This is a genomic window from Haladaptatus sp. AB643, assembly GCF_024136975.1.
Taxonomy (GTDB): Archaea; Halobacteriota; Halobacteria; order Halobacteriales; family Haladaptataceae; genus Haladaptatus.
On the sequence record NZ_JAMYJW010000003.1, the window covers coordinates 277,604 to 389,259 of the forward strand.

The 111,656-nt window shown below is 60.5% G+C and carries 120 protein-coding genes, 1 tRNA gene and 1 riboswitch (2 of these 122 running past the window's edge); of the genes, 60 read left to right on the forward strand and 61 right to left on the reverse strand.

The window, feature by feature from the left end; genetic code table 11:
• The 4 genes from NKF25_RS08495 to NKF25_RS08510 all read left to right on the forward strand — a co-directional run.
• Positions 1–58 carry the 3' end of a TraB/GumN family protein gene (locus tag NKF25_RS08495; RefSeq protein ID WP_253226249.1) on the forward strand. The gene continues 1,661 nt to the left of window position 1, outside the view, so only the last 58 of its 1,719 coding nucleotides appear in the window; the start codon falls outside the window, past its left edge; it ends in the stop codon at positions 56–58.
• Positions 55–699 (forward strand): metalloprotease, encoded by a 645-nt coding sequence (locus NKF25_RS08500; RefSeq protein ID WP_253226250.1) that lies wholly within the window; start codon positions 55–57, stop codon positions 697–699. Before NKF25_RS08495 ends, NKF25_RS08500 begins: the two co-directional genes overlap by 4 nt.
• A 447-nt stretch (positions 700–1,146) precedes the next feature.
• The gene (purM, locus tag NKF25_RS08505; RefSeq protein WP_253226251.1) at positions 1,147–2,121 is read left to right on the forward strand and encodes a phosphoribosylformylglycinamidine cyclo-ligase; all 975 of its coding nucleotides are present in this window, start codon (positions 1,147–1,149) and stop codon (positions 2,119–2,121) included.
• Positions 2,122–2,289: 168 nt separating this feature from the next.
• Positions 2,290–2,706 carry a hypothetical protein gene (locus tag NKF25_RS08510; protein WP_253226252.1) on the forward strand — a complete coding sequence of 139 codons (417 nt, stop codon included), beginning with the start codon at positions 2,290–2,292 and terminating at the stop codon, positions 2,704–2,706.
• Positions 2,707–2,726: 20 nt separating this feature from the next.
• On the opposite strand, the gene NKF25_RS08515 is transcribed toward NKF25_RS08510, so the two are convergent.
• From NKF25_RS08515 to NKF25_RS08555, 9 genes are all read right to left on the reverse strand, one after another.
• Positions 2,727–3,248, reverse strand: coding sequence for an N-acetyltransferase (locus NKF25_RS08515; RefSeq protein WP_253226253.1), 522 nt, complete (start codon positions 3,246–3,248; stop codon positions 2,727–2,729).
• Between the two features lie 71 nt (positions 3,249–3,319).
• On the reverse strand, positions 3,320–4,480 hold the full coding sequence (locus NKF25_RS08520; protein WP_253226254.1) for a low temperature requirement protein A: 1,161 nt from the start codon (positions 4,478–4,480) through the stop codon (positions 3,320–3,322).
• Positions 4,481–4,547: 67 nt separating this feature from the next.
• Complete coding sequence (locus tag NKF25_RS08525) at positions 4,548–5,123, reverse strand: metal-dependent hydrolase (protein WP_253226255.1); 576 nt, start codon at positions 5,121–5,123, stop codon at positions 4,548–4,550.
• A 102-nt stretch (positions 5,124–5,225) separates the two neighbouring features.
• On the reverse strand, positions 5,226–5,765 hold the full coding sequence (locus NKF25_RS08530; protein WP_253226256.1) for a CBS domain-containing protein: 540 nt from the start codon (positions 5,763–5,765) through the stop codon (positions 5,226–5,228).
• A 44-nt stretch (positions 5,766–5,809) separates the two neighbouring features.
• A complete protein-coding gene (locus tag NKF25_RS08535) occupies positions 5,810–6,184 on the reverse strand; it encodes a DUF555 domain-containing protein (RefSeq protein WP_253226257.1) in 375 nt (124 codons plus the stop codon).
• 76 nt (positions 6,185–6,260) lie between these two features.
• Entirely contained in the window at positions 6,261–6,737 is a 477-nt protein-coding gene (locus tag NKF25_RS08540) for a GNAT family N-acetyltransferase (RefSeq protein WP_253226258.1), read from the reverse strand.
• Positions 6,738–6,849: 112 nt separating this feature from the next.
• Positions 6,850–7,122, reverse strand: a complete 273-nt coding sequence (locus tag NKF25_RS08545) for a C2H2-type zinc finger protein (RefSeq protein WP_253226402.1) — start codon at positions 7,120–7,122, stop codon at positions 6,850–6,852.
• Between the two features lie 2 nt (positions 7,123–7,124).
• A complete protein-coding gene (locus NKF25_RS08550; protein WP_253226259.1) occupies positions 7,125–8,495 on the reverse strand; it encodes a hypothetical protein in 1,371 nt (456 codons plus the stop codon).
• A 123-nt stretch (positions 8,496–8,618) separates the two neighbouring features.
• Positions 8,619–9,152 carry an Rrf2 family transcriptional regulator gene (locus NKF25_RS08555; RefSeq protein ID WP_066146514.1) on the reverse strand — a complete coding sequence of 178 codons (534 nt, stop codon included), beginning with the start codon at positions 9,150–9,152 and terminating at the stop codon, positions 8,619–8,621.
• A 148-nt stretch (positions 9,153–9,300) separates the two neighbouring features.
• On the opposite strand from NKF25_RS08555, the gene rocF reads away from it, so the two are divergent.
• Both rocF and NKF25_RS08565 read left to right on the forward strand, forming a co-directional pair.
• The gene (rocF, locus tag NKF25_RS08560; RefSeq protein WP_253226260.1) at positions 9,301–10,221 is read left to right on the forward strand and encodes an arginase; all 921 of its coding nucleotides are present in this window, start codon (positions 9,301–9,303) and stop codon (positions 10,219–10,221) included.
• Between the two features lie 551 nt (positions 10,222–10,772).
• Entirely contained in the window at positions 10,773–11,156 is a 384-nt protein-coding gene (locus NKF25_RS08565) for a hypothetical protein (protein WP_253226261.1), read from the forward strand.
• Between the two features lie 45 nt (positions 11,157–11,201).
• Here the strand turns inward: NKF25_RS08565 and gyrA are convergent, their stop codons facing one another.
• The 3 genes from gyrA to NKF25_RS08580 form a co-directional block, all read right to left on the reverse strand.
• Positions 11,202–13,691, reverse strand: coding sequence for a DNA gyrase subunit A (gene gyrA, locus NKF25_RS08570; RefSeq protein ID WP_253226262.1), 2,490 nt, complete (start codon positions 13,689–13,691; stop codon positions 11,202–11,204).
• The gene (gene gyrB, locus NKF25_RS08575; protein WP_253226263.1) at positions 13,688–15,604 is read right to left on the reverse strand and encodes a DNA topoisomerase (ATP-hydrolyzing) subunit B; all 1,917 of its coding nucleotides are present in this window, start codon (positions 15,602–15,604) and stop codon (positions 13,688–13,690) included. The genes gyrA and gyrB overlap by 4 nt, the downstream gene beginning before the upstream one ends.
• A gap of 101 nt (positions 15,605–15,705) precedes the next feature.
• Positions 15,706–16,392: a hypothetical protein gene (locus NKF25_RS08580; RefSeq protein WP_253226264.1), complete on the reverse strand. Its 687-nt coding sequence runs from the start codon at positions 16,390–16,392 to the stop codon at positions 15,706–15,708.
• A gap of 244 nt (positions 16,393–16,636) precedes the next feature.
• Between NKF25_RS08580 and NKF25_RS08585 the strand changes: the two genes are divergently transcribed.
• The 3 genes from NKF25_RS08585 (at position 16,637) to NKF25_RS08595 (ending at position 20,431) form a co-directional block, all read left to right on the forward strand.
• Positions 16,637–19,054: a DNA topoisomerase VI subunit B gene (locus NKF25_RS08585; RefSeq protein WP_253226265.1), complete on the forward strand. Its 2,418-nt coding sequence runs from the start codon at positions 16,637–16,639 to the stop codon at positions 19,052–19,054.
• Positions 19,051–20,142: a DNA topoisomerase IV subunit A gene (locus NKF25_RS08590; protein ID WP_253226266.1), complete on the forward strand. Its 1,092-nt coding sequence runs from the start codon at positions 19,051–19,053 to the stop codon at positions 20,140–20,142. Before NKF25_RS08585 ends, NKF25_RS08590 begins: the two co-directional genes overlap by 4 nt.
• Positions 20,143–20,245: 103 nt before the next feature.
• Positions 20,246–20,431, forward strand: a complete 186-nt coding sequence (locus NKF25_RS08595) for a hypothetical protein (protein ID WP_253226267.1) — start codon at positions 20,246–20,248, stop codon at positions 20,429–20,431.
• 11 nt (positions 20,432–20,442) lie between these two features.
• Here NKF25_RS08595 and NKF25_RS08600 read toward each other — a convergent pair whose 3' ends face one another.
• The 4 genes from NKF25_RS08600 to ligA form a co-directional block, all read right to left on the reverse strand.
• A complete protein-coding gene (locus tag NKF25_RS08600) occupies positions 20,443–21,312 on the reverse strand; it encodes a zinc-ribbon domain-containing protein (protein WP_253226268.1) in 870 nt (289 codons plus the stop codon).
• Positions 21,313–21,404: 92 nt separating this feature from the next.
• Entirely contained in the window at positions 21,405–22,154 is a 750-nt protein-coding gene (locus NKF25_RS08605) for an MBL fold metallo-hydrolase (protein ID WP_253226269.1), read from the reverse strand.
• A gap of 83 nt (positions 22,155–22,237) precedes the next feature.
• The gene (locus NKF25_RS08610) at positions 22,238–22,606 is read right to left on the reverse strand and encodes a YkvA family protein (protein ID WP_253226270.1); all 369 of its coding nucleotides are present in this window, start codon (positions 22,604–22,606) and stop codon (positions 22,238–22,240) included.
• Between the two features lie 97 nt (positions 22,607–22,703).
• Positions 22,704–24,350, reverse strand: coding sequence for an ATP-dependent DNA ligase LigA (ligA, locus tag NKF25_RS08615; RefSeq protein WP_253226271.1), 1,647 nt, complete (start codon positions 24,348–24,350; stop codon positions 22,704–22,706).
• A 278-nt stretch (positions 24,351–24,628) separates the two neighbouring features.
• Here ligA and NKF25_RS08620 point away from each other — a divergent pair, with 278 nt between their 5' ends.
• Positions 24,629–26,131, forward strand: a complete 1,503-nt coding sequence (locus NKF25_RS08620; RefSeq protein ID WP_253226272.1) for a hypothetical protein — start codon at positions 24,629–24,631, stop codon at positions 26,129–26,131.
• On the opposite strand, the gene psmB is transcribed toward NKF25_RS08620, so the two are convergent.
• Complete coding sequence (psmB, locus tag NKF25_RS08625; RefSeq protein ID WP_223301965.1) at positions 26,128–26,850, reverse strand: archaeal proteasome endopeptidase complex subunit beta; 723 nt, start codon at positions 26,848–26,850, stop codon at positions 26,128–26,130. The two genes, NKF25_RS08620 and psmB, sit on opposite strands and share 4 nt — an antisense overlap.
• Positions 26,851–26,945: 95 nt before the next feature.
• Complete coding sequence (locus NKF25_RS08630) at positions 26,946–27,119, reverse strand: hypothetical protein (RefSeq protein WP_253226273.1); 174 nt, start codon at positions 27,117–27,119, stop codon at positions 26,946–26,948.
• A 370-nt stretch (positions 27,120–27,489) separates the two neighbouring features.
• On the opposite strand from NKF25_RS08630, the gene NKF25_RS24450 reads away from it, so the two are divergent.
• The 3 genes from NKF25_RS24450 (at position 27,490) to NKF25_RS08645 (ending at position 28,779) form a co-directional block, all read left to right on the forward strand.
• Positions 27,490–28,158 carry a helix-turn-helix domain-containing protein gene (locus tag NKF25_RS24450; RefSeq protein WP_253226274.1) on the forward strand — a complete coding sequence of 223 codons (669 nt, stop codon included), beginning with the start codon at positions 27,490–27,492 and terminating at the stop codon, positions 28,156–28,158.
• Positions 28,159–28,263: 105 nt separating this feature from the next.
• Entirely contained in the window at positions 28,264–28,542 is a 279-nt protein-coding gene (locus NKF25_RS08640) for a HalOD1 output domain-containing protein (protein WP_253226275.1), read from the forward strand.
• 42 nt (positions 28,543–28,584) lie between these two features.
• Positions 28,585–28,779 (forward strand): hypothetical protein, encoded by a 195-nt coding sequence (locus tag NKF25_RS08645; protein ID WP_253226276.1) that lies wholly within the window; start codon positions 28,585–28,587, stop codon positions 28,777–28,779.
• A 28-nt stretch (positions 28,780–28,807) separates the two neighbouring features.
• On the opposite strand, the gene NKF25_RS08650 is transcribed toward NKF25_RS08645, so the two are convergent.
• Positions 28,808–30,526 carry an adenine deaminase C-terminal domain-containing protein gene (locus NKF25_RS08650; protein ID WP_253226277.1) on the reverse strand — a complete coding sequence of 573 codons (1,719 nt, stop codon included), beginning with the start codon at positions 30,524–30,526 and terminating at the stop codon, positions 28,808–28,810.
• Positions 30,523–31,476: an MBL fold metallo-hydrolase gene (locus NKF25_RS08655; protein ID WP_253226278.1), complete on the reverse strand. Its 954-nt coding sequence runs from the start codon at positions 31,474–31,476 to the stop codon at positions 30,523–30,525. Before NKF25_RS08655 ends, NKF25_RS08650 begins: the two co-directional genes overlap by 4 nt.
• Before the next feature lie 112 nt (positions 31,477–31,588).
• Here NKF25_RS08655 and NKF25_RS08660 point away from each other — a divergent pair, with 112 nt between their 5' ends.
• On the forward strand, positions 31,589–31,828 hold the full coding sequence (locus NKF25_RS08660; RefSeq protein WP_253226279.1) for a hypothetical protein: 240 nt from the start codon (positions 31,589–31,591) through the stop codon (positions 31,826–31,828).
• Here the strand turns inward: NKF25_RS08660 and NKF25_RS08665 are convergent.
• A complete protein-coding gene (locus NKF25_RS08665; RefSeq protein ID WP_253226280.1) occupies positions 31,825–33,129 on the reverse strand; it encodes a hypothetical protein in 1,305 nt (434 codons plus the stop codon). The genes NKF25_RS08660 and NKF25_RS08665 overlap by 4 nt on opposite strands.
• A 90-nt stretch (positions 33,130–33,219) precedes the next feature.
• Here NKF25_RS08665 and NKF25_RS08670 point away from each other — a divergent pair.
• The 5 genes from NKF25_RS08670 to NKF25_RS08690 all read left to right on the forward strand — a co-directional run bounded on the left by NKF25_RS08670 (position 33,220) and on the right by NKF25_RS08690 (position 37,902).
• Positions 33,220–33,294: transfer RNA gene (locus NKF25_RS08670), tRNA-Val, on the forward strand.
• Between the two features lie 837 nt (positions 33,295–34,131).
• Entirely contained in the window at positions 34,132–34,449 is a 318-nt protein-coding gene (locus NKF25_RS08675; RefSeq protein WP_253226281.1) for a HalOD1 output domain-containing protein, read from the forward strand.
• Between the two features lie 336 nt (positions 34,450–34,785).
• Positions 34,786–35,871 (forward strand): hypothetical protein, encoded by a 1,086-nt coding sequence (locus NKF25_RS08680; protein ID WP_253226282.1) that lies wholly within the window; start codon positions 34,786–34,788, stop codon positions 35,869–35,871.
• Positions 35,872–36,358: 487 nt separating this feature from the next.
• Positions 36,359–36,940, forward strand: a complete 582-nt coding sequence (locus tag NKF25_RS08685; RefSeq protein ID WP_253226283.1) for a hypothetical protein — start codon at positions 36,359–36,361, stop codon at positions 36,938–36,940.
• Positions 36,941–37,224: 284 nt separating this feature from the next.
• Complete coding sequence (locus NKF25_RS08690) at positions 37,225–37,902, forward strand: helix-turn-helix domain-containing protein (RefSeq protein WP_253226284.1); 678 nt, start codon at positions 37,225–37,227, stop codon at positions 37,900–37,902.
• Here the strand turns inward: NKF25_RS08690 and NKF25_RS08695 are convergent, their stop codons facing one another.
• Complete coding sequence (locus NKF25_RS08695; protein ID WP_256490500.1) at positions 37,903–38,871, reverse strand: oxidoreductase; 969 nt, start codon at positions 38,869–38,871, stop codon at positions 37,903–37,905.
• Between the two features lie 361 nt (positions 38,872–39,232).
• On the opposite strand from NKF25_RS08695, the gene NKF25_RS08700 reads away from it, so the two are divergent.
• The 3 genes from NKF25_RS08700 to NKF25_RS08710 all read left to right on the forward strand — a co-directional run bounded on the left by NKF25_RS08700 (position 39,233) and on the right by NKF25_RS08710 (position 40,988).
• Entirely contained in the window at positions 39,233–39,784 is a 552-nt protein-coding gene (locus tag NKF25_RS08700) for a quercetin 2,3-dioxygenase (protein ID WP_253226286.1), read from the forward strand.
• An 85-nt stretch (positions 39,785–39,869) separates the two neighbouring features.
• Positions 39,870–40,541 carry a helix-turn-helix domain-containing protein gene (locus tag NKF25_RS08705; protein WP_253226287.1) on the forward strand — a complete coding sequence of 224 codons (672 nt, stop codon included), beginning with the start codon at positions 39,870–39,872 and terminating at the stop codon, positions 40,539–40,541.
• Between the two features lie 96 nt (positions 40,542–40,637).
• Complete coding sequence (locus tag NKF25_RS08710) at positions 40,638–40,988, forward strand: hypothetical protein (protein WP_253226288.1); 351 nt, start codon at positions 40,638–40,640, stop codon at positions 40,986–40,988.
• A 137-nt stretch (positions 40,989–41,125) separates the two neighbouring features.
• On the opposite strand, the gene NKF25_RS08715 is transcribed toward NKF25_RS08710, so the two are convergent.
• Positions 41,126–41,782: a hypothetical protein gene (locus NKF25_RS08715; RefSeq protein WP_253226289.1), complete on the reverse strand. Its 657-nt coding sequence runs from the start codon at positions 41,780–41,782 to the stop codon at positions 41,126–41,128.
• Between the two features lie 187 nt (positions 41,783–41,969).
• Between NKF25_RS08715 and NKF25_RS08720 the strand changes: the two genes are divergently transcribed.
• The 3 genes from NKF25_RS08720 to NKF25_RS08730 all read left to right on the forward strand — a co-directional run bounded on the left by NKF25_RS08720 (position 41,970) and on the right by NKF25_RS08730 (position 44,482).
• Complete coding sequence (locus NKF25_RS08720) at positions 41,970–43,163, forward strand: serine hydrolase domain-containing protein (RefSeq protein ID WP_253226290.1); 1,194 nt, start codon at positions 41,970–41,972, stop codon at positions 43,161–43,163.
• A 254-nt stretch (positions 43,164–43,417) separates the two neighbouring features.
• Positions 43,418–44,080 carry a helix-turn-helix domain-containing protein gene (locus NKF25_RS08725; protein WP_253226291.1) on the forward strand — a complete coding sequence of 221 codons (663 nt, stop codon included), beginning with the start codon at positions 43,418–43,420 and terminating at the stop codon, positions 44,078–44,080.
• Between the two features lie 57 nt (positions 44,081–44,137).
• The gene (locus tag NKF25_RS08730) at positions 44,138–44,482 is read left to right on the forward strand and encodes a hypothetical protein (protein WP_253226292.1); all 345 of its coding nucleotides are present in this window, start codon (positions 44,138–44,140) and stop codon (positions 44,480–44,482) included.
• Between the two features lie 53 nt (positions 44,483–44,535).
• Here the strand turns inward: NKF25_RS08730 and NKF25_RS08735 are convergent, their stop codons facing one another.
• The 3 genes from NKF25_RS08735 to NKF25_RS08745 form a co-directional block, all read right to left on the reverse strand.
• On the reverse strand, positions 44,536–44,799 hold the full coding sequence (locus NKF25_RS08735) for a hypothetical protein (RefSeq protein ID WP_253226293.1): 264 nt from the start codon (positions 44,797–44,799) through the stop codon (positions 44,536–44,538).
• A 79-nt stretch (positions 44,800–44,878) separates the two neighbouring features.
• Complete coding sequence (locus NKF25_RS08740) at positions 44,879–45,424, reverse strand: tRNA (cytidine(56)-2'-O)-methyltransferase (protein ID WP_253226294.1); 546 nt, start codon at positions 45,422–45,424, stop codon at positions 44,879–44,881.
• 41 nt (positions 45,425–45,465) lie between these two features.
• Positions 45,466–47,034 (reverse strand): Na+/H+ antiporter NhaC family protein, encoded by a 1,569-nt coding sequence (locus NKF25_RS08745; RefSeq protein ID WP_253226295.1) that lies wholly within the window; start codon positions 47,032–47,034, stop codon positions 45,466–45,468.
• 156 nt (positions 47,035–47,190) lie between these two features.
• On the opposite strand from NKF25_RS08745, the gene NKF25_RS08750 reads away from it, so the two are divergent.
• Positions 47,191–48,126 (forward strand): NAD-dependent epimerase/dehydratase family protein, encoded by a 936-nt coding sequence (locus NKF25_RS08750; RefSeq protein WP_253226296.1) that lies wholly within the window; start codon positions 47,191–47,193, stop codon positions 48,124–48,126.
• Between the two features lie 12 nt (positions 48,127–48,138).
• Here the strand turns inward: NKF25_RS08750 and NKF25_RS08755 are convergent, their stop codons facing one another.
• The 6 genes from NKF25_RS08755 to NKF25_RS08780 form a co-directional block, all read right to left on the reverse strand.
• Positions 48,139–48,471, reverse strand: a complete 333-nt coding sequence (locus tag NKF25_RS08755) for a BsuPI-related putative proteinase inhibitor (protein ID WP_253226297.1) — start codon at positions 48,469–48,471, stop codon at positions 48,139–48,141.
• 242 nt (positions 48,472–48,713) lie between these two features.
• A complete protein-coding gene (locus tag NKF25_RS08760; RefSeq protein ID WP_253226298.1) occupies positions 48,714–49,826 on the reverse strand; it encodes a S8 family peptidase in 1,113 nt (370 codons plus the stop codon).
• Between the two features lie 106 nt (positions 49,827–49,932).
• Entirely contained in the window at positions 49,933–51,063 is a 1,131-nt protein-coding gene (locus tag NKF25_RS08765) for a S8 family peptidase (protein WP_253226299.1), read from the reverse strand.
• Positions 51,064–51,225: 162 nt separating this feature from the next.
• Positions 51,226–52,416: a S8 family peptidase gene (locus NKF25_RS08770; RefSeq protein ID WP_253226300.1), complete on the reverse strand. Its 1,191-nt coding sequence runs from the start codon at positions 52,414–52,416 to the stop codon at positions 51,226–51,228.
• Between the two features lie 140 nt (positions 52,417–52,556).
• A complete protein-coding gene (locus tag NKF25_RS08775) occupies positions 52,557–53,714 on the reverse strand; it encodes a S8 family peptidase (protein ID WP_253226301.1) in 1,158 nt (385 codons plus the stop codon).
• 108 nt (positions 53,715–53,822) lie between these two features.
• Entirely contained in the window at positions 53,823–54,050 is a 228-nt protein-coding gene (locus NKF25_RS08780) for a hypothetical protein (protein WP_253226302.1), read from the reverse strand.
• 148 nt (positions 54,051–54,198) lie between these two features.
• Here NKF25_RS08780 and NKF25_RS08785 point away from each other — a divergent pair, with 148 nt between their 5' ends.
• The 3 genes from NKF25_RS08785 to NKF25_RS08795 all read left to right on the forward strand — a co-directional run bounded on the left by NKF25_RS08785 (position 54,199) and on the right by NKF25_RS08795 (position 56,998).
• Complete coding sequence (locus NKF25_RS08785; protein ID WP_253226303.1) at positions 54,199–54,957, forward strand: DUF2797 domain-containing protein; 759 nt, start codon at positions 54,199–54,201, stop codon at positions 54,955–54,957.
• A 23-nt stretch (positions 54,958–54,980) separates the two neighbouring features.
• On the forward strand, positions 54,981–56,318 hold the full coding sequence (locus NKF25_RS08790) for a DEAD/DEAH box helicase family protein (protein WP_253226304.1): 1,338 nt from the start codon (positions 54,981–54,983) through the stop codon (positions 56,316–56,318).
• Between the two features lie 182 nt (positions 56,319–56,500).
• Positions 56,501–56,998, forward strand: a complete 498-nt coding sequence (locus NKF25_RS08795; RefSeq protein WP_253226305.1) for a hypothetical protein — start codon at positions 56,501–56,503, stop codon at positions 56,996–56,998.
• Here the strand turns inward: NKF25_RS08795 and NKF25_RS08800 are convergent, their stop codons facing one another.
• A complete protein-coding gene (locus NKF25_RS08800) occupies positions 56,999–57,385 on the reverse strand; it encodes a hypothetical protein (protein WP_253226306.1) in 387 nt (128 codons plus the stop codon).
• A gap of 78 nt (positions 57,386–57,463) precedes the next feature.
• On the opposite strand from NKF25_RS08800, the gene NKF25_RS08805 reads away from it, so the two are divergent.
• Complete coding sequence (locus tag NKF25_RS08805; RefSeq protein WP_253226307.1) at positions 57,464–58,969, forward strand: DUF790 family protein; 1,506 nt, start codon at positions 57,464–57,466, stop codon at positions 58,967–58,969.
• 19 nt (positions 58,970–58,988) lie between these two features.
• On the opposite strand, the gene NKF25_RS08810 is transcribed toward NKF25_RS08805, so the two are convergent.
• Positions 58,989–59,513: a hypothetical protein gene (locus tag NKF25_RS08810; protein WP_253226308.1), complete on the reverse strand. Its 525-nt coding sequence runs from the start codon at positions 59,511–59,513 to the stop codon at positions 58,989–58,991.
• A complete protein-coding gene (locus NKF25_RS08815) occupies positions 59,510–60,415 on the reverse strand; it encodes an RsmB/NOP family class I SAM-dependent RNA methyltransferase (protein ID WP_253226309.1) in 906 nt (301 codons plus the stop codon). The genes NKF25_RS08810 and NKF25_RS08815 overlap by 4 nt, the downstream gene beginning before the upstream one ends.
• A gap of 119 nt (positions 60,416–60,534) precedes the next feature.
• On the opposite strand from NKF25_RS08815, the gene NKF25_RS08820 reads away from it, so the two are divergent.
• Positions 60,535–61,281, forward strand: coding sequence for a proteasome assembly chaperone family protein (locus NKF25_RS08820; protein ID WP_253226310.1), 747 nt, complete (start codon positions 60,535–60,537; stop codon positions 61,279–61,281).
• A 300-nt stretch (positions 61,282–61,581) separates the two neighbouring features.
• Here the strand turns inward: NKF25_RS08820 and NKF25_RS08825 are convergent, their stop codons facing one another.
• Both NKF25_RS08825 and NKF25_RS08830 read right to left on the reverse strand, forming a co-directional pair.
• Positions 61,582–62,190, reverse strand: coding sequence for an HD family hydrolase (locus NKF25_RS08825; protein ID WP_253226311.1), 609 nt, complete (start codon positions 62,188–62,190; stop codon positions 61,582–61,584).
• 51 nt (positions 62,191–62,241) lie between these two features.
• Positions 62,242–62,424: a hypothetical protein gene (locus NKF25_RS08830; protein ID WP_253226312.1), complete on the reverse strand. Its 183-nt coding sequence runs from the start codon at positions 62,422–62,424 to the stop codon at positions 62,242–62,244.
• A gap of 110 nt (positions 62,425–62,534) precedes the next feature.
• Here NKF25_RS08830 and NKF25_RS08835 point away from each other — a divergent pair, with 110 nt between their 5' ends.
• The 5 genes from NKF25_RS08835 to NKF25_RS08855 all read left to right on the forward strand — a co-directional run bounded on the left by NKF25_RS08835 (position 62,535) and on the right by NKF25_RS08855 (position 65,879).
• Entirely contained in the window at positions 62,535–62,684 is a 150-nt protein-coding gene (locus NKF25_RS08835; protein WP_253226313.1) for a hypothetical protein, read from the forward strand.
• A gap of 44 nt (positions 62,685–62,728) precedes the next feature.
• Complete coding sequence (locus NKF25_RS08840) at positions 62,729–63,850, forward strand: pyridoxal phosphate-dependent aminotransferase (protein WP_253226314.1); 1,122 nt, start codon at positions 62,729–62,731, stop codon at positions 63,848–63,850.
• A gap of 58 nt (positions 63,851–63,908) precedes the next feature.
• The gene (locus NKF25_RS08845) at positions 63,909–64,760 is read left to right on the forward strand and encodes a UbiA family prenyltransferase (RefSeq protein ID WP_253226315.1); all 852 of its coding nucleotides are present in this window, start codon (positions 63,909–63,911) and stop codon (positions 64,758–64,760) included.
• Positions 64,761–64,879: 119 nt separating this feature from the next.
• Positions 64,880–65,266, forward strand: coding sequence for a nuclear transport factor 2 family protein (locus tag NKF25_RS08850; protein WP_253226316.1), 387 nt, complete (start codon positions 64,880–64,882; stop codon positions 65,264–65,266).
• A 181-nt stretch (positions 65,267–65,447) separates the two neighbouring features.
• Positions 65,448–65,879, forward strand: a complete 432-nt coding sequence (locus NKF25_RS08855; RefSeq protein ID WP_253226317.1) for an NUDIX domain-containing protein — start codon at positions 65,448–65,450, stop codon at positions 65,877–65,879.
• A gap of 17 nt (positions 65,880–65,896) precedes the next feature.
• Here the strand turns inward: NKF25_RS08855 and NKF25_RS08860 are convergent, their stop codons facing one another.
• Entirely contained in the window at positions 65,897–66,280 is a 384-nt protein-coding gene (locus tag NKF25_RS08860) for a hypothetical protein (protein WP_253226318.1), read from the reverse strand.
• A gap of 39 nt (positions 66,281–66,319) precedes the next feature.
• Between NKF25_RS08860 and NKF25_RS08865 the strand changes: the two genes are divergently transcribed.
• Positions 66,320–67,201, forward strand: a complete 882-nt coding sequence (locus NKF25_RS08865; RefSeq protein WP_253226319.1) for an alpha/beta hydrolase — start codon at positions 66,320–66,322, stop codon at positions 67,199–67,201.
• 61 nt (positions 67,202–67,262) lie between these two features.
• Here NKF25_RS08865 and NKF25_RS08870 read toward each other — a convergent pair whose 3' ends face one another.
• Positions 67,263–67,685 carry a hypothetical protein gene (locus tag NKF25_RS08870; RefSeq protein WP_253226320.1) on the reverse strand — a complete coding sequence of 141 codons (423 nt, stop codon included), beginning with the start codon at positions 67,683–67,685 and terminating at the stop codon, positions 67,263–67,265.
• Positions 67,686–67,791: 106 nt separating this feature from the next.
• Here NKF25_RS08870 and paaK point away from each other — a divergent pair, with 106 nt between their 5' ends.
• Positions 67,792–69,078 carry a phenylacetate--CoA ligase PaaK gene (gene paaK / locus NKF25_RS08875; RefSeq protein WP_253226321.1) on the forward strand — a complete coding sequence of 429 codons (1,287 nt, stop codon included), beginning with the start codon at positions 67,792–67,794 and terminating at the stop codon, positions 69,076–69,078.
• 148 nt (positions 69,079–69,226) lie between these two features.
• Here paaK and NKF25_RS08880 read toward each other — a convergent pair whose 3' ends face one another.
• Entirely contained in the window at positions 69,227–70,141 is a 915-nt protein-coding gene (locus NKF25_RS08880; protein WP_253226322.1) for a universal stress protein, read from the reverse strand.
• A 247-nt stretch (positions 70,142–70,388) separates the two neighbouring features.
• A complete protein-coding gene (locus NKF25_RS08885) occupies positions 70,389–70,850 on the reverse strand; it encodes a hotdog fold thioesterase (RefSeq protein WP_253226323.1) in 462 nt (153 codons plus the stop codon).
• A gap of 51 nt (positions 70,851–70,901) precedes the next feature.
• Here NKF25_RS08885 and NKF25_RS08890 point away from each other — a divergent pair, with 51 nt between their 5' ends.
• Together NKF25_RS08890 and NKF25_RS08895 are read left to right on the forward strand one after the other, a co-directional pair.
• Positions 70,902–71,363, forward strand: coding sequence for a MaoC/PaaZ C-terminal domain-containing protein (locus NKF25_RS08890; RefSeq protein ID WP_253226324.1), 462 nt, complete (start codon positions 70,902–70,904; stop codon positions 71,361–71,363).
• Positions 71,364–71,474: 111 nt separating this feature from the next.
• On the forward strand, positions 71,475–72,671 hold the full coding sequence (locus tag NKF25_RS08895) for an SLC13 family permease (RefSeq protein ID WP_253226325.1): 1,197 nt from the start codon (positions 71,475–71,477) through the stop codon (positions 72,669–72,671).
• Positions 72,672–72,692: 21 nt separating this feature from the next.
• Here the strand turns inward: NKF25_RS08895 and NKF25_RS08900 are convergent, their stop codons facing one another.
• Positions 72,693–73,343 (reverse strand): M99 family carboxypeptidase catalytic domain-containing protein, encoded by a 651-nt coding sequence (locus NKF25_RS08900; RefSeq protein ID WP_253226326.1) that lies wholly within the window; start codon positions 73,341–73,343, stop codon positions 72,693–72,695.
• A gap of 350 nt (positions 73,344–73,693) precedes the next feature.
• Positions 73,694–75,709, reverse strand: coding sequence for a right-handed parallel beta-helix repeat-containing protein (locus NKF25_RS08905; protein WP_253226327.1), 2,016 nt, complete (start codon positions 75,707–75,709; stop codon positions 73,694–73,696).
• A gap of 167 nt (positions 75,710–75,876) precedes the next feature.
• Between NKF25_RS08905 and NKF25_RS08910 the strand changes: the two genes are divergently transcribed.
• The 10 genes from NKF25_RS08910 to NKF25_RS24200 all read left to right on the forward strand — a co-directional run bounded on the left by NKF25_RS08910 (position 75,877) and on the right by NKF25_RS24200 (position 83,327).
• A complete protein-coding gene (locus NKF25_RS08910) occupies positions 75,877–76,752 on the forward strand; it encodes an amidohydrolase family protein (protein WP_253226328.1) in 876 nt (291 codons plus the stop codon).
• Between the two features lie 79 nt (positions 76,753–76,831).
• The gene (locus NKF25_RS08915) at positions 76,832–77,104 is read left to right on the forward strand and encodes a helix-turn-helix domain-containing protein (protein ID WP_253226329.1); all 273 of its coding nucleotides are present in this window, start codon (positions 76,832–76,834) and stop codon (positions 77,102–77,104) included.
• Positions 77,105–77,183: 79 nt separating this feature from the next.
• Entirely contained in the window at positions 77,184–78,296 is a 1,113-nt protein-coding gene (locus NKF25_RS08920; RefSeq protein ID WP_253226330.1) for a GNAT family N-acetyltransferase, read from the forward strand.
• Positions 78,297–78,361: 65 nt separating this feature from the next.
• Entirely contained in the window at positions 78,362–79,285 is a 924-nt protein-coding gene (locus NKF25_RS08925) for a TylF/MycF/NovP-related O-methyltransferase (protein ID WP_253226331.1), read from the forward strand.
• Between the two features lie 34 nt (positions 79,286–79,319).
• Positions 79,320–79,535 (forward strand): DUF4177 domain-containing protein, encoded by a 216-nt coding sequence (locus NKF25_RS08930; RefSeq protein ID WP_253226332.1) that lies wholly within the window; start codon positions 79,320–79,322, stop codon positions 79,533–79,535.
• A complete protein-coding gene (locus NKF25_RS08935) occupies positions 79,528–80,556 on the forward strand; it encodes a hypothetical protein (protein ID WP_253226333.1) in 1,029 nt (342 codons plus the stop codon). Before NKF25_RS08930 ends, NKF25_RS08935 begins: the two co-directional genes overlap by 8 nt.
• Positions 80,553–80,975: a twin-arginine translocation signal domain-containing protein gene (locus NKF25_RS08940; protein WP_253226334.1), complete on the forward strand. Its 423-nt coding sequence runs from the start codon at positions 80,553–80,555 to the stop codon at positions 80,973–80,975. The genes NKF25_RS08935 and NKF25_RS08940 overlap by 4 nt, the downstream gene beginning before the upstream one ends.
• A 60-nt stretch (positions 80,976–81,035) precedes the next feature.
• A complete protein-coding gene (locus NKF25_RS08945; RefSeq protein WP_253226335.1) occupies positions 81,036–82,403 on the forward strand; it encodes a dihydrolipoyl dehydrogenase in 1,368 nt (455 codons plus the stop codon).
• A gap of 74 nt (positions 82,404–82,477) precedes the next feature.
• Positions 82,478–82,633, forward strand: a complete 156-nt coding sequence (locus NKF25_RS08950) for a hypothetical protein (RefSeq protein ID WP_253226336.1) — start codon at positions 82,478–82,480, stop codon at positions 82,631–82,633.
• Between the two features lie 58 nt (positions 82,634–82,691).
• Positions 82,692–83,327 (forward strand): helix-turn-helix domain-containing protein, encoded by a 636-nt coding sequence (locus NKF25_RS24200; RefSeq protein ID WP_303647126.1) that lies wholly within the window; start codon positions 82,692–82,694, stop codon positions 83,325–83,327.
• A gap of 6 nt (positions 83,328–83,333) precedes the next feature.
• Here NKF25_RS24200 and NKF25_RS08960 read toward each other — a convergent pair whose 3' ends face one another.
• A complete protein-coding gene (locus NKF25_RS08960) occupies positions 83,334–83,576 on the reverse strand; it encodes a hypothetical protein (RefSeq protein WP_223301512.1) in 243 nt (80 codons plus the stop codon).
• Positions 83,577–83,734: 158 nt separating this feature from the next.
• Positions 83,735–84,406, reverse strand: a complete 672-nt coding sequence (locus NKF25_RS08965; RefSeq protein ID WP_253226337.1) for a hypothetical protein — start codon at positions 84,404–84,406, stop codon at positions 83,735–83,737.
• 150 nt (positions 84,407–84,556) lie between these two features.
• On the opposite strand from NKF25_RS08965, the gene NKF25_RS08970 reads away from it, so the two are divergent.
• The gene (locus NKF25_RS08970; protein WP_253226338.1) at positions 84,557–84,763 is read left to right on the forward strand and encodes a hypothetical protein; all 207 of its coding nucleotides are present in this window, start codon (positions 84,557–84,559) and stop codon (positions 84,761–84,763) included.
• Positions 84,764–84,829: 66 nt separating this feature from the next.
• Here NKF25_RS08970 and NKF25_RS08975 read toward each other — a convergent pair whose 3' ends face one another.
• From NKF25_RS08975 to NKF25_RS08985, 3 genes are all read right to left on the reverse strand, one after another.
• The gene (locus NKF25_RS08975; protein WP_253226339.1) at positions 84,830–85,753 is read right to left on the reverse strand and encodes a manganese-dependent inorganic pyrophosphatase; all 924 of its coding nucleotides are present in this window, start codon (positions 85,751–85,753) and stop codon (positions 84,830–84,832) included.
• Positions 85,754–85,872: 119 nt separating this feature from the next.
• Positions 85,873–87,303 (reverse strand): DUF6062 family protein, encoded by a 1,431-nt coding sequence (locus NKF25_RS08980; RefSeq protein WP_253226340.1) that lies wholly within the window; start codon positions 87,301–87,303, stop codon positions 85,873–85,875.
• A 136-nt stretch (positions 87,304–87,439) separates the two neighbouring features.
• Positions 87,440–87,504: riboswitch (Fluoride riboswitch) on the reverse strand.
• A gap of 107 nt (positions 87,505–87,611) precedes the next feature.
• Positions 87,612–88,598: an alpha/beta hydrolase gene (locus NKF25_RS08985; protein ID WP_253226341.1), complete on the reverse strand. Its 987-nt coding sequence runs from the start codon at positions 88,596–88,598 to the stop codon at positions 87,612–87,614.
• Positions 88,599–88,782: 184 nt separating this feature from the next.
• On the opposite strand from NKF25_RS08985, the gene sod reads away from it, so the two are divergent.
• Positions 88,783–89,385 (forward strand): superoxide dismutase, encoded by a 603-nt coding sequence (gene sod / locus NKF25_RS08990; RefSeq protein ID WP_253226342.1) that lies wholly within the window; start codon positions 88,783–88,785, stop codon positions 89,383–89,385.
• Positions 89,386–89,522: 137 nt separating this feature from the next.
• Here the strand turns inward: sod and NKF25_RS08995 are convergent, their stop codons facing one another.
• Positions 89,523–90,191: a helix-turn-helix domain-containing protein gene (locus NKF25_RS08995; RefSeq protein WP_253226343.1), complete on the reverse strand. Its 669-nt coding sequence runs from the start codon at positions 90,189–90,191 to the stop codon at positions 89,523–89,525.
• A 160-nt stretch (positions 90,192–90,351) separates the two neighbouring features.
• On the opposite strand from NKF25_RS08995, the gene NKF25_RS09000 reads away from it, so the two are divergent.
• Complete coding sequence (locus NKF25_RS09000) at positions 90,352–93,036, forward strand: PEP/pyruvate-binding domain-containing protein (RefSeq protein WP_253226344.1); 2,685 nt, start codon at positions 90,352–90,354, stop codon at positions 93,034–93,036.
• A 51-nt stretch (positions 93,037–93,087) separates the two neighbouring features.
• On the opposite strand, the gene NKF25_RS09005 is transcribed toward NKF25_RS09000, so the two are convergent.
• A complete protein-coding gene (locus NKF25_RS09005; protein WP_253226345.1) occupies positions 93,088–94,638 on the reverse strand; it encodes an MDR family MFS transporter in 1,551 nt (516 codons plus the stop codon).
• Between the two features lie 184 nt (positions 94,639–94,822).
• Between NKF25_RS09005 and NKF25_RS09010 the strand changes: the two genes are divergently transcribed.
• Complete coding sequence (locus NKF25_RS09010) at positions 94,823–95,467, forward strand: TetR/AcrR family transcriptional regulator (RefSeq protein WP_256487761.1); 645 nt, start codon at positions 94,823–94,825, stop codon at positions 95,465–95,467.
• Positions 95,468–95,510: 43 nt separating this feature from the next.
• Here NKF25_RS09010 and NKF25_RS09015 read toward each other — a convergent pair whose 3' ends face one another.
• The 4 genes from NKF25_RS09015 to NKF25_RS09030 form a co-directional block, all read right to left on the reverse strand.
• Complete coding sequence (locus tag NKF25_RS09015; RefSeq protein WP_253226347.1) at positions 95,511–96,755, reverse strand: cytochrome P450; 1,245 nt, start codon at positions 96,753–96,755, stop codon at positions 95,511–95,513.
• Between the two features lie 359 nt (positions 96,756–97,114).
• On the reverse strand, positions 97,115–98,638 hold the full coding sequence (locus tag NKF25_RS09020; RefSeq protein WP_253226348.1) for an aldehyde dehydrogenase family protein: 1,524 nt from the start codon (positions 98,636–98,638) through the stop codon (positions 97,115–97,117).
• 227 nt (positions 98,639–98,865) lie between these two features.
• Positions 98,866–99,495, reverse strand: a complete 630-nt coding sequence (locus tag NKF25_RS09025) for a helix-turn-helix domain-containing protein (protein WP_253226349.1) — start codon at positions 99,493–99,495, stop codon at positions 98,866–98,868.
• 199 nt (positions 99,496–99,694) lie between these two features.
• Positions 99,695–101,218, reverse strand: coding sequence for an aldehyde dehydrogenase family protein (locus NKF25_RS09030; RefSeq protein WP_253226350.1), 1,524 nt, complete (start codon positions 101,216–101,218; stop codon positions 99,695–99,697).
• 149 nt (positions 101,219–101,367) lie between these two features.
• Here NKF25_RS09030 and NKF25_RS09035 point away from each other — a divergent pair, with 149 nt between their 5' ends.
• Positions 101,368–102,432, forward strand: coding sequence for a zinc-dependent alcohol dehydrogenase family protein (locus NKF25_RS09035; RefSeq protein WP_253226351.1), 1,065 nt, complete (start codon positions 101,368–101,370; stop codon positions 102,430–102,432).
• Positions 102,433–102,556: 124 nt separating this feature from the next.
• Here NKF25_RS09035 and NKF25_RS09040 read toward each other — a convergent pair whose 3' ends face one another.
• From NKF25_RS09040 to NKF25_RS09060, 5 genes are all read right to left on the reverse strand, one after another.
• A complete protein-coding gene (locus tag NKF25_RS09040) occupies positions 102,557–103,156 on the reverse strand; it encodes a VIT1/CCC1 transporter family protein (protein ID WP_253226352.1) in 600 nt (199 codons plus the stop codon).
• Positions 103,149–103,448: a DUF211 domain-containing protein gene (locus NKF25_RS09045; protein ID WP_253226353.1), complete on the reverse strand. Its 300-nt coding sequence runs from the start codon at positions 103,446–103,448 to the stop codon at positions 103,149–103,151. The genes NKF25_RS09040 and NKF25_RS09045 overlap by 8 nt, the downstream gene beginning before the upstream one ends.
• A 124-nt stretch (positions 103,449–103,572) precedes the next feature.
• Entirely contained in the window at positions 103,573–104,745 is a 1,173-nt protein-coding gene (locus NKF25_RS09050; RefSeq protein ID WP_253226354.1) for a TrkA C-terminal domain-containing protein, read from the reverse strand.
• A gap of 210 nt (positions 104,746–104,955) precedes the next feature.
• Positions 104,956–105,405: a universal stress protein gene (locus NKF25_RS09055; protein ID WP_253226355.1), complete on the reverse strand. Its 450-nt coding sequence runs from the start codon at positions 105,403–105,405 to the stop codon at positions 104,956–104,958.
• Positions 105,406–105,844: 439 nt separating this feature from the next.
• Entirely contained in the window at positions 105,845–106,609 is a 765-nt protein-coding gene (locus tag NKF25_RS09060; RefSeq protein WP_253226356.1) for an enoyl-CoA hydratase/isomerase family protein, read from the reverse strand.
• Between the two features lie 54 nt (positions 106,610–106,663).
• Between NKF25_RS09060 and NKF25_RS09065 the strand changes: the two genes are divergently transcribed.
• The 3 genes from NKF25_RS09065 to NKF25_RS09075 all read left to right on the forward strand — a co-directional run bounded on the left by NKF25_RS09065 (position 106,664) and on the right by NKF25_RS09075 (position 109,455).
• Entirely contained in the window at positions 106,664–107,047 is a 384-nt protein-coding gene (locus tag NKF25_RS09065) for a PaaI family thioesterase (RefSeq protein WP_253226357.1), read from the forward strand.
• 213 nt (positions 107,048–107,260) lie between these two features.
• A complete protein-coding gene (locus tag NKF25_RS09070) occupies positions 107,261–108,814 on the forward strand; it encodes an NADH-ubiquinone oxidoreductase-F iron-sulfur binding region domain-containing protein (RefSeq protein ID WP_253226358.1) in 1,554 nt (517 codons plus the stop codon).
• Positions 108,815–108,831: 17 nt separating this feature from the next.
• Complete coding sequence (locus tag NKF25_RS09075) at positions 108,832–109,455, forward strand: molybdenum cofactor guanylyltransferase (protein ID WP_253226403.1); 624 nt, start codon at positions 108,832–108,834, stop codon at positions 109,453–109,455.
• A gap of 168 nt (positions 109,456–109,623) precedes the next feature.
• Here NKF25_RS09075 and NKF25_RS09080 read toward each other — a convergent pair whose 3' ends face one another.
• Together NKF25_RS09080 and NKF25_RS09085 are read right to left on the reverse strand one after the other, a co-directional pair.
• Positions 109,624–109,821, reverse strand: coding sequence for a hypothetical protein (locus tag NKF25_RS09080; RefSeq protein ID WP_253226359.1), 198 nt, complete (start codon positions 109,819–109,821; stop codon positions 109,624–109,626).
• A 60-nt stretch (positions 109,822–109,881) separates the two neighbouring features.
• The gene (locus NKF25_RS09085; protein WP_253226360.1) at positions 109,882–110,523 is read right to left on the reverse strand and encodes a helix-turn-helix domain-containing protein; all 642 of its coding nucleotides are present in this window, start codon (positions 110,521–110,523) and stop codon (positions 109,882–109,884) included.
• Between the two features lie 84 nt (positions 110,524–110,607).
• Between NKF25_RS09085 and paaA the strand changes: the two genes are divergently transcribed.
• Together paaA and paaB are read left to right on the forward strand one after the other, a co-directional pair.
• Positions 110,608–111,549: a 1,2-phenylacetyl-CoA epoxidase subunit PaaA gene (gene paaA, locus NKF25_RS09090; RefSeq protein ID WP_253226361.1), complete on the forward strand. Its 942-nt coding sequence runs from the start codon at positions 110,608–110,610 to the stop codon at positions 111,547–111,549.
• Between the two features lies 1 nt (position 111,550).
• Positions 111,551–111,656: the start of a 1,2-phenylacetyl-CoA epoxidase subunit PaaB gene (gene paaB / locus NKF25_RS09095; protein ID WP_066137905.1), read on the forward strand. The gene runs 215 nt beyond the window's last position; the window shows 106 of its 321 coding nt (coding positions 1–106); the start codon lies at positions 111,551–111,553; its stop codon lies beyond the right edge, outside the window.

Sequence of the window (111,656 nt, forward strand, 5' to 3'; positions counted from 1 at the left end):
ACTGATGGTCCAGGGCGCGCACAACAGCGCCGACATCATCTGGGGTGTGCTGTCGTGAGCGGCGGTGTGAACAGTACCGGCGGGGGCGTCCGGTTCAGCCCGATAGAAATCCGCGACCTGCTGGTCGCGTGGGTTGCGCTCGGCGTCGCGTTCACGCTGTTTCTCGACCCCGAATTCGGGCAGTCGCTGTTGCGTCCCGGCGTGTCCTTTTCGACGTCGGTGTTCGTGAAGGCGTTCGGCGTCTCGCTGCTCACCGCGGGGGTCGGGTTCCTGCTCCACGAGTTGGCACACAAGGTGGTGGCGATTCGATTCGGTCAGTTGGCCGAGTTCCGCGCCGACTACCGAATGTTGGCGTTCGCCATCGTCGGCGCGCTCGCAGGCTTCCTGTTCGCCGCACCCGGCGCGGTGTACCACACCGGCGGGGTCACGGAGCGCGAAAACGGCCTCATCGCGCTGGCCGGACCGATGACGAACATCGTCCTCGGCGTGTGTTTCTTCCCGCTCATCTTCGTCGGGCCGGACATCGTCACGCGCATCGGCTACCGCGGCGCACAGATCAACTTCATCCTCGCGGGCTTCAACATGCTCCCGTGGGGACCGTTGGACGGAAATCAGGTGAAGCGGTGGAGTACGGTCGTCTTCATCGCGGCGCTGATTCCGAGCGTGTTGCTGGCGCTGTTCGGCTTGTTCGTGATGTGACGCGGTTCGTTATGACGGGATGGGCTTGGCGGGTTTGCAATTAGCGAGAATACGACCTTGAACCCCCCCACACACTCACAACGACGTGACTATTCTGGTTTTGCGACCGCAGCGACTACGAAGAAGGCCCAGAAAGCCCCCGCCCGCTCGCAGGGGCTTTCCGGGCGGTCTGTTTTCCAGTAGTTGCCGTAGAAGTAGTTGCAATGTTTTCTCGTAGCGAACGAGCAGGAACGTTCGAAGCGGTGTACCTCTCAGCAACTGCACTCACAAATTATCTGAACACCGCTGTTCGTAGCGACTGGACAGGGGCTTTCGGGATCTGCTTCTCAGTAACTGTACTCACAAAATCATCAAATCCATCTCAAAATGACTAGCTTCATCGAAACCGTCCGTGTGAGCGAACCCGCGAACAGCAAACCTTTACTCACCCGGGACACGCGTTCCACCATGAGCGAGGACGAGGAACTCACCTATTCTGACGCGGGGGTAGACATCGACGCGAGCGAGGCGGCGACGGCGGCCCTCGTCGGCGCGGTTTCGGACATCGACAACACGACCGACTACGCTGGACTGCTCGACATCGGCGACCAGTATCTCGCGCTGGCGACCGACGGCGTCGGGACGAAACTGCTCGTCGCGGAGGCGCTGGGCGACTACTCCACGGTCGGCATCGACTGCATCGCCATGAACGCGAACGACCTCGTGGCCAGCGGCGTCGAACCCGTCGCGTTCGTGGACTACCTCGCCGTGGACGAACCCACGGAGGAGTTCTCCGAACAGGTCGGCAAAGGACTCGCGGCGGGTGCCGAAGAGGCGGGCGTCGCCCTCGTCGGCGGCGAAACCGCCGTCATGCCCGAGGTCATCTCCGGCCTCGATTTGGCGGGTGCCTGTGCCGGACTCGCGCCGAAGGACGCCATCTTCCCCGGCGAGGCCGAGGTCGGCGACGTCGTCGTCGGCTTCGAATCCGACGGCATCCACTCGAACGGCCTGACCTTGGCCCGCAAAGCCGCGACGAAGAATCACGACTACGACGACGAATTCCCGGACGGCGAGGGTACCGTCGGCGAACAGCTTCTCACCCCGACGCGGCTATACACCTACCTGCTTCCCGCACTCCGCGAACGTGACGTGCACGCCGCCGCTCACGTCACCGGCGGCGGATGGACGAACCTCCTGCGGATGGGCGAGCACGAGTACGAAATCACCGATCCGTTCCCGGTCCAGCCGGTTTTCGACTTCGTACAGGAGGAGGGCAACGTCTCCGACGAGGAGATGCACCGCACCTTCAACATGGGAACCGGCTTCGTCGTCGCGCTTCCCGAGGACGACGCCGAATCGCTGGTCGAGGAGACGGACGGCCGGATCATCGGCACCGTCGAAGAGGGCGAGAGCGTCGAGATTCGTGGCCTGAGCCTGAACTGACGTCCGGACGGGTTTCGTTCTGAGGGGATTCGGTCGGGGCAAACTTGCAGGTGGGAGAACCGAAACCAGCTGAATCGCTGCCAAGTCGTATCCTCACGGCGTGAAACTGCTACGTCTCCGAAGCGGTATTACCAGAATATTTATTTAATTTGGGTGTGGGTTTTTGTCATGCCCAACCTGACCCGTCGCGCTCTGCTCGGTTCCGCCGGTATGTTCGCTATTTCGGGGTGTGTGATGGGGTCAGGGGTACAATCGTTCGATTCGGATCACACTATTTGGCTCGAAAACAGGTACGACGAGGAGCGGACGATTCACGTCTGGATCGTCCGGAAGGCAGCCGACGAAACCGTCTTCTCGACCACTCGACAGATCGGGCCGGGGGACACGGCCGCGCTGTACAATCTCGAACAGGCAGAGACGACGAACGTAGAGACGTTCCGCGTCTGTGCCCAAATCCTCGATACCAGTTCGAGCGACACAGGGTACGAACAGTGTACGACGGCCAAGACGAACGCGTGCTACGGGAACGTCGATATACAGGTACAGAAGGACGGGTCGGTCGGAATCACCTACGCCATCTGTTGATTCCGCCGCTCATTGCACTCTCACAACTCCTTCACGTACACGTACCCCGACGTGTCGATGCGCTCGTCGTAGAACTTCTCGTCGCGGCGGTAGCCTGCCGACTCGTAGAACTCGATGGCACGCTCGTTTTCGGCCATGACGCCGAGTTGGATTCGCTCGCCGCCGCACTCCGCGACCATCCGCTCGGCGTGTGAAAGCAGTCGGCCGCCGATTCCCTCGCGCCATCTTCCCGGGAGCACGTAGATGCGCCCCAGATCGAACGTCGCGGAATCGCCGTCGGTTGGACTTGCGCCGACGAACCCGACGACGTCTGCCTCCGTTTTCTCGTCCCCCGTTTTCCCGTCGTCCGCTGCAACGCCGAGGATGGAATCGTCGTCCTCGACCAACGAGCGGAACGTCGCGGCGTCGTAGTAGCGTTCGAGGAACTCGTCGGTCGTCTCGGTCCCGATTATCGGGGCGTGTGCCGAATGCCACGCCTGCTCCGCGACGTGCTGAATTCCGTCGGTGTCCTCCCGCGTCGCCGGACGGACGTCGATGCCCATGCGAAAACGTCAGCGAGACCGATGAAAAAACTGTCGCGGAGTCGGAGTCTCAGTTCGTGCGAAGCCGTCGTTCAACGTGAACGAAGCCGTCGTCGGTCCTCCGAGCGAATCGTCTCGTAGGCGGCGAGGACGACGAGCAGCGCGGTGAGCAGGCCGAGACCGACGAAGGAGGGTACCACCATCATCACCGGAATCAACAGCACCGCGACGATTGCCACGATGGCCCGCGCGACGCTGATAGTGCCGTGGTCGCGGAACCGGTACGCGTTGTGACCACAGAGATAGAGCGTTCCGCCGCCACAGAGCGCGACGGCGGGGATGGCGGAGAGCGGTTGGTTCAGGTGTGCCAGCGTCTGTTCGATGCCGAGCGCGACGAAGATGATGCCGCCCATCATCATGAGGTGGATGTAGCTGTATGAATCGCGCGCCAGTATCGCCCGCTCGCGGTCGGACGCCCGGGCGAATCGCCGTTCGGCGGCGAGCGTGATGTAATCGAAGTAGAGCCACCACAGCGTCGCGATGAGCACGAACCCGAAGAGGACGGCGAGCAGGAGTCGCCGGGTGATCGTCAACCCGGCCATGCCGACGCCGATGGCGACGATGGATTCGCCGAGCGCGATGATGATGATGAGTCGATGGCGTTCGACGAAGTGACTCGCTTGGACGTGAAACCCTTCGACGCCCCGAAATCGTGCGATTCCATAATCGGTGACGATTGCGGTCGTCCACAGCGCCGCCTGTAGCGTCGTCCCGACGAACCCGGAGACGATGAGCAGGACGGGCGCTCCCAAAAATCCCGGTGCGAGTCGGAGTATCGCCTTCCGGGTCTCCGGCGGCGTCGTCAGTCCGTAGAGGACGACGTGCAACGCGCGAACGACGAAGTACGCGACGGCGAAAAATACCGCGTCCGTGCCGAACGCACGCGGAATCGTCAGCGCGACGACGAGCATGGCCGCCATCGCCAACAGGATGACCAACCGCTCGGGGAGGATCTCCTCGGCCGGGATGGCGTTCGTCAACCACGAATAGCCGACCCACGCCCACCAGACCACGGCGAGTAGGGCGATTCCGCGAACGACGCCCGGCCACGACAGGTGATTCGTCAGAAAGCCCGTGATTTGCGTGACGGCGAACACGAACACCAAATCGAAGAACAACTCCAGTGGCGTGACGTCCCCGTCGTGCTGTACCTCGTCCACGGACTCGACATCACTCGTGCTCATCGTTGACATACTTTTTTTCGTCCCGAACGAGAACCTGCGGGGGCATAATTGCGATGGGAGAAGTGGCAGTTTCGAACTATCGAACCGCGCGACGGACCGTCACGACTAGCTCGCGCAAGACTGGAAAGCCGTCGTACGCCCAGAGCAGCAACGTGCACGCCGAAATCGCTCCGACGAGGACGAAGTACGACGTGAAGTCGTGATGGACGAGGTGGGCCCGATACTCGGCGAGGAGTTGCCCGACCGTCCCGGTGAACCCCGCGTCGTGGTCGGGTGGGAGCACGACTACAGGCCAGAGCATGTGTTCGATACCGTACCGGATTCCCTCGTTCATGTGTTCGAGCGCGTCACCGACGTTGTGCGAGAGGAACCCGATACCGAACGCGAGTCCCAGTCGGGGACGGGTCGTTCGCCGCGCGAGCGCGTGAGCGACGGCGATCACGAGGATGCTGGTGAACAGCGAGTGACCGAACGCATACCCGTTTTGAAAGACGCCGTACTGCCAACTCAACGGCTTGTCGATGAGGTCGGGGACGACCGAGGCGACAGCGGCGACGACGATCGCGGTACCGCCCGGTGGTTCGTGATGACGAACGTGAACGAACGCGGAATAACAGAGATAGGCGAAAATCGCGGATTCCCACGGCCACATGGTTCGCCGTACGTCCGCTTCGAAGATACGTCTATGGTGAGAAACGGTATCGCTCGACACGACCGAAAAAGCGACTGCGACCGGAAGACACCCCAATTCGCGTTAGGACAGTCGAGCCGCGATATCGGCTTCGGTGACGATGCCGATGGTTTCGCCCTCTTCGGTCACCATGACTGCTTTGTAGTGGTCGAGGAGGTTGCTGATTTCGTTGAGCGTGGCCGACTTCGAGACGGTCGGGAAGCTTTCGTCCATGAACTCACGGACGGCCTCGTCGCGGGCGTCCTCGTTGACGTGGACGAGGCTGCTTTCGCTGATCGAACCGACCGGAACGCCCTCCTTGATGACGGGGAGTTGGGAGTAGCCAGCATCCTGCATCTTCTGTACTGCCTCGCTCACCGTGTCGGACGGGCCGACGTTGACGACGGATTTGTGGAGCAGGTCGTTCGCACGAACGATGTCGCCCTCGGATTCCTCCAAAGCGTTGACGATTCGTCGGAGCGTCGAGAGTCGCGGGTCCACGTCGTCGCCCTCGATCCGGGCGATGAGCGGTTGTGAGACACCGGCCCGCTTTGCGAGTTCACTCTGCGTGAGTCCCAAATCGGTTCGGTGTTCCCGAAGATCTTGGGGTGTCGGGAGTTCCATGCCTAGAAATTACCAATGGTTATGGTATAAATCGTTCGGACCGTTTATTCGTCGCCGAAGTCGATATCCTCGTCCTCGCCGAATTCGATGGTTTCGACCACCGACAGCGGGACGTCGCGGAGCGCGCCGCCGACTTCGCTCTTCGCGATTCGCTGGGCGTGTTCCTCGCCTTCGGCGTTGAACACTTTCATTTCGAGGACGAGACCGACGAGCGAGGTGTGGGCCGCGATGAACGCCGAATCGAACGGTTCGCCGCAGGCAGGACACCCCGTCGCGCCGACTTCGACTTCGACGTAGTCCATGTTCTTCTGATTTAGCCGCTTTCCTGCTTCGCTGACGGCGACGCCGATGGCGTCGTCGATGTCGTTGACATCGCGTACCAACCAAGCCGCCTCCATCGCAACGAGGTAATTGCTCATACTCGAACCAAACACCGGAGGGTTTCGTGTCTTTTGGTTTGGCGGTCGGAACCGGGCAGTTCGATGACCAATCGTTTCACAGGTCCCGCCACATCTCGACGCACGCGAGTTCGACGCCACCGAACACCTCGTGTTCGACCGTCTCGATCCGTTCGTACCCGTTCGCCTCGTAGAAGTCGGCCGCGTTCAGCGACGCGTGCAGGGAGAGCGAATCCAACCCCACGTTTCGCGCCACGGATTCGAGATGCGAGAGCAGCGACGACCCGAGACCGTTCCGCGCGTACTCCGGGTGGACGTACACCGCCGAGAGAACGCCGGTATCGAGTTCGAGACGACCGAACCCGGCAACCTCACCGTCCTCCTCCGCGACGATAACGTACTTCGATTCGTCACGGATCGACTCCAGATACGGTGCCACTCCGAGCGGTTGGGCGGCCCACGCGTCCACCTGTTCGTCGTGGTAGCCCTCCGGTCCGAAGGCCCGAATGGACGCCTTCCGGAGGTCGAGAATCGATTTCGCGTCGGCCTCCGTCGCGGAGCGAATCGAAAGCATAGAACAGGTGACAACGGATGGGACCCTAACAGTTCGGATGCAGGCGATAGCCTACTATTCGGAAGCGGGATACGGTCGGTCTCGAATCTCCATCCATCGTCCCCTCGTTCGACTACGACAGGCCGACGATGGCGTAGATGAACAGGAAGCCGAAGTACAGCAGGACGAGCACGCCGAGCGCCTTGAGACGGAAGTGTTTGAGTTCCTCCGTCTCCTCCTCGTAGGTGTCGTAGAACTCCTCGACTTCGCCCTCGGTGAGTTCGTCCCCGTGTTGCAACCCGCGGTGGAGCACCAGATACTCCTCTCTCCGAAACGGGCAACCACAGTAGGCACACTCGTAGGCCGATTCGCCGGACGGAACGTGGTAGTCTGTCGCTATCGTCATGGTCATGGTGGTGTGATCGTCGGTTGCGAAACGACCCACATGCTCGTCATCGTGTACAGGATCATCACGGCGACGAGCGGGTACTGGCTCCGTATCGCCTGCATCCTGCTCGGAAACACCTCGTACGCCGTGGCGTGGGCCACCCACACCGCGAGCAGGTGGCCGATCAGGATGAACGCCATGTTGACCGCACTCCACCACGGCGGAAGGACGATGATGATCGGTTGGGGCGGGTTGATCGGGTTCGACAACATTCCCAAGAGGGTGGGAGAGAGCGAGAGGAAGTAACCCACGTAGTGGGCGAGGTGATACCCGACGGCTATCGGCAGGAGCGACGGCGCGAACTTCCGGGTGATCGCCGAGGTGGTGAGGTAGGTGTCCGCCGTGTTATGGGCCAATCGCGCGGCCAGTCGATACGCGCCGAGGAAGAGCAGGAACCCACCGAGCAGCGCCGCGAGATAGGTGACGTGTCGTGGCACTCCGGCACCGGTCACCGCGCCTTCGATGTCCGCCCAGAGCGGCGTCGAAACGAACCCGTCGTAGGTCGTCACCCACAGGATAGAAATGATGAACGCGACTTCGTCGATCCCCGTCACGTACTTCGTCTCGGTCAACCGCGCACCCGGTAGTTGGAACTCGAACCCTGACTCGGTTCGGCGGAACGGGGCGACCCGCCCGTAGTAGCGAAAGACGCGGGCCACGGGATCGACAGTGCTGAACCACCTTTCGGTGTTAAATACGACGGTTCCCGCGAGCGTGATGAGCGAGTACGCGACGATGATATCGGCCAACATCTTGGGTTCGCTGGCGAGGGGGCTGAGCACTTCGAGCCAGATGAGCGCGAGCAGTCCGACGACGCTCGGCCACGCGCCCAATCGCTCGGGGTAGTGAACGTCGAGGGAGGGGAGGAGGTTTCCGATGGTTCGCCACGGGTTCAGCGCGGGCCACGTGTTGCCGAAGATGTACACCGTCGTGGTGTACGCGGCCCACCACCCGACCCAGACGAAGATGATGGCGATGTTTTCGCGCGACGTGGGCGGACCGTACCATCCGGCGGCGATGATTCCGAGCAGAACGAGGACGCCGATGGCTTTCGTCGCGTGAATGACCGTGTCTGCCGACCACGACGTGAATCGTTGCCAGTCGTGAATCTCACGGATGAAGCTTCTGTCGGTGATGAAACTGGCGAGGAGGAACGACGCGCTCACCACGCCGCCGCTCGTGAGGATGAACAACCAGAGGGGGACGGACAGGGATTTCGATGAACCCTCGATACTCGCCCCGTGTGCCAGCGCGTGACCGGAGAGGGCAATGAAGAGCCACAGCGCGGCGACCGCGCGAGTCGTGTACCGAATCGGTGTTCGGCGATGCATCGATTGAACTAGAGTGCGTCGGTCGATAATAGTTTCCGAAAGCGGACCGCAGGCGTCAAAGAAATGAAAAACGTGTGAGATTCAAACGTGTGAGATACGAACCCGTTCGAATCGCTCCCGAACTCAGTGGTTCGGTTCTTCCGTCGGCGCTTCCATCCCCTCGATCTTCAGGATGAGGATGTTCCGGGTGTCGTCCTTGCCGTCGACGCGTCCCTCCACGACGAGCTTCGAGAGCGGCGTCGGGCCGACCTTCACCGCGTCGCCTTCGTGGAAATCACGGACGGAGCCACGGAGGTGGATCTCCGCGCGGCAGAGTTCGGGGTGGTGCACGCTCGTGAGGTCGATCTCCTCGATGTTGCTCTGCTCGACTTCCTCGCCGTTGTGGGTAAGTGGCACCTCGGCGGCGGAGTCGAGTTCTTGCGTGTCGAGTGCCTCGAAGGCCGTCGCGGTCGGCTTGTAGCCGCCCTTCGGGCCGGGAACACCTTCGACGAGTTGGAGCGCTTTCAGACTCTGCATCTGATTGCGAATCGTTCCTGGGTTGCGGTCGACTTCTTCGGCGATGTCCTCGCCCTTGACCGCATCTTCTGTCTCACGGTGGAGATTTACGAGTGCCGTCAGTATCGTCTCCTGACTAGGCGTCAACTCAATACTAGACATTAGAGGAAACTTGGTAATTGATTTCCTTAAATCCGCCGAATATGCCGGGAGAATCGCTGTCTGTTATCTGTCGAAACTCCAGGTATAAATACCAATCCATCCGCCCGAAATGTTGCCTTTGAAACCCCCCCACCTCGTCCATTCTAGTATGACGAAACCCGTCCAAATCATCGGGGCACCGGTCGACTACGGCGCGAACCGACGTGGCGTGGACATGGGGCCGTCCGCGATTCGCTACGCCGGACTGGCCGAGGAACTCGCCGACGCTGGCGTGACCGCCATCGACACCGGCGACCTGAGCGTCCCGCGCGCGGAGGAGCGCGATCCGGAAACGCACGAGCCGAACGAAGGAAAGGCCAAATTCCTCCGCGAGACGGCGGACGCGTGCGAAGGCCTCGCCGACAGGGTGGCAGGCGCGATCGAAGACGACGCCTTCCCGCTCGTCCTCGGCGGCGACCACTCCATCGCCATGGGAACCCTCGGCGGGTCGGCCCGCGACGCCGAAATCGGTGCCATCTGGTTCGACGCGCACAGCGACTTCAACACCCCGAAGACCTCCCCGAGCGGGAACGTCCACGGCATGCCGCTCGCTGGCGCGCTCGCGGTGGACGACTTCGCGGACACTGACTGGGCGAACGCGCCCGGCCTGCGCGCCGAAAACGTCGTCCTCGTCGGGCTTCGAAGCGTGGACAACACCGAAGTCGATGCAATCCGCGAGAGCGGCGTCACGACCTTCACGATGTCCGACATCGACGAGCACGGAATCACCGAAATCGTGGAGGAAGCAATCGACATCGCCACCGACGGCGTGGACGGCATCCACGTCAGTTTCGACATGGACTGGCTCGACCCCAAGGAAGCCCCCGGCGTCGGGACGCCCGTTCGCGGCGGCGTCAGCTACCGTGAAGCCCATTCCGCCCTCGAAATCGTGGCGACGCGCAACAGGGAGGATGGTATCCTCCGCTCGCTCGAATTCGTGGAAGTGAACCCGATTCTCGACGAGCACAACGAAACCGCCGCGCTCTGCACCGAACTGGCGGCGAGCGCGCTCGGGAAGCGCATTCTCTAGAACCCACCTTTTTATTGCGAGGGTCGCTCCGCGACCCTCGATAAAAATCTGGACCAAAAGCAACGGAAGACGTTCCTGCTCGCTTACGCTGTGCGGGCATGCGACTTCCTGGCCTTCCTTCACTACGTTCAGGAAGACACTCCTCATCCTACTTCGGGGTCGTCGGCCCGGAAAATCGAAGATTTTCCGGTATCTCAAAATCGCGTCGCGATTTTGATGGCTCGAAAGACCGGAGGTCTTTCGGTGGAGTTGCTAGCGACTGGCGGATGTGTCACCGGCTGTTGTCGATGGATGTATTAATTTTACAACACAGTGGACTGTGTCGCTTGCTGATCTCGGGCGGTTGTGAAAATTCGAGTTACTGGCAGTCGTGCAGATTTCGTCGCTCCGGTAGTTGTATTGATTGACGGGCGCGACTCGAACGCTCGCGGCGGACGCGTCCGCCGCGAGCGAATGCCAAGAACTGGGTAAACTCCCGGGAATCTACGATTCTTCCAACATTTCGGCGATAAAACGCGCTAATTTATTATCCACCGGAAAAATCGGAAGTCATGCGAGAACGAGTGAATCGATTGGCCGACGAGCTAAAAACCGAACTCGGCGACGACCTTCACGGTGTGTTTTACGGCGATTTCGTCCACGCTGACTACTCGGTATCGTATCTTCACGAAGGAGTCCAAGAGAGTTTCACACCGGCGGAAATCCGAACGCTCGTGGACGTCGTCGTGGACGAACAGATCGTTCCCCACGACCACGACGAACTCACACACCTCCTCGGCGACCTCGATTTCACGATTCGCAGTTTCGAGAACTCGACCCACTTTCTGGTGTGGAACTCGATGGAGAACGAGGGCGTCTTCGTCGGGACGAGTTCCGACCCGACGTGTTTCACGCCGACCGTCGCCGCGCTTCACTCGCTGGTTCTGCACGACTGATCCCGAGTCGAAAAATCGTCGTTTCGACTGAAAACGTACCGACCGTTATTCGTCGGCCGCGTCGTCTTCTATCGGTTCCGCGTCGTCCGGAACCGCCGTCGCCGCTTCCGCGGGGATCACGTCCACGCTCGCTACGCGGTCGTCCTCGTCCACGTCCATCACGGTGACGCCCATCGTGTTCCGACCGACTTCCGAGATGTCGGCCGCGCGAATGCGCATGATCTGACCGCGCTCGCTCATCATTACGAGGTGGTCGTCCTCGATGACGGTCTTGATTTCGGTGACCGGCCCGTTTCGCTCGCCGGTCTTGATGTCGATGAGGCCCTTGCCGTTGCGCGACTGGGAGCGGTACTCGTCGAGTTTCGTCCGCTTCCCGTAGCCGCGACGGGTGACGGTGAGCAGGTCGTCCACGTCGCCGTTCGCGGCGACCATCCCGACGACTTCGTCGTCGTCGTCGAGTTTGATGCCGTGAACACCGCGGGCGCTGCGACCCATCTCGCGGGCTTCCGTCTCGTCGAAGCGAATGGTCATCCCGTTCTTCGTGGAAATGAGCAGGTCCTTCGTGCCATCCGTGACTTTCACGTCCATGAGTTTGTCGCCGTCTTCGAGCCGTGCAGCGATTTTTCCGGTCGAGCGGATGTTCTCGAACTCCTTCGCGGTGGTACGTTTGACGTAGCCCTGTTCGGTGACCATACTCAACGACTCGTTCTCCTCGAACTCGTCCGTCGTGATGACGGCGGTGATGTCCTCGTCCCGTCCCAAGTCGAGGATGTTGACGGCGGATTTGCCGCGCGCCGTGCGCGACATCTCCGGTATCTCGTAGGTCTTCAGGCGATAGACCTGCCCGTGATTCGTGAAGCAGAGCAGGTAGTCGTGGGTGTTCGCGCGGAACACCTTCGAAATCTTGTCGTCCTCTTTGAGGTCCGCACCGATGATACCCTTGCCGCCGCGGCCCTGCGCGTCGAACCGCTCGATGGGCATTCGTTTGACGTAATCCTGCTCGGTGACGACGACGAACACGTCCTCCTCGGCGATGAGGTCCTCGCGGGTGACCTCCGACGTGTCCTCCACGATTTTCGTCCGCCGGTCGTCGGCGTACTTCTCCTTCATCTCCAGCAGTTCGTCCTTGATGACGGCGAGTAGCTCCGACTCGTCGCCGAGGATGGTTTCGAGGCGCTCGATGCGCGCCGTCACGTCCTCGTATTCGGCCTCGATCTCCTCGGATTCGAGCGAGGTGAGGCTGCCGAGTTGCATCCGGACGATGTGTTCGGCCTGCTTCTCGGAGAAGTCGAACGTCTCCTGCAAGCCCGACCGCGCGCCGTCGCGGTCCTCGGCGTTGCGGATGAGGTCGACCACATCGTCGATACTTTCGAGCGCTCGAAGCCGACCTTTGAGGATGTGAGCGCGTTCCTCGGCTTCGCCGAGTTCGTGCTTGCTCCGCCGTCGAACCACGTCGCGCCGGTGGTCGAGGTAGTGTTCGAGCAGTTCCTTCAGCGTCAGCACTTTCGGCTGGCCGTCGACCAGCGCCAACGAGATGATGCTGAACGTGCGTTCGAGGCGGTGGTTCAGCAGTTGGTTCTCGACGACCTCCGGGATCGCGTTCTGCTTGAGTTCGACCACGACGCGGATGCCGTCGCGGTCGGACTCGTCGCGCAGGTCGCGGATTCCCTCGATAGTGCCGTCGTTGACGTGGTCGGCGATTCGCTGGATGAGTCGCGCCTTGTTCGTCTGGAACGGCAGTTCCGTGATAACGATTCGGTCGTCCTGTACCTCGTACTCGGCGCGGACGCGGAGGCGTCCCCGTCCGGTCGTGTAGGCCTGGTGGATGTCGTTACGCCCGACGATGTTCGCGCCGGTCGGGAAGTCCGGTCCCTTGACGTGCTCCATCAGGTCCTCTATCGTCGCGTCGGGGTTGTCGATGAGTTCGATCGTCGCGTCGATAACTTCTCCCAGGTTGTGCGGCGGGATGTTCGTGGACATCCCGACCGCGATGCCGGACGAACCGTTGATGAGGAGGTTCGGGACGGCCGACGGGAGGACTTCCGGTTCCTGCAAGCGCCCGTCGTAGTTCGGCTTGAACTCCACCGTGTCCATCTCGATGTCGGCGAGCATCTCCTCAGACAGCGAGTCCATCCGAGCCTCGGTGTACCGCATCGCCGCTGGCGGGTCGCCGTCCACGCTACCGAAGTTCCCCTGCCCGTCGATGAGCGGGTAGCGCATGGAGAACTCCTGTGCCATCCGGGCGAGTGCGTCGTAGATCGACTGGTCGCCGTGCGGGTGGAAGTCACCCATCGTGTCCCCGACGATGTTCGAGCATTTACGGTGACTCGCGCTGCTCGTCACGCCCGACCGGTGCATCGCGTAGAGAATGCGCTTGTGGACGGGCTTCAGCCCGTCACGAACGTCGGGGAGCGCACGACCCGCGATGACGGACATCGCGTAGTCGATGTAGCTCTGTTCCATCTCGTCCTCGACGCGGACGCTCTTTACTTTCTCCGCGACTTCGTCCGGCAGGTCCGGTGTGTCGGAGCTCATATATCCACCCACTCCGCTTCGGTCGCGTGGTCCTGAATGAACTGTTTCCGTGGGCCGACGGAATCACCCATCAGCACCGAGAACATCTTGTCCGCCGCGGCGGCGTCCTCGATGGTTATCTGCTTGAGGATTCGGTTCTCGGGGTTCATCGTGGTCTCCCACAACTGTTCGGGGTTCATCTCGCCCAGTCCCTTGAACCGCTGGACCTGCGACGGGTTCCCGTCGCATTTCTCCTCGATGATGCGGTCGCGTTCCTCCTCGGTCATCGCGTCGTACGTGTTTCCGCGATATCGAACCCGGTACAGCGGCGGTTGGGCGGCGTAGACGTAGCCCGCTTCGAGCAACGGTTGCATGTAGCGGTAGAGGAGCGTCAGGTACAGCGTCCTGATGTGCGCCCCGTCCACGTCCGCGTCCGTCATGATGATGATCTTGTGGTAGCGCGTCTCCTCGATGTCGAACTCCTCGCCGACGCCGGAGCCGATGGCCGTGATGAAGTTCCGGATCTTCTCGTTTTCGAGCACGCGGTCGAGACGGTGTTTCTCGACGTTGAGAACCTTGCCGAACAGCGGCAGGATGGCTTGGAACTCCCGGTCGCGGGCCTGTTTTGCCGACCCGCCCGCGGAGTCACCCTCCACGACGAACAGTTCGGACTTCTTCGGGTCGCGCGACTGGCAGTCCGCGAGTTTGCCGGGGAGCGCGCTCGATTCGAGCGCGCTCTTGCGGCGCGTGAGTTCCTCGGCCTTCTTCGCGGCTTTGCGGGCCTTCGCGGCCTCGACCGCCTTGCGGATGATTGCCTGTGCAGTGTCCGGATGTTCCTCGAAGTAGACCGACAGTCCCTCGTGGACGGCACTCTCGACGATACCGCGGACTTCGCTGTTGCCGAGTTTCGTTTTGGTCTGCCCCTCGAACTGCGGGTCGGGGTGTTTGACGGAGATGACGGCGGTCAACCCTTCGCGGATGTCCTCGCCGCGGAGGTTCTCGTCGATGTCGCCCAGCATGTCGTTATCGTTGGCGTAATCGTTGACGACGCGCGTGAGGGCGGTCTTGAATCCGGTCAGGTGCGAGCCACCTTCGCGGGTGTTGATGTTGTTCGCGAACGCGTGAATCGACCCCTGCAACTCGTCGGTGGCCTGCATCGCCACTTCGACTTGGATGTTGTCCGCTTCGTCCTCGAAGTAGATGACGTCGTTGTGGAGGGCGGTTTTCGTCTCGTTCAGGTACTCAACGAACTCGCGGATACCGCCGTCGTAGCGGAACGTGTCGTGTTTCTCCCCGTCTCGTTCGTCGTCGAGGACGATTTCGACGCCGGAGTTGAGGAACGCGAGTTCTCGCAGGCGGTTTTCGAGCGTCGAGTAGGTGAAATCGGTCGTTTCGAAGATGTCTCGGTCGGGCCAGAACCGCTGGTACGTGCCCGTCTCCTCGTCGTCACGCATGTCGCGGACGCGTTCCATCTCTCCCGCCGGGTCGCCACGCTTGAACGTCTGTCGCCAGACGGCACCGTCGCGCTTCACTTCGACTTCGAACTTCTCCGAGAGGGCGTTCACCACGGAGATGCCGACGCCGTGGAGACCGCCGGACACCTGGTAGGATTTGTTGTCGAACTTCCCGCCAGCGTGGAGGACCGTCAGGATGACCTCCAATGCGGGCATGTCGTACTCCTCGTGGCGGTCCACGGGGATTCCACGTCCGTCGTCCGCGATACTCACCGAATCGTCTTCGTGGATCGTTACGTCGATACTGTCACAGTATCCGGCTAACGCCTCGTCGATGGAGTTGTCCACCACTTCGTAGACGAGGTGATGTAACCCACGGGAGTCGGTAGAACCGATATACATCGCTGGGCGTTTTCGAACGGCTTCGAGCCCTTCGAGAACTTGAATCTGCCCAGCACTATACTCATTTCCGTCGCTCATAAATTCTGATTTTTAGTAGGCAGGCACCACTGATAAAGTTCACGCACGCGCGCGTAGAGCAGAGTAAAATTATCCGACACACCGAATTTATCCCACGCCACTCAGGAGAGAGAAAGTGAGAACCGCCACGTCGATTTAGCGTCGTTTCGCCGGAAGACACGAGCAAACTCGTATGTACCCCGAGGGAGACAGGACGTGTTTTCGGGATGGTTCCACAGATGACACGTTTTGTTCCACGTCTCCCCACCTAGAATCGTGATCGACCGTTCCTGATCGGGAACACCTCGTTCGAGCACGCGTGCGTCGGGTTGCCAACAGCCATCTGTCCGCGTCCACTTCGTCCCCCCGCCGACCAGCAACACCCGAGCAGTTCCCGACGATTTCGTTCCGATAATGAGGTCCAACCCACGCGGCCGATTGTACGAAAGGGTCACGGATTCCGACGACCGATTCCGGAGCGAGAGAACCAGTTCGGCGGTATGCGCGTCGGTGATTTTCGACTTCCGGAGCGAGAGCGACCCGGTGATACCTCCGGTTTCGAACGAACCGGCGTCAGCCACCGCGACGACGCGATCCGTTCCCGATGTGGACGATGTCGTGGTCACACCCTGGTTTCGGGTCGTTTCGGTAGTCGAGTTTGCCGCCGTCGTTCGCGTCCCATCGGTCGCACCAGCGGCGGTCGAACCCGACATGGTCGACGAAGTCGACGTGTCGGGTGACTGGCCGAGACACCCCGCAAACGCACCGGTGTAAGCCACCCCCGCGAGGATGAATCGTCGGCGATGCATACGGAACGTCTCGCATTCCACCGACAAAATCACGGTGATGACTCAAATGCCCCTTTGACCGATGGTCCCCACAATCGAACGACGAAAACCGCATCCGGGCGACTCGAAACATCCCCGTTTCGCACCCGCTGAAATCCCCAACCGTCGAAAATCACGGCGTAACCGCCTCTCCGCGGTCACTTTCACTTTCACTCCGCACCATCGGCGCAGTTTTAACGTTCCCGCGGATAAATACTGGCGAAGAATGCCTTCGATGCAGTCTACGCTCGGCGACGAGGGGATCGCCGAAGAGTTGGCCGAAAGCCAGCGACAGATCTCCATCGCCGAGTTCTTTGAGAAGAACAAGCATATGCTCGGCTTCGACAGCGGTGCCCGGGGGATGGTCACCGCCGTCAAAGAGGCGGTCGACAACGCCCTCGACGCCTCCGAAGAAGCCCGATTGAAGCCGTTCGTCCGCGTGAAAATCGAGGAGGTCGGCGACTACTATCGTCTCATCGTCGAGGATGAGGGTCCGGGGATCACCCGCGAGCAGATCCCGAAAGTGTTCGGGAAACTGCTCTACGGGTCGCGCTTCCACAAGCGCGAGCAGTCCCGTGGCCAGCAGGGTATCGGTATCTCCGCCGCCGTCCTCTACTCCCAATTGACCAGCGGGAAACCCGCGAAGATCACGAGTAAGCCGAAAGGGAGCGACCGACAGCGCTACTTCGAACTCATCATCGACACCGACGAGAACGAACCCGAGATCCAGACCGAATCCGACACGCCGCCGGTCGGCCGCGAACTCGTCGGAACGCACGGCACACGTATCGAACTGGAGATGGAAGCGAACATGCGCGCCCGCCAGCAACTCCTCCGATACATCAAACACACCGCCGTCGTCAACCCGCACGCGAAGATCGTCTTCGAGGAACCCGGGATGGAGAACGGGGAGGAGATGGTGTTCGAACGTGCCGAGGGGGCCAGCCTCCCCACCGAAACCGAGGAGATCCGCCCGCATCCACACGGCGTCGAACTCGGGACGCTCCTGAAGATGCTCAGCGCGACCGACTCCCACAGCATCTCGGGCTTCCTCCAGGAGGAGTTCACCCGTGTCGGAAAGAAGACGGCCGAGAACGTCATCGAGAACTTCCGCGACCTCCACTTTGGCCGCGAGGCGGCATGGCGACCCCCGCAGGCACACGAGGAAGTCGACCTCGAATCGGCCATCGAGGAGGCCGTCGCGAACAAGGGTGCCGACGCCACCGCTTCCTTCGCGGAGAACGTGGTGACGCGAGTCGACGAAAACGACCGTATCTCGCATCACGAACTCCGTGCGGTCATCGCCCTCGTCGCCGACGAAACCGAGGAGGAGTTCGGAACGTCGTTCGGCAAGACGGTCCAGGAAAACGCGCTCGATGCGGCGTGGGACGCGATTTCCGACGACCGCGTCACCGACCTGTACGAACTCGCCGACGACGCGACGAGCGTTCGAAAGGACGACGAGACGGTTCGCGCCCTCGCGGAGCGAATCGCCGCGAAGTTCGAGAGCGAGGACGGTCACGACCGAGCGACGGAAAGCCGCCTCGTCGAATACGTCGGCCGTGCGGCCGACATGACCGAGGAACGTGAAGAGGTGACCATTGGCGAGACGGCCCGCGAGAACGTCGTCGAAGCCATTTGGAACTCGATGGTGACCGTCCCCGACGAGGTACCGAAGGTTCGGACGGTCGCCGACAGCCGCGACACTGCGAGCGAACTCCTCGACGCGATGAAGGAGACGGACATCATCTCGCCGCCGACCAACTGCCTGTCGCCGATCACGGCGGAACTCGTGGAGGCCGGACTCCGCAAGGAGTACGACGCGGACTTCTACGCGGCCGCGACCCGTGACGCCGACGTTCACGGCGGCGACCCGTTCATCGTGGAGGCCGGTATCGCCTACGGTGGCGAACTACAAGCCGAAGGGTCGGCCGAACTGCTCCGCTTCGCGAACCGCGTGCCGCTGGTGTACCAGCGCGGTGCGTGTGCCACGACGGACGTGGTGAAATCCATCGGTTGGCGCAACTACAATCTCGATCAACCCGGCGGCAGCGGCATCCCGAACGGACCGGTCGTCATCATGGTGCACGTGGCGTCCACGAACGTCCCGTTCACGAGCGAGTCGAAGGACGCGATCGCGAACGTGCCCGCCATCGAGGACGAGATCGAGTTGGCGATTCGGGAGGCGGCCCGCGAACTCAAATCGTACCTCAACAAGCGCCAGTCGCTCAAGAAGCGCCAGAAGAAACAGAACGTCATCGCCACCATCCTGCCGGAGATGGCCGAAAAGCTCTCGACCATGACCGGCCAGGAACGGCTCGAAATCGGCGATTCGCTGGCGCGTATCATGAACAACGTGCTGGTCGAACGCGAGGTCGAGGACGACCTCGTCAAACTCGTCGTGGAGAACCACGGTTCGACCAACGAGTCGCCGAAGCTGACCGAAATCGTGGCTGCCGAACCCCAAAACCTCTCGGACGGCGCGACCGCCGTCGAGATGGATGGCGAGTGGTTCGTGACGTGGGAACCCACCGTCGAAAGCGGTGAGGAATCCGTTCTCGAATACAACGTCGCCGATGACGTATCGTTCGACGCCGTCAGGGTCGAAGGAATCGAAGACGAACGATTGACCAACAACACATGAGCACGGACACCAACGAAGAAGCCCAGCAGAAACTCATCGACCTCGCCGCGGAGTTCTACGACCAGTTCGCGGGGGGGAAGATCCCGGAGATGTCCATCCCGACCCGGACGAAGAGCAACATCGAATACGACGAGGACGACCGCGTCTGGGTGTACGGCGACCGGAAGAGCACCCGGAGCGCGAACAGCGTCCGCGGGGCTAGAAAGCTCCTGAAAGCGGTGTACACTATCGACTTCCTCGCGAACCAGTTGGAGGAAGACCGCTCGTCCACCCTCCGTGAGTTGTACTACCTCTCCGAGTCGTGGGACGCCGACGAGGCGCAGTTTTCCAACCAGGACGAGTCGAACCAACTCATCGAGGACCTGGAGATCGTCTCGAACGTCACCCGCGAGGACTTCCACATGCGACCCGAGGAGTCCGGCGCGAAGGTGATGGGACCGCTGCTCCTCCGGGAGCAGACGAATCGAGGCGACCGCGATATTCACTGTCAAGAGGACGTGGGACAGGGCGGCTACCAGATTCCGAACAATCCCGACACCATCGAGTTCCTCGACCACGATGCCGATTTCGTCCTCTGTGTCGAGACCGGTGGGATGCGCGACCGACTCGTCGAGAACGGGTTCGACGAGGAGTACAACACGATAATCGTCCACCTCGGCGGTCAGCCCGCACGGGCGACCCGCCGCCTGACCAAGCGACTTCACCAGGAACTCGATCTACCGGTCACCGTATTTACAGACGGTGACCCGTGGAGTTACCGTATCTACGGTTCGGTCGCCTACGGTTCCATCAAGAGTGCACACCTGAGCGACTACCTCGCCACGCCCGAGGCGAAGTTCATCGGCATCCAACCGAAGGACATCGTGGAGTACGACCTGCCGACCGACCCCTTGAGCGATTCGGACAAGAACGCGCTCGAAAGCGAACTCGAAGACCCGCGCTATCAGACCGACTACTGGCGGGAACAGATCGAACTCCAACTCGACATCGAAAAGAAGTCCGAACAGCAGGCACTCGCCTCCCACGGGCTTGACTTCGTGACCGACACCTATCTCCCGGAACGCCTTTCGGACATGGGAATCATCTGATCGGGACGATTCGCTTTTTCGGACCTCGTTTCCCCAGCGACACGGTCAACCATTCTTGAACGACGGTTGGTTTCATAGGTGGCCGGTACGTACGAATGAGACGATGGGGAACTGGCTCAACCTGAAGCTCACCGGTATCGGCGCGATGATTTTCGCGTTAGTCTGGGCGCTGACCAACTACTCGATACACGTCTCGAACCCGTTTCTGACACAGTTCGCCGGAGTTGCGGCCATCGGTCTCGCCGTGTTCGCAGTGGCCGATGCACTGCACGGCGGATTGTCCGACTGAGCCGAACGAAATCAGACGAACTCTCTCTCTCTCTCTCTCTCGGTCGTCTCGCCGAATCCGGTTTCGGTGCGATGGTCCACGTCACCGCGAGCGCACGACCGACAGTAGTGGTTTTCTCCCTCGTTCACCGTTTTCACGGGGACGCCTGCGACGTACTTCCGTTCGTGATACTTCCGCTCGACGCCGTTTCCGACCGGTTTGGCGCACACCGAGCATGGCGTGGCCGGTTCGTAGACCGTCTTCTCGTCCGTCGAACGAACCCGACCGAACGTCGTCGGCGACCTGAGTCCGGGAACGTGTTGCGGTGTGAGAACGAGCAAGAACAAGCCGAGCAGGAGGGAAAGAGTGCCGAAGACCAATCCCGCTCCGGCCCAGTTGGTCAGGAGGAGAAACAACCCGAACAGGACGCCGAGGGAACCGAAGACGAGGCTCACGGCGAACGCGAGGGCGCGTTTGACCGTCCAGTCGGTGGAGAATCCCTCGTCCTCGAAGTACTCCTCGGAGCCATCCTCGCGCAGTTCGATTCGCTCCGCGCCCGGCGAGTAGCAGTACCACGCATACAGCAAGTTGCCGATGCCACTGGTGGACATGAGGAGGAGGATGTGGAGCGGAATCGACCCGAACCCGCGATTTATCATCACGACGCGGTCGCCGTAATCCTGTTTTACGTCCCAGCCTTCGACCGTGAGGTCCTCGATTCGGCGGCGAAAACCGTCGTCTCGCGGGTATCGTGAGTTCTGGGTGTGCCGTGAATGCTGTGAGCGAAAGCTATCGCTCCCACCCGAATCGACTGCACTCCCGCACTGGGAGCAGAACGAATCGCTCGAGGAGAGCGACGAACCGCACTGCGAACAGAAGTTGGAGGGACTTCGGGAACGCATGTGTGAACCAACCCCGTCTCGACTCAAGAAGATTGTGTTGTGATGAACGGTTCGGACTGGTGAACGGAACGGGGATCGTTCCGGACGATTCCCTATTCCTCGTCGAGCGCAACCGCGATACCGCGTCCTTCGACGTCCTCGGCGAACGCCGCCGAGTCGGCTTCGAGCGCGGCGAACGTGTTGTAGTGAATCGGGACGACGAGGTCGGGGTCGAGGTCGGCGGCCAACGCGGCCGCCGCGTGTCGGTTCATCGTGAAACTCCTGCCAATGGGCGGCAAGAACAGCGACACGTCGAGTTCACGGTGGCCGTCCAACACGTCGGAGTCCCCGGGCCAGAAGACGGTCGTTCCGGCGAGCGACAGCAGGTAGCCGACGCCGAACCCTTTCGGATGCACTGGCTCACCGTTGTGTTGGACGTGTGGGCCGCCTTCCTCGTTGTACGCCGGAACCGACCACGCACCACAGGGACCGACCGTTACGTGGTCCTCCTCGCCGATTCGAACGACGTCGTAGGGCAGTTCGGAGAGCGGTTTCACGTCACGGTCGATCCCGTCCGGGTTCACGCCGTCGTAGACGACGAGCGTGGCGTCGTCCGCCGCGACGCGCTCGATGCCGTCCGAATCGTAGTGGTGATCGTGCGTGACGAAGACGACGTCCCCGTCCTTCGCTCGATAATCCACCGGTTCAGGGTGGGCGGCGTCGGGGCTGTCCGGTTCCCATTCACCGGTCAGAACCCCGTACCGTCCGGGGTCGATATACGCGACGAACCCGTCGTCGGTTTCGAGACGCACGGTCGCGTAGCCGAACCAGTCCACCGTCAGTCCGTCATGTCGTACAGTCATGGGATTCGGTAGGCGGGGTTCCGAAAAAAGGATTCGGATGGCGGAGATCGTCGGTGGCGGTCCGATCGGCCGAGGGATGCCAGTTAGGCGAGGAAATACCAGAGTAGAACTCCGACGACGACCCAAAACAGCAGGATCGACACGGCAGTGATCCATCCAACCACGCCGTCTTCCGTCTCCCGATCCTTCGATTGCTGGCGCGCGTCGGCCATCACGTCGTCGGGGATGCCCCGCCGAGCGAGGTACACGCCAAGGGGGATGAACACCACGTCGTCCGCGTAGCCGAGGACGGGAATGAAGTCCGGAATCGGGTCGATGGGGCTGACGGCAAGTCCGACCGTCACGAGAACGATAACCTTCGAGTACCACGGCGTCCTGGGGTCACGGCCAGCAATCGCCAGCGCCGTGACTTCGCGTCGGAGGTCACGGGCCCGGTCGCGCCAGTTCGGCATCGTTTGGGTGGTCGTGAGTGACGAAAGTAATCGTTCCGCTCGGGGACGGTGCGCAGGTCGAGCGAAACGTCGCGTCCTCGGAACGCGAGTTCGGCCGTTACTGCATCTCAGCCAGCCGCTCGATTCGTTCCAACGAATCGGCGGACTCGGGCGTCTTGTCGTCACGCACGCCGAGGAACCGCGGGAACCGAAGCGCGAACCCGGACGAGTAGGTCGGAGACTGCTGGATTTCCTCGTAACCCACCTCGAAGACGACTTCCGGGGAGAGGTCAACGACCTGCCCGTCCTGCGTGGCGATGTGCGGTTCGAGCAGTTCGGTCAGTTCGGCTAGTTCCTCGTCCGTGATTCCGGTGGCGACTTTGCCGAGGGTTTCGAATTCATCGTTTTCGGTTCGTGCCGAGAGCAGGAACGTCCCGAGGAAACTCGCCCGGCGACCCTCGCCCCACTCCGCGCCGGTGACGACGAGGTCCACCGTCTCCACGTCGGGCTTTCGTTTCCGCCAGTTCTTCCCGCGACGACCCGGCGAGTACGTCGAATCGGGGTTCTTGAGCATGATGCCCTCGTGACCCGCATCGAGCGCGTTCTCCTCGATGGCCACGATTTCGTCCTCGTCGCCCGTGACGGTGAGCGAAGACACCCCGCCGGAGAGAATCACTTGAAGCCGGTCGTGGCGCTCGGTGAGCGGCGCGGTCAACAGGTCCTCGCCGTCGGCGTGGAGGCAGTCGAACGCCCGGAGTTCGACGGCGACCTCCTCGCGGGCACGCGCCACGTCGTGCTTGCGTCGGAACCGCCGGAGGACCTCCTGAAACGGCAGCGGTTCGCCGTCCGCCATCGCCACGACTTCGCCGTCCACGATGGCCGGAGCGGTGAGGTTCTCCTCCGCGTACTCCACGATTTCGGGCAACGGGTTCGTCACCTCCTCCATGTTTCGAGAGAAGATCCGAACCTCCTCGCCGTCGTAGTGCAGTTGCACCCGCGCGCCGTCGAACTTCCACTCGACGCCCGCCCGCTCCCAATCCTCCAGTGCGTCCGTGACGGTGCCCGCCTGCGCGAGCATCGCCTGCACCGGTCGCCCGACTTCGAGTTGTAGCTCATCGAGCCCGGATTCGCCCTCGTCGCGGGCGACTCGGGCCACTCGTCCGTAGTCGTTCGACACCTGAAGGGCGCGTTGAACCGACTCGACCGGCACGTCGAATGCCGCCGCGATGGCGTCCCGAACCGTCCCCTGGCCGACGCCGATCCGCATCTCCGAGAGGACGAGGCGGGCCAGATATCGGGCTTCGTCGGAATCGGTGCGGTTGAACAGCCCGAACAGGATGTCGATTTTCGTGTCCTGACTGCCCGACCCCTCGGTCGTGGCGAGCGCGTCGAGTTCGTTCGCCACCTCCGCGACGGTCAGTTCGTCCTGCCCGGCACCGAACGCCGCGAGTCCCCGTTGCCCCCCAAAATCGTAACTCGCCGCAACCGCGCCGATGTCCCCCAACTCGGCGAGTCGGTCCTCGACGTCGTCCGCCGAGACGTTCTGTCCGGCGGCACGGGCGATAGCCGTGTAACACAGGTTCGGGCCGATGTCCAGCGTCGTCGAATCCCACGCCGGAAACACCCGCCCCTGTACGAACCGCGCCAGCATGTCCAGGTCGTCGTTCGCCGACGAGAGGAGGTCGGTCACCGCGTCGATGATGTCGGTATCCGCACTCAACTCCTCGATCTCCCCGGCCACCTCGGCGAATGCCGCGAACTCCATTATCGGGCGTTATTCTCGGTCGGAGTTAAGCACACGGCTTTCGATTTCGGGGGACGACGGCGGCTAGAATGGTTCTGACTGACCTCGTCTTCTTTCGTGATGGGTGCGTTCGAGAGAATTAGGAGTGAATCGAAATCACGGCGGAAGTACCACTTCACCGTAGCGTTATCTCCCCCGACACTTGCACGCACAGCAGAACCAAATCAACACGATAGTTCACTCACCATCACGACGAGAAAGCCCGTGGATTGAAGCGTCTGGACCGCACACCCCCTCGCATGACTTCGGACCTTGCGTCGCAGGTGAAAGACGTGTTGACGGTAGACAGGGAGGAGTTTCAGGCTCGTGTCGAGGAGGACGCAGAGGTCATCAAACGGGAACTGGAGGACGGCACGTTCGACAACCCGCAGGCCATCGTCGGGTTCGAGTACGAGTTCTACGCCGTGGACGGTGAGACGAAGGCGCTCTCGCGGGTTCCGCGCAGGCTCCTGTCGCTCATCGGCTTCGAGAAGGAACTCGGCCTGCACAACGCCGAGATGTCTACGAGTCCTCAGCCGCTGAACGAGTACGGGCTGGCGGCACAGGAATCCGAGGTGAAAGCCCGCCTCTCCGCGGCCGAAGACCGGGCTGGAGCCGAAGGGATGCGCCTCGTGAGCGATGGTCTCTGGACGATTCCGCCGACCGGCGAGACGGCGAGACGGTATCTCACCGACGGCGTCGAGGACGACGGGGTTCAAATAGCGGCGAACATGAGCAACTCGGTGCGGTATCACGCGATGGCGAACACGGGGGAGGCCGTCGGGATGGAACTCGACGCGCCGCACGTCTCGTTGACCTCGAAGACGGTGATGCCCGAGAGCCTCATCACGTCCATCCAGCCCCACTACCAGGTGCCACACGCCCGCGACCTGCCGACGTACTTCGAGTACGCGACCCGTATCGCGGCCCCGCTGTTGGCCCTCAGCGTCAACTCGCCCTTCTTCCCGCCGGATCTGTACGAAGACGCGCCAGCCGAGGAGATCGTGGACGAGGCGTGGATGGAAAACCGCATCCACGTCTTCGAGTCGGTGTTGAACGCCGACGACCCCGGCAAAGTTCGATTCCCGGACGACCTCGAATCGGCGGCGGACGCTATCGACGACGTGGTCGACGACCGCACCATCGTGCCGATGCCCGTCTCCCGCTCGGACCGCTTCGACGACGAGTTCGCGCATTTCCGGTTGAAACACGGCACTTACTGGCGGTGGGTTCGTCCGGTGTTCGGCGGGTCCACGCGCGCCGACGCGAACGCGCGCATCGAGTTTCGCCCCATCGCCGCGCAACCGACGGTCCGCGACTCCATCGCGTTTCAGGCGGCGTTCGCGGGCCTGTTGGAGAGCACGTTCCGCCGGGAGCATCCGGTACACCACCTGGATTGGGTCGTCGCACGGGACAACTTCTACGCCGCCATGCGCGACGGACTCGACGCCGACCTCTATTGGATCACGAATTCCGGCGAGGAGACGACGGAGACGGACGAGTTGTTCAGCGACTTGTTCGCCCACGCGAAGGACGGTCTGCAAGCGCGGGGATTGTCGGACGAACAGGCGGCGAAATACCTCTACCCGCTCCGACAGCGCGCGCGCCACCGTGTGACGCCCGCGGACTGGAAGAAACGGGAGGTAAAAGAACGGCTGGAGGATGGCGAGTCGCTGGAGGATGCTATCTCGGGTATGCAACGCGCCTACATCGACCAACAGAAAGAGACGTTACTCGACGGTAGCTTTACCGACTGGAATTAGAGGACCTCGTCGAAGTCCTTGTGCCCGGTGATATCGACGCCTTCCTCGGTGATCTCGGCGAGGAAGACACCGTTGCCGCTGCCGGTGTCGCGCTCGACGGCGCTCTTGATACCGCGTGCGGCGACGGCCTTCGCTTCCTCGTTCGAGAGACCTTCCTCGTAATCCTGTTCGAGGACACCGTAGGCGAGTTGCATCCCGCTACCCGTGACGGTGTAGTCGTCGGCCATGACGCCACCGGCGGGGTCGAGGCTGTAGATGTGTGCGCCTTCCTCGTCGATACCGCCGAGGATGGGCGAAACCATGAAGAACGGGCCGCTACGGAGCATGTTGCCCGCGAGCGTCGAGAGGGCCTGCATGCTCATCTGCTCGCCGCGTCGGGACTCGTAGAGGTTGGATTCGATGCGCATCGTTCGGATGAACGACTGTGCACCACCGACCGACCCGGCCATCGTCAGTGCGGCCGTCGGGTGGATCTGTTCGACCTTCTGGACGTTCTTGTTGGAGACGAAGCGACCGCCGAGGCTGGCGCGCATGTCCGTCGCCATGACGACGCCCTCGCCGGTCGTGAGACCGATGGTGGTCGTCCCGGTTTTGTTGACGTTTTTCATATCGTCCTTCGAGAAGTTGTTCTCGGGGAGCGAACCGATTTCCGGCTCGTACGGGCTGGTGTCGTTGCCGCCGAAACGCTCCAGATTACGCGAGAAGTCGGAACCGTGCATTGGAGTACGCATTACCCGACCGTAGTCCGTCAGCACTGATAAAACCAACCCTTCCGGGGTGTGACTGCCGGAGAAAAACGAACCGCCGGTTTCGATTATGCGCGCTTGGTGTTCTCGTAGGTCTTTTCGAGGGAGGCCATTATTCGGTGCATCGGGAACGGAACACCTGCACGTCGAGCGACGAGGGCGACCGGAAGCAGACAGATTCCGGCGAATACGCTCATCTGGTACAGGGCAAACAGTGTCGCGCGTCGTATCGGTGCGAACATTGCAACTTCACCCGTCCCTGAGCCGCACCCCTATAAATTCGTTATTGCTCTGGAAGATTCATAACGATTTATACACCCCGATCAGGGCTCCGCCGTCTATCGATTCAAACGCACTTGTGTAGTGCACAATTATAGACGAATTCGTTCCGGGGGACCACGATGGCCACGCCATTCCAACGTCGTCAATATGCGTAAGTTATGAGGATCATTATCGTCTCATGCGCGATATCGTTCCGATTTTGCCCCCACGCTGCGCGTGAACACCGTGCACACCACCTCCTGAAACCACACACCACCCCATGAAACCAGCGCTCATACTGTCATCCAGCTAGCCGAAAGGATTGACGCGTATGCCCACCAATAGCTATCCGTGAACGTCGTCGTCGACCTTCGACTCCCACGCGAGGAATTCGCACTTCACGAGTTGTTCCAGTATCGTTCCGACGTTCGAATCGAACTGGAACAAATCGTTCCGACACGGGAGTACTCGATTCCCTTCGTCTGGGTCGCGACCGCCGAGCCGGCGTTTCTCGATACCGTCGCGTTCGATCAGTCACCCATCGATTCCATGGAGGTTCTCAGCAGAACCGAGAACGGTGCCCTCTGTCGAGTCGTTTGGGCGAGCGCAACGGACGGAATTCACGGAATCCTGACCGAAGGGGATTTGACGCTGCTCGATGCCGTCGGGAACGACGATGGCTGGCTGTTCCGAATCCGATTCCCGGATCACGAATCGACGACGAAGTTTCGGGAGGCTTGCGACGACCGCTCGATAACGTACGAAGTTCGCCGGATCTACACCGTGGACGAGTTCCCGGCAAAACAGTACGGATTGACCGACGAGCAACGCGAAGCGCTCGCAACGGCGTTCGCGTCCGGTTACTTCCGCGTCCCGCGGGAAACGTCGCTCTCGGAACTCGCCGAGACGCTCGACATCTCCCCGCAGGCCGCCTCGGGACGCCTCAGGCGTGGCTTGGAGCGAATGCTCGGTGCGACGCTGTTCCCCCGGACCGGTCCGAGCGATATTTCCGAGGGGTAATAAAAGTGAGAACCACTAAACCCCAAGAATTCCCTTACTACTTCACCTTCAACCAGAGGATGTGGGCCATATCGTTTTGTGTACGGATGCCGGGAGGTATCTGACATGTGTCGGGATTCGGACGGCCACGGACCGATTCTCAACGAAGCGAACCACGGTGATGGACGGATCGCGGAAACCGTTATCGACGCGATCTCCGAAGTCGTCGGGGACAGTTCGACGGAGATAAAACCGCTGTACGAGAGTATCGATCCCGATGCGCTGGAGGATTTGTTCGACCGACGATCCGGGAAGGACGTTCCGACACGGGTGGAGTTCCGCCACAGGGAATTCTCCATCGCCGTCGAAGAGAACGGTCGCGTCGTCATCTACGACGCTCGATAGTGTGCCAGTACGCTTTTGCTGCTATCCGTTGTCAGCCCCCTCATGCCTGACAACGAGTACGACGTGTACCTCGTGCCGACTGGCAAACGGGGTGGGGAACAGAACATAGTGTCACCCGTCGCAGCGACGGACGTAGATTTCTACGAGACGGGTATCTGGATTCGGCGGAAAGGTGGACGGAACTTCTTCCCGTACGAACAGATTCGAACCATCAGGGAGCACCACTCGGGCCAGTAAAACGAAACGGGAACCGACACCGGAACGCCTAGTTCGGCGTCAAGCCGACGATTTCGCGCGAGAAGATGTCGGCATAGCCCGAGAAGGACATCTTGAGGGAGGGCACGCCGGGGAACGTGAGCGTCTGGATTCCGATCATCGGACGCTCGACGTCCGTGCCCAGACTCCGTAGCGCGCTCTCGATTGCGGTGTACAGTTTTGCGGTTTCCTCGACTTCGAGGTCCGAGCACACCCCGGCCACTCGCGTCGGGAGTTCGGCGATCACGTCGCCGTCCCTGACGACCGCCCAGCCACCGCCCATCTCGTTGACGTGCGAAACTGCACGACGGAGGTCTTCACCGCTACCGACGGCGATGACGCCGGGCGTCTCCCACGTGAGACTGGTTGCAATCGCACCCTCGATCGGTCCCAATCCGGTAACGAAGCCGGTGAAACCGGTTCCGTCCCCGTCCGGATGCCGGTCGAGGAGCGTGACTTTCAACAGGCCGTCCTCCGGCGCAGCGACGAGTTCGCCGTCCTCCTCCGGTGGGACGACGTTCGTCTCTCCCGAGAGCAGTCCTTCGCGATATTCGATGGCGCGAACCTCCCCGTCGACGGCCACGTCCGCGGGAACGCGGAACTCGTCGGGATCGGTGCTGACGTTCACGCTGTCGTAGAAGTGGTCGGGATACTCGTAGGAACGCGGCGCGACGGCCATCTCGTGGTTGTTGTAGACGACCTCGCCGCCGTTGATCACGGTGGTGACGTTGACGGTTTCCAAGTCGTCGATGAGCAGGATATCGGCGATGTTGCCCGGAGCGAGCGACCCGAGGTTCGACAGGCCGAAGTGGCGGGCAGGGTTGAGCGTCGCCATGCGAATTGCGTCCGCAGGCGAGACGCCCTCCTCGATCGCCCGGCGGACCACCACGTCCATGTATCCCTCCCGGACGAGTTCCCGGGGCCACATTCCGTCCGTCGAGAGCGAGATTTCGGCCGCGCCGATTTCCTCGTACGCCTCGCCGACTGCCGACATGTCGTCACGAATCGAGCCACAACGGCCGACGGCGTGGATACCGTTCTCGACGCGCTCGATGATGTCCTCGCCCGTGATCGACTCGTGGTCGTCGTCGACGACGGTCGCGAACGCTTGGAGTTTCTCTCCCGAACAGCCAGCACCGTGGCCGCTGACGGTTTTGCCCTCGATGTGGGCGCGCTCGTACAGGTCCTCGGTCGGGGAGTCCCGACCGACGGCGTGAATCCAGTCGGTCTCGCCGACGCCGACGATGCGAGCGTCACCGAGGAGGTTGGTGAGCGATTCCGCGTTCCCGCGTGCGGGTTCGAACGTGTCGATGAGAGGTTGCGGCGGAACCGTTGCGTACACCCGAATCGGGAGGTACGACGTCGCGGCGAGCAACTGTTCGACGCCTTCCGCGCCGAACGACAACCCGAAACCCGAAACCTCCGATATGACGGTCGTCGTTCCACTTTCGAGGGCGTAGTGATAGGCGTTCTCGAACGTCTGATGCAAATCGATATGCGTGTGAGCGTCGATGAATCCCGGCGTCACGACGCGGTCACTGGCGTTGATGACTCGGGTTTCGTCGCCGATAGCGTCGGTTCCATCCTCCGGCAGCGCAGCGACGCGGTTGTTCTTCACGACCACATCGCGGGCCTGAAACTCGCACAACTCCGGCAAGAGAACGCGACCGTTCCGAATCACGAGGTCGGCAGGTTCGTCGCCGAGGGTGACGGGTTGCAGTTCGTTCATTTAGTTACTCCCTCGTACACCACGACGCCACCTTGTTCGTGTCGGTTCACTTCCCCGCGCTCTTCGAGCACGTCGAGGTGGCCGACCGCCTCGCTCATCCCGGGGAAGTACTCCGTCGCGGGCAGATCGTCGAACAACCCTTCCATCACGCCGAACGCCGTCGTCGGGTCGTCCACGAGCGTGCGAACGTTTCGGGTTCGCTCCTCGTGGGAGTCGAGGATTTCGCCGATCCGCTCGGAGGGGTCATCGATCTCTTCACGGTGGCCGGGAAAGATGTGGTCGAGGTCGCGCTCGCGGAGGTTCGAGAGGGAGCGGTTGAACGACGGAAGCATACGCGGGCGCTTTCCACCGCTCTCCATCGGCGGTTGAAGGAACGGGTTGGGGGTGATATCACCGAGCACGTGGTCACCGACGACCGCCATCGATTCGCCCTCGTATTCGAACGTGAAGATGGTCTCCCCGGCGGAGTGTCCCTGAACGAACTCGGCAGTCAACTCGATACCCTCGACCGTGACCGATTCGCCGTCGTCGAGTGCGAGGTCGGTTTCGACGCTCGGGGCGGCCGAGAGATACGCCTCCGGAAGGTTGGTCACGGTTTGGGCGGTCGTCGCCGCCATCCCGTTCCGGTCGAAGAAATCCGAGAAGTACTCCTGTTCGTACCGCAATCTGTCGTCGAAATTCCCCAAAATGTCCGCTGCCGCGGTGCTGGCGACGACCCGTGCGCCCGATTCACGAAGCCGCTTTGCCAAGCCGAAATGGTCCGGATGCGGGTGCGTGATGAGCACCTGCTCCACGTCGCTCGGACTGAGGTCGTGGTCCTCCAACCCGTCGAGCAGTGCAGTCCATGCCTCTTCGCTTCCCGGACCGGGGTCCACCAGCGTCCGCCCCGTCAAGTAGGCGTTCACTGGTCCGATTTGGAACGGCGTCGGAATCGAAAGCCGCGTAAACATACGTATCTCCTTTCTTTGCCCGTGGTAAAACCGTTTTTGAACCGGGGTCCCCGCCGAATTCCGACGGAACGATTATATCTGACCCAAGCGTAAGGACATAATTGGGAGAGCCATGAACACACACTTCAAAGACGCGTGGTACCACCTCCGACTTGCCGGGAGTCATATCGGGCGTGGTCTCCGTGAGGAACTGCAACCCGCCGAGCGAAAAGCCCGCGAACTGACCGGACGGGAACGACCGCCGGAGCCGAACCGACGGGAGAAGATGCGACGAAACCTCCGTGGCGTGGAGCACGAAGCGAAACGACGCTCCCGCGACGCCGTCCGGGACGCGAGAAAGCGGATGAGTTAGACCTCGAATCCGATACACTCACAGTCCGCGAAGTCGCCGCCCTCGACGTGCGGGGGCGACGCGTTTTTTCGATCCACATCGACACGGCCACGGAACGTCGAGTTCCTGAACGCCACGTCGTCGGCCTTGACGAGCATGGTCGCGTTCCCGTCCGCGTCGTGGGTGGCCGTCACGCCATCGAAGACGATTCCCTCGCCGAGGACGTTGATACCGTGTCGATTTTCCGTACCGTTTCGGAAGGCAAACCGGCAGTCGCGGAGTTCGGTTCCGTCGCGCCATAGCTCCACGCAGTAGCCGTGAATCGCGCCGTCGCCCGAGTCCACCAGTTCCACGTTCTCCAAGACGACCGGACCGTCCCCGTCGTTGACCTTGATGGCACGCGCCGAGGACTCACACTCGATCTTTAGGTCGCGCACGCGGGCGGAGCGACTCGAAATCCGGAGCCCGTCGTTGTCGCAGTCCGGCAGGCGAATCTCGGCGTTCGAGACGCGTGCGTCGCCCTCCTGTAACCAGAGTCCACAGCCAGTGTATTCGGTCTCGTCCACCTCGATTTCAACGCCGCTGGCTTCGTCGCCATCACCCAACCGGAGGTTCGCGTTCCCGTTGCCCTTCCACAGGCCTCCCTCCACGAAACACGGTCCCGTCCCGCCCGCGAGGTAGCCGCCGTTGTTCACCCACCCCTCGACGTGGCAGTCGCGGAACGTCAGTTCGCCGCGGTGGTCGTCGGTAACGCTGATACCGATCGGATGGCTGGTCTGTGACTCCGCGGGTGACTGGTTCGGATACGCGTCGGGCCGGAACGCACATCCGTCCGGTAGCGAGACGTTCACCTCGCCCACCCCATCCGGGTGCGTGACCGCCGCGTAAATCGCCCCGAGGGCCTTCTTGCCCGCCGATGCACACTCACCCTCGACCGCCACGTTCTCGATTCGCAGGTCGTCGCTCGCCCGCGCCGAGATGGCCTGCGCCCCGACGTCCTCCGCGGTCATATCGAACGTCAGGTTTCTAATCTCGACCGTCGTGGCCGACGACTCGGCGGATACGCCCCAATCGCCCCCGACGTCCAGCCCGTACTGCTGGTCGGGGTCGGTCACGACCAGCGTGGCGTGCGGGTCGCCCACCACCGCGACCGCTTCGGCGTCGTTGTGGTAGAACCGCCCGTCGAGGTGGTAGCGTCCCTCCGGAAGCACGAACTTCGTCCGCGGACCGGTGTGCGCGGAAAGCACTTCGTTCAGGGGTTTCCCGCCGTCCCGAACGCCCGGCTCCGCATCGGCCACGTTCACCACGTTCCAGTCGGTCATGTTCGGGGGTCGGAATCGCTGGCCCTTGGTCGTACCGGCCGCCCTCGAAAGCAAGCCTTAAGTCCGGTGCAGGAAAACGAAAAAGTGAGCGGGTCGGTAGTCTAGTCCGGTTATGACAGCTCCTTCACACGGAGCAGATCGGCAGTTCGAATCTGCCCCGACCCATCAATTTCTGCCACGAGTAACCGATGAGCGGCGCGTCTACGCCGCTCGTCACAGACGAGTGGCAAATCGATTCGGTAATTACCGCGCTGTCTACAGGGTGGGTCGTTGAACACAAACGAGTTGGTTTGTTGATGGGTGCTCTCTCTCTCTCGACTTTGGACTCATTTCGGAGTCTCATAAATAATAAATATGTTGGCGTTCTTGTTTTACAATACTAGAAAAACACCTTTGTCAATTCTACAATAATATACCTCCGTATCGCCCTGTGAAATGCTACCATCATCCAAAGAAATGTCAGGATACAATCGTAGGATGAACAACGGAACGGCGCATTGGAGAAAAACGGATTCCGAGCCACGACTGGATCTCGACACGATCTTACGGGCAGTGAATCATTCATATCGTCGCCACACACTCCTGTATCTCAACGTTACGAATGAACCACAACCAGTTGCCGATGTAGCTGCGGCAGTTTGTGAAGAGTTAGAGCAGTATTCCGACTCCGATCGTCAGCGGATTGCGCTGGCCCTCAGACATCAACATCTACCTCTTCTCGGGGATGCTGGATTAGTCGAATGGACGCCTCGTGGTCTCATCGAGTCAACCGGCATAACATCCGACGCTGTACGCCTGATCCAAAATGTACCGAAGTATTTCGAATGAATACCGTATCCAATTTTTTCTAAACAACTCGAAGAACGATTGTTGGCTATGATCAAACATGGCAGTTTCGAACCCGATTATTTTAAGGATGCGTGCCCGGTAGCAGCATACTCAGCAAAGTAAGTGCTACAAAATATCACGATATCGACTGATTCGATTAGAGAATCCAAAACCATGACTGATTCAACTAATCCACTGTCAGACACTACCCAGCCAATTCAGCCGAAACTCACCGACGGCGGTGAAATAGATTCACTCCCAGTAGCGATCGTTCGCGAGGTTGCTGCAGAGAAAGAGGTTGAAACATCGTCGCTCCCACCAATCTACGAGACGATTAACCCAGACGCTCTTGAGGAACTCTTCGACTCACCGTTGGATGATACGTCCCAAACGACTGGACGTATCGTTTTCGAGTACAGCGGGTGCCAAGTCGTAGTTACGAGTGCTGGTGATGTACAGGCAACACTGCTCGACGACGGCCAAGAAATCTGAGTACGAGAGCGGCAACTGATCGCCCCGCTCGTGAACACGAAGAACAGTGTCTTCGCTTCCGTCTCGCCGAACGACTTGTGTGTTCCCCTCGTACTCCCTGTTCTCAGGAGCCCGTTTTCAACCACTCAGACAGTGGTTTTCGCCACAAAAGTGGCACCAAAACTACCAAAAATTAGTTCAGGAAATCATTTTCAGACTATGCGACGACATTGGAAGCGTGATGTCCGGAAAATCGGACACAGAACTGCCACCGCTCCGGCACGACTACGACGCGCCTGAACCGCACGTGGTTGAGTGAAGTAGACCGGACCCGGCAACTAAAGCAACTACAATCACATGACAACCCGAATTTACGCCGCGTTGGACTACGCATTGCTCGTAATCGAAGGACGAGGTGGGAACTGGGACGCCAATCGATACTTCGATGGCAATGAACGGCCGTACGCTGTTGCCGTTGATCCATACGCCCCCGAGCGTGCGTACCTCGGGACATTCAACGATGGACTGTGGCGAACAGTAGACGGTGGCAATTCCTGGTCACAGATCGGCTCCGATTTCTCGTCGTCGCGAGTCATGGCGATCGCCGTCGCTGGAGAGGATCGACCAGGGGAGTACGGAACGGTCTATGCAGGAACGGAACCGAGTGCGGTATACCGGTCAGATGACGGTGGGGACACGTGGAACGAGTGTCACGGCCTCACGGATCTCGATTCAGCGACGGAATGGTCGTTCCCCGGCCGTCCGGACACCCATCACGTCCGCTGGATCGAACCGGATCCAAACGTTCCTGAGCGACTCCACGTCAGTATCGAAGCTGGAGCGGTTGTGAGGACCAGCGACCGAGGTGAGACATGGGTTGATCGAGTACCCGATGGACCATTCGATGCACATACGCTCGCAACTCACCCAGATGCACCGAATCGGGTGTACGCCGCTGCAGGAGACGGTTTGCTAGAGGAGGGCCATGAATACGTGGAGAGTACCGATGGCGGTGACTCGTGGGTCTACTCATCCGAAGGCCTCGAACAGCACTACGGATGGGCCGTTGCGGTCGACCCCGGCGACCCGGACACCCGTGTCATAACGACCTCGCCGGGGGCGGGTAGAGCGCATGACATCGAAGACGAAGCGGTTCGCACGCACGACGAACCCAACGACCCATACTCGGTCGTCTATCGACGACAAGGCGAGGAACTCTGGCAGCAATGTACGGATGGCTTTCCGGATCCGGCCGGGCTCTTCGTGCCTGTTCTCGCAACGATACCCGATGAATCAGGTACGTTTTACGCCCTGACGAACCGTGGCCTCTATCGATCGGCGGATTCCGGGGAAACGTGGGACGAAATCGACCTGTCATGGAAGGATAGATACCGTGAACAGCAACCTCGTTCGGTCGCTGCGACCAGTATTCGAGACGAGTGATCGGTCCGAAAAGCATTGTTCCACGGATTACGTTCCCGCCGAATAACTCACAACGGACGACAATCACAGTAACATGACAGCGTTAATCGGAACATCAGATGGAGTCTATCGGGCTAGTACCATCCCGTTCGAGACTGTAGAACAGGTTCTCGATGCGGGTTTCGTAACAGAGATACGGACCTTCGATACTGCGGAGGGAATATTCGCGGCGACGACGTCAGGGCTGTACCACTCACCCGATAATGGCGAATCGTGGAATGATCTAGGAGTACCGACTGATTCAGTGTGGTCGGTGTGTGCAACAGCAACGGAGGTGTATGCAGGGACAGCGCCAGCACACCTGTACCGCTCCACTGATCGTGGACAAACGTGGTCCGAAGTTAAAACGCTCCAAGAACAACCGTCACGGCCGAAGTGGACAGCCCCCGGTGATATCCCCCCTCGACTCCGTGCCCTCGGAATTCACCCGACCGCCCCCGAGAGGCTGGTGGTCGGCATCGAGGCTGGCAAGCTTCATCTAACCGAAGACAGTGGCGAGAGTTGGGTTGAGCGGGACGATCCGGTTCCGGACGACATCCACCACGTTCACATGCTATCTCCAGATGAGTTCGTCGTCTCTACCGGATATCTGGGTACAGACGGAATACAATCAGGTGGCCTCTATCGCACGGAAGATTGGGGTGAGGAGTGGTCTCGTCTCGATACGGGTGACCGACCGTATTTCCGGAAATCGATCACCCACGACGGCAATCTATACGCGTCTGCAGCACGCGATGCGCCACCGTCCTGGAGTGGCGGTGCGGACGCGGTACTGTACGAATCGACTGACGACGAATCGCTTACAGAGGTACCGTATCCTGGTGGGCCGAAGGAAGTAATCGACGCGTGGGCCGTCATCGATGGACAGGTGGTCGCAGGGACGGTGTTCAGCTCTGAGGAGACTGATCGAACGATCAACATGAGTACGGCCGCTGGATCGAGCGGGAGCGTCTTGCAACGAACGACGAACGGCGAATGGCAGCGAGTCGGAAGCGTTCCCGCTGGAATCCACTCACTTGCCTCTCTCTGAGCCCTCGAAAGATGCGACTTTTCGGGAGTCGTCCTACAGTCCCTCTGAATTCTGCATTCGCAGATAGCCATCACTTTCGAGTATTAGCGGATGTTCACTTGAGAGGATTGGCGAACCGACGCGCACGTGGCCGTTGTTGGTCGCTGTGACGGGTGGGTGTGGTGTAGTATCTCTATGAGCGGTTACAGAAGACATAGGCCGTCTCTTTCTTAGTATGTTCAGTTAAGCAGGGGCTGTGTATGGCGAGCAGTGTAGATAAACCATCTCGACTCCGACTACTCCCTATGGCAATCGTCGCAGAGATTCTCCTCGCGGATCGAGCGCTCCCGTTGGTTGATCTCGCGTGCTCGATCCCGAGTAACGAAATATCAATCTCCAATATCGTCCCGCTCGAAGATGAACGGCTTCTCGTCGCGGTGACCATGACCGACGACTCGCGAGAGGCGTTCGAGCGGGAAGTAGACGCACAGCCAGAGGTCGTTGACACGGTAAAACTCGGACGGACGGCCGAGGGGTGGTTTTATCGATTGACCATCGACGACGAATCCGGCCTCGCTGCTTCACACGATCACGAGGCGTTCAAGGGCGTACTGATGAACGCGGCGGTTACCCCCGAAGGGGTGAGACATCAGAAGGTGTTCTCCGACTACGAAGCGTTCAAAACCCACCGAGATCTGTGTGCGGCCCAAAACATCCCATTCAAATTGTTGAACATCGCAGCGGATCCCGAAAATCCCGGAGAACGGGATCAGTTTGGACTCACGGAGAAACAGCATCAGGCAATCTCGCTCGCGTTCGCCCGTGGATATTACGACTCTCCGCGCACCCTGTCGACGAAGGAACTCGCTAACGAACTCGGAATTTCCGGCCCGTCCGCGTCCGACCTTCTCCGCCGGGCCGAGAATCAACTCATCAGTCAGACGCTCGGACCGGAGCAATCGGTAACCCAACACACTCGGTAGCTATGCGGGCTGTGGTTCCTCGAACTCGAACGTGACTCCGGTCAACTCTTCAGAAACCTCCCAAAGGCGGCGTGCAGTAGCGTGGTCGTACGACGTCGCGTTCGAGACGACGTGGGTCGGGTTCCCTCGCATCTCCAAGAGCCCGCCCGGGCCGATGTAGTGACCGCCGTCGACGTTCGCCGCTGTCGCCGCATAGAGCGCTGGAAGTGCACCGGCGACGGCGGATTGCGTCATGAAGGTGTTCACGAATTTCCTGACTATTTGTTGAATGACGGATGTATCCATCTCCGTGTCGCCGCTTGCAAGTTCGGTCGCCGACGAGCCTGGATGGGCGGCGACAGCAATCGTGTCGGCCCCAACCGCGCGAAGTCGGCGGTCCAGTTCGTAGGTGAACAGCAGATTTGCGAGTTTGCTCTGCGCGTACGCTTCGAATCGGCTGTAGGACTGTTTTCCATTGAGGTCGTCGAAGTGGATTTCGCCAGACCCGGACTTATGGGCGATACTACTCTGCGTGACGACACGGGTCTCTCCGTCGGTCTCCACGAGGTGGTCGAGGAGGAGTCCAGTTAGCGCAAAGTGTCCGAGGTGGTTAACGCCGAGTTGTCGTTCGAACCCATCTTCTGTCGTCGAATACGGCGTCATCATTATACCAGCGTTGTTGAGGAGCACATCGAGGCGGTCGAACTCGGACTCGAACTCGGTACCGAACTGTCGGATGGATGCTTGGCTTGCAAGGTCGAGTTCGAGCACCGTCAACGACGCATCGCTGACCATCGACTCGATCTTTCGACGTGCACGATTTGCCCGGTCGAGGCTCCGGCACGCCATGACGACGTGCCCACCTTTCCGCGCGAATGCTTTGGTCGCTTCAAGCCCAAGCCCGCTGTTCGCACCAGTGATGATGACTGTACGACCGGATTGGTCGGGCATATTCGTTGCAGTCCAGTTCGATTCTGTTGTCGCTTCCATACGATGATCGAAGTTCGTCTACTGGCCTGAGTCCTGTGCTAATATACAAGTTTGTTTAAATAGTATCTCGTATAGTATCAGTGTGAATTTGGATGGACATCGGCGTCTCCCACTGTTGAGCCGTACTCGTGACCAGGAGCCGAATTTCCGGGTCTTCTCCGGTTACAGAACCGTCGGTTGCTGACAAACGAGGTGTGAGAAGCGATGGGCCTCGATTACCGGACTGGGAGTATTCTATCTCCCGTACTATTTGAAGACGTAGACACATCCATCACAATCGTTAATGAAATTCCGGCCGTTACCGATGTGTGGTAGAAATGGTCGAAACAACACTCTACGGCTCACAAACGGGAATGGCACCATGACCGAGTCGAACCGCTACACCGGTCCGGAGGCGTTCGTAACTGCGTCGGAAGACGCGCCCGATTTCTGGCGGAACGGAATACTATGGAGCATTCTTATCTCGGCTGACGAAACGATGGGTCTGTTCACGATGATTGAACAACTGATGCCGGAAGGAGGTGGACCGCCACCACATATTCACGAACGCTCGCACGAATGTTTCTACATTCAAGAAGGTGAGATAACGTTTCAGGTCGATACCGAGCTGATTTCCGCGAGCGAAGGTGATGCGGTCTGGATCCCTCCAAATACACCTCACGCCTTCCGCATCGAGTCTCCTTCGGCACGTGCGCTGAACATGTATACTCCAGGTGGCTTCGATGACAACATCAGGATGCTTGGCACACCAGCGACAGAACGTCGTCTTCCGCCCCCGGACGCCGTACGAGAAGCGGATTCGGAACGAGAAGAGGAGTTTCGACAACGAATTCGTGACCTACACACGCAGTCTCAGGTGAATGTTCCGAATTTGCTAGCTACGGAGGATGAGGAGGAAGAAAGCCACGAATGAGGCACCGAGGTCGAAAGCTACAATCCGACGGTTGAGTCGTAACGATGTCTCTCGTACCAACCAAATCACTAATACGCTATACATAGTGAATGACTGCATGGCGGTTATTGTTGCGTTGTCTCTCCCTCCGGAGAGCTTCCCGTTAGGAACGATGCTCACTGCCGACAGCGACCTTCATATCGAGTTCGAACGCATCGTTCCTGTCGGGGGCGAAGTCGTGCCTATCTTTTGGGCGTGGGACGGTGACTTAGATGCCTTCGAACAGCGCGTTCGAGACGACACCAACGTCCAGCAATTCGTTGCAATCGACCAAGTGAAGGACCGTCGCTTGTATCTCCTCAATTGGGATATCCCAAGTGGAGCATTCTTGGAAGGACTCACCATCACGGAGGGCATTATTCGGAGCGCGCACGGATATGGAAACGAAAACTGGGAGTTCGAATTGCTGTTCCCCTCTCAAGACCAGTTGACGAAGTTCCATAACATCAGCCGTGAGAACGAGATCCAGTACACACTTGGCAAAATGCATTCATTGAGCGAGGCTGGAGCATCTGAACTCGAAACCATCGTCACGAACAAACAACGAGAAGCCATCGTGCTCGCATTCCAACGCGGGTATTTCAAGACGCCTCGGCAGGTCACACTCTCGGAACTGGCGGCCGAACTCGATATTACCCAACAGTCGCTATCCGACCGAATCCGACACGGAGTCGAAGCAATCGTGGAACACGTGCTGTTTGGTACGTCCGAATCCTGAATTTCGGATCCCCTTTCACTTCCTTCGTTCTATTTAGTGAGACCTGTTCGAACAGACCAAGACCTTATACATCCAGTTCCAGTAGTCCTGATCAAGATGGACACGTCGCCAAACGACGAAAGCGAACAACGTTCGCTGGACGTCTTATTTAAACTCCTCGCGGACGAACAACGTCGTCAAATCCTGTCCTATCTCATTTCGAACGCTGATCAACCCGTTCCACTCGAAACCATCGTAGAACATCTACAGACACACACTGGCACGAATCGAGAGCGACTGAAGATCCATCTTCATCACATCTCCTTCCCCAAACTGGCAGACCATGGTATGATCGAGTATAATCCTTCACTGCAACTCATCTCGTATACTGAACGCCCACGTCTCGAAGCGTTGCTGCAGCAAGAGCAGATTCCCGTCGATGAGGAGGGCGAGTCTGACACTGATTGACGAATCGGGGGGCGGCGAACTGGAGTCGCTACGCGAAACAGCGAAGAGGAACGTGATAGAAAAGCGTCTCACGCAATATCGGTGTAACAAGCGGTAGTGGCGTACGAGTTCGTTCCGGGCATTCTACCGCAGAGGGATTATTCTCGACTGTACAGACCATACATGACCGCGCTAGCTCCCACACTCACTGGACTTACCACGATCGTGGAGACCACACTGCCAATACGTAATAACTCCTGATACGTGCTAAAGCTCACCGAACCGCTCGGAACTCCCACGACGAGTACTGCCCCGACAGCACCGAGGAGAATCGACGCGATCCCAATCAGAACTGTCACACCAAAAATGGTCCACGCGTGTCCCTTCGTGAGAGAAAAACTGCGCTGTAGTGCTTCTATCGGGCCGCAGTCTTCCAGCATGATCGTCGCTGTGACTAACTGGAAACGCACGGAGAGATAGATACCGGGAATAACGAGAAACAGTGCCCCGATGAAGACGAGTATTCCCGCAACGATTCCAGCAATCAGCACAAAGAAAACACGGACGGGGAAGGAACGCTGGCTTTCGACGTCTCCACCCAGGGTGTTAAACGCCATAATTATCCCGAGTGCCCCGGCAACGAGCGAGAAGAAATTAGAGAACGTCTGAGAAAGAAGTCCGGAAAGACCGGTGATCAAGAACAACCCGAAGATGAGGGGCGTGTGAATTACCGTCGAAACTGCTTCGGAGGTAATATCGATGAAGCCGCTTGAAGCGTTTAGATCCGTTTCGATAGCTGATGATGTTCTACTCATCTTGATATGAGTTGACCGTTGAATCGAGGGAGTAAATAGTTTCAGTTAGATCACAACTCATCGTAGACGATTTACGATCATAGCTTTCATCCGGTGCGTCGAGGACACGGGGCACGATAGGCTGCTTCGACGAATCAGGGGATCTACACTCCGAATTTATTTCACAACTGATCGTGCTAACTCACATATGACGTCGCCGCCTTCGATACACGGAACGGTTGCTCCGGGATTCGAACCGGTTGCCGAAACGTTCGTGGAAAACTTCCGGCGTCGAGACGAACTCGGTGCCGCCTGTGCAGCGTATCTCGAGGGGGAGAAGGTGGTGGATCTCTGGGGGGGATTTCGCACCGTCGCCTGCTCGGGGCCGTGGACCGAGGACACGCTCGTTCTCGTTTTCTCGACGACGAAAGGAATGGCGGCGACGGCCGTCGCGCATGCACGGTCGAACGGGTTGTTCGAGTACGACGATACGGTTGCCACCCACTGGCCTGCATTCGGTCAGAACGGAAAGGACGAAATCACGATCCGTGAACTACTCGCCCATCAGGGGGGAGTTGCGGCACCACGACGGAAGCTGAATCCCGAACGCATCGCGGATACCGAGGCCCTTTCGTCGATGCTCGCATCGAAGCGTCCCGAATGGACGCCGGGACGCCGTCACGGCTACCACTCGTTCACCCTTGGGTGGTACGAGAGCGAACTCATCAGAAGGACGGATCCTGCGGGACGAACCCTCGGTCAGTACTTCGCCGACGAGATCGCCGCGCCGCTCGACGCCGAGTTTTACGTCGGACTTCCCGACGATGTCTCCCGGAATCGAATCGCCGAAATCGACGGCTACAGCGTCGCCGAGATCGTGACACACATACGGCAGTTCCCGTGGCGGATGGTTCTCTCGCTACTATCGCCACGGTCGCTGTCGAGTCGTGCGTTGGATTGTTTCGAGATCGACTCGCCCGCCGATCTCGATCGGCCGTCGTACCGCTCGGTCGAGATTCCATCGGGTAACGGCATCGGTCGCGTGAGAGATATCGCTGAGATATACGGGATGCTCGCCACCGATGGCGGAAATCTGGACATCGGGACCGACACGTTAGACGAGTTGAGACGGCCGGCGAACCCGCCGCGACAGGGACCGGAGGATCTCGTGTTGAAAACCGAATCCGCCTATTCGCTCGGCTATTCGAAGCCGTCGTCCAATTTTCGGTTCGGACGTTCCACGGCCGCGTTCGGCACCCCCGGAGCGGGGGGATCGTTCGCCTTCGCCGACCCCGACGAAGGGCTTGGGTTCGCGTACGCCCCGAACCGCATGAAGCCGCGACTGTGGGACGACCCCCGAGAGAGGGCCCTTCGGAATGCGCTATACGACTGCCTCGACTGATTGGACTGGCGGTCCCGACGGAGGTGATACGGATTACACGACCTCCCGATACCGTTCGCGCGGAATCGATGCAGTTCGACCGTCAACACGATAGTTCAGTCAGTCCAGGTATCGACACTGTTCGGGAGTATTTACAACTCACCCCACCGATAAATTTTGTATTATATTCGAGAACGGGAAATTATTTTTAAATAAGTTTTCGAAATGTAGACGCGACCATGAAGGATTTGTCCCTTCATTGTCTCTGGGAACATGTGCTCACTGCTGAACTCTCACTTCAAACATCTATTCTCGAAGCGACACTGACGGCGTGTCCCCACACGACCATCGAAGTGGAACGTGGGCGAAGCATCGACGACGGGAAGACTATTCAGCTGTTGCTCTGGGTGAAAGAGGGCGAAGACGACGAATTCGAAGTGGCTGTGGGAAACGACTCGTCGATTACGGAGGTCAAACAATTCTCTGAGGACACCCCCCGTGAGGACGACGTTCGTCGTCTCTATCGTGTGGAGTTCGCCGAAGCGGCGATCACCGTCGCTCCGGGTTCGGCGTGGATCGAACGCGGCGTCATTCTACTGGACGCAGTCGGGACGTTCGAGGGGTGGGAAGTCAGGCTCCTCGTGCCGGATCGGGAGGCATTCACGTCGTCCATCGACTGGTGGCAGGCGAACTTCGGGAGCGTCTCGGTCGATGCGCTGTACAGCAGTGCGGACGATTCGGGAGGGACGGGGCTGACCTCACTCCAATACGACGCGTTGCACCGAGCGCTGGAAACGGGCTACTTCGACGTGCCACGGCGAACGACTCTCGAAGAACTCGCCGACGAGTTCGACATCAGCGCACAAGCGTTGTCGGTCCGTCTGCGCAAAGGAACCGCCACACTGGTCGGGAACTCCGTCACGGAGGACCCGATATAAAGATTTGAGTCGTCAACCCACGGGCACACCCATCGGCGAGCGGTATATTTCCGCACGATGGACCCTGGATCCCCATTGAGTCGTTCGTTCGATGTGTTGTCGCACTATCGCCGTCGTCTCGTTCTCTACCACCTCCTCGAAACGTTCGACGGGGATGCCTCCCTCGACGCACTCACCGACATCATCGTCGCCGAATCGGAGGAACTGGACATGACACCCGAGACCCACCGGCGCACGATGGTGAGCCTTCAACACGTTCACCTTCCCAAACTGGTCGCCATGGGAGTCATCGAACACGACGAAGAGGAGAACGTGGTCCGTTTGCGAACGCCTTCACCGATGGTCGATCGACTGCTGGATCTCTGTCTCGACTACGAGACGTACGATCACTGCCGGAATTGACGCCGAGCATCAGTCTCATCAAACGAGGTTGTCGGCGGCGAGATACTGGTTTTTTACTGATCCCACCACGCCATCGTCACACCGACGACGACAGCCAACAGACCTACTCCGAGAAATCCAGCGGGGGAAATTGACCACATGCAATCACCGTACGCAACGCCGACTTGCTGCCAACTTAGGACGATGTGGTCGGTGGCTCCGCCGCTTCCGAAACAGATAGACCCGGCGCTCGGGTGTGTCAACATGAGAACGGCCGATCCGAGGAGGGCGACCACGAAGCCGACGATTCGACGGTTGGAGGACTCGATTCGAGACATCGCGTTCCGAATTATGGCGGTCGAATAAACGCTTTGTGGCGAGCAAGAACGGCGGTTCCAACGTTACGAAACAGTTGACCTATTCGTCGACCGGTTCGACCTGCTTGCCGGTCGCTTTCGGAATCACGCGCTGTTGGGCGTCCTCCCATTCGCGGTCGAGTTCGCGGCCGTCGAACAGTCGGTCGAGGAAGACGGCCAGTCCCGCGACTTCCGAGTGCGGTTGGTTCGTCACGCCGACGTTCCAGTCGGCGGCTTCGTACACGTCGAACGAGACCTTTTCCGCACCGACGACGACGAGGAGCGATTCCTCGTCTCCCGTATGGGCGTCCCGAATCTCACCCTCCACGTCCTGCACGCGCTCGCCGTACATCGTGAGGTGGACGACCTTCCCCTCCCAATTCCGGATGAGCGCCTTCTGGCTGCCCGAGCACTCGACATCGAAGGGTCCGCCGAAGCGGTCGGTGATGTCGCGGATGGTGTCCCGTGACTGTCCCGCGTTGTCGGGGAGGACGACCTCGTCCGCCCCGAGCGCGCGGGCCGTGAGTCCGACGTGGGTGGTCATTCGCTCGTCGCGTCCGGGCCGGTGGCCGAGGCGAACGACCGTGACCGACGGTTCGTCGTGCATGCGCCGAAAAAGGAACCGGTTCGGTTAGGGGGTTTCGAATCTCACTCGAAAGCCTGTGCGACGCCGATTTCGTCGGTGACGCCGACGTACTCGGAGAGGAAGTAGGTCATGCCAATCAACAGCGCGACACCGAGGAGGAGTGTGGCGCTCACCGGAATTCCGGTGTAGCCGCTGATGAGGAACGCTCCAGTCGCGATGGCCGCCGCGAGTATCGCGTACGGAATCTGCGTGTTGACGTGGTCCACGTGGTCGCTGGCGGCGAACATGCTCGACATGACGGTCGTGTCGCTGATGGGCGAGCAGTGGTCACCGAAGAGCGACCCCGTGAGGATGGCACCGATGGCCATCACGAGCGGTGACCCGAGCGAGTGCGCCAAGGGAACGGCGACCGGGAACAGGATGGCCATCGTCCCCCACGAGGTGCCGATACAGAAGCTGATGATCGCGGCACTCAGGAAGATAACGGCCGGGAGCAGTTCGGGCGTGATGATACCCTGCGAGATACTGACGACGTAGTCGCCGACGCCCAGTTTCTGGCTGACCGAGCCGATGCTCCACGCCAGCGAGAGGATGGCGACGGGGAACATCACCATCTTGAATCCCTCGAAGATGGAGTCGCTCACCGCGTCGAGTTCGATGCGGGCGTGACCGACGAGGATGGCGAGGATCGTCCCGCACCCCGCGAACGCCGCCCACAGGATGGCGCTCGCCGTGTCGGCGTCTTCGAGCGCGTTGCTGAACGAACCGCCTTCCATTCCTCCCCCGGTGAACCAGAGGCTGAACACGGTAACGAAGATGAGGACGAGGATGGGGGAGACGAAATACCACCAGCGTGGATCGACGTGGTCGGGCGTCTCGATGTCGCTCGCTTGTGTCTCCATCAACGGATTGGCGTCGTCGCCGAGGACTTTCCCTTTCTCCCGAGCGCGGCGTTCGGCGGCCTGCATCGGGCCGAAGTCCCAATCGGTGAGGACGATGATGAACACCAACACGATGGCGAAGAGGCTGTAGAAGCGGAACGGGATGGACTGGACGAACACGATGAACGGTTCCTTATCGATTCCCAGCGCGTCGAACTGTTGTTTGATAAGGCCGACCTCGTAACCGAGCCACGTCGAGACCACCGCGATGCTCGCGGTCGGCGCGGTGGTCGAATCGAGGATGTACGCCAGTTTCTCCCGACTCACGTCAAATCGGTCCGTAACGGGGCGCATCACGGACCCGGAAATCATCGTGCTGGCGTACGAGTCGAAGAAGATGAGCATTCCCAGGATGGACGTCCCCAACCGGGCTTGTCGACTCGAACCCACCCGCTTGACGATGGCGTCCGCCACCGAACTCATGCCCCCCGAGAGGAATATCATCCCCAGCATCGCGCCGATGAGGAACGTAAACAACAGCAGTTTGACGTTGAACGTCGAGGTGACGTTCGCCACCACGAACTGTAACCCTCGGGCGGCACCGGCGATGGGATTCCACCCGACGAGAATCGTCGCACCGAGCCAAATCCCGGCGAACAAGGAGAGGAGCGCTTGTCGCGTGGTGAGGGTCAACACGATGGCGATCAACGCCGGGAGTAAGCTGATCAATCCGTATGTCTCAGCAGTCATACCGAAAACCATTTCGATATTTATGTATAAGCGTTATTGGCGTTCAGTGAAAAATTAGACAATATTACACGACGTCGTTTCCGATCCGAAACCTCGTTTCGGGGGGGCGGACGATGGACCGGAACACACTTGCCGGAAACAATCACACAAGCGAGCATGCAGCTTACAGGAAAGCGGATCCTCGTAACCGGCGGTGCCGGTCTGGTTGGTTCTCAGATGGTCGATGACCTCGTTGCGGACAACGACGTCGTCGTCGCGGACGACCTCTCTAACGGAATCGAATCGTCGATTCCCAGCGATGCCGAGTTCGTGCAAGCGGATCTGACCGACGAGTCGGCGGTCGCCGAAGTCATCGACAGCGGCTTCGACGCCGTCTTCCACTTCGCGGCGGCGGACAAGTACGTCAACACGGACGACCCGCGCCCGCAGTTCGAGGACAACGGCGAGATGACGTACAACATCCTCGAACGGATGGACGAGGTCGGCGTGAGTAACTTCGTCTTCACCTCCTCCTCGACCGTCTACGGCGAGGCACCGAGGCCGACGCCGGAGGATTACGCGCCGCTCGAACCCATCAGCATCTACGGGTCCGCGAAACTCTCCGAGGAGGCCCTCCTCTCGACGTTCGCCCACTCGTACGACTTCACCGTCTGGAATTTCCGCTTCGCGAACATCGTCGGCCCGCGGTTCGGCGCTGGCGTCGTCCCGGACTTCGTGGAGAAACTGGACGACAACCCGGATGTTCTCACCATCCTCGGCAACGGCCTACAGGAGAAGTCCTACATGCACGTCACCGAGTGTACCGAGGCCATCCGCTACGTCGTCGAGAACGCCGACGAGGCGATGAACACGTACAACCTCGGGACGCGGACGACCACCTCGGTGAACACCATCGCGGACATCGTGGCCGACGTGATGGGACTCGACCCCGAGTACGAGTACACCGGCGGCGACCGTGGATGGACGGGCGACGTACCCAAGATGCGCCTCTCCATCGAGAAACTGTCGGCGCTCGGCTGGAAGCCCTCCCAGAGCAGCGACGAGGCGGTTCGACGCGCGGCAGAACAGTTGTACGACGAACTGAGGAACTGAGTGGAAAGTCGGTTAGACCCTGAAATCGGTCCGTGCTTCCACGTCCTCCTCCATGATTTCGAGCGTCGCAACGACGGTGTACTGGCCCGGTTTCGCGTCGGGCCATCCGCCGGAGTAGGTCTTCTCGACGTCCGGGTCGAACGCTACGTTCTGGAGCGCCTGCGTGTACATCTGCCCGTCGCTCACGCGCCAGATCTCTGCGCCGTCGTCGAGAACGGCGAAATCGGCCTTGAGGCCGCTCCGGAACGTCACGTTCGTGGGGTCAGTGTCGGTATTTTTCACCCGCAGTTCGAATTCGACGGTTCCGTCCGTCGGCGTCGCCGTTACTTCGCTTTCGAGCGTCATTATTTCCGGTTCGTTTCGCTAGTTCGAAAAGGTTGTCCCCTTCGCCCCAATTCTTTCCCTCTCTTTCTCTCTTCGGACTCGCTGATTCGGAACCTCCGATGAAAAATGCCGCCGGTAATATGGATGGAGATACGGCCGTCAGCTGAGGATATGGCCGTCAGCTGATGAGAACGGCGTATTAGCGATGATGCGGCCGTATTAATGCTGAGAACGGCGTGTTGGTGATGATGCGGTCGTCGAAATTAGACCGCCGAGTACACGTCGAGGAGGCCGTAGCCCTGCTCGTTGCTGGACAGGCCGAGGTCCTCCGCGGTGTTCTGGAGGCGGCTTCGGGCACCCGTGTTAGAGTAGCCGAGTTGGCCCATCAGGATGCCTGCAGCACCGGCGACGTGCGGGGTCGCCATCGACGTTCCCGAGAGCGTCTCGTAGGAGTCCTGATAGTAGGTCGAGTAGATGCTGCTGCCGGGTGCGGCGATCTCGACTTCCGATCCGGTGCTGGAGAAGTACGAGAGACCGTCCGAGGAGTTGGTCGAACTGATGGCGACACATTCGCTGTACTTCGCCGGGTAGCCGACACAGTCCGTACACGGTCCGGAGTTCCCGGCCGCCGTGGCGAGGAAGACGCCGTTGTCGTACGCGTACGAGACCGCGTCCTGCAGCGCGGAGGAACCGGACGAACCGCCGAGGCTCAGACTCCCGACGTCCCATCCCTGATTCGCGACGTATTCGATACCCGCCGCGATGTCGGAGTACGATCCGCGCCCGTTGCTGTTCAGTACCTTCACGGCGTGGAGCGTGGCCTCGGGTGCGACGCCGACGACACCTTGGCTGTTGTCCTCCGCGGCCGCGATACCGGCACAGTGCGTCCCGTGGCCGTTGTTGTCCTCCCAGCTCGAACTGGTGTACGAGGTCCCGCTGCCGATGTTGTTGTCCAGGTCGGGATGCGAGGAGTCGATCCCCGTGTCGATGATGGCGATGTCAGCGCCCGCGCCCGTGTATCCGGCGCTGTGTGCTTCATCGGCGTCCACGCGGTCCACGCCCCACGGAAGGGTCTGGCTGAGTGCGTGCATCGTCCCGTCCTCCTCGACGTAGCGTACCTCGCTCCGTCGTTGGAGCGCTTTGACGGCCTTCTTCGGTACTTCGAGCGTCACCGCGTCGAACGAGAAATCGTGGTGAACTTTCGACGATGCGTCCATCGCCGCCCGCTTTCCTGCTTTCCCACGATACCCGACGTTGACCCGTACCTTGTCCGTCGGTTTCGCGTTTGCGAATCCCGTGACAGCCAATCCTGCCGTCGCTCCACCGGTCGCCCTGAGTACGTTACGTCGTGAAACCGCCTTTTCATTGCGTGGCATTGCGACTGAAATCATGTAGCACGCTCTCTTAAATTTTTTTCTTGGATTACTAGATTAATAAAAAATATCCTCTTCTGGAATAATCCGTCTCGACGTCGTTCGTCGCTCAATTCTCGCTCGAATCAAGTCCCAAGGTGGCCGCGACGTCCACGAGTCCGTAGCCCTGTTCGTCGCTCGACAGGCCGATGTCCTCCGCCGTCTCACGGAGTCGCTGGCGTGCGCCCGTGTTCGTGTACCCCGTGGCCATCACCTGTGCCGCCGCGCCGGAGACGTGCGCCGTCGACATCGACGTCCCCGAGAGGGTTCGGTAGGTGTCGTCCCAGTACGTCGAGTTGACGCTTTTACCGGGCGCGATGAGTTCGATTTCCGGGCCTCGACTCGAAAAGCTGGCAATGTCGTCTTCGGTGTTCGATGCGCTCACCGCGATGACCTCCGACGACGAGGCCGGGTAGCCGACACAGGACGTGCACGGACCGGACCCACCCGATGCACCGACGAGCAGGCAACCGTTGCTGTAGGCGTACTGTACCGCGGAGTCGACCGTCGAGGACCCGGACCCGCCGCCGAGGCTCAGGTTGATGACGTCGTAGCCCTGATCCGCCGCCCACTCGATTCCCGCCGCGATGTCGGAATACGATCCGCTGCCGTTGCTATCCAACACCTTCACGGCGTGAAGCATCGCATCCGGTGCGACGCCGACGACGCCCTGACCGTTGTTCGCGGCACCGATGATTCCCGCGACGTGTGTCCCGTGGCCGTTGTCGTCGCTCCACGAACTCCCGACGACGGCTTTCCCCGTCCCGAGGTTCGCCTGCAGGTCCGGATGGTTCGAGTCGATGCCGGTATCCACGACGGCCACATCCGCACCCGCACCGGTGTAGCCGCTCTCGATGGCGATGTCGGCGTCGATACGGTCCACGCCGTGTGGAAGGTCCTGAAGGAGCGCGTGCATCGCCCCGTTTTCCTCGACGTACGCCACGCCGGGCGCGGATTCGAGCGCCGATATCGCGTTCGCCGGAACGCGAACCGTCATCGCGTCGATGGAGTCGAACTCTCGCACCACGTCGCTCGCCGCTTCACGGGCCATCCGTCGTCCGGCGTGTGTCTCGAAGCCGACGTTTACCTCCCGAAGCCCATCCGCTCCGGCGGCGACGCCGCTCGCACCAACGGCAACCATCGATGCACCGGTCGCTTTCAATACGGTCCGACGAGTCGTAACTCGTGTTTCGTCCGTCATCAAAACAAATAGAGACCAACCCTGTATAATATTTATTTCTAGTATTTAGTACTAGTATTTATTAACTGACTTGGTGTGAAAATGTCCCACGCGTCCAGAGCCGTAGCTCGTCGGTTTGGAAAACGAAAGTTGGTGTGATGAGCCGTCGACCGGGTCGCTGTCTCAGTTGTCGCTGGAGTCGAGACCGAGCGCGGCGGCAACGTCGAGGAGACCGCTCCCCTGCACGTTGCTGGACAGGCCGAGGTCTTCGGTCGTGCTCAGGATCTGGTCTTCCGCGTCGCGCGCCGAGTAGCCCTGTGCGATGAGCTGACCGACCGCACCGGCGACGTGCGGGGTCGCCATCGACGTTCCGGAGTAGGTGTCGTAGCCACCGGGGACGGTCGAGTAGATATCGGTACCGGGGGCGATGATGTTGACTTCCGGACCTTGGCTGGAGAACGAGGACTGTTCGTCGCTGTCGTTCGAGGACGCGACGGTGATCGTCTCGGGGTAGGCACCGGGGTACTCGACACAATCCGTACACTGGCCGTCGTTCCCTGCCGCCGCCACGAGAACGACGCCGTTGTCGTACGCATACTCGATTGCGTCCTTGAGCGTCTGCGAACTGGAGGAGCCACCGAGACTCATGCTGGCGACGTCCCAACCCTGATCCGCGACGTACTCGACACCGGCCGCGATGTCGGAGAACGACCCGCTTCCGGAACAGTCGAGCACTTTGACGGCGTGAAGCGTCGCCTGCGTCGAGACGCCGACGACGCCCTGGCTGTTGTCCACGGCGTTCGCGATACCGGCACAGTGCGTCCCGTGGTTGTTGTCGTCGGACCACGAGTCGTTACAGGAGTTGCTGTTCCCGTAGAGGATACAGCTACCCGTGTATCCGCCGCTGCCACAGGTGACGAACGACTTGCCCGAGCCGACGTTCGCCTGCAGGTCCGGGTGGTCGTCGTCGATTCCCGTGTCGACGATGGCGATGTCGGCACCGGAACCCGTGTCACCGTTGTCGTGCGCGACGTCGGCATCCACGCGGTCCACACCCCACGGGGTCGTCTGAGCGAGGGCTTCCATCGTGCCGTTCTCCTCGACGTAGCGGATGTGGGGGTTCTTTTCGAGCGCGGTCGCCGCCCGTTTCGGCACACGAATCGTCATCGCCTCGATGGAGTTGAACTCCCGGACGACTTCGTCCGCACTGCTTCGGGTCATCGCCCGTCCGCGTGCGCTCTTGAACCCGACGTTCACTTCCACCTTGTCCGTCGGCTCGGCCGATGCCAAGCCAGTCGCACCGGCCGCTGCGATGGAGCCACCGGTCAGTTTGAGAATATTACGTCGTGATACGCCATTGGCTTTCCTTACCATACCATATGGTAGAATGAAACATGAGTTTAAAAAATTAACTATTTTACTTAGTATAAGTAAAATTAAAGAGATATTAACTTTCTATCGGATAATGGCTTTTGTATAAATCGGAGACGATGGTCGGCTACCGAACTGACCGGTTAGTTGTCGCTGGAGTCGAGGCCGAGTGCGGCCGCCGTGTCGAGGAGCCCTGCGCCGCTCTCGTTGCTCGAAAGGCCGATGTCTTCCGCGGTTTGCTTGATCGTGTCCCGCGCCTGTGTGTTCGACGCCCCGTTGGCCATCAACTGACCGGCGGTCCCCGCGACGTGCGGGGTCGCCATCGACGTTCCCGAGAGGGTGTCGTAGCCGCCGGGGACGGTCGAGTAGATGCTGCTGCCGGGTGCGGCGATCTCGACTTCCGATCCGGTGCTGGAGAAGTACGAGAGACCATCCGAGGAGTTGGTCGAACCGACTGCCATGACTTCTGGGTAGGCTGCGGGGTAGCCGACGCAGTCGGTGCACGGACCGCTGTTGCCCGCCGCGGCGACGAGGAAGACGCCGTTGTCCACCGCGTACTGGCACGCATCACGGAGCGTCTGCGAACCGGACGAACCGCCGAGGCTCATGCTCCCGACGTCCCAGCCCTGATCCGCGACGTACTCGATACCCGCCGCGATGTCCGAGTACGACCCGCTACCCTGGTTGTTGAGCACTTTGACGGCGTGGAGCGTCGCCTGCGTCGAGACGCCGACGACACCTTGGCTGTTGTCGATGGCGTCCGCGATGCCGGAACAGTGCGTACCGTGTTCGTTGTCGTCGTCCCAGTCGTTCCGGCACGTACTCTTGCCGCCGCGACACTTGACGAACGCCTTTCCAGAGCCGATGTTGGCTTGCAGGTCGGGATGATCCGAATCGATTCCCGTGTCGATGATGGCGATGTCGGCACCGGAACCCGTGTCGCCGTTGTCGTGTGCGACGTCAGCGTCCACGCGGTCCACGCCCCACGGAAGCGTTTGGCCGAGTGCATGCATCGTGCCGTTCTCCTCGACGTAGCGGACGTGAGGATTCTTTTCGAGCGCGGTCGCCGCCCGTTTCGGCACGCGAATCGTCATCGCCTCGATGGAGTTGAACTCCCGGACGACTTCGTCCGCACTGCTTCGGGTCATCGCCCGTCCGCGTGCGCTCTTGAACCCAACGTTCACCTCCACCGTGTCCGTCGGCTTCGCCGCTGCGAATCCGGTTGCACCCGCTGCTGCAAGCGAACCGCCAGTTAGTTTGAGAATTTTACGCCGTGATACGCCATTGGCATTCCTTACCATGCAACTGTAACAATAGACTATGTGTTAATATAATTTCTTGCCCATGTTGTGAAATTAAACTGCAGTTTCATCTTCACTGACCGTTTGACCATCACCGAAGTGACACCGTCACGCCCCGGATTGTGCGTTTTCCTCGACGTAGCGTATTTCCGGATGCTCGTCCAGTTCCTCCCAGTTTGTGCGCGGAATCGTCACCGTCACCACGTCGAGCGACGCGAACTCCCGAACGACGGTCACTGCGGCGTCCAACGCCGCTCGTTTGCCTCCCTCACCGTCGTACCCGATGTTCACTTCGACGGTGTCCCGCTCGGAATCTCCCGATTCATGGCCTGACACGACATACCATTGCCAAGGACGTTATTAAACTATTTTCATAGTTGTACTTTCTATTGAAATAATAAAAAATTAACAGATCAGAATGGGAGAACCCGTAGATATCGAGCGGAACGATACGCCTTTTATCCGGTGAAACCCAACGTGCGTTGTGCAGATCGTCGGCTACGAGACAGGCGCATCCGGTGACGAACCACCAGCACTGCTGGTGAGCGACGGCGATTCCCTTTCGCGTGAGACGCTCGAACGGGGGACCGAACTCGAATATACGCTCGGGGAACGACACTGTGCGGGAACGTTCGACGGGTCGACGCACATCCCCTGTTCTCGTCCCGACGCCCCTTACTGTGATGTCCACACCAGCACGTGGGTCTGTGCTCGCTGTACCGGTACCTGTCTCAAGGACGAGATGGACTGTTTCGAGGACCACGCCATCTATCTCGCCGCGTTCGCACCCGCGATATTCAAGGTCGGCGTTACCCGTGAGTGGAGACTCGAAACGCGGCTTCGGGAACAGGGTGCGGACCGCGCCGCCCACCTCGCGACCGTGAAGGACGGTCGAATCGCCCGCGAGCGCGAGGCCGAAATCGCCGAAACGTTCACCGACCGTGTCCGCGTCCCGGCGAAGATCCGTACCCTCAACCGAACCGTCGACGGGACCGCGTGGCAGGACGCGTTATCCCGGTTCGACCCGCTCGAAACGTTCGAGTTCGATTACGGCTTCGAACTGGAATCCGCACCCGTCCACGAGACGCTCGCCAGCGGCACCGTCCTCGGAACGCAAGGCCGTGTTCTCGTCCTCGAACGCGCCGGGACGGCCTACGCGACGGACATGCGCGACCTCGTCGGCTACGAACTCGAAGCCGGTACGACCGACCGAAGCCTGCAGGCCAGCCTCGGCACCTTTTAGATTCCGTACTCCCCACATTCGGTGTGGCAGACGTGACCCTCTCCTTCGAGAACGGGACGCTTCGGGTCGAAACCGAGGGCGAAATTCCCCACATCGAATCCGACCCGCGCTCGAAGACGCGCCGCGCCCCCGCCTTCCGCTACGCGGCCATCCGCAAGTACTGCGAGGAGGATGGACTCTCCCTCTCGGACACCGTCCTCGACCTCGCCGAACTCCCGCCGCTCCACTCCGCCTACGAACTGCGGGACTATCAGGAAGCCGCGCTCGATTCGTGGGAGGACGCGGGACGGCGGGGGGTTCTCGAACTCCCGACGGGGAGCGGAAAGACCGTCATCGGCGTGAAGGCCATCGAACGCTGTCAAACCCCGACGCTCGTCGTCGTCCCGACCATCGACTTGCTCACGCAGTGGCGGCGTATCCTCGAAACCGAGTTCGAAGTTCCCATCGGCCAACTCGGCGGCGGCGAACAGAACGTGGAGGGACTCACCGTCTCGACCTACGATTCGGCGTACCTCCGGGCCGACGACATCGGCGACCGGTTCGGTCTCGTCATCTTCGACGAAGTCCACCACCTCGGCGGCGAAGGCTACCGCGAAATCGCCCGCCTGCTGGCCACCCCCGCCAGAATGGGGTTGACCGCGACGTTCGAACGACCGGACGGCGCACACGAGGTCGTGAGCGACCTCGTCGGACAGAAAATTTTCGACATCGACGTGGACGAACTCGCCGGAACGCACCTCGCGCCGTACGACGTGAAACGCATGACCGTCGAACTCACGCCCGAGGAGCGCGAGCGATACGAGGCGGCACAGGGCGTCTTCACCGACTACCTCGCCAGTTCGTCCATTCAGATGCGAAGCGGGAGCGACTATCAGGAACTCGTCAAGCGGTCAGGAAGCGACCCGAAAGCCCGCAAGGCGCTCCTCGCCAAGCAACGCGCGCGTGACATCATGATGAACAGCGAGGGGAAGGTCACCACGCTCGGTGAAATCCTCGGTAACCACCGGGACGACCGGATCATCGTTTTCACCGCCCACAACGACCTCGTGTACCGCCTCTCGGAGCGATTTCTCATCCCAGCGATCACACATCAGACGTCGGCCCCCGAACGTCGGGAGATCCTCGACCGCTTTCGGCGGGGTGATTACTCGCGCGTCATCACGTCGAACGTGCTGGACGAAGGGGTAGACGTTCCGGATGCCAACGTCGCAGTCGTTCTCTCCGGGAGCGGAAGCGAACGCGAGTTCACCCAGCGTCTCGGCCGAATCCTCCGCGCGAAGGACGACGGAGGGCGTGCGCTCCTGTACGAAGTCGTCACCGAGGAGACGGCCGAAGTTCGCGTCGCGAACCGCCGCCGATAGATTTTCGTCCATCCGTTCAGATAGTATAGATTGTTTTCATACTATCTTCTACGTCTATAGTTTTGATAGTATTTTAATAGTACTCAATATTTGTGTCGCCTTTGTCTCGAATGGGGGCGACCTCTCCCTCTGACATGGCTCCCGGGGTCGTCCCCGACTACTCTTCGAATCGGAGACTGACGATGACCGACGTATCCACCCCATCGACGACCGACGAATACGAACTACTGACTGCGAAACAGAAAGAACAGGTCGGGAACACCGAGACGGCAACCGTTCGGCGCGTGCACGTGAGTGAGACGCACGTCTGTCTTTTACTCGAGTTCGGGTGGACGGCCGACCCGGCACGGGTCAGTTACGATTTGGACGACGACGGTGACGTGCGTAACCTCGAAGCCGTGACCGCCGAACACGGTTTCGAGTTCGTGCAGGTCGGGTACTTGGAAGAACTTCCGCTGGCAGTTCGATACACGGATGACGAATGGGTTCCGACCGCCCACACCGTGTCGTCGAGCGGGTACGGTTCCCTCCTCGAAGTCGTTAGCGTGGAGCGCGTTCGAACGGCCGTCCGTCGATTTGTCGTTCGGGTACGTTCGATAACCATGGAGGAGTTCATCGTCGGCGTGATACTCACCAAAAAAATGCTCGTGGTCGCGATTCTGATCTGGTGGCTGCTGTAGTTACTTCAGATTGATGGATATCGGCCGGTTCGTTGCGTTCTCGTATCTGTCGTACGTCATGTCGAAGGGAACACTGATCTCTTTCGTCTTTCCTGCGGGAACCGTTATAGTCGGTGTTTCCTCGTGAACAGTACCGTCCGTTTTTACTGTCACCTTGAGGTCCGCGGATTCCGTTTCCTTCCCGGTGTTTTTCACCGTAACGACGACCACGAGGTGGCCGTTTTCCCCCTTCTTCGGCTTGATTCCGCGACTTTCTAAGTCTCCGGATCGACTATTATCCCCGTCATCCTTTTGATTTCCACGGCCACCGAGAATAGCGGCACAACCGCTTATCGAGGTAAGAGAGACAACGAGACCGAGTTTCTGGAGGGATTCCCGTCTTCGCATACTCCATACCCATTGGAGCAGTTGGAATGAATCTTCTCATTCCGACTGCTTTTGTATTCGAACTACGTACCCCACGCCGTGCTTACGAAAGACCTGCTCCGGGTTTCCCGCGCCGGGGGAGGCTACCATCCGCAGTTCGCCGACCGAGAACACCGACCGCTCGCAGCACGCGTGCTCGGCACGTATCAGGGCCACGTCGGCGAACCGCACGCTCGGCTCCAGTCCGCACTGTCCGACCTCGAAGCTGACGCATCGGATTTCAAACTCGTTCGCGGGTTCGCCAAACTCCTCGAACGCGAAGCGACGTTCGAACCTCGTGCCCCCATCCGACCCGAACGCGCTCGAACCGTCGCGTTCGAAACCGCGGAGACGGTCGGTGTCGCCACCGAAGAGGAGCGAAAGACGGCGCTCGACCGCGCCGCGGAGCGCCTCGACGCGACTTCGGACGACGTCGCCACATCGCTGTACGCCGACCTCGAAGAGCGTCAACCGCTCGTCGCGTTCGATTCGCGATGGGACCCCGACGAACTCGTTGCCCAGTACAACCTCTCGCTCGCCCAAACCGCGCTGTTCGACGCGACGGAACTCCGGGTTCGAACCTCGGACCCGCGAGCGCTCGTCTCGGCCGTCAAACGACTCCGGTTGATGTACGAAATCCACAAGACGGACGCCGGACGGGAGGTCGTCGTCACCGGCCCGGACGCGCTCTTCCGTTCGACGCGGCGATACGGAACGCGGTTCGCCCGCCTGCTTCGAACCGTCGTCAAGGCCGATTCGTGGCGACTCGTGGCGACCATCGACGACTACGGAACCGAGCGCGAACTCGTGCTCTCCGATGCGGACCCCGTACGCCCACCCGGAACGGAACCCATCGCCGACGTGACGTTCGACAGCGACGTCGAGCGGGAGTTCGCGACCCGATTCGAAGCGCTCGAACTGGACTGGGACCTCGTCCGCGAACCGGAACCGCTCGCGGCGGGTGCCCGAGTGATGATTCCCGACTTCGCCTTCGACTATCGGCACGCCGACTTCCGCGTGTTCTTCGAGATCATGGGGTTCTGGACCCCCGAATACGTCGAAAAGAAGCTCTCTCAGTTGGACGCCGTGGATGACGTCCAACTGCTCGTCGCAGTGGACGAAACGCTCGGCGTCGGCGAGGAGATTTCCGCCCGGGACCACCGCGCGATTCCGTACTCGGGGTCGATTCGACTGAAGGACGTCCGTGACGCCCTCCGGCGGTACGAGGACGAACTCGTCGCCGCGAGCGTCGATGCGCTCCCCGACGAACTCGTGCCGGACGCGGACGTGGTTTCCATCGCAGACCTCGCCGAGGAACACGGCGTCAGCGAAGACGCGCTGGAAGGCAAGTCGTTCCCCCGGCATCGACAGGTCGGCAGAACACTGATTCGACCCGCCATCCTCACGGATATCGGGGACGAAATCGAGGACGGCATGGCCTACTCGGACGCGAAATCGACGTTCTCCGAGCGGGGTATCGAGGACGACAGCGCGCTCCTCTCGGAACTCGGCTACGTCGTCGAGTGGGAGGGACTGGGCGGCGGCGTCGTGCGACGCCACGAGTAAGATAGGTGGTGTGAAACCCTCAGAGGTCCCGCTGTCGCCCCTGCGGCACGAGCGACTGGAGTTCGCCGTGAAGGAACAGGCCGACGCCGAGCGGTTCGATTTTTCCCGCGATTTCGTGCGCGGCGATGAGATAGCCCCAATCGCCGTCCCAATCGACTTCCTGATCCTCGCCACGGGCGAACCGACTCGCTCGCTCGGCGTCGAGTTCGATGACGTTTTTCGTCGCGTGCCGACCGAACCGCTGGGCCGCGTTCGTCGTCGGCTTCCAGTGGCGCTGTCGCGTGCGGAGGAACGTCATCCCGAGCGCTTCGATGTGAACGGGCGATTCCAAATCGCCGTCGAGTATCCAGATCTTTCCTTTCCCCTTCTCCCAGAAGGAAGCGTGCTCGAACGTCTCCGGCGGGATGCCGAACCGTTCTTCCCACCAGTCGAGGACTTCGGCCCTGCTCACGCGCCCCGACACCTCGCGGCCGTCTTCCGTCTCCGGCAGGCGGTCGAATCGCTGGCCGTCGTTCGACGCGAGTTCCTCATCCCTATCGCTCATCGGCCCACCTCCAACTTCGCACAGAAGAACCCGCCCGTGTCGTTGTGGTGCGGGTAGAACCGTTTCGCCTTCCGAATGCTGTCGTCGAACTCGTCATCCTTCCACTCCGTGAGTCCCGGTTCGGATCGCAGGCCGATGTCGTACTCGACCAGTCGGCAGTCCTCGCGGGAGAGGACGTAATCGAGGACGGCCTCGTTCTCCTCCGGAGCGAACGTGCAGGTGGAGTACACCACTTTGCCCCCCTCGCGCGTGGCCTGTATCGCCCGGCGGAGAATTCCCTTCTGCACGCCAGCAACGCCTTCGATGTGGTCGAGTCCCCAGTCGTCCAGCGCGGTCGGGTTCTTTCGAATCGTCCCCTCGCAGGAACACGGAACGTCCACGAGCGACGCATCGAAGGTCTCGATGCCGAACGGTTTGAGCGAGAAGTTCCTGGCGTCCTGATTCGTCACGGCCGCGCAGGTGACGCCGAGTCGTTCGGTGTTGAACCGGAGCGCCGACAGTCGGCCGAGGTTGCTGTCGTTTGCCACGACCAACCCTTCGTCGTCCATCAGCGCGGCGAGTTGGGTCGTCTTGCTCCCCGGCGCGGCACAGGCATCCAACACCCGCTCGCCCGGTTCGGGGTCGAGGACGAACGCCGGAATCGAGGAGACCTCCTCCTGTCCGTGCGTCCAGCCGTGAAACGAGGGCCACGTGTTGCCGGGTTTGCCCTCGATTTCCAGTACGTTCTCGTTCCAATCGCGCGGCGACCACTCGACGCCGCCCTCGTCGAACGCCCGCGTTACCTGCTCGCGGGTCGCTTTGATGCGGTTGACCCTGACGACAGAGGGCAGCGGGCGCTCACACGCCGCGAGAAACGCCTCGAAATCGTCGAGTATGGGTTCGTAGCGCTCCAGTGCGTCCATTGCTCGGCTATGCGGGCGAGAGGTGTTTGTGGGTTTCGAAGTCGTCGGTGGCCGACCCGCCCGTCTCACCGTTTTCCCTCGCCCTCGTTATTAAGATGAGTCGGTCCGAATTTACGGGTATGACGAATATCGCCGTCGTCGCGGACGATATCGAACTCGACGAACCGACGTTGGTCGAAGGGCTCCCCGGACTCGGACTGGTCGGCAAAATCGCCACGGACCATCTCATCGAACAGTTCGATATGACCTACTACGCCGCGGTGGACTGCGATGGAATCCCCCAAATCGCAATCTACGAGGACGGAAAATCAGACCTCCTCCCGCCGGTTCGCATCTACGCCGACGAGGAACGCGACTTGCTCGCGCTGCGAAGCGACGTTCCCATCTCGGCGGACGCCGCCCCGGAGTTCGCGGACTGTGTCACGGGTTGGATGGAATCGAACGACGTGACGCCGCTCTACCTGAGCGGCCTGCCCCAGCAGAAACAACCCGGAAAAGTGCCCGAACTGTACGGGACCGCGACCGGCGACATGGCCCAACTGCTCGAAGAGTACGACATCGGGTTCCCGACCGAGATGGGAGCCATTAGCGGCCCGACCGGCGCGCTCCTCCACCGCGCCAGCCGACGCGGCGTCGACGCAATCGGCCTGATCGTCGAATCCGACCCGCAGTTCCCCGACCCCGAAGCGGCCCGCGTCCTCCTCGAAAAGGGCGTCGACCCCATCGCCGGTACCGAAGTGAACACCGAAGAACTGGTCGAGAGCGCCGAGGAGATTCGCGAGCAGAAAGAGCAGTTCGCACAGCGCATGCAGCAGACCGAAGAGGCGGAGAGTTCGCAGGCCCAACCGCTCAGAATGTTCCAATAGAACGTTTTACGACGGTCAGAAGTCAGCGGTCGCGTGCCGTAGCGCGCGACCGCTGACGGCTTCCCTGTAAAACGTTCATCAAAAGCGCTCCTCCCTCACTTCGTTTCAGATACCTCGCGGAGCGAGGTATCTGAACTCCGTTCAGTCGTCGGCCCGGAAAATCGGAGATTTTCCGGGAGTGTTGCTGGTCCCCGTGACTGTGTCGGTTGCTGATTTCTGGCGGTTGTGAAAATGCACGTTTTCGACGCCCCCGTCGATTGGCGCCATCGAATCCGGTCAGATGTCGGTGATAGTAACCGTTCAAAGTTGACACTCGCGTCCGATTTCGTTCTCGTACTCCGTCTTGATCCGTTCGAACAGTTCCTCCCCCAACTGCGTTTGAAAACGCGGAGCGGCGGTGGCGAAGAACTCGTCCAAGTTCTCGAACTCGTCGAAGTGGTCGTTCGATTTGGCTTCGTCGTACCGGTTCTGGGACTCGTACTTGAGCGCCTGAAGGCAGTTATCGACCAAGTCCATGTCCTTGACGAACCGTGCGGTCCGCGTCTCCCGCGCCTCGTACTCCTCCCACAACGACACCAACTCGCCGTCCTCGAAGGGACTGACGAGGTCGGTTACCGCGCTCCGTTCGGCGGCTTCCTTCTCCGCCGCCGAGATGATCTCTCGTCCGTCTTCCGCGCGGGTGGCGATATCCCCTGTTCGCGCTTCCCCGAGGTCGTGGATGAGGGCCATCGTAACCGCTCGTTCGCGGTCGACGTCGGCCCGTCCGGCGTAGAGGAGACACAGCGATGCCGTCCCCCACGTGTGTGCCGCGACCGACTCAGGAGCCTCGATGTTCCGCAGAACCCACCCGGTGCGGAGTTCGTCCTTCAAATCGAACCATTCCAGCAAGGAGTGTAGTTCGTCGCTCATCGTCCCGAGAACGGACGAGACGACTATTTAGAATGTCGGTTAATCGTGCAGTTACGCTTCGACCACGAGTTCGAACTTCCACTGTATCATAATCGCCGGGTTCGTTTCGTCAACGAAGTAATCGTCGGCGAGCGAGTCGTCCAGTTGAAACTCGAACTCGTCGTCAGGTGCTGGCGTTCGTCCGGCCTTCAGTTCCGTCTCGCCGACTCGAACGGTGGGAAAGGTATCTGGCATGGTGGTCGTGGGGGTGGGGGTTGTTGGGTTAGCAACTAGTTTTACAGGAAGGATCATCATACTTCTCCGAAGCCATCGCCTTTTTCCATCCCAACCGCTTTCCCCCACTCATGAGCGATACTGAGGACGTGGATTTGGACCAGTTCTTCCGCGACGTGGACAAGGTGTACAGCGAGTACGACAACGGCTACATGGACGCCGACGCGGCCCTCTCGGTCATCGACGACCATCTCGAAGCGCTTCGCGCACAGGTCGAGTAATCGAAGCGAAGAATTATCGGGTTCCGTTTCGTCGCTTTCGGTGTATGACCGGCTTTTCGGACAGGGTCGAACACGTATCGATAAGTGGCATTCGGAAAGTGTTCGAGGCCGCAGGTGAGGACGCCATCAATCTCGGACTCGGACAACCGGACTTCCCGACGCCGGAGCACGCCCGGGAGGCCGCGCTGGAGGCCATCGAATCGGGCGCGACGGACGCCTACACGTCGAACAAAGGGATTCCCCAGCTTCGGGAAGCCATCAGCGCGAAGCACGAACGCGACAACGACATCGACGTGCCGCCGGGGAACATCATCGCCACGGCGGGTGGCAGCGAAGCGCTCCACATCGCCCTCGAAGCGCACGTCAACGCGGGCGAGGAAGTCATCTTCCCCGACCCCGGGTTCGTCGCGTACGATGCGCTGACCCACCTCGCAGGCGGAACGCCGAAACCCGTTCCCGTGCGCGAGGATTTGACCATCGACCCCGCGGTTATCGAGGAACACATCACGGACGACACCGCCGCGTTCGTCGTCAACAGCCCCGGCAACCCGACCGGTGCAGTGTCGAGCGAGGAGGACATGCGCGAGTTCGCCCGCATTGCGGACGAACACGACGTCCTCTGCATCTCCGACGAGGTGTACGAACACATCGTCTTCGAGGGCGAACACTACTCGCCGATGCAGTTCGCGGAGACGGACAACGTCGTCGTCGTCAACGCCTGCTCGAAGACGTACTCGATGACCGGATGGCGACTCGGTTGGGTTGCGGGAAGCGAGCGCAGGATCGAGCGCATGCTCCGCGTTCACCAGTACGTTCAAGCCTGCGCGAGCGCTCCGGCGCAGTTCGCCGCGCTCGGCGCGCTGACCGGCCCGCAGGACACCGTCGAGGAGATGGCCGCCTCGTTCGAGGAACGCCGCGATATTCTCCTTTCGGGGCTGAACGACATCGGACTCGAAACGCCGACGCCGCAGGGTGCATTCTACGCCATGCCGAAAGTTCCGGACGGCTTCGTGGACGAAGTCCTCGAACGCGGCGTCGTCGTCGTCCCCGGCGAGGCGTTCGGCGAGCACGGTGCGGGCTACGCTCGCATCTCCTACGCGACGAGCGTCGAGGAAATCGAGGCGGCACTGGAAATCATGGGTGAAGCGGCGGACGCAGTTCGCTGAATTTTCCGCCCTCTTTCGGCCTGAGACTTTATCAGCGATGGCGTTGTCGGTCGATGCGATGCCCATCTCACGCCGCGGTTCCGGCGTGGTTCCTGCCGCACGCGCAGTCGCTTCGCAAGTCCACCCCGTGTTCATGCTTCCGCCCGTCGCAGCCTCGTGGTTCGGGAGCATGCTGGCCGGGGAATTTTCGCTCGCGACCGGCGGACTCCACATGGTCGCCATCTTCGCGGCCGTCTACACGGCCCACGTCAAGGACGGCTACGTCGATTTTTACATCCGGGGCGAGGACGAGGACCACCCGCTCACGGCGAACGGCTGTAAGCTCCTGCTCGTCGCCGCCGCGACCCTCTTCCTGGTTTGCCTCGGCGGACTCTGGGTGACCGTCGGCGTCGGCGCGGTGCTCATCACGCTCCCGACGTGGTTCATCGGCTATCTCCACGCGCCGCAACTCGACACGAACCCCATCACGACGACGACCGGTTATCCGCTCGGTATCGCGCTGTCGATCCTCGGCGGTTACTACGTCCAGACGGGGACGCTCTCGCCCGTCGCCATCGCGTTCGCGCTCGTCTTCCTCGTTCTGCTCTCGGGCGTGAAGGTCATCGACGACGCGCAGGATTACGAGTACGACCGCTCCATCTCGAAGCGAACCGTGGCCGTCGTCCTCGGGCAGAACCGCGCTCGAACGACCGCCTACGGACTCATTCTGTTCGCGTTGCTCTGTGTCCTCGGACTTTCGGTGTCGGGGGTGTTCCCGCCGAGTTCCGTTCTCGCAGTGGTGGCGTTCGGTGCCGTAGCCGTCGTCGCCTACCGGAGCGGCCCGGAACTCGCCACGATGTTGCTCATCCGCGGGTCGTACGTCTTCCTCGCGCTGTTGCTGACGGCGGTGTGGTTTCGTCCGCTCTCGTAAGCAGGGATACCTCGTCAAGTCGAGAGGAATTCCTTTCGTTCGGCCAATTCTCGTCCGGTCAGAACGGTCGTAGAGAGCTATATTTGATTGCGTGTCATACAGTTATTCGGGGGGAAACGATGACATCGACACGACAGAGCAACGTCGAAACGGTACAGCAAGTGTACGACGGCTTCAATGAGGGAGATCTTGACTCCGTGCTGGCCACGATGGCCGACGACATCGAATGGGTCGAACCGGAGGGGTCCCATTTTAGCGGAGTCTACCACGGTCCTGATACCATTCGAACGAACGTCTTCGAACCGGCCAGAGATGATTTCGAGGCATTTGATGTCGAACCCGACCGGTTCGTAGACGCTGGCGACACGGTCGTCGCGCTGGGGGCGTTCCACGCCACGACCAACGCGGGAGAACGATTCGAGAGTCCGTTCGCTCACGTCCATGAGTTACAGGACGGCAATATCACTCGCTTCGAGAATTATACCGACACAGCGCTGTGGCAGTAGGCCGCGGGCGCGTCTTTTTTGAGATACCCGTGCATCGAGCAACCGGAGTACGATGGGTGCGATAACACATTCCGCCAGCGTGCAATTATCTTCTATCCGGTTCTACACGTCTCTGACATCGAAACAGACATTTGACTGAAATAACGCTTACGCCCCCGCCCCCCGTTTTGTAATCGTATCCGTGATCGATCGACCAATAACCGAAGAAAAAGCCTACGCGTACATCACGCGTAAGGCCGCGCAGCCCCGCCAACTGCTCGTCTTCGAGCACGCCAACGAGGACGTTGGCGTGCAGGTCCCGAAAGGGACAATTGAGGACGGGGAAGCCCCCCACGAGGCAGTCGTCCGCGAAGTGCGAGAGGAGAGCGGTTTGACCGACTTCGATTCCGTCCGCCCGCTCTCCACGGACGTGTGGAACCATCACGAGAAGCCGAAAGCCTACCGGCGGCACTTCTTCCACCTCGTCGCCGACGAACCGCGCGACGAGTGGCGACACAAGGTCACCGGGAGCGGGGAGGACAACGGCGTCGTCTACAGCTACTTTTGGATTCAGCCCGGCACGTGTTCGCTCGCCCGCGACATGGACGACTACATCGAGCGAATTCTGGAGTGAGTTCGGGTCGCGTTTGACTACGGTTCGAGCGACCGACAGCGGTCGATCCATTGCATTTCGAAGGTCTCGTTCGTGACGACTCGTCCAGTAAGGTCCCCGATCTCCGTGACGCCTTCATCCTCACACCACGAGACGCACTGTTCGTACATCGCCATCGGAATCTCGTCCGTGTCCCGAACGACGCGAAGTTCGTCAGCACCCGAGAGATGAGCGACGAACGCGCGGGTGTGTCCGTCCGTGAGCGTCCACTCGCCGTGGATTTTTCGCACCGGAAGCGGGTCGTACTCCGGCGCATCGAAGTCGAGCCACTGTGTCACGAGAGATAGTTTTAGTCCGTTTATGTACAACTGACTGGGTCGAACTTCGGACAGCGGCAGGGCGAACGGTTCGGCCACGAGCATACGTCAACGTTTATCGGCGAAAATGCCGTCGGTAGACGTATGTCCGACATGACTCACGACGAGGCCATCGTCAACGGCGTCCGTCTCCACTACGTCGAAGCGGGTGATGGCCCACTCGTCCTCCTCCTGCACGGCTTCCCCGAATTCTGGTACTCGTGGCGCGACCAGATTCCGGCCCTCGCCGAGGCAGGGTACCACGTCGTCGCGCCCGACATGCGGGGATACAATGTCTCGGAGAAACCCCACGACGTCGAATCGTATCGAGTTGAGGAGTTGGTCGGCGACGTGGTCGGCCTCATGGATCACTTCGGCAGGGACGAGGCGTACGTCGTCGGCCACGACTGGGGTGGTGCCGTCGCATGGGAGGTCGGAATCCGCCACCCCGAGCGCGTCGCCAAACTCGCCGTCCTGAACGCACCGCACCCGGGACGGTTCCGCGAAGTCCTGCGGACGCCCGCACAGCTCCGACGTTCGTGGTACATGTTCTTCTTCCAGTTGCCGTGGCTTCCGGAGGCGTATCTCTCCGCCCGAAACTACGGCTCCATCGAGGGAATCTTCCGGGACACCCCGGTGAACTCGGATGCGTTCAGCGAGGCGGACGTCCAGCGTTACGTCGAGGCCGCTTCTCAGCCCGGCGCGTTGACGGGGTCCATCAACTACTACCGCGCGCTGTTCCGCGACGCCGTTCCGACGGGACTTCGGTCCCTCGTCGGCGGGTCGAGCCACTCCCTCGACGTGTCGGTACCGACCCTGCTGATTTGGGGCATGGAGGACTTCGCGCTCGGCAACGAGTTGACCGAAGGGCTGGACCGTTGGATTCCCGACTTGCGAATCGAGCGCCTATCCGACGCCAGTCACTGGGTCCAAAACGACCGGCCTGAAGCGGTGAACGACTCGTTGATCGAATTTCTGTCCGAGTAATCGGTTCGAGTGGCAACCGGCCCCTTCCCACACGCTTGCGATGACGTGGGTGCTCAGGTGCTCACCGGAGTTCTCGTCCCCGAACGAATCGCAACACGCCCGTTCCGATGCCGTAGCCGAGGAACGATCCGACGATACCGATGATTCCGAAACCGACAGCCAGTGTCCACAGCGGTGCTTGGGCGGTCGTTGGTTGACCGACGAGCACATGCGCCCCGACGACGATGGCGTACAGGACGCCGGGAGCGAGACCGACGGCGAGGCTGGCGAGGTAGCCGCCGCCGCGGAACGCGCTCGCGCCGGAGACGAACGGTGGGGCGTAGAAGAGCGCCACGGGAAGGAGCGTGTCAGCCAGTGTCGAACCGCTGCCAAGCGTCACGACGAGGAGGAGCGCGAGGACGATTCCCGCGTACCCCCCGACGAAGACCCACCAGTGTCGATTGCGACCCTCCGACCGCCCCCAGAGTTCCGAGACTGTTGCCATCCCGTCGGGGTGCAACGGCAAAGAAAATAAACTTTCATCCGAAGTAGCACGTTTCGACACCGGTCGAGTAACAGTTTTCCCGTGCCCCTTCCAATCATGAACAAGCATGACATACAGTGACACCGAGGTGTCATCTCGGGCGGAGCTGCGTGCGATTCAGGACGAACGACTGGCGGAGACGGTCGCACACGCCTACGAAAACGTCCCTCACTATCGTGACGCGTTGGACGAAGAGAACATCTCGCCCGACGACATCGGGGGCGTCGAGGACGTCTCGAAACTCCCGTTCACGACGAAGGAGGACTTCCGCGACAACTACCCGGACGGGATGTTCGCGGTACCGCGCGCGAAGTTGGCCCGTATTCACGCCTCGTCGGGGACCACCGGGAAGCCGAAAATCGTCGGCTACACGGACTCGGACCTCGGTATCTGGCGCGAGGTGATGGCCCGGTCGCTCCGTGCGGCAGGCGTCGAACCGGAGCACGTCGTTCAGAACGCCTACGGCTACGGTCTGTTCACGGGCGGCCTCGGGTTCCACGATGGCGTCGAGGAACTCGGCGCGTGTGTCATTCCAGTGGGTGGTGGCAACACCGCCCGACAGATCGACATGTTACTGGACATGGAAAGCGAGGTGCTCTCGTGTACCCCGTCGTACTGTCTCTACCTCGCCGAAGCGATGGAGGACCGCGGCATCGACCCACACGACCTCGCGCTCGAAACCGTCATCATCGGCGCGGAACCGTTCACGGACCCGATGCGCGAGGAGATCGAGGAAGCGCTCGACGTGACCGCCGTGGACGTGTACGGTCTTTCGGAAATCATCGGACCGGGCGTTTCCATCGAATGTGCCGAAGCACAGGATGGCCAGCACATCTGGGAGGACCACTTCTATCCCGAAGTCATCGACCCGGAGACGGGCGAATCGCTTCCCGAAGGAGAGGAAGGGGAACTCGTCATCACCAGTCTGACGAAGGAAGCCCTCCCCGTGTTGCGCTACCGAACCGGCGACATGACGACGCTGAACTACGAGGAGTGTGCGTGCGGACGGACGATGGTTCGCATGGGCAACGTCACCGGCCGCGCCGACGACCTGCTCATCGTTCGCGGCGTGAACGTCTACCCGAGCCAAATCGAGGAAGTGATGATCGATCTGGACGCCGTCGCGCCACACTATCGCATCGATCTAACGCGGGACGGCCAACTCGACAGGATGAAGATTTCCGTCGAATACCACGAAAACTTCGAGGACTCACCCGCGGAACTCCGTGATCGGATCGATGCCTGCCTGCGCGAGATTCTCGACGTGAAGCCCGACGAACTCGAAGTGGTCGAACCCGGCACCCTCGAACGAACCGAGGTCGGCAAAGTGAAGCGCGTGTTCGACCACCGCTGACGCGGCCACGACACGGTTCGATGTCTTCCAACGGTTCGCCGGCGCAACCGCGGGCGAGAAGACCGAAGCGACGTTGTAATCGGAATCCAGCGACGTTCGTCCGAAGTCGGTCAATCGATCCGGTTCGGAATCAGTTATTCGGAATCAGTTATTCGGTCCGGAGCCAGTTACTCAACAGCGACTCGCGCCCGTTCCGTCGTTCGACGCTGATGACGGTGCTGTGCGCCGAGGAGCGAACGTCCTCGGTCGTGGAACCGAAGACGAACTCACGAAGTCGGTGTTTCTGCGGTGCACCGATAACGGTCACGTCGTAGTATTGGGATTGGTCGATGATTGCCTCGGCAGCGTCGTCGGCCTCCAAAATCCACTCGTCCACCCCTTCGAACTCGTCCAGCCGTTCGTTCGCCGCAGTGACGTATCTCTCCGCGTCCGCGAGGAGTCGTTCGTCCCCTGATTCGGGAACGACGTGGAGCAGTTCGACCCACGCACCGTGCTTTTCGGCCAAACAACGCGCCGTGTCGACGGCCCGTCCGGAGTGTGGGCCCCCAGCGACCGGAACGAGGATCGAAGACACGTCGCGCGACGTGTGTGTCCCACCGACCGAGACGACGTCACAATCCACACTGCCACCGACGCGTGTCGAAACGCTTCGGCCGAGGGAGGTCGGCAACAGGGATTCGGATTCGGCGACGACGACGACATCGGCCGAGAACTCCACACACACGTTCCGTGCGATGGCCGAGACCGTCCGCCCGACGCGAGCCGCCGCCCGAGTCCGTATTCCGGACGACGAATCCACCACCGTTCGAAGCCTGTTTTGGGCCACCTTTCGCCGCTCTTCGAGCACCTTTTCCTCGAGGCCGAGCGGGGTTCCGGACGACCGGATGGCAACGTTGACGAAGACCAGCGTCCCACCGCGAGCGTCGGCGAGCGCCGCCGCGAACGAAATCGCCCGTTCGTCGTCCGCTCCGTCGGACAACACGACGACGTTCCGCCGCGATGGCCGCCCGCCGGTCGTCGCGTACAGTAACGATGGAGCCCACGGCATGGGACTCGTGTTCATATCACACGCGATTTGCTGAAACCGTATAAATCACACTATTATCTCCGTGAGTTATGAATTTAAGAATAGATCGGCGATTAAATCTTCATTTTCGTCAGATGAACGTTTCGAATTGGGTCACATCCAACGGTTTTCGAACAAAATGTACTCTCGATTGTATTCTTAGCGGAGTGGTGAAAATTCAAACGAATTTTCCAATAAGCACGATCCATTGACGGGTTAGCGGGGGCTGCGGTACGGGAAACGGTCAGGGTTTGTACACTCGGCCACGGAATATCGCGACTTCCGCCAGACCGTCGTCGTCCGCCGTGACGTCGTCCACCGTTTCCGTGTCCTCCCCGTTCCCGTCCGATCCGTCTTTCTCTACACAGACATCGACTCTGTACGTCCCCGTGCGCCGCGTCTCGTCCTCGCGCTCGGCGATTGCGACGAGCGTATCACCGACGTCCGCCGCCGCGAGATACGAGATGTTCGTCTCCAGTGCGAGCGCAGTCTCACCGTCGGAATTGGACGCGGCGGCGAACGCCGCGTCCGCGAGCGAGTACACCAGACCGCCGTGGGGCGTCCCGTGGAAGTTGAGCAGTTCGTCTCGAATTCTGAGCTCGGTTCGGGCGTGGCCCGATTCCAACACCGTGAGCTCGATTCCGAGGGTTTCACAGAACGGGTCGCTCGCGATTCTCTCGCGCCTGTCGTCCGGAACGTTCGCCATACATCGATTCAGTGCAATAATTACTTATATTCTTGCCGAGTGGATTTCGACATGCCTTACAGCTACGAACCGCACCACTTCGAGGACTTCGAAGAGGGCCAAACGTTCGAGAGCGTCGGCCGAACCGTCACCGAGTACGACTTCGTCCAGCACTCGGCGTTCACGGGCGACTGGACGGAACTCCACACCAACAAGGAGTACGCCGAGGACGAGTACTTCGGCGAGCGCGTCGCCCACGGCCCGATGACGTTTTCGCTGGCCACCGGGTTCGTCTACCGCTGTGGCTTTCTGGAGCGGACGGTTCTCGCGTTCCTCGGCATGAACTACATGGACATCCCCGCCCCGGTCAAGATGGACGACACCATCTCGCTCGACATGGAAGTCACCGGAACCAAGAAGCTGTCGAGCCGCGACGACGCCGGTCTTGTCACCATCGACACCACGATGACGAACCAGGAGGACACCGTCGTCTTCGAGGGAGACATGAAGTTCCTCATCAAGACGCGGGACTGACTCGGATCGCTGCGAATCGACGAAAGTCACACTGTAAATTTCGCTCGGTGGTTGCGTTTCGACCCCCGACCTGTCCGAACATCCTTTATTTCCCCGAGTGAACAACCGGACATGGCTTCCGACGCGCTCGTGATCGCCGTCGTCCTCGTGACGTTCGGCCTGCTGTTCTTCAACCAGATCCGCGTCTACCCCCTCAGCCGGTCGTTGACGAGCGCGACGGGTGCGGTCGTCGTCCTCGCCATCGGGGCCATTTCCCCCGACGAGGCACTAGCGAGCGTGGACACGAGCACCCTGCTCCTGCTGTTCGGCATGCTCGCGCACGTCGAAGCGCTCTCGTTGAGCGGCTTCTACGGGTGGGCGGGATCGTACCTCGTTGATTACACCGGCACGGCCCGACGGTTAACCGTCGGGACGCTCGTGCTCGCGGCCGTCCTCAGCACGTTCGCGCTCAACGACGCGACAGTGCTCCTGCTGACGCCGATTCTCGTGAAGGTGGTCCGGAACGCCGACGTCGACCCGATTCCGCCGCTCATCGCCGTCGTCCTCGGCGCGAACATCGGAAGCGTGGCGACGCCGCTCGGCAACCCACAGAACGCCTACATCCTGAATAAGAGCGGTCTGACGTCGGTCGAGTTCGTCACCCATCTCGCACCCGTCGCGTTCGTCTGCCTGCTCGTCGCGGCGCTCGTCCTCGTTCCAATCACGACGTCCGGAGTTCCGCTTCCCGAGGTTCCCGTCCCGGATATCGACGAGGAGTGGGCACTGTCGAGTCTCGCCTTCCTCCTCGCCACGTTCGTGCTTCTCATCCTGTTTCCCGACGCTGACCCAGGGATCATCGCGGCATCGTTGGGTATCCTCCACATCTCGTGGCTTCAGTTGTTTCGGCGGGTTCCCGGCGAGGACGTGCTCCACGGGATGGACTGGAGCATCATCGTCCTGTTCGTCGGCATCTTCATCCTCGTCGGCAGTCTGGAGCAAACCTCACTCATGAGCGTCGTCGGCGGGTTCGGTGATAGTTGGCGATTCGCCGGACTCACGTTCGTCCTCTCGAACCTCATCAGCAACGTCCCGGCCGTCGTCCTGCTCTCATCGGGCGTGTCGGGGGACGCGGGGTGGCTGGTCCTTTCGGCGGTCAGCACCCTCGCCGGAAACGCGACGCCCATCGCCAGCGCGGCCACGCTCATCGTCCTCCAGCAGGCCGCCCGACGCGGCGTGGACATCTCCATCGTTCGACTGTTGTCGGTCGGACTCCCGGTTTCCATTCTCACGAGCGCAATTGCGGTCTTCCTGCTGCACGCCGGAGTATGAGACGGCGGGCGAAGAAGTCGATCAGCTTTCGTACGTTCGGTCGATACCGTGACGACCCAACAGATGGTGGACGATGTTGAGCTCCCAGTTCCTGCGGGTTGCGAGGGAAGTTTCGTATCGGGTGCTCTCGACGATGAATCCGGGCACGCCGAGATCCGCATCGGTCTTATGAACGAGGTACGGTCGCGTCCCGTCGATGGTGTTCCCGCGCTGGAACCGGTAGTAGTCAGGGAACGAGTCGTCGAGATGATAGCGATTCATGTACTCCGCCGTTTCGACCGCGTCCTCGCTCGCCCCCGGGGCGGTCGTCGGATAGATGGCTTGCCCGACGCCATCGGGGCCAACGTCCTCGCGATAGATCCCCTGTGAGCTGTGGAGGTTGATCACGATGTCGGGATCGTACGACGCGATGACGCCCCAAATCGCCCGTGCGAGCGGCGTCGTCGGTGTTTCACCTGGTGGGAACTTCCGGTTTAAGTTCCCGTTGTCGTTGAAATAGGTCCCACGTTCGATGGCGACCGGGTTCGCTCGTGGAATCGTAACGAGCGTTCCACGGTTGATCGACCACGTTTTGATGCCGCCCGCCGCTTGATAGCCAGCGGGTTCGTTACCTTGAATCCCACCGACGACTACGGCGACCGGTCCTTCTGTTTGAGTATCAGTGATGTACACATCGGTTTCGTCCGGCGTCCCCTCGCGGATAGTATACGTCGTACGAATCGCCTCACGAGCCGCACTTTCAGTAGCGAGTACAGTGGAAGTCCCTGCGACGACAAGACCGGTACGGCGTAAAAACGAGCGGCGCGTTCGAGATGGTGCGGCGACATCATTCGACTCTTTTCCAACCATAGGAAAGGATATTAATTTCTCTGTTAAAACTTATTCGATTAAGTTAAAAGAATTTTAATATAGATATATGTTTAAATGGTGTACATCTGGTTTGTGGGTAATGGAGATTGTGAGAACATAGTTCGACTCGTTCGGAAACGGCCCTCGTGGCCGGGACACCTGTCGTTCCCCGTTTACCGCAACGCCACGTCGTCGAAGACGGCCCGCTGGCCGCAGTCGAGATACGCGTCGTAGCCGATGCCGCCGGAGGACCACGTCGCGTCGCTTCCCCCGACGTGCGCGATGCGGTTGCCGTCGGCGTCCCGAAGCGTCGCCATGTGGTTTCCGTCCTCGCTCCAGTCCACGACGAGTTCGTACCATGTCTTCTGCGCGAGGGTGTAGCCCGTCGAATTCGACCCGAGTCGGTGGGCCGTCCCGTTCTCGTATCGGAAGAGGATGAGGTCGGCGTTGGCGATGTCCACGCGGACGAAATACCGACTCGAATCGTTTTGGACGCCGTACGAGAGGTTTACGTCCGCTGCGCCGCCGTCGCCGCGAAGCCAGTAACTGACGGTGTCGCCCGCCGCGGGATACGCCGGAAGACCGTCCATGCTCGTCATCTCCGTGACCGTGTCCCCGACCGAGAGCGCGCCGCCCCTGCTTCGAGTCGGCGAGGAAACGACGCTCGCCCCGGATTCGCCCCGGTCGAACGAATACGCAGAGAGGGTGTCGTCGTCGAACCGATCGATCGCCGTGTTCAGGTCGTCCGGACACGATGGGTGGGCACATCGAGTGGTGCCGACCGAGTTGTTCTTTCGTATCACGTCGCTGGAGTGATCGAGGACGATGGCGTCCCCGGTCACGTCGAACGAACTCCCCTTCACTTTGCTTCCGTCACAGTACTGCAGGAGAACGCCGTCCCGGTCGTTGCCGGTTTGTTTCACACAGCAGGACCAGAAGACGGAGTTCGGTCGCCCGAAGGCACGAAGTGCGGCGCTGCCTGGATTCCCGCTTCCCGTGTGATCGGCATCGCCCTTTACCTCGACGCCGGAACAGACGACCGGCGCGGGCGTGGATTCCGGCTTCACGGCGTACATCGCCGCCGTGTCGTCCGTGCGGATTCGAATCCTCGTGTCCCGAATCTCGGTCGTTCCGCTTCCGGCGACGACGATACCACCGTCGCTCGCCGCGTCGGCGACCTGCACCACGTCGCAGTTCTCGACCGTCGCGTCGTCGGCGAACAGCCAGATGCCGCGCATGTTCGTCGGGAAATCCGGGTCCGAATGGGGTTCTTTGACGACGACGCAGCAATCCCGAACCGTGCCGCCCGACCCGGCGAGGCGGACGTTCGCGATGTTGTTGTTCTTGTACAGTCCGCCGTTCACCGTCACCGTCCCGGTGCTCTTTTTCGACTCGTAGAGGCCGTTGTTCGGGAACCCCTCGATCCAACAGTCCCTGCATTCGAGGCTCCCTTTCGTGTATTGGTGGACGAAGAGGCCGACCGCACCGCTGCCGTCGGGTGCGCCGTCGGGAGCGTGGAGTCCGTCGATGAGTCCCGATCCGTCCTCGGTGAAGATGCCGAAGATGAACGGGCCTTTCGAGCCGTCGTGGACGCCGCGATGGCGCAGGTCCCGCACCAACAGGCCGTCGTCCACGTTGATCTGCATCCTCGGCGCTTCGGGCGCGTTTCCGACCTCGTGACGGAGGCCTTCGTACTGGATGTTGGACGACCCGCTCCCGCCGAGCGAGAGCCACGACGCACCGGAACTCGACGTGACGTCGTCCGGCGTGTCGAGGACGATAGTCGCGCCGGATTCGACGCCGACCATCCCGAAGTCGTGGAGTCCGTTTCCGTAGTCGAACGTATACTCGGTGACGCGGAAGGTCCCCTGCGGGAACTCCAACTTCGTGTTGCTCTCCAAGTGATTTCCGAGGATGTCGTCGATCGGTTCCTCGCCGGTGGGGTCCATCCCGAGGTCGTCCACCACGTCGTAGGTGGTATCGTACTGGAACTCGTCGGCGGTCACGGTCTGGTCGGTTAGGTCGGATGAATCCGTGTCCGCGTCGTCCGGCGTGGTAATCGGGGTGGCTAGCCCGGTGAACGTACCAGCCGCGGCCAGCGAGCCGGTCGCGGCTTTGAGGTACGTCCGCCGGTGGAGCGTCGCGGTTCGTTCGCTGGGTGTGTCAGGTGTGTCGGGAGTCTCGGGCATCTTCAACAGAGAGGGAAGAATAATCCATAAAATCAATTCGTGATTTTATTACTAAAAATAGTAATCATTGTCAGTAGTGATATAGCTACATCCATCGATCTTCGGTTCCATCCGACGGTTAGCTCCGTGTCGTCCATCTTTTTCACCTCTCCTGCGAACTCTCAGGTATGACGCTCGACGTACTCGCCGAGGAGGACGAGCCACGAATCATCGACACGCACGCCCACCAACCGACGAAGGAGTTTCTGGAGGACGCGGGCGGGAAGATGATGGAGGACGCGGCGAACAAGTTCGGCGCGAAGATGGAGACGGACACCTACGACTCGCTGGTCGAGGAGTACCACGAGGCGGGCATCGGGAGAACGATCCTGCTCGGGTGGGACGCCGAGACGAACACCGGCAACCCGCCGGTGCCGAACGACTACGTCGCCGAAATCCGCGACGAGTACGACGACTTCTTCATCGGCTTCGGCAGCGTGGACCCGCTGAAGGACGACTGTGTGGAAGAAGCCCACCGGGTCGTCGAGGACCTCGACCTCTCGGGGTTCAAGTTCCAGCAGATCGCACAGGGCTTCGACCCGAGCGCCCCCGAACACGAGGAACTGTTCTCGACCATCGAGGACCTCGGCGTGCCCTGCGTCTTCCACGGCGGTAACTCGACGCTCGGCGCGGGCGCACCCGGTGGCCGTGGACTCAAGATCAAGTACGGGAACCCGATGATGATAGACGACCTCGCCGCGGAACACCCCGACTTGCAAATCCTGCTCGCCCACCCTGCCTTCCCGTGGGAGAAAGAGCAACTCGCCATCTGCCAGCAGAAGGGCAACGTCTACATGGACCTGTCGGGGTGGCTCCCGAAGTACATCGACGACCAGGTGCTCCACTACGCGAAGACGCTGTTGCAGGACAAGGTTATGTTCGGGACCGATTACCCGATGATTCGACCGCAGAAGTGGCTGGACCAGTTCGAGGAGTTGGATTTCCCTGATGACGTACAGCGCAAAATCCTCTGGGAGAACGCGGAGGAATTCCTGGACCTCTGAGCGGGGAGCGTCATACTCTCCGCAAGCCGCCGATTTCAGGCGACGTATAACAAAGGCGGTTCGACCGTGACGTGCCGTAATGATCGAAGACCGTGCGGTATTCGAATTGGAGGCCCCTCCCCTGACCGAACTTCCTTCGCCGCGGACGAAACTGGTGTACCTCTATCTGTCCGTCGTCGGCCGCGCGACGGTCGAGACGATACACGATACGCTGGGGATCGGATATTTGGAACTCTACAGTTCCCTGCGTATCCTCCGGGAGCGTGATTTGGTTCGAAACGGGCGGAACGGATTTTCCCCCCGAAACCGAGCCGATTTCGATGGCAGTTCCATCGGCGAGCAAATCCTGTGATGGACAGTAACGGAACCCAGTCGAACGTTCTTCCTCCACATAACTATGTACGGAACGAGGGAACCCAGTTCGTAAGCCGATGTCCGTACTAAACCGAGTCGAAGACGAGTACGTCGTTCGCTGGTACAAGCCGAGCGACCTGTCCGGGTTCCTCTCGCTCGACCGGGCCGTCTTCCACCGACGCCGGAACGAGGCGTGGTTCCGGTGGAAATACGTGGACAATCCGTACGTCGATCACGTTCCGGTGTTGGTCGTGGAGAAGGACGGCGAAATCGTCGGTGCCCGACCGTTTCTCGCGTTTCGCATGCGCGTCGGTTCCGGGACCGTTCTCGCGCTGCAACCGGCGGATACGATGGTCCACCCGGACCACCGGCGGCAGGGGCTGTTCACGCGGATGACCAGCCACGCCATCGACCACTACGGCGACGGCGAACCGGCGTTCTTCTTCAACTTCCCGAACCAGCGTTCCCGACCCGGGTACCTCAAACTCGGGTGGCAAATCGTCGGCGACCGCGAGACCTACCACCGGATTCAGAACCCGACTGCGTTTTTGGGCGACGAGGACGGGGTCGGATCGGGGTTTCTCGACTACGTTCTCCCGCTCACGAACGACGTTCACGGCCTGTATCGCTCCGCGGTGGGAGATTCCGAGGCGTTTTCCATCGCCCGTCGTTCGGGGGTCGAAGCCGGAGTCCTCGCCGACTTGTACGCGACGAACCCGCCCGAGGCGATTCACGCCCTCCGCGACGAGACGTTCTACCGGTGGCGATTTTCGAGCCCCGAATGGGAACGGACCACGTACGTCGCGTCCGATTCCGGCGACCCGGTCGCCGGAATCGTGGTACGAAAGCGGACGACGTCGGACGGCGTAACGGTGGTTCAACTCGCGGACGCCGTCCCGATGGTCGGCGGCGACTCGCGGGATAACGCGTTCGTGGCGCTACTCGCCCGAATCGTCCGCGACTACGCCGACGCGGACCTCGTGTCGGTCACGAACGGGACGATTCCCCCGGAGGTACTGATTCGGTTCGGGTTCGTCGGCGACGCGGGACCGCCCCTCTCGTGGCTCTCCGACTTCGACTGCCGCCTCGTCGCGCTCCCGCTCGATGACGATGGCTGGAGTGTGGGGGGAACCCGTCTCGGACTGCGGTCGAACTGGCACATCTCGTTCGCCGAGCGGGATACCGCGTAGGAACCCCTTACCGATGGCTCGGAAGGACCATAACAAAACTCGGCTGTCGAGAACGTTGGCGACACATGAAGCAAACCGCTCGAGCCGCGATTGCTGCGATCTCCCGACTGTACCGATTCGCCCTCTTGGTGGCGAGCATGCCGGTCGTCCTCGCCGAATTCTTTCGACCCGAAACCGGAGCGGAGTACGGGGTCGGATTCTTGGACAAGGTCGTCTTGGCCGCGAGGATGGCACGGAACAACGTCGAGATACAAACCGGTTCGACGTTTCTGGAACACCTCGTTATCGCCACGAAAGTACTGACGATACCGCCCGACGTGGAGGGGAGTCTGGTCGAATGTGGCTGCTACAAAGGTGGTAGCACGGCCAACCTTTCGCTCGTCGCCGGACTCTGTGACCGGCCGCTGGAGGTGTTCGACTCCTTCGAGGGAATGCCGGAACCGAACGAAAACGACCGGGAGCACACACTGATCAAATCCGAGCAGGTCCACACGTACGACGAGGACTCGTGGGGCGCTCCGATAGAGGAGGTACAGGAGAACATCGCCCGCTACGGGGATATCTCCGTCTGTCGGTTCCACCCCGGATACTTCGACCGTTCGATGCCCTCCTTCGAGGAACCGTGTGCGCTCGTCTTTCTCGACGTCGGACTGCGGGAATCGGCCGAGACTTGTCTCGAACACCTCTGGCCGCTGTTGGTGTCGGGCGGCTACTGTTTTACACACGACGTGAAACACATGGAGATATCGACGCTGTTCTTCGACGCGGACTGGTGGCGGGAAACGCTCGACAGGGAACCGCCGGGACTGGTCGGTGCGGGAAGCGGTCTCGGACTGCATCCCGAACACAACGGGTTCGGAAGCTTGCTCGGATATATAGTCAAGGACCCGACAGCCTCGATGTACGAACTGGTCGCTGAAGACGGAGAAGACGAAAATTGTGTCGAAATAATCCGAAAACGGGACGGGGAGACCGGGCCACAACAATGATTCTCGTTCGACTTGACCGAGTAATAGAGAGTGAATGCGAGACAGAAATGAACGGGAGTGGGAGTACCACACCATCAGGCCGCCGCGGGGGAGTACGAAGAAGGAATCCATCGACCCCATCAACGACCTGAACGAACTCGGTGAAGACGGCTGGGAGTTGGTGACGACGATCGAGTACGTCGGTGGGGGGACGAAATACCTCGTCTTCAAGCGACCGGCGTGGAGGGGTGACGACGACGAAGATGAATGAGAAAGACGACAATGACAACGAGATCAGCACCGCGAACACGATGCGCGAGCGGGCGGGCGAGAGTCGAATCAAACTCTGGCTCGTCCTCGGGGCACGACGGCTCGTCATCACGGGGTCGATGGCGGTGCTCTTTTTCATCGCGTTCGTCCTCGCCGGGACGTTTCTGTATCCGCCGCTGAAATCCGCAATCGCGACGTCGGACACCATCGAGACGATGTTCTCGACCCTGCTCGGTGCAAACATCACCGCGACGACGCTCGTCGTGACCATCACCCAGTTGGTCATCTCACAGGAGAACGGCCCGCTCGGCGATCAACGGGGACGGATGAGCGACGCCATGGACTTCCGAGGCTTCGTCAGCGAGATGATCGGCCACACGACGCCCTCGGACCCGTCGAAGTTCCTCCAGGAGATACTGGACACGACCGAACTTCGGGCGAACGAACTTCGGGACGCAGTCAGCGAGGACGGGAACAGCGACCTGCTCGACGAACTCGACGAGTTCATCGACAGCCTCACGGGGAACGCCGACACGGTCAAAGAGCAACTCGACGGCGCGAAGTTCGGCACTTTCGACGTGCTGTTCGCGGCACTCGATTTCAACTACTCGTGGAAAATCTTCCACGTCGAGCGGATGCGCGACGAGTACGGGGACGACCTCTCCGACGACCAACACCGGAAGTTCGAGCAGTTGAAGACCTCGTTGTCGATGTTCGGCCCGGCGCGCGAGCACATCAAGACGCTCTACTTTCAGTGGGCGCTCATCGACCTCTCGCAGTTGATTCTGTACGCCGCGGTTCCCGCACTGTTCGTTGCGGGGTCGATGCTCGCCTTCGTCGGAAGCGGGACGTTCACCGGCACGACCCTCGGATTTTCGGATATCCTGTTGGTCGTCGCCGGGGCGTTCACTGTGTCGCTCATCCCGTTCATGCTGTTGGTCTCCTACATCCTCCGCATCGCGACGGTCGCAAAACGGACGCTTGCCATCGGGCCGCTCATCCTGAGGGATTCACAGCGATGACGGGGAACGACGCGGGCGAATCGAAAAATCGGCGTTCACGTCGAACGTTCCTCGGTGCCGTCGCCGCGGCCGGACTCGTCGGGACGAGCGGTTGCGTGACGCTCGACCCGAAGGCACGTGTTTCGGGGACGGACGAATCGAAGATTTTCGAGAAGGTCTCGGTCAGCGAACCGTGGGCCAGCGGCCGGGTGAGCGCGAGCGTGAGTCTCACCCCTGCGGCGACGACGGAGTACGGCGTTCGGGAACTCACGGTCATCAGTTCGAGCGGGAGCGAGTTCGACACCGGCACCGTCCAGAGCGGACAAACCTCGAAGACGGTGTTCGTCCCGGTCGGGAAATCCACCCTCTCGGCCGTCGATTACGACGGGAAAACGGTCGATTCGGTGACGGTGACCGTCGGCGGGAACAAGATTCTGTAGCGTTTCGTCGGTGCGGAAGTTCTTGATCACCCCCGCCGTAAGGGGTTCGAGGTGAACGAAATGGATGACTACGACATCGTTGTCATCGGCGGGGGAACCGGAAACAAAGTCGCGCTCGCCGCCGCGGACCGGGGGGAAAGCGTGGCACTGATAGAACGCGGCCCGCTCGGCGGGACGTGTGTCAATCGTGGCTGTAACCCGTCGAAGACGCTTATCCACCGCGCGGACGTGGCGGAGACGGTCAGACACGCCGGAGAGTTCGGTATCGATGCCGACCTCGACCGTATCGACTTCCCACGAATCGTCCACGAAGTGACGGAGATGACCGACGGAAAATCGGACGAACTGAGACACGCCATCGAGGAGCGCGAGACCATCACGCTGTATCGGGACGAGGCCAGATTCGTCGGTGAGCGTACCCTCCGCGTCGGTGACGAGGAAATCCGGGGGGAGAAAGTCGTGGTCGCCGTCGGAGCGCGTCCCGCGATTCCACCCATCGACGGACTGGACGACGTGGATTACCTCACGAGTACGGATGCACTCCGTCTCGACAGGCGGCCCGACCGATTGGTCGTCATCGGCGGCGGCTACATCGCCGCCGAACTCGGCTACTTCTACGAAGCCCTCGGAACGGCCGTCACCATCATCGGTCGGAGCGACGTGCTCGTTCCGTCCGAAGACCGTGAGGTTGCCGAGACGTTCACCGAAATCGCCCGCCGCCGGCACACGGTCCACGTCGGCTACGAGGCGACAGCGGTCACGCAGGCGGACGGACAGGTGACGGTCACCGCGACGTCGGACGACGGGGAACCCATCGCGGTCACCGCCGACGAGTTGCTCGTCGCGACCGGTCGCCGACCCAACACCGACCGACTCGACCCGGACGCGGCCGATATCGACCTCGACGAACGAGGGTACGTCGAGACGGACGAGTATCTGGAGACCAGCGCCGAAAACGTCTGGGCACACGGGGACTGCATCCGACCCTACCACTTCAAACACGCCGCCGACCACGAGGCCAAGTACGTCGTCAAAAACGCTCTCGATGGGAAGGGCGAGGCGGTCGATTACACGGGCATCGGTCACGCCATCTTCACCTCGCCGCAGGTGGCGGGCACGGGAGAAACGGAAGAGGAGTTGGAGGAGGCTGGACAAGAGTACGCCGTCGGGCGCTGTGACTACCGCGACACGGTGATGGGGAACGCGCTCAGGGACCGAGACGGGTTCGTCAAGGTACTCGCCGCACCGGACGGGGAGATTCTGGGCTGTCACATCGTCGGGCCGGACGCTTCGACGCTGATTCACGAAGTCCTCCTCGCGTTGGCGAGCGGTTCGGGAACCGTGGACGACGTGACCGGGACGATTCACATCCATCCGGCACTGAGCAAGGTCGTGCTGAAAGCGTTCGAAGACGTCGAATACCGGTGAAACGCGATACCCGAACCGTTCGGTCGAACATGTTCGCGTGAACTGGGACGGTGGTCGACACCCTCCGTTTCGACATGGAACGACCCCGCGTCACTGCCGTTTTTGCACCCGTAATTGTGGGCGGCAACACCTTCCTGCTGGCGGCCGTCACTCACCTCGGCGGACCGCTTGCACCGTGGTCGTCCACGATACGTCAGGGCACGAACGACGTATCCACTCGTGAAACGTAGGGAATCCACGCGCCAGTACCGCAGATGCGACTAAATCAGCAGTAACCGAGACCTAACCATGCCCAAAGCCCGCGTAAAGTTCAAACCGCCCGGAACCCGGCCGTTCGACCTGTTCGGGTTCACGGCCGACCACCCGGACGACGAGTTCCGAATCCTGAGTAACTACCCGACGGAGGAGGGGTTGTACGTGATTTTGGAGGCGACGATGGCGAATCCGGAAGCCGTCGTCGACCTCTTCGAACGCAGTCCCATGTCCTACGAGGTGCTCCACGCCGACGAGCACACGGCGCTGATTCAGTACCTCTTGCCGTTCGTCCCGCCGCCGCTCCGTGCGGTCTTTTCGTCGGGGAACCTACCGCAGTTCCCGCTCCTCGTGCAGGACGGGTGGATACTCACGGACTTGACGACGACACAGGGTCGGTTGTCGGACTTCAGGGACGAGTTGGAAGCCACCGGCTTCGCCTTCGAAGTCGTCTCGGTCACACAATCGACGGACTCGACCGAACTGCTGACGGACCGGCAACGGCGGTTCATGGCCGAAGCGCTCGAACGAGGGTACTACGACACCCCACGTGACTGTTCGCTCACTGACCTCGCCACCGCGCTGGACGTGAGCAAATCGACGGCGAGCGTCGTGCTTCACCGTGCGGAGGAGACGGTCGTCAAGGAGTTCTTCGCCGAATCGGCCGACTGAACGGGGTCACGAGGTATCCCGCTGGGCGATGGTTCGTGTCTGCCCGGCGGGTTCGGCCACCGTCTTCTGGGGCGTTGGTTGCGTGCACTCTTCCTCGCTACCGAATCGGATCGATGTTCCGAGAACGTTCGACGACTCCCGTTCCTCGATATCTATCGAATCGAGGACTCGGTCGCCGAGCGTCTCTGGGAGGGCAGATACGTCGTACGCCTCGTTGATCGACTGGGCGTCGAGGGTACGGCGGACCACACTTCCATCTCGGAACTTGTATGAGACCAGCCAGATGGACATGTGAGTTCGATACTCTCTTCCACAACCTTTGGTGAAAGCTTTGTGGTGAAAATCCGCGAATAATGTGAAAATATTTTATCAACAAGTGGAAGGATTAAACATGGGGTCGGCCGAATTCACCGGATTCGGCCGGGTGAGAGTCGCCGTAGACGCCGGTAGGATCCAACCTTGCGATAGCGCCGATACTGGATCAGGATGCCCGACCCGACGAGGAGCAACCAGAGCACCTCGTTGGACCCGAGCGTGGACCACACGTTGGCGTGGAAGACGGGCAGGATGTCGCCCCACTGGCGAGCGAGTTCCTGGAGGATGGTCGCGCCGAGGAGACTCGTCACGACCGTCAGGAACGGGAGGTAGAACTGCCAGACGAGGATACCCACGACGGCGGCGACGAACAGCGACCCGACGACCGGGTCGACTGTTCCGGAAAGCAACGGAACCGAGAGACCTCCCAGTTCACCACCGCCGCTGAACGACGAGTAGGCGACCGACGCGGCGGCGATAACGCAGACGCCGACGATGGCGAACCGCTGTGCGGAGCGAGCCAAGCGACTACCGATGTACCCGCCGATGAGGACGCCGACCAGCGAAACGAGCAACATGTCGTGCGGAGCGATGCCGAATCCGGGGGCGAGCGTTCGTGCGGCGAAACTACCGAACAGGGCACCGCCGAGGCCGCCGACGAGCGACGTGAGTTGCGTCACGAAGGAGTAGCCGAAGTACGTGAACGCGAGACCCACGACGACCGCCAGCGCCACGGCGAGGGTCGTGAAGGAATCGAGGACCATCTGTGTTCGTGTTACTCTGGTTCTCCGTTCCGTTAAATGGATCGGTGAACTATCAGCTGAAACGTGATTGAGTTAATGAACGATTCGTCCGATGTTCGTCGGGACCGTCGTACACAATGCATTCGTACTGACCGACAGATCTCGTGAAACATGGACGAATACATCGAACGACTCCTCGAAGCCGACGGGGAGTACACCGTGTTCTACCACGCAATCGCGGCCGACGATGGAACCGTCGGCGACGAACTCGGAATCGAGGGGGAAACGATCAAGGACGCCGCGTGGTTCGACGCGATGCCGGACGAGGCGTTCCAACCGGACCGAATCAGTGACGTGCTCGACGAGAGCGAGAGCTGACGAGCGTGACAACACGGGGATGCACAAAATAACGAACGAGGGGCACTCAAAACCCCTGCCGTCGAATCAGTTGAACGCGTCTTCGAGCGGCGGGACGACCTGCTTTTTGCGGGACATCACGCCGGGCAGGAACGCTTCGCGGTCCGAGAACGTCGCATCCAGTCCCGCTTCCACGGTGTCCACACCGTCTCCGGCGACCAGTGCGGTGGAGTCCTCCTCCAGGAGGTCCGTGACGAGCAACAGGAACACGGTGTACTCCCGCTCCTCGGTCACGTCGTCCATCGCGGCGAGCACTTCCTCGCGCTGTTCCAACACCACGTCCGGTTCGACCGTTTCTACCTGTCCGATACCGACCAGTTCCGAGCCGAACTCGAACTCCTTGAAGTCGCCCACCACCATCTCCCGTGGGCTTTTCTCGCCGAGTTGGCTCTTCCGCTGGAGCAGTTCCTTTCCGTACTCCTCGTAATCCACGCCCGCGATGTCCGCGAGTCGGTCGGCGACGACTCGATCCCGCTCTGTCGTCGTCGGGGATCGAAGAACCACGGTGTCGCTCAGCAGTCCGCTGAGGAGGAGACCGGCCGTCTGGGAGTCGATCTCCACGTCCGCCTCGTCGTACAGTTCCGTGAGGATGGTAGCAGTGGAGCCGACCGGTTCGGTTCGGAAGAAGATCGGACCGCTGGTTTTCACGTCGCCGATCCGATGGTGGTCCACGACTTCGACGACCTCCGCGTCCCGCGCCCCGGAGACGGTCTGGCTGTACTCGTTGTGATCGACGAGGATCAATTGCTCCCCGTCCGCGTCTTCGAGGAGGGTCGGACTCTCGACGTTCCAGCGTTCCAAGACGAACTGGGTTTCGGGGTTCAGTTCACCGGCGCGTGCGGCAATCGCGTCCGTTCCTTGTGCCTGTTTCAGCCCTGCGTAGGCGAGTGCAGAGCAGATCGTGTCAGTGTCTGGCTGTTGGTGACCGATGACGTAGGTCGATTCTGGCATATGGGTACATCGTTTCCCCAATTGTATGAACGCTATTATCCTGGCGAGCGAAACGCGCGATCAAATGACGTAATAAACACACATTCTATCCTTGATGGCATGGGGACTTCCGAGTGAACTCACCGTTCACCGCTCGGAGCGTCGTCCGGGGGTAACGGCGTATATCTGCCCGAAAACCGCGCGATTGCGCGAAGCCACGCACGCTGTTCGGTACCCTTTCTTTCCGGGCGCACATCCCACGCTTGCTTGCGTTGTGCCTCCCGAAGTTCCCACTGGAGACGGGCCACTTTCGCCGCTTCGTCCGACCGCAGCAACGCCGCACTTTCGGGGGACGGACTCCGTGCGAGCACGTAACTACAGTGGTTCAGGCACAGTCCGTAGCCGTCCTCGAAGGCTCGCCGAAATCGGGGCTGTTCGAGCAACGCGAGGAGCAGTTCGACGGCACGGTCCCGTGCCGTCTCCATGCGGTCACAGACCGGACACCGAATGGGCCGTCGTATCGCTTCACGCGCCCGCGTCGTCCCATCGTCGCGCAGACGAGGGACGAACCGTCGCAACGAGTCCATGTGAGCAAGTGTGGCGGATACGTCCTCCCGTGACTCTGGGTCATCATCGAGGAGTCGCATCGCACGGGTGAGTCTCCTGGCGACCGGGTCCGACGCGGCGTCGGCGATGGCCATCGCGAGGTCTGTATCGCCGTACCGGACGCATCCCCAGACGTGTTCGCGACACGTCGGGAGCACGTCGTGTAGTCGGTCGCCGTCGCAATCGGCGTGTAGCAACCACGCGAGCCAGGTTTGCCACGCGCGACTGACTTCGAGACAGACCGGACACCCATCCCCCGAATCGAGCAAGGCTGTGAAGTCACCGACGGGGTCCCGAGTCGCGTTCGGGTCCACGTCCGGGGGCGGAAGCGCGGACGGGTGGATGTCGTGGCCGACCGTGAGTTGGAGCGCCGTTTCGAGTTCGGAGGGGAGGCTGGAATCGGTCGCCGTCGTCGGATTTTCCCGCATCGAGCGAACCGTCTTTCGAACGTCGTGGAACTGTCGCCGCTGAACGGGCAGGAGGGTGTGAAAGAGCGACGGCGAGACCGTCGCCGCCAGCGAGCGAAAGTGGGGAAAGCAGGCGATACCGGGGTCGCCGTACTCCGCCGCGCTGGTTTCGAGTCCGTGTCCGAGAAACGACACCGTCCGGTCCCCGGCGCGCTCGAACGATGCGCATGCCGGACAGGTCGCGAGTGACGACCACGTCGTCCGGTCGATTTCACCCGCTTCGAACCGTGAGAGGGTTCGTCGGCTGACGACTTCGTGAGCGGACGTCATCGGCGACCTGCTCCGTGGGGAGTCGGCGAGCAATTCACCGTGATCGACACAGAAGCCGAGCGAGTTCGTGAGCGCGTCGAGCAGTTCTCGTTGGTGGTATCGCTCCGCGATGAACCAGAATCGAAACTCGGCCTCGTGGTTTCGAAGGTGATCACAAACCGGGCATCCGTCGTGCGTGAGCGCCCGAAGGAGTTGACGCTCGCTGACCGTAGATGCTCGTTCTCCCACGGCTACTCACCGCCAAGAAACCGCGCATCCGACGAACGCCGTCGTTGATACTTCGTGCGGTGCGGCGTTCGGGATGGTACTCGCCAATCGGTTCGACGACGATCCGCGTACGAAACTGGCATCATGATTTTGAACGACCTTCGCAGGGATCGTCAGCCAGTTTCGTGGCGGTTGAAGGAGGACCCCATCTCCCGCGATAGCGTCTCACTAGTGGGTTGCGAGGATCATAAGGAGTTCGACGGGATGAGTCACGTGGGGCCCCGAAATCAGCTGATTCGCGTCGAATCGTTTCGGGGGTCGCCGTGGTCTCAGTCGAACGCGCCGCGGAGCGCTTTCCCGGCCCGCTGGCGGACGTCCTCCGCCGCTTCGACGCCCGGGAACGGGTCGGCGAGGCGGCGCATGTTGGCGAAGTCGTGAATCATGCTGTCGTAGTTGGTGTGATCGACGGAGACGCCGGCGTCGGACAGCGCCTCGGCGTAGGCGTACCCCTCGTCGCGGAGCGGGCCGTATCCGCAGGTGAACATGGTCGTCGGTGGCAGTTCCGAGAGAACCCGTTCCGTAGCGCGGAGCGGAGATGCACGCGGGTTCGCACCGTCGATGTCGTCCCGGAGGTAGTGGTTCCAGAACCACACCATCCCTCTCGCGGTCAGGAAGTAGCCGTCCGCGTTCTCCTCGTACGATTTCGTGTCGAAGGAGTGGTCGGTGACGGGATAGAACAACACCTGGTGCTCGATTTCGGGCGCGTCGACCCCGTTCTCGACGGCCATCTGTGCGACGACGGTCGCCAGGTTGCCGCCCGCGCTCTCACCGACGACGGCTATCCCCTCGCCCGCTCCGATTTCGTCGGCGTTGTCGGCGGTCCATTTCGTCGCCAGATACGCGTCCTCGACGGCACCCGGGAAGGGGTGTTCCGGGCCGCATCGGTAGTCCACGGAGACGACGACGCAGTTCCCCTCGTTTGCGAGCGACCGCGCGACGCCGTCGTGTGTGTCGAGGTCACCGGCGACCCAGCCACCGCCGTGGAAGTAGACGGCGGCGGGAAGCGACTCGTCGGGAGCAGGGTCGTAGATTCGCACGCGGATGTCCCGGGCGTACGCCGGAATCTTTCGTTCGTCCACCGATTCGACCGACTCCGGCTTGACGTCGGGGGTGAACAGTCCACCGAGCAGTGCGCGGGCCTGTTCGGGCGAGAGTTGAGTCAGGTCGGGTGCACCCTCCTCGACCAGCGTATCGAGAAGCGCCTGTGCATCGGAATCGAGTTCTTGAGCGCGTCGCTCTGCAGTTGTAGTACTCATCGAATGTCGTATGCTACCGATGTGCATAATCTCGTTGGCCAGCCGACAGGAATGTTCTATTTCGGACCGGTTCGGAACGGTACTTCCGATATCGTCGCAACCCACAATCGACAGATATCCTACTTGAATTCGTTACAGGAAATCCTCATACTACCACTGTACGTACCCGGATATGGAGATACAGATGAGCGATTACGAACTACCACCACTCCCGTACGACTACGACGCACTCGAGCCGCACATTTCCGAACAGGTGCTCACGTGGCACCACGACACCCACCATCAGGGCTACGTCAACGGCTGGAATAGCGCCGAGGAAACGCTCGCGGAGAACCGCGATTCCGACGACTTCTCGTCGTCCGCAGGAGCCATCCGGAGCGTCACGCACAACGGCAGCGGACACGTTCTGCACGACCTGTTCTGGCAGTCGATGGATCCCGACGGCGGCGACGCGCCCGAAGGTGCGCTCGCCGACCGTATCGAGGAGGACTTCGGTTCCTACGAGGCGTGGAAGGGCGAGTTCGAGGCCGCCGCGTCCGCGGCGAGCGGATGGGCACTCCTCGTCTACGACTCGTTCAGCAACCAACTACGAAACATCGTCGTGGACAAACACGACCAGGGCGCACTCTGGGGTAGCCACCCGATTCTCGCACTCGACGTGTGGGAGCACTCCTACTACTACGACTACGGTCCGGACCGCGGCGACTTCATCGACAACTTCTTCGAGGTCGTCGATTGGGAGGAACCCGCCGACCGCTACGGGCAGGCCGTCGAACTGTTCGAATAACGCCACCACGACGAACATTCCAGACTACGGTAGGCACTCTCGCCGCCGACCCCTTCCGTCGAAGTAGACGGCGGCGAACGGGATTTCTCGGGAGAAGCCGTCTGTTCGAACACGAATCGGACGGGACTCCCACCGTCTCAGCGCACGAACTCCGACCGAAGAACGTCGGTGACGAGTTTTATTTCTGCTTTCTGGAGGTGCTCCGAAGCCGTGTTCGGCGCACAGTCGAGGCGAGCGGCCACGTCTTCGTGTGTCGCGCGTCGCGGGTGTTCGTAGTATCCGAGGTCGAACGCCGCCAGGAGCGCCTCCCGTTGCCGGTCGCTGAGCCCGGAGAGTGGCGTTTCGCGGCTTCTATCGAACTCCCCGATCGCGCTGATTTCGAGCGCGATCTCCGCCGGAAATTCGTCGACCGCACGCTGAAGAACGGCCGCGCTCCCCACGATTCGCGCGTGAACCTGTCCGTCGCGGTAGAGTAGCGGCTTTGCGACTACCAACCCCTCCCGCGAGATGGTTCCGACGAGCCCCTGCAACAGCGGAACGACGGTGGGTTCGAGTACGGCGAGGAGCGTAAATCTCCGCTCGGAAATCCGCGTCGTATCGACCGACCGCATACCGAGGACGTCGGCCGCTTCGTCCCGAAATCGCTCCCGCTCACCGTCGACTTCCAGGAGGGCGGTAACTGCGTCGTTGGAGAGGTTCCAGTCGTACAGGCGCGCTTCGTCCACGAACGACGACCGTGCGAGCAAATCGAAGATTTCCGGCGTTCGTTCCGGGTCCGGTGTACCGGTGAGCCGAGCGTACTTCATACGGGACGCTATTCACCATCACGTATATACTAGCCGACTATACACGGGAGAACGGTTTACAATTCATGGCACCAATAATCTCATAGATATCCGATAACGGTGTCCGTCGAGGCGCGATTCGACACGGGGTCCGTTATCGATCCAACGAACGAGAAAACCAATGGATCACTCACAAGCGGATTCCGACAGCGCAGTGTTTACCCTCCCGTTCGACGACGGGAGCGCAATCGACGCCTCCGTAACGGGGGGAAAGGGTGCAAACCTCGCACTGCTCGTGGACGCGGGAATCGACGTCCCGGCGGGGTTCTGCGTGACGACGGGCGCGTATCGATCCCTCGTAACCGCCCCGGAAACTCGCCGAGCGATCGAAGCCGTGGACGAACTCGACCCGACGGACGCGGACCGTATCGCCGAATTGAGCGCGACGATACGGGAACGGATTCGAGAAGCGGAGTTCCCCACCGACGTCCGAAAAGCCCTCGATGATTCGCTGGTGGAACTCGACGCGGAGACCGTGTCCGTTCGGTCGAGTGCGACCGCGGAAGACCTCCCGACCGCGTCGTTCGCCGGTCAGCACGAGACGTATCTCAACGTCTCCTCCGAGGCCGTTCTCGACAGGGTTCGAGATTGCATGGCGAGCCTGTACACCGACAGAGCGGTGACGTACCGGCTTCGAAACGACGTTCCGAGTTCGGGCGTCGCACTGGCTGTCGTCGTCCAAGCGATGGTCGATGCGGACACGGCAGGGGTCGTCTTCACTGCAGACCCGATCACGGAGAACAGGACCGTCGCCACCATCGAAGCGAACTACGGACTCGGCGAATCCATCGTCGCCGGGGAGGTGTCCGCCGATACGATTCGCGTCGACCGGAGCGATGGCACCGTCCTGTCGTACGACATCGGCGAGAAGTCGGTTCGGGTGCGGTCCGGAAACGAAGGCGGCATCGAACGGGCGACCGTTTCCGACGACTCCCGGGGGCGACGGGCGCTCTCGCCGGAGCAAGTTCATCGACTCGTGGAGCAGGGAGAGAAAATCGAGGGACTGTTCGATGAGCCACAAGACATCGAGTGGGCGTTCCGAGACGGCGAGTTGTTCGTCCTCCAGTCCCGTCCCATCACGTCCCTGTTTCCGCTCGTCTCGCCTCAACCTGAGGACGGCCTGCTCCACGTCTACATGAGTTTCGGACACCAGCAGGCCATGCCGGAGGCGCTCCCGCCGCTCGTCGTTGATTTCTGGCGGTCGTTCATCGACGGCGGGGCCGCACGCTTTCGACCACCTGAAGCGGGCGGTCTCTCCGCCGAGGCCGGAAATCGAGTGTACGTCGATTTGACGCCGCTCGTTCGACTCGCGCCGCTCCGACAGCGGATACCCAACGCGTTGTCGTTCCTCAGCGAACCGGCGTCAGACGGCCTCCGGGAGGTTCTACGGAAGCGGGAGGACGACATCCCGGAACGCGGCGTCGGAGCGGGATGGGTGCGAATACTCCAGGCGATTCGACGTGGGAAGCCGTCGCTTCTCCCCATCGTGTCGGAAGCGCTATCCGAGTTCGTGCACTCGCTCGTGTTCGGCGTTCCGGACCTCGACGAACTGTGGGCGTGGAGCGATTCGTGGGGAACGGAACGGGCGAGCGAACTCCGCTCGCCGCAAACGACGGACGGACGGGTTCGAGCGATCTTCGAGGAGGTCGATATCGTCGCCTTCCTGAGGTATATCGCACCGAAAGGGGCGACCGCCCTTCCGGGCGTCCTCGCGGGACGGTTGCTCAGGAGAACCTTCCCCGATGCCACGGACGAACTGGACGCCATCGGAAAGGGATTCGAGGACGAAGTCGTCACGCGAATGAACGTCGAACTCGGGGAGTTAGCGACGCTCGCCGGGAACGCCCCGGAGGTGAAGACGGCGCTCAATTCGGGCGCGTCGCTGGACGAGATAGCAACCCTCCGAGGAGGCGAGGTGTTCGTGGAGACGTTCGATTCGTTCATCGACCGATTCGGCCACCGGGCCACGGGTGAAATCGACTTGCGTCGGCCGCGGTGGCGCGACGACCCGTCGGTGCTCCTCTCGACGATTCGGAACAACGTCGGCGAGGAACGCGGAAGTCGGGAGCATCTGGCGGAACTGCAACGTCGCGCGGCGACCGCCCAACGCCGACTGGAAGCGCGAGCGAACCACGGACTACTGGGACCGATTCGAAAACTCGCCGTCCGTCACCTGATTCGAAGCTACCGGAAGGCGATGCCGTTCCGGGAGTTCCCGAAACACGGGATGGCTCGCGTGTTCGCCGCGGTTCACGAGATTTGTTCGGAGGTCGGGGAGACGCTGGCGGAACGCGGGAGCCTCGAACGTCCGGACGACGTCTGGTTCCTCCGACGCGATGAACTCCTCGCCACGTTGGACGGCGTCCCGCTCGACGTGGACGTCGAATCGCGGCGACGGACACACGAACGATACGCGAAGATGACCGCTCCGCCGTTGCTGACCAGCGAGGGCGAACAGCCGACGGCCGCACCCAATCGAGATGTCGAGGAAGGAACGCTCGTCGGAACGGCCGTCTCCGCGGGTGTGATCGAAGGGACGGCCCGCGTCGTCCGCGACCCGTCCGAGGGAAGCCTCGAACCGGGCGAAATCCTCGTCGCGCCGTCCACCGACCCGGGTTGGACGCCGCTCTTTCTGAACGCGGCGGGACTCGTCATGGAAGTCGGCGGGCGGATGACGCACGGCGCGCTCGTCGCTCGGGAGTACGGAATTCCGGCGGTCGCCTCCGTCACGAATGCGACGACGGAGATTCACACCGGCGACCGGATTCGCGTCGATGGGAAAAACGGGACCGTCGAACGGTTGTAAGATCGAAGCTGGAAATTCGAGAATCGACAGAGAAGACGTGGTTAGTCGTGGTTAGTCGTCGTCATCCTCGACGGCACCGCCGTCCGCCGCGGCGCGCATCTCGGCACCTGACTCCTCTTTCAACTCGTCGTTCGGAAGCACGAGCGAGACGAGGAGACTCACACCGAGAACACCGACGCCGACGAGGAAGACGGCGTGGAAGGAGTCCACGAGCGCTTGCATGACCTGCTGTTGCAACTGCGGCGAAAGCTGGTGGATGGCCTGCGGACTCTGGGAGACGGCACTCACATCGACGCCGTTCGGAAGTGCGTCGCGCAGCTCGGCCGTTAGTTGACGGTTGAAGACGATACCGAACGCGGAGACGCCGAGCGCGCCGCCGAGATTTCGTCCGAAGCTGTACAGCGAACTCACTTCGCCGATGTCGTCACCGCTCACCGCGTTCTGGATCGCCGTAGAGAGCGTCGGCAGCGTCATCCCCATGAGACCCGTGACGAACATGTACAACGTGGTCTGAAGCGAGGAGACATCCATACCCATCGTGGAGAGCAGGTAGCACCCGACCAAACTGACGACCAATCCGGCGACGGTGATGAACTTGTATCGGCCGATTCGGCTCATCAATTGGCCACCGGTCATCGCACTAACGATGAACCCGACGAAGAGCGGCATGAGGAGAAGTCCGGTGTTCGTTCCGCCCTTTCCGAGAACCATCCGCATGAACACCGGGATGTAGTTGACGACACCCATCAGGACCCCACCGATGAGCACGGCGAGAACGGTTATCAGAAGGACCGACCGGTTACGGAACAGTTCGAGCGAGATCATCGGTTCCTCGATACGGCGTTCCTGCACGACGAACAGAACGGTTCCGACGACGGCGACGGCCGCGAGTCCGAGTATCTGCCACGACCCCCACGCGTACTGGTCGCCACCCCACGACGTGAGCGCGACGAGCACAGAAACGGCGATGACGATGAGTCCCGCGCCTTCGTAGTCGATCCGATGGCTCTCGTTCGGGACGGGCACGTCGAGGCCGATTTGAATCAACGCCAGCGCGATAATCCCGAGCGGGATGTTGATGTAGAAGATCCACCGCCAAGTGAATTGATCCGTGAGAAACCCACCGAGTAGCGGCCCGCCGATGAGCGCAGACCCGTTGACGAGTTGGAGGTAACTCATGTACTTGCCGCGTTCTCGGGGGGTGAAGATGTCACCGATGCCCGCCATCGCCATGGCCATGAGACCACCGCCGCCGATTCCCTGAAGCCCGCGGAGCAACGCGAGTTGTACCATCGACTGGGAGAGTCCGGACAACGCGGACCCCACGAGGAAGATAACGATGGCTATCTGCGTGAGCAGTCGGCGGCCGTAGATGTCGGAGAGTTTCCCGTACAGGGGCGTGACGGCCGTGGACGTGACGAGGTACGCGGTTACGACCCAGAACAGTTGGTCGAGCGAACCGAACTCGGACGCTATCGTCGGAAGCGCGGTCGCGACGATGGTCTGGTCGAGGCCGCCGAGCAACATCGAGAGACCCAATCCCGCGAACGCGACGTATTTGGTCCTGTCCGACAGCGACGACGCAGTTCCCGTCTCACCCATCGTAATTCTCTCCGTTACTACCGCAGCGATTCCCCGGATAGGGGGACGATTTCGTCTTTGTCATCGGCCAACCGAACGTTCGGTCAGTACATATGCTTTTTGAAACATTACTACCGGACGTTCGGTTGGACCCGGACGACCGGTACACTGAAACGGACTCCTACCGAACGTCCGGTAGGAACGCATGGAAATCGAGTTTTGGAACGACGAAGAGCCGACTAACGGACGCGAACGAATCCTCCGAGCAGTCTTTTACGGGATATTAGAGAATGGCTATAGCAACCTCTCTATGCAACGAATCGCCGACGAGGCGGATGTGAGTAAGGCGACCATCTATCACCATTTCGATGACAAGGACGAACTCATGTTTGTCTCGTTTGAAACGGCGTTATCACGAATTGGGGAGCGGGCCACGCAACTGGACATCACGGACCCGATGGAGCGACTCCACGTGCTCATCGACCGACTGTTGCTCGGAGAACTTCCACAGGAGATATCCAAGAACAAGGATGAGGACGCCGAAGTCGACGTAAAACAGGAAGACCCACTCGCAGCGCTAATCGACATCCGGACGCAAGCGATACACGATGCGAAGTACCGGGACCATGTCAGCCGAATCGACCGCGTGTTCGAGGACCAATTAGCCTCGGACATCGCGGAAGCGGTCGAGGAAGGAACTATCCGCGAAGTGGAACCGGAGCGGACGGCGAAGACACTGTACACGCTCGTACTCGGTGGATTCCTCAGACGGACGACGACGGACGACGCGGACCTCGAATCCGTCCGGGAGGATGCCGACCTGTTCATCGACGGACTACATACCGACTGAATCGAGCGCCACAAAAGAGCGATTGGCCTTCGACCGGACGACGCTATTCGAGCGTCACCGGGAGCCGATTCGAGCCGTAAATCTCCACCGACCCCAACGGCCTGAGATCGGTCGTATCGACGTCGACGATATCGAATCGGTCGAACAGAGTCCTAAACCCGACCTCCGCTTCGAGGCGCGCGAGCGGTGCACCGAGACAGTAGTGGATTCCCTGCCCAAACGCGAGATGACCGTTCGGCCGACGGGTCGGGTCGAACGTCTCCGGCGAGTCGAATTTCCGTTCGTCGCGGTTCGCGGCGCCGATCCACGCGACGACGTACTCGCCCTCCCCGATGGTCTTCCCGCCGAGTTCGACGTCCTGCAGTGCGACACGTTCTTGTCGTTGAACCGGCGAGCGGTAGCGAAGCACCTCTTCGATGGCCGAATCGAGAGGAATCTCCCCGTTCTGAACGTCGTCCAATAGGCCGTGTTCGTGGAAACACCAAACGGCGTTCGTCAGGAGGTTGGTCGTGGTAACGTTTCCCGCGATCAGGAGGAGGATGCACAGGGAGATCATTTCGGGGTGGCTCATCCCGGATTCTTCCGACCCTGCGGTTGCGATGACGGTCAACAGGTCGTCTCGCGGATTTTCGCGTCGGTCCACGAGAAGCGTTTGAAAGTAGTCGCTCATCCGCATCACTGCCTCCTCTCGGGTCAACCCGCCGTCCATCGATGCGTCCGCCGCACCCGTGATCGTATCGGACCACTGTTTGAACGTCGCCCGGTCCTCGCGTGGGACGCCCAACACGCCCGCGATGACATCGACGGGGAACGGATAGGAGAACGATTCGACGAGTTCGATTCGCCCCGGTTCGAGGTCGGAGGCGAGTTCGTCCGCGATGGCTTCGACTCGTGGACGATACGACCGTATCGCGTCGGCCTGAAAGTGTTCGTTGACGACCGACCGGATTCGTTCGTGTTTCGGCGGATCGGTCGAAATCAACATCTCAGCGAACGCACCGCGCTCCGATTCGCTCATGGTTTCCGGCGAACTGGTGGACTGATCACGTTCGACATCGTCCTCGGACTGACTTCCCATCGGATTCGACGAAAACAGGTCGTATTGCTTCAGGACGTACCGTACATCGTCGTATCTGAACACGTCCCACACACCGCGGTCCGGATCGAAACGAACCGGTTTCTCGTCGCGCATCTCTCGGTACCACTCGAACGGTTCGAGTCGGGCGTCCTCGGTACTGAGCGCCGCCGGTGGTCGTTCCAATCGGACCTCGTTCGATTTTTCGCTCATCGACCGACCGAACGTTCGGTCGGTACTTAGGGTTGCCGGTATTTCGACTCGCACGTCTCCAACACTGGCTAGAGTACGCCTCGTACCCCTACGACGTAACCGGAACGACGAACCGCTGGTACACGAGCACGAAACACGACGAAACGGAAACACGCGTTCTACGAGCGTGGTCGCGTGAAACGACATAGCACTCCTCCCCTCGATGGCACAAAATCACGAACAGGAGGTAGTAACCGAAGAGTTGCTTCGGCACCTCCGTTAAGCAAGAAGAACATCGTGATATCGATACACAACCCGTTCGCGTAGTGTTCTACCCGCGTCGCCAAAATCGAAAGAAAAGAACTGATCACCGAGAGATTTTACTCGAACCCGACGTTGATGCTCTTGGTTTGGGTATACTCATCGAGGGTTTCAAACGCAGTCTCACGACCGGTTCCGGATTGCTTGTAGCCCCCGAACGGCTGCCCGGCTTGAAATTCGTTGTAGGTGTTGATCCAGATATTACCCGCTTCGATATCGCGTGCCGTCTTATAGGCACGATCCAAATCGCTCGTGATGATTCCCGCCGCGAGACCGAACTGCGTGTCGTTCGCCAATTCGATCATGGTATCGTAGGAGGACCACTGGAACACTGCCTCGACAGGGCCGAAGATTTCCTCCTGTGCGACCCTGCTTTCGTGATCGAGACCCGAAATCACGGTCGGTGCGACGAAATTTCCATCAGCGAGCGCTTCATCGTTCGGAGCACCCCCGCCGGTTAGAACGTCCGCATCGGCCTCCCGTGCCCATCCGATGTATCGCATCGTCCTCTCCAACTCCGCTTGCGACACTTTCGGGCCCAATTCCGTTTCCTTCAGAAGCGGGTCTCCCACGGTGAGATCCGCTACGTTCTCCACGAATGCAGGAAGAAATCGGTCGTAGATCCCTTCGTGGATCAGTAACCGGGTTCCGGCACAACAGCATTCTCCCGCGTTGAAAAACAGCGCCTTCGTCGTGATCCGTACCGCTCTTTCTATATCGGCATCCGGAAACACGATTACGGGACTCTTCCCGCCGAGTTCCAACGTGAGATCGGTAATCGTGTCGGCGGTGTTCTTCATCACACCGTGACCGACTTCCGTCGATCCCGTAAACGCGATCTTTCGAACGTCGTCGTGACTCACGAGCGGCGCGCCTGCTTCGGCACCGTATCCAGTAACGAGGTTGACGACACCCGGCGGCAGGACTCCCTCCGTTTCCCGGAGGAACTCGATTATCGTCAGCGGGGTCTGCTCAGCCGGTTTTAACACCACCGTATTCCCGGCGGCGAGGGCCGGTGCTAACTTCCATGCGGCCATCAGCAACGGGAAATTCCACGGTGTGATTTGTCCGACTACCCCGTAGGGCTCTTTGATCGTCTGAACGTGGTTGCTACCGTTCGTCGGAATCGTTTTTCCTTCCGAGAGACGAGCAGCACCGGCGAAGTATCGAAAATGATCGACGACCAATTCGATATCGTTGCGCGACTCCGTGATCGGCTTTCCGTTATCGAGCGATTCGAGTCGTGCAAAGTCGTCCTTTCGGGCCTCGATACGATCCGCGATTTCGGTCAGCGTTCGCTGGCGATCCGCTGGCGAACATGCGGACCAATGATCGTCGTACGCGTCCCAGGCGGCCTCGACTGCCCGGTCGACGTCGGCTTCGTTCCCGGCTTGCACTTCGGCGAGGACGTCGCCCGTCGTTGGATCGCGCGTTTGGAGCGTCTGTCCGGACGTACTGTCGACCCAGTCCCCTCCGATGTAGAGTCGAGCAGTGTAGTATGGAAGGAGGTCATTTGCGACTTCTCGGTGTCGTTGTTTGATGACCTGCTTTCGCTTTGAAGATGTATTAGAATGTGTTGACATTGCTCGAAGGGCTACTAACTATATCTTTGACGGTTCTACATAACTATTTGGTCGATGTGAGGGGCGACGAGCGCGAATGCCGCTATCTCTCGATACACCGTTCGTCCCCCAACCGGTCGTTCCAAACGCATCGATCACGAACGAGTAGATAACGGAAATACAGGGTACAACAGGAAAAGTACAGACTACCGGAAAAATACAGACAATCGGAAACGCCGTCCCCGGAATCAGTCGTCTGCACCGCCGTCAGTGGCGACGACTCGATCCGTGTCGTCGTCGAAGTCCTCCCCGCCGTCCTCCGTTTTCCCCTCCTCGTTTTCCATGAACTTCCGACCTTCTGCCGTTTCCTGAAGTATCCGTTCGAGTACTTGCGTATCGTCGCGGAATTTGTGTATCTCCGGGAGGGAACTCGAATCGAACTGTGCGATCAGATCGCCGTGCTTCTTGAAAAACTCGTGCTTCCAGGTCTCGCTTTTCTCGTGTTTTCGGAAGCGAGCGATAAACTGCCAGTGGTGATAATCGTCCGCGTTGAAGAACATCAAGACGTGAGGATCGTTCATCAAATCGTCGTAACACTCCTCCCATCGGTCTTCGAAGTTAGGATAATGGAACGCGATCTGAAAAAGATGGTACTCGAAAAAGCTTTCATTCAATAGGGAAACCTGCCGAAACACGTCCTTGTCGCTTAGATCACGAAGAATATCGTTCACACGATTGTGCGACAGCGAGATCCCGTACTGGTCCTCCAACCGTTCCTTTAGCTCACGCACGGAAGCGGTTGGATGCTCGATACGGGCTTTGAGAATAGCGATATCCCGAGCAGAAATATCGTCGATTTCTTCAATGTCAGAAGGCATGGTCTTATTAGGACTATGGGGTTTCCGGATTAAATGTCTTTTCACTATTTCGGCCCGTTCGGGCTTCCCTACCGGGTTTTTACCCATCTGTCCCGCTGTCGCCGTCCGGTCGGTACGGCGTGATCGTCTCTCGACTCGGGAAAAAGATCGGTGACTATCTGAGAGCGGATCGCCATCGGGAGACCGGGAGTCGACGATCCTAATCGAGAGCGATATTGATCGTCTTCGTCTGCGTGTAGTGCTCTATCGCTTCGAACGCGGTCTCTCGGCCGATTCCGGACTGTTTGTATCCTCCAAACGGTTGTCCGGCGGGGAATTCGTTGTAAGTGTTCACCCAGATATTACCGGCTTCGATGTCTTCGGCAGTCCTGTAAGCCTGGTTCAAGTCATCGGTGATCACGCCCGCCGCGAGTCCGTAATCGACGTCGTTGGCTAGATCGATCATCTCGTCGTAGGACGACCATTCGAAAATCGTCTCGACGGGGCCGAAAATCTCCTCCTGTACCGGTCGGCTCTCGTGGTCGATATCGGTGAGGACCGTTGGCGAGACGAAACACCCGTCACTGAGTGCCTCGTCGTCGGGAGCATCGCCACCCGTCGCGATGTCCGCGCCGGTCTTGCGTGCCTCTTTGATGTAATCCAGCGTTCGTTCGGCCTGATCACTGGTTACCTTCGGGCCGAGCGTCGTTTCATCGAGGAGCGGATCGCCCATGGTCAGGCTTTCTACCTCTTCGACGAACGCATCGAGGAATTCATCCCTGACGTCCTCGTGAACGAAAATCCGCGTTCCCGCACAGCAACACTCGCCGGTGTTGTGGAACATCCCGATTCGCGCGACCTGAGCCGCTTTCTGGATATCCGCGTCCGGGAACACGACGACGGGACTTTTGCCGCCGAGTTCCAGCGTGACGTCCGTGATATTTTCGGCAGCGTTCTTCATCACACCACGGCCGACCTCCGTCGAACCGGTGAACGCGACTTTTCGGATGTCGTCGTGACACGACAACGGTTCGCCCGCTTCGGAACCGAAACCGGTAACGACGTTGACGACGCCGTCGGGAAGGACGTCATCGACTTCGCGCATGAGTTCCAGGACCGAGAGCGGCGTCTGCTCGGCGGGCTTCAGGACGACGGTGTTCCCGGCGGCGAGGGCCGGTGCCAGTTTCCAGGCGGCCATCAGGAGCGGGAAGTTCCAGGGGATAATCTGGCCGACCACACCGTACGGTTCCCGCAGCGTCTGGATTTGGTGATCGCCGTCGCTGGGAATCGTTTTCCCGCTGTTTATCCTAGCGGCACCCCCGAAGTAACGGAAGTGGTCGATGACGAGGTCGAGGTCGATTCGCGCCTCCGAAATCGGTTTTCCGTTGTCGAGTGATTCGATCGTCGCGAACTCCTCCTTCCTGGCTTCGACCCGGTCCGCGATTTCACTGAGAACACCCTGTCGATCCGCCGCCGAGTAGTCGGACCAACACGTATCGTACGCTTCCCAGGCGGCTTCGACTGCCCGGTCGATGTCGGCCGCATTGCCTGCTTGCGCTTCGGCGAGGACGTCGCCCGTCGTCGGGTCGCGAGTTTGGAACGTTTGGCCGGATTCGCTATCGACCCACTCGCCCCCGATATAGAGCTGACCCGGTCGAGATGGAATGTGTTCTTCCGCGGCCTCCTGGTGTCGCCGTTTGATTTCGGTTTTCGTGTCGGTTGTTGGTTGAGAGTCCGTCGACATCGTGGCAGTGATTCTCTCGCCGGGCTTAATAATTGTTTCTCATAAGTGGTTACATATAAATCTAATACAAAGAATTAGCATTACAATTTCTACCAAATTACGGCATCACCACCAAATATTTATAATATAATGATAAACAATGACGTGCAATGCGAGCCGTAGTACTCGAGGAATTCCAAGAACCGCTGCAAGTACAGGACGTCGAACGACCGGAGCCCGAATCACATGGCATCGTCGCGGAGGTCAACGGGTGTGGAGTCTGTCGAAGTGACTGGCACTGTTGGCAGGGGGATTGGGACTGGTTCGGCTACCGACCGGACCCGCCGCACGTCCTCGGCCACGAGCCGTGTGGTACCGTCGTAGAAGTGGGCGAAGACGTCGAGAGTGTCTCGGAAGGGGACCATATCGCGATTCCCTTCAATTTCGCCTGCGGAAAATGTGACCTGTGCCGGAACGGGCACGAAAATATCTGTGAGAACCACGTCGGCCTCGGCTTCATGAACGAAGCCCCGGGTGCGTTCGCCGAAGAGGTTCACGTTCCACACGCGGATATCAACGCAGTCCCACTGCCCGATAGCATCCACCCCGATACGGCCGCCGGAATCGGCTGTCGGTTCATGACGTCGTATCACGCGATGGCACACCGCGGCGATGTCGGCAACGGTGAGAATGTCGTCGTTCACGGCCTCGGTGGTATCGGACTCTCGGCCGTTCACATCGCGAACGCGCTCGGTGCGAACGTCATCGGAGTCGACCTCTTCGACGAGAAACTCGACAAAGCCGAGAGCCTCGGCGCGGTCGAAACCGTGAACGCGAGCGAAGTCGACGACGCCGCAAAGGAAGTTCGGGACATCACGAACGGCGGTGCCGACTGTTCGGTCGATGCGTTGGGAATCGAGACGACGTGTCTGAACGCGGTGAACTCGCTCAAAAAAGGCGGACGACACGTTCAGGTTGGACTGACCACTTCCGAAGAAGCCGGTAAGGTGGCGCTGCCGACCGACGAATTCGTGGCAAAAGAGATCGATTTCCGCGGTTCGCTCGGTCTCCAACCGTCCCGGTACTCCGAGATGTTGGATATGATCAAGACCGGGAAACTAGACCCGACCGAACTCGTATCGGAAACCATCTCTATCGACGAAGTTCCGGATACGCTCGCGGCGATGAGCGACTACGATACGATGGGAATTCCGGTCTGTAGTGACTTCAGCTAGACAGCCATCAATCGACAATTTTTGAGTGAGTTTCTGCAAATCCGTAGGCAAGTATGGGAGTATCTCAAACGCCCGATTTAGAAGTTATCGGTCGGTAATGCACGTCCCATCTCCCTACGATGCGTTATCCGGGAAGAAGGAGATTGAGGAGCGCGACGAAAATTCCGGCGACGCCCATTCTGAGGCCTGCAGTATACCACCGTTGTTTCGAAATCGATCCCATGTACGCTCCGAAGACGAAGAGCGTCCCGACGCCGATACTCACCGATGCGACCGTCGCGCTCACCATCGAGAAAACGATCCCGACGAGAAGGTAGGGTGTAATCGGCAGTAACCCGACGATCGGTCCCAGACCGCTCATTACGGCGTTGATCTTTCGTGCTCGGTCGTTGTGGACGGCGAGTTCCGTCCGGGACAGATCGGTAAGCATCGCATTTTCGACGTGGTGCAGTTCCGCTTGTTTTTCCGCACGTTCGACTTCCCAGACGCTCCACACGGCCGAGGTCGTCAACCCGATTCCAGCCCCGAGTCCGACTTTGACTACGGTCGCGCCGGTAGTCACTCCGGACAGAAAGGCCCCGACGGTGATTCCGATACTCGTCAGCGTCATATCGAACCCATTCGCGATAAAATAGCGCCGCGAAATCGCCCGGACGTCGCCGTTGGCGAACGTCTCACGATACTCGTGCAGCGTCGTGCGAAGACGACTACCGAGCTCAGACATGCGGATCTTGTGGCGTTTTGTGCTCCTCGACGATTTCTGCCCCGCAAACAGCTTCGTCGATCGAGTGGACCGTCGCTCCGAGATTTTCGATCGCGTCTTTCACCTTCGAGTAGTCGATTTCGTCCCCTTCGATGGTCAGCTTCACGTTCTCGACTTCTCGGTCCATCCCGATGAGAGTCACATTTACGCCAGAGACGCCATCGCTCGTATCTGCGACTTCCTCTGCCATCCGAAGGATGGTCGGATGGTGTGGTTTCAACGTGTCGAGAACGATTCGTCGGACGGGTGCCATAGCTATGCTACGTTATGCCGCTACAATTACATTCGGTCGACAACACAGGTATCGTAGCCGGGACTCGAGTCATCCCTCCACTTGCAGTCTGCGGAGAACCAAATCGGCCTACAGGCACGTGTTTTCATAGTTTTCCCGAAAGCGGGCGACGTTCGCTCTCACGAGTTCCCATTATTAGCAGGATATCGTTCGGTTTGAGAACCGTCGTTCCAGTTGGGGTGAGAACCCATTCTCCCCCAGTACGACGAATTGCAAGCACAGTTTCCACTCCGTCATCCGTGAGGTCGAGGTCATCGAGTGTATCACCTACCGCTTCACTTCGTGGATCAACCGTAACGCGATGGATGTGCTCGTCACTCCCTGCAATGGCCTCGCCAACGACAGGGGGTGTTTCGAGACCGAGACGAACTCCTTCGCTCATTTCGAGTGCTGCATCGCCGATGAGTCGGCTACACGCGCCGATACTGATGAACCACCGTACGTCAGTCGGCTCCGTGCCCCGTCTGGCGGCTCGGAGCGTCCAGTCTTCAAGGAGAGTTTGGCAGTCGCGTAACTCTCGGCCCAACCGTTGAACCTCGGCTGCGAGATTCGGACTGTCGTAGAGAATGCACCCATATGCAAGACCGACTGCGAGTTCTGCCAAACGTTTCATTCGGACTATGATCCGAGCAGCGACATCGACGTCATCGATTTGGGCTGATGAACTCGGACCCGATTCGAGTACCTGGCCGGTTCTCTGCAACGTCTCACGTGTCCCGCGAAGAAACAGTACATCGTCGCTCAGTAGCTCCATATCGGCCCTCGTATCGAAGATCCACGCATCATCGCGTTGAATCGCAACGATGCTGATGTCCGGTCCGATTTCGGAACGGACGCTGCCGAGCGATTTCTCTCCGATCAGTGTGTCGCTTCCTACTGTCTGCCAAACGACGATCGGTGCTGTGGCTGGGACGACACTACGGAGATCCGACGGCGTTTCTCTGTCGTCGAGGATGGTGACGATCTCCGCGACGGCATCGCTAACGTCATCGACGGCATCGATAATCCCGAGAACTGGAGCGAGTTGTTCGGCATCCGATGGCGAGCGCGCGGCGAGCAACAGACTCATCCGCGCTTGCAGTTCGAGTGTATCGATCCGGTCGACGAGATCGAACACGATCGGTGTCACATCCTGATCGACGAGTAGAACTGCTGAATACGCGAGGTCAAGCAACAATCCGGATCGGTCTTTCATCTCCTGAACCAACGATTTCACGTTCCGAGGTTCGGACGAATCCGCTGGGTCGAATCCAGCCATGGTGATCCTCTCGATGTCCCTACGAGACTGTAATAGAAAACGGGTTCGTGCGTAAACGTTCTTTCTCAAAATCGCGGTAAACAAGGTACGCCTCTTCCGACGGAAGGGGCCCAGGACGGTCCTCGGTAGACGGAGGAAGTCGAATCGCGCGGGAACCTCGCTGTTCTTACGCGAGCACCGAATGAGCAGTTGAGAAGTAGCCTAGTACGACTATTCCTTCGTACTCTCGTCGTCCATTCCTCGAATGACCAAGACGGGGCGACCCGTGCTTCGGATGACCTTTTCCGTGACGCTTCCCATGAGGAAGTGTTGTAAGCCGCTCCGACCGTGAGTCCCCATCACGATAACGTCCGCGTCGATGTCAGTAGCATAGGAGAGGATTTCTTCGTGCGGAATTCCACGCTCGATCGACGTTTTAACTGGAATCCCTCTCGCGGTGGCTTGCGCTTCGACATCTTCGAGCGCTTGCTCGCCAATCTCCGATAGTTCGTCTTCGAGGGTCAACCATTTCGTATCGGAGAGCGTGTTGTAATTCCGTGTGTCGATGACATAGAGTGCATGAATCGTCCCTCCCATCTCCTCAGCGAGATCGAAGGCTTCCGTCATCGACTTGGCCGCCCCATCGCTCCCATCGGTCGGCACAAGAATTCGCTCGTACATACGTAATAAGTCACGTTCAAGCAAAATAATGCTACTCTCTCGCGCGAGAGAACCATCCGTAACCCGTCCTCGGACAGCGGATGTGAGTTCGATACGGATCGAGACTTCCCACCGAGAACCATCAATCCAATGACGAGAATCGGTATGCTGTGTACATGAATGTAAGAGAAGGGCGATGGAGTCCGCCTGTCCCAATCGCCCGTAACATCTCACACCACGAAATACGAGGGTGAACCGTTTCCCGATGCAAAATTCAGTTCGATCTTCCAAAAGATACCCTTGGGAACCCCGAACGAGGAATATCGAGACAGATGCAATTTCATAGAGCGAAATGAAGTTTATCAGTTCGACGTTCGACAGCCTATCACGAGAATATGATGGACAGAATTCACAAAATCCGGACAGATCCGCCGACTACGAGGTACCCGTTCGGGGCGGTTCACTCGAAGTCGGGTTCCCGACCTTCCAGAAACGCCGAGACGCCTTCCCTGTGAGCGGGCATGTCGTAGGCCTGCGATTGAACCATCGTCTCGTAGTCGAGCGCTTCGCGCCAGTCTTTACCCAGATTCTCGTGAAGGGCCTGCTTGCCGAGCGCGATGGTGTGGGTCGGCTGGTCGGCCAGTTGGCTCGTCAGTTCCTCGACGCGGATGTCGAGTTGCTCCTCGGAGACGGCACCGTTCACGATGTCCAACTCGGCCGCCTCCTCGGCCGAGATTAGCTGGCCGGTGAAGGCGAGTTCCTTCGCCTTTCGTAGACCGACGAGTCGTGGGAGGATGAACGTTCCACCCATGTCGGGGATGAGACCGACGTTGATGAACGACGCCGCGAACCGCGCGGATTCGGTGGCGTAGGCGAAGTCCGCCGCCGTGACGAGCGCCATTCCCGCACCGACCGCGTCGCCGTTGACCTTCGCCACGACCGGAACGGGCGCGGTGAGGACTTCTTCCACCACGCGCGAGAGCGTGTCGCGGACGCGTTCATAAGCTTCTCGGACGTTCTCCTCGCGCTCGGCCATCGACTCGATGTCGCCACCCGCGCTGAACGCCTTGCCTTCGCCCGTCAACACGACCGCGTCGTGTTTCTTCGGGTCGCTCTCGGCGAGGATTTCGGCGAGTTCGCCAGCCGCCTCGGGCGTGAAGGCGTTTCGAACCTCGGGGCGGTCAAACGTTATCGTCCGAATGCCGTCGTCGTCGGAAACGTGCATACTGGAGAGGGTCGCCCCAAGCACATTTAATTACTTCCCGTGTGCAATCGTGGTATGGACATCGAAGCGTTCTTCGAAGGAATGCCGTTCGCCGACCTCCTCGGGGTCGAGGTGACGGAAGCGGCGGATGGACACGCCGAGGGGCGACTCGAAATGCGCGAGGAACTCTCGTGGAATCAGGACCGACTCATGGCCCACGGCGGCGTCGCGTTCACCCTCGCGGACACGGTCGGCGGCGCGGCGCTGGTGTCGCTCAACGATCAACCGGTTCCGACCATCGACATGCGAATCGACTACCTCAGCGCGGGAACGGGTGACCTCCGCGCCGAGGCCGACGTGGTGCGAAACGGGAGCGACGTCGGAACCGTCGATGTGAACGTCTACGACGAGGACGGCGAACACATCGCGGAAGCACGCGGCGTCTACAAAACGGGGTGAGACGATGAAGCGATGTCACTCAGCACTCATTACGTTGCTCGCCCTCGCGGCTGTCATTGCGGTCGTCATCGTCCGACGAAAGGAGTCCAAGTCGGAACTCGAACCGCCGTTCTGACGACGTCACGGTGACCGTATTCGACGACGCATTTTTCATCATCCTGTCGGTATTTTGGTCATAATCTTTTATCCACTGGCAGTGCCAGTATATGGGGAATGGGAACTTCTGATTCGTCTGCACCCGATGCACCCATTCTTCGCGTCTCGGATGGGGCGGGACGCGAGGACGCGGAGATAGTGCTCGATGGTGCACGCGACACGGCGGAAACGGTCGCTGTGGTGAACGTCGGCCCGGTTGGAATCGAGGAGATAACACCGCTCGCAGCGGTTACGAACGACGGAACGACCGCCTTTCATGCGAACTGTACGCCCGAACACGCCCGGACCCTCGTCGAAGCGCTGGAGGACGGTACCGTCGTCGAGGAGGGCGCATATGCTGTCGTGTCACACGACGAAGGGGAAACGGAACTTCCGGTTCCGGACGACGGACCCCTCGCGGTCGGTCACCGGGACGTACTCGGACGCTGTGGATGGACGGACCCGACGACAGCGGACGGCTACGACGGATTCGTCGCCGAAGAAGCGGCGGACGCTCCCGAGGCAGTCCTCGAACGAGTCGAAACCCTCGGCTTGCTCGGCCGGGGACGTGGCGACGCATCGATGGACGAACCCATCGACGAAGAGTGGACCGTCGCCCGTGAAACCGACGGTGACCCCGTCGTCGTCGTGAACGGCGGCGAAACCGACGACCGAAACGGGACCGACCGACTCCTGCTGGAAGCCGACCCGATTTCGGTTCTCGACGGAGCGACGGCCGTCGCACACGCCGTCGGAGCGGTGGACATCATCGTGTACGTTCCGGAATCGGCCCACGCCACCAGCGAGCGCGTTCGAGACGCGATGGAGGTGTTTTCCGAGACGGATGTCGGCGAGGACGTGACGATTCGAACGGCCGAGGCCCCCGACAGGTACATGGCGGCGGAACCGACCATGGCTCTCGAAGCGCTGGAGGGCAACGACCGACTGGAGGCCCGTCTCCGCCCGCCATCGCCCGGCGAATACGGATTGTACGGGCGGCCGACCATCGTCCATACGCCGCGGACGTTCGCGCAAGTACGCCACGCACTGCGCTCGCCCGACGCCTTCGATGCGGAGGATGCGGACCCCGGAACCCGACTCGTGACGGTTACGGGTGACGTGGTTGCACCTGCAACGCTCGAACTCCCGACCGGCGGGAGTTTGGAGACGGTTCAGGATGCGGTGAGCCTCGATAGCGAATTCAAGATGGCCTGCGTCGGCGGCCAGTTCGGCGGCGTCACGCGCTCGCTCGACCACACGCCGAGCGCACCGGCGCTAACCGGTGCGCACCTCGGGACGGACGGCGTTGTCGAACTGTTCGACCAATCCCGATGTGCCGTTGCCACCGCCGGGACGCGGGCGAAGTTCGCGGAGGAGGAAAACTGCGGGCGCTGTGTCCCGTGCCGTGAAGGGTCGAAACAGTTGACGAACCTCGTGCGGGATGTCTATTCCGGCGAGTTCAAGGACGACATGCTCCGCGAACTCGGCCGCACGATGCGAGAGACGAGTATCTGCCAGTTCGGCAAGGACGCATCGCGGCCGGTGACGACCGCGATGGACGAATTCGAACCCGAGTTCCGCGCACACGCGGAAGGCCGATGCCCGAGCGGTGCGTGTCGTGGGAAACGATAACGACGAGTTCGAACAGCATGCCCGCAGGAGTCGTCATCGCTGGAGGGTACTCGACTCGGTTCGGGGACGCGGACAAAGCGGTCGCACCGCTCGCCGGGGTGCCGATGGTGCGCCGTGTCGCCGACGGAATCGAGGGCGTAATCGACGAACTCGTCGTCAACTGCCGTGACGACCAGCGGTCAGCCATCGCCGACGCGCTGTCCGACTTCTCACCGTCGGTCCGATTCGCCATCGACACCGTACCTGACGCCGGTCCAGTAGCCGGGATTCGAACCGGCCTCGCGGCCTGCGATCACGAGTACGCCGCCGTCGTCGCCTGCGACATGCCGTTCGTGGACCCGGAACTGGTTTCCTATCTGCTGAATCGAGCACGGGGTCACGACGCCGCAGTACCTCGATTCGAGGGGTGGTTGCAGACGACCCACGCGGTGTACCGGACGGACCCGATGGTTCGAGCGTGCGACGATGCGCTCGACCGCGACGAACGGCGAACCGTCGAACCGCTGTCGGAACTGGAGTACGTAGTGATCGAGGAGGACGACCTCCGTGACCACGGGTCGTTGACCTCGTTCGAGAACCTCAACACCCGCGAGGAGTTCGAACGCGCCGCCGCGACGCTTGGTGGGGACGAACGTTTATAGGGAAAGACGCGGCCACGGCCGGTATCCGCTGACGAACGCCGTGGAGCGACTCGCGGGAGTACGGCACACCGCTCCACGTCCGGCCGTGCCGTCTGTTCGCCGTTTCACCTATCCAGTTCACGCTCCGCGAAGCGTTGCGTATCGAGACGCATCGGAAATAGAGGAGGACTATTTCGAGCTACTGGCGTCCGAACGCGAGTCGGCGTTCTCCAGTATCGACAGGGGAATCAACACGATCAGGAAAAAACCGATCACGTAGCCCAGCAGTGCGAATCCATCGGGTAGCGTGTGGGCTTGTGAAATACAGAGATACCCGAGGACGAGGAGGAGGGGCTCAGGTCGGGAAGGGACTTCGAGGGCAGGCACGAACTGAAAATATCAGGGAAGAGGACAAGAATCTTGCGTCTAGTCGGATCGTGAACAGTATCACGCGAACATCTGCGAGAACATCGACCGCTCGGCGCGACGGAGCCGTTCCAGAAACGCGGATTTGCTGATTCCCAACTCGCCAGCCACATCGCTTGCAGTGGTCTCGCGGGGGACGCTGAAGTAGCCGAACTCCAAGGCTGTTCGGAGGGCACGTTCCTGTGCGGGCGTTACGTCCCACTGTTGGGCCACGGCGTTTTCGTCCTGGGACCCGAGTTGATGGACGCGTTCGAGTCGCATGCCGACAGTCTCGCCCGCTGCTTCGAGGACGCCTTGGAGCACGTCGTGACCCACGACCGCACCCGTGAACTTCGCGTTCCCCTCCCGGTAGCGAAGCGACTCGGCCATGAACCCGACGTTGGTGAGTTCGTGGACGACACAGGCATGCTTGGAGAGACAGCGGAAGTTCCGTCTGCCGTCCGTCGTGGTGACGTGCAGGTATCTGATTCGGTCATCCCCGTCGAGGACGTCGACGAGCGCATCGTTTTCAGCCGGGGCGCTGAATCGGAGGAGTGTGTAGCCGTCGTCACGGTGCTGTGGCGGCTTGCAATCGATCCGTGTCTCCGCCTTGCGTGATGCCTCGGCGAGCGGACAGTCGTCGCCCGTGACGGCGAATTCCACGACGAGGCATTCGTCTATCATGGAGCGTCTGTAGGCAGGGATAGTATTTAAACCCCGTCTATGGGCGGGCGAATTGGTATGGGTCGGGGTCGATAATTATCGACCATGGACATAGAGACCGTCAAGGAGCGTGCCGGTCCTCGGCAATTTAGTCCGAAGGACGACATGCCCGAGGAGTACCGGAAGGCCGCGACCCGGATGATTCAGTTCCACGCGAACTCCGAAATCATGGGCGCGTATCTCGAACGCCCGTTCATCCGACAGGCTCCGAGCCTCGACCGAAAGCTGGCGTTCAGCGCGAAGGTGCAGGACGAGATTGGCCACGGACAACTGCTCTACCGCGCCGCCGAGTCGCTCGGCATCAAGACCCGCGATCAGATGCTGGACGAATTGGCGAACGGCGAAGGCAAATTCCTGAACTGTTTCCACTATAACATGGAGAATTGGTGGGAGACGCCGATGATCGCTTTCTTCGTGGACGGTGCCGCGATGCGCCGACAGGCGACCCTGAAGCGCACGAGTTGGGAACCCTACGCCCACGCGATGGACAAGGTCTGTTTCGAGGAGGGCTTCCACGTCAAACACGGCGAGGACATCATGCGCGAACTGTCGATGGGGTCGAAAAAGGAACAGGAACTCATGCAGGACGCCTTCGAGGAGTGGTGGCCACGCATCATCCAGTTCTTCGGCCCGACCAACGACAAGAGCACCCACCACGACTTCTCGTCCGAAGTCGGGTTGAAAACGATGTCGAACGATGAACTCCGTAGCGCGTTCCTTACCGCCTACATCCCGAAGGCGAAGAAGTACGGCTTGGAGATTCCGGACGAGCCACGCATCGAGTACGACGAGGAGACGAAGACGTACAAGGTGCGCGAGGACGACCTCGATTGGGACGAGTTCTTCCAAATCGCCAAGAACGATTACGAACCCGGCCTCGGTCAGATAAACGGCCGCAAAGCCGCACAGGACGCGGCCGAGTGGGTCCGCGACGTGATGGACGACTGGGAATCGAGCGGTTCGAACACGCCGGTGGCGGCTGATTAAGATGATCTGGGAAGTGTTTCGACAGGAAGAAGCTGGCAAGTATCACACCCACTGCGGAAACGTCCACGCGCCCGACCGCGATATGGCGCTCATGTTCGCCCAGATTC

What these genes read in the sequence shown, in the direction of transcription:
- purM (WP_253226251.1), top strand. Translation starts at nt 1,147, where the DNA reads ATGAGCGAGGACGAGGAACTCACCTATTCTGACGCGGGGGTAGACATC.
- NKF25_RS08510 (WP_253226252.1), top strand. Translation starts at nt 2,290, where the DNA reads ATGCCCAACCTGACCCGTCGCGCTCTGCTCGGTTCCGCCGGTATGTTC.
- NKF25_RS08515 (WP_253226253.1), bottom strand. Translation starts at nt 3,248, where the DNA reads ATGGGCATCGACGTCCGTCCGGCGACGCGGGAGGACACCGACGGAATT.
- NKF25_RS08520 (WP_253226254.1), bottom strand. Translation starts at nt 4,480, where the DNA reads ATGTCAACGATGAGCACGAGTGATGTCGAGTCCGTGGACGAGGTACAG.
- NKF25_RS08525 (WP_253226255.1), bottom strand. Translation starts at nt 5,123, where the DNA reads ATGTGGCCGTGGGAATCCGCGATTTTCGCCTATCTCTGTTATTCCGCG.
- NKF25_RS08530 (WP_253226256.1), bottom strand. Translation starts at nt 5,765, where the DNA reads ATGGAACTCCCGACACCCCAAGATCTTCGGGAACACCGAACCGATTTG.
- NKF25_RS08535 (WP_253226257.1), bottom strand. Translation starts at nt 6,184, where the DNA reads ATGAGCAATTACCTCGTTGCGATGGAGGCGGCTTGGTTGGTACGCGAT.
- NKF25_RS08540 (WP_253226258.1), bottom strand. Translation starts at nt 6,737, where the DNA reads ATGCTTTCGATTCGCTCCGCGACGGAGGCCGACGCGAAATCGATTCTC.
- NKF25_RS08545 (WP_253226402.1), bottom strand. Translation starts at nt 7,122, where the DNA reads ATGACGATAGCGACAGACTACCACGTTCCGTCCGGCGAATCGGCCTAC.
- NKF25_RS08550 (WP_253226259.1), bottom strand. Translation starts at nt 8,495, where the DNA reads ATGCATCGCCGAACACCGATTCGGTACACGACTCGCGCGGTCGCCGCG.
- NKF25_RS08555 (WP_066146514.1), bottom strand. Translation starts at nt 9,152, where the DNA reads ATGTCTAGTATTGAGTTGACGCCTAGTCAGGAGACGATACTGACGGCA.
- rocF (WP_253226260.1), top strand. Translation starts at nt 9,301, where the DNA reads ATGACGAAACCCGTCCAAATCATCGGGGCACCGGTCGACTACGGCGCG.
- NKF25_RS08565 (WP_253226261.1), top strand. Translation starts at nt 10,773, where the DNA reads ATGCGAGAACGAGTGAATCGATTGGCCGACGAGCTAAAAACCGAACTC.
- gyrA (WP_253226262.1), bottom strand. Translation starts at nt 13,691, where the DNA reads ATGAGCTCCGACACACCGGACCTGCCGGACGAAGTCGCGGAGAAAGTA.
- gyrB (WP_253226263.1), bottom strand. Translation starts at nt 15,604, where the DNA reads ATGAGCGACGGAAATGAGTATAGTGCTGGGCAGATTCAAGTTCTCGAA.
- NKF25_RS08580 (WP_253226264.1), bottom strand. Translation starts at nt 16,392, where the DNA reads ATGCATCGCCGACGATTCATCCTCGCGGGGGTGGCTTACACCGGTGCG.
- NKF25_RS08585 (WP_253226265.1), top strand. Translation starts at nt 16,637, where the DNA reads ATGCCTTCGATGCAGTCTACGCTCGGCGACGAGGGGATCGCCGAAGAG.
- NKF25_RS08590 (WP_253226266.1), top strand. Translation starts at nt 19,051, where the DNA reads ATGAGCACGGACACCAACGAAGAAGCCCAGCAGAAACTCATCGACCTC.
- NKF25_RS08595 (WP_253226267.1), top strand. Translation starts at nt 20,246, where the DNA reads ATGGGGAACTGGCTCAACCTGAAGCTCACCGGTATCGGCGCGATGATT.
- NKF25_RS08600 (WP_253226268.1), bottom strand. Translation starts at nt 21,312, where the DNA reads ATGCGTTCCCGAAGTCCCTCCAACTTCTGTTCGCAGTGCGGTTCGTCG.
- NKF25_RS08605 (WP_253226269.1), bottom strand. Translation starts at nt 22,154, where the DNA reads ATGACTGTACGACATGACGGACTGACGGTGGACTGGTTCGGCTACGCG.
- NKF25_RS08610 (WP_253226270.1), bottom strand. Translation starts at nt 22,606, where the DNA reads ATGCCGAACTGGCGCGACCGGGCCCGTGACCTCCGACGCGAAGTCACG.
- ligA (WP_253226271.1), bottom strand. Translation starts at nt 24,350, where the DNA reads ATGGAGTTCGCGGCATTCGCCGAGGTGGCCGGGGAGATCGAGGAGTTG.
- NKF25_RS08620 (WP_253226272.1), top strand. Translation starts at nt 24,629, where the DNA reads ATGACTTCGGACCTTGCGTCGCAGGTGAAAGACGTGTTGACGGTAGAC.
- psmB (WP_223301965.1), bottom strand. Translation starts at nt 26,850, where the DNA reads ATGCACGGTTCCGACTTCTCGCGTAATCTGGAGCGTTTCGGCGGCAAC.
- NKF25_RS08630 (WP_253226273.1), bottom strand. Translation starts at nt 27,119, where the DNA reads ATGTTCGCACCGATACGACGCGCGACACTGTTTGCCCTGTACCAGATG.
- NKF25_RS08640 (WP_253226275.1), top strand. Translation starts at nt 28,264, where the DNA reads ATGTGTCGGGATTCGGACGGCCACGGACCGATTCTCAACGAAGCGAAC.
- NKF25_RS08645 (WP_253226276.1), top strand. Translation starts at nt 28,585, where the DNA reads ATGCCTGACAACGAGTACGACGTGTACCTCGTGCCGACTGGCAAACGG.
- NKF25_RS08650 (WP_253226277.1), bottom strand. Translation starts at nt 30,526, where the DNA reads ATGAACGAACTGCAACCCGTCACCCTCGGCGACGAACCTGCCGACCTC.
- NKF25_RS08655 (WP_253226278.1), bottom strand. Translation starts at nt 31,476, where the DNA reads ATGTTTACGCGGCTTTCGATTCCGACGCCGTTCCAAATCGGACCAGTG.
- NKF25_RS08660 (WP_253226279.1), top strand. Translation starts at nt 31,589, where the DNA reads ATGAACACACACTTCAAAGACGCGTGGTACCACCTCCGACTTGCCGGG.
- NKF25_RS08665 (WP_253226280.1), bottom strand. Translation starts at nt 33,129, where the DNA reads ATGACCGACTGGAACGTGGTGAACGTGGCCGATGCGGAGCCGGGCGTT.
- NKF25_RS08675 (WP_253226281.1), top strand. Translation starts at nt 34,132, where the DNA reads ATGACTGATTCAACTAATCCACTGTCAGACACTACCCAGCCAATTCAG.
- NKF25_RS08680 (WP_253226282.1), top strand. Translation starts at nt 34,786, where the DNA reads ATGACAACCCGAATTTACGCCGCGTTGGACTACGCATTGCTCGTAATC.
- NKF25_RS08690 (WP_253226284.1), top strand. Translation starts at nt 37,225, where the DNA reads ATGGCAATCGTCGCAGAGATTCTCCTCGCGGATCGAGCGCTCCCGTTG.
- NKF25_RS08695 (WP_256490500.1), bottom strand. Translation starts at nt 38,871, where the DNA reads ATGGAAGCGACAACAGAATCGAACTGGACTGCAACGAATATGCCCGAC.
- NKF25_RS08700 (WP_253226286.1), top strand. Translation starts at nt 39,233, where the DNA reads ATGACCGAGTCGAACCGCTACACCGGTCCGGAGGCGTTCGTAACTGCG.
- NKF25_RS08710 (WP_253226288.1), top strand. Translation starts at nt 40,638, where the DNA reads ATGGACACGTCGCCAAACGACGAAAGCGAACAACGTTCGCTGGACGTC.
- NKF25_RS08715 (WP_253226289.1), bottom strand. Translation starts at nt 41,782, where the DNA reads ATGAGTAGAACATCATCAGCTATCGAAACGGATCTAAACGCTTCAAGC.
- NKF25_RS08720 (WP_253226290.1), top strand. Translation starts at nt 41,970, where the DNA reads ATGACGTCGCCGCCTTCGATACACGGAACGGTTGCTCCGGGATTCGAA.
- NKF25_RS08730 (WP_253226292.1), top strand. Translation starts at nt 44,138, where the DNA reads ATGGACCCTGGATCCCCATTGAGTCGTTCGTTCGATGTGTTGTCGCAC.
- NKF25_RS08735 (WP_253226293.1), bottom strand. Translation starts at nt 44,799, where the DNA reads ATGTCTCGAATCGAGTCCTCCAACCGTCGAATCGTCGGCTTCGTGGTC.
- NKF25_RS08740 (WP_253226294.1), bottom strand. Translation starts at nt 45,424, where the DNA reads ATGCACGACGAACCGTCGGTCACGGTCGTTCGCCTCGGCCACCGGCCC.
- NKF25_RS08745 (WP_253226295.1), bottom strand. Translation starts at nt 47,034, where the DNA reads ATGACTGCTGAGACATACGGATTGATCAGCTTACTCCCGGCGTTGATC.
- NKF25_RS08750 (WP_253226296.1), top strand. Translation starts at nt 47,191, where the DNA reads ATGCAGCTTACAGGAAAGCGGATCCTCGTAACCGGCGGTGCCGGTCTG.
- NKF25_RS08755 (WP_253226297.1), bottom strand. Translation starts at nt 48,471, where the DNA reads ATGACGCTCGAAAGCGAAGTAACGGCGACGCCGACGGACGGAACCGTC.
- NKF25_RS08760 (WP_253226298.1), bottom strand. Translation starts at nt 49,826, where the DNA reads ATGCCACGCAATGAAAAGGCGGTTTCACGACGTAACGTACTCAGGGCG.
- NKF25_RS08765 (WP_253226299.1), bottom strand. Translation starts at nt 51,063, where the DNA reads ATGACGGACGAAACACGAGTTACGACTCGTCGGACCGTATTGAAAGCG.
- NKF25_RS08770 (WP_253226300.1), bottom strand. Translation starts at nt 52,416, where the DNA reads ATGGTAAGGAAAGCCAATGGCGTATCACGACGTAATATTCTCAAACTG.
- NKF25_RS08775 (WP_253226301.1), bottom strand. Translation starts at nt 53,714, where the DNA reads ATGGTAAGGAATGCCAATGGCGTATCACGGCGTAAAATTCTCAAACTA.
- NKF25_RS08795 (WP_253226305.1), top strand. Translation starts at nt 56,501, where the DNA reads ATGACCGACGTATCCACCCCATCGACGACCGACGAATACGAACTACTG.
- NKF25_RS08800 (WP_253226306.1), bottom strand. Translation starts at nt 57,385, where the DNA reads ATGCGAAGACGGGAATCCCTCCAGAAACTCGGTCTCGTTGTCTCTCTT.
- NKF25_RS08810 (WP_253226308.1), bottom strand. Translation starts at nt 59,513, where the DNA reads ATGAGCGATAGGGATGAGGAACTCGCGTCGAACGACGGCCAGCGATTC.
- NKF25_RS08815 (WP_253226309.1), bottom strand. Translation starts at nt 60,415, where the DNA reads ATGGACGCACTGGAGCGCTACGAACCCATACTCGACGATTTCGAGGCG.
- NKF25_RS08820 (WP_253226310.1), top strand. Translation starts at nt 60,535, where the DNA reads ATGACGAATATCGCCGTCGTCGCGGACGATATCGAACTCGACGAACCG.
- NKF25_RS08825 (WP_253226311.1), bottom strand. Translation starts at nt 62,190, where the DNA reads ATGAGCGACGAACTACACTCCTTGCTGGAATGGTTCGATTTGAAGGAC.
- NKF25_RS08830 (WP_253226312.1), bottom strand. Translation starts at nt 62,424, where the DNA reads ATGCCAGATACCTTTCCCACCGTTCGAGTCGGCGAGACGGAACTGAAG.
- NKF25_RS08835 (WP_253226313.1), top strand. Translation starts at nt 62,535, where the DNA reads ATGAGCGATACTGAGGACGTGGATTTGGACCAGTTCTTCCGCGACGTG.
- NKF25_RS08840 (WP_253226314.1), top strand. Translation starts at nt 62,729, where the DNA reads ATGACCGGCTTTTCGGACAGGGTCGAACACGTATCGATAAGTGGCATT.
- NKF25_RS08845 (WP_253226315.1), top strand. Translation starts at nt 63,909, where the DNA reads ATGCCCATCTCACGCCGCGGTTCCGGCGTGGTTCCTGCCGCACGCGCA.
- NKF25_RS08850 (WP_253226316.1), top strand. Translation starts at nt 64,880, where the DNA reads ATGACATCGACACGACAGAGCAACGTCGAAACGGTACAGCAAGTGTAC.
- NKF25_RS08860 (WP_253226318.1), bottom strand. Translation starts at nt 66,280, where the DNA reads ATGCTCGTGGCCGAACCGTTCGCCCTGCCGCTGTCCGAAGTTCGACCC.
- NKF25_RS08865 (WP_253226319.1), top strand. Translation starts at nt 66,320, where the DNA reads ATGTCCGACATGACTCACGACGAGGCCATCGTCAACGGCGTCCGTCTC.
- NKF25_RS08870 (WP_253226320.1), bottom strand. Translation starts at nt 67,685, where the DNA reads ATGGCAACAGTCTCGGAACTCTGGGGGCGGTCGGAGGGTCGCAATCGA.
- paaK (WP_253226321.1), top strand. Translation starts at nt 67,792, where the DNA reads ATGACATACAGTGACACCGAGGTGTCATCTCGGGCGGAGCTGCGTGCG.
- NKF25_RS08880 (WP_253226322.1), bottom strand. Translation starts at nt 70,141, where the DNA reads ATGAACACGAGTCCCATGCCGTGGGCTCCATCGTTACTGTACGCGACG.
- NKF25_RS08885 (WP_253226323.1), bottom strand. Translation starts at nt 70,850, where the DNA reads ATGGCGAACGTTCCGGACGACAGGCGCGAGAGAATCGCGAGCGACCCG.
- NKF25_RS08890 (WP_253226324.1), top strand. Translation starts at nt 70,902, where the DNA reads ATGCCTTACAGCTACGAACCGCACCACTTCGAGGACTTCGAAGAGGGC.
- NKF25_RS08895 (WP_253226325.1), top strand. Translation starts at nt 71,475, where the DNA reads ATGGCTTCCGACGCGCTCGTGATCGCCGTCGTCCTCGTGACGTTCGGC.
- NKF25_RS08905 (WP_253226327.1), bottom strand. Translation starts at nt 75,709, where the DNA reads ATGCCCGAGACTCCCGACACACCTGACACACCCAGCGAACGAACCGCG.
- NKF25_RS08910 (WP_253226328.1), top strand. Translation starts at nt 75,877, where the DNA reads ATGACGCTCGACGTACTCGCCGAGGAGGACGAGCCACGAATCATCGAC.
- NKF25_RS08915 (WP_253226329.1), top strand. Translation starts at nt 76,832, where the DNA reads ATGATCGAAGACCGTGCGGTATTCGAATTGGAGGCCCCTCCCCTGACC.
- NKF25_RS08920 (WP_253226330.1), top strand. Translation starts at nt 77,184, where the DNA reads ATGTCCGTACTAAACCGAGTCGAAGACGAGTACGTCGTTCGCTGGTAC.
- NKF25_RS08925 (WP_253226331.1), top strand. Translation starts at nt 78,362, where the DNA reads ATGAAGCAAACCGCTCGAGCCGCGATTGCTGCGATCTCCCGACTGTAC.
- NKF25_RS08930 (WP_253226332.1), top strand. Translation starts at nt 79,320, where the DNA reads ATGCGAGACAGAAATGAACGGGAGTGGGAGTACCACACCATCAGGCCG.
- NKF25_RS08935 (WP_253226333.1), top strand. Translation starts at nt 79,528, where the DNA reads ATGAATGAGAAAGACGACAATGACAACGAGATCAGCACCGCGAACACG.
- NKF25_RS08940 (WP_253226334.1), top strand. Translation starts at nt 80,553, where the DNA reads ATGACGGGGAACGACGCGGGCGAATCGAAAAATCGGCGTTCACGTCGA.
- NKF25_RS08945 (WP_253226335.1), top strand. Translation starts at nt 81,036, where the DNA reads ATGGATGACTACGACATCGTTGTCATCGGCGGGGGAACCGGAAACAAA.
- NKF25_RS08950 (WP_253226336.1), top strand. Translation starts at nt 82,478, where the DNA reads ATGGAACGACCCCGCGTCACTGCCGTTTTTGCACCCGTAATTGTGGGC.
- NKF25_RS24200 (WP_303647126.1), top strand. Translation starts at nt 82,692, where the DNA reads ATGCCCAAAGCCCGCGTAAAGTTCAAACCGCCCGGAACCCGGCCGTTC.
- NKF25_RS08965 (WP_253226337.1), bottom strand. Translation starts at nt 84,406, where the DNA reads ATGGTCCTCGATTCCTTCACGACCCTCGCCGTGGCGCTGGCGGTCGTC.
- NKF25_RS08970 (WP_253226338.1), top strand. Translation starts at nt 84,557, where the DNA reads ATGGACGAATACATCGAACGACTCCTCGAAGCCGACGGGGAGTACACC.
- NKF25_RS08975 (WP_253226339.1), bottom strand. Translation starts at nt 85,753, where the DNA reads ATGCCAGAATCGACCTACGTCATCGGTCACCAACAGCCAGACACTGAC.
- NKF25_RS08985 (WP_253226341.1), bottom strand. Translation starts at nt 88,598, where the DNA reads ATGAGTACTACAACTGCAGAGCGACGCGCTCAAGAACTCGATTCCGAT.
- sod (WP_253226342.1), top strand. Translation starts at nt 88,783, where the DNA reads ATGAGCGATTACGAACTACCACCACTCCCGTACGACTACGACGCACTC.
- NKF25_RS08995 (WP_253226343.1), bottom strand. Translation starts at nt 90,191, where the DNA reads ATGAAGTACGCTCGGCTCACCGGTACACCGGACCCGGAACGAACGCCG.
- NKF25_RS09000 (WP_253226344.1), top strand. Translation starts at nt 90,352, where the DNA reads ATGGATCACTCACAAGCGGATTCCGACAGCGCAGTGTTTACCCTCCCG.
- NKF25_RS09005 (WP_253226345.1), bottom strand. Translation starts at nt 94,638, where the DNA reads ATGGGTGAGACGGGAACTGCGTCGTCGCTGTCGGACAGGACCAAATAC.
- NKF25_RS09010 (WP_256487761.1), top strand. Translation starts at nt 94,823, where the DNA reads ATGGAAATCGAGTTTTGGAACGACGAAGAGCCGACTAACGGACGCGAA.
- NKF25_RS09015 (WP_253226347.1), bottom strand. Translation starts at nt 96,755, where the DNA reads ATGAGCGAAAAATCGAACGAGGTCCGATTGGAACGACCACCGGCGGCG.
- NKF25_RS09020 (WP_253226348.1), bottom strand. Translation starts at nt 98,638, where the DNA reads ATGTCAACACATTCTAATACATCTTCAAAGCGAAAGCAGGTCATCAAA.
- NKF25_RS09025 (WP_253226349.1), bottom strand. Translation starts at nt 99,495, where the DNA reads ATGCCTTCTGACATTGAAGAAATCGACGATATTTCTGCTCGGGATATC.
- NKF25_RS09030 (WP_253226350.1), bottom strand. Translation starts at nt 101,218, where the DNA reads ATGTCGACGGACTCTCAACCAACAACCGACACGAAAACCGAAATCAAA.
- NKF25_RS09035 (WP_253226351.1), top strand. Translation starts at nt 101,368, where the DNA reads ATGCGAGCCGTAGTACTCGAGGAATTCCAAGAACCGCTGCAAGTACAG.
- NKF25_RS09040 (WP_253226352.1), bottom strand. Translation starts at nt 103,156, where the DNA reads ATGTCTGAGCTCGGTAGTCGTCTTCGCACGACGCTGCACGAGTATCGT.
- NKF25_RS09045 (WP_253226353.1), bottom strand. Translation starts at nt 103,448, where the DNA reads ATGGCACCCGTCCGACGAATCGTTCTCGACACGTTGAAACCACACCAT.
- NKF25_RS09050 (WP_253226354.1), bottom strand. Translation starts at nt 104,745, where the DNA reads ATGGCTGGATTCGACCCAGCGGATTCGTCCGAACCTCGGAACGTGAAA.
- NKF25_RS09055 (WP_253226355.1), bottom strand. Translation starts at nt 105,405, where the DNA reads ATGTACGAGCGAATTCTTGTGCCGACCGATGGGAGCGATGGGGCGGCC.
- NKF25_RS09060 (WP_253226356.1), bottom strand. Translation starts at nt 106,609, where the DNA reads ATGCACGTTTCCGACGACGACGGCATTCGGACGATAACGTTTGACCGC.
- NKF25_RS09065 (WP_253226357.1), top strand. Translation starts at nt 106,664, where the DNA reads ATGGACATCGAAGCGTTCTTCGAAGGAATGCCGTTCGCCGACCTCCTC.
- NKF25_RS09070 (WP_253226358.1), top strand. Translation starts at nt 107,261, where the DNA reads ATGGGAACTTCTGATTCGTCTGCACCCGATGCACCCATTCTTCGCGTC.
- NKF25_RS09075 (WP_253226403.1), top strand. Translation starts at nt 108,832, where the DNA reads ATGCCCGCAGGAGTCGTCATCGCTGGAGGGTACTCGACTCGGTTCGGG.
- NKF25_RS09085 (WP_253226360.1), bottom strand. Translation starts at nt 110,523, where the DNA reads ATGATAGACGAATGCCTCGTCGTGGAATTCGCCGTCACGGGCGACGAC.
- paaA (WP_253226361.1), top strand. Translation starts at nt 110,608, where the DNA reads ATGGACATAGAGACCGTCAAGGAGCGTGCCGGTCCTCGGCAATTTAGT.